97 protein-coding genes, 1 tRNA gene, 2 pseudogenes and 1 riboswitch (1 of these 101 only partly in view) are annotated in these 115343 nt (G+C 64.8%); of the genes and pseudogenes, 55 read left to right on the top strand and 45 right to left on the bottom strand.

Features of this window, described 5'->3' with window-relative positions; translation table 11 throughout:
* Window positions 1-59: 59 nt before the first annotated feature.
* Entirely contained in the window at window positions 60-1247 is a 1188-nt protein-coding gene (locus ACTJLC_RS04275) for a glycosyltransferase (protein WP_073428134.1), read from the top strand.
* 122 nt (window positions 1248-1369) lie between these two features.
* Here the strand turns inward: ACTJLC_RS04275 and ACTJLC_RS04280 are convergent, their stop codons facing one another.
* Complete coding sequence (locus ACTJLC_RS04280) at window positions 1370-2518, bottom strand: acyltransferase family protein (protein WP_083084474.1); 1149 nt, start codon at window positions 2516-2518, stop codon at window positions 1370-1372.
* Window positions 2519-2801: 283 nt separating this feature from the next.
* Between ACTJLC_RS04280 and ACTJLC_RS04285 the strand changes: the two genes are divergently transcribed.
* Window positions 2802-4289 (top strand): hypothetical protein, encoded by a 1488-nt coding sequence (locus ACTJLC_RS04285; protein WP_310130407.1) that lies wholly within the window; start codon window positions 2802-2804, stop codon window positions 4287-4289.
* On the top strand, window positions 4286-5500 hold the full coding sequence (locus ACTJLC_RS04290; RefSeq protein WP_310130410.1) for a glycosyltransferase: 1215 nt from the start codon (window positions 4286-4288) through the stop codon (window positions 5498-5500). Before ACTJLC_RS04285 ends, ACTJLC_RS04290 begins: the two co-directional genes overlap by 4 nt.
* A 106-nt stretch (window positions 5501-5606) precedes the next feature.
* Here the strand turns inward: ACTJLC_RS04290 and ACTJLC_RS04295 are convergent, their stop codons facing one another.
* Entirely contained in the window at window positions 5607-7346 is a 1740-nt protein-coding gene (locus ACTJLC_RS04295) for a GMC family oxidoreductase (protein ID WP_310130414.1), read from the bottom strand.
* Between the two features lie 165 nt (window positions 7347-7511).
* Window positions 7512-8132: a DapH/DapD/GlmU-related protein gene (locus tag ACTJLC_RS04300; RefSeq protein ID WP_073428139.1), complete on the bottom strand. Its 621-nt coding sequence runs from the start codon at window positions 8130-8132 to the stop codon at window positions 7512-7514.
* 193 nt (window positions 8133-8325) lie between these two features.
* Between ACTJLC_RS04300 and ACTJLC_RS04305 the strand changes: the two genes are divergently transcribed.
* Window positions 8326-8784, top strand: coding sequence for a hypothetical protein (locus ACTJLC_RS04305; protein ID WP_310130417.1), 459 nt, complete (start codon window positions 8326-8328; stop codon window positions 8782-8784).
* Between the two features lie 31 nt (window positions 8785-8815).
* Here ACTJLC_RS04305 and ACTJLC_RS04310 read toward each other — a convergent pair whose 3' ends face one another.
* The 9 genes from ACTJLC_RS04310 to ACTJLC_RS04350 all read right to left on the bottom strand — a co-directional run bounded on the left by ACTJLC_RS04310 (window position 8816) and on the right by ACTJLC_RS04350 (window position 21269).
* Entirely contained in the window at window positions 8816-10150 is a 1335-nt protein-coding gene (locus ACTJLC_RS04310) for a glycosyltransferase WbuB (protein WP_310130418.1), read from the bottom strand.
* 80 nt (window positions 10151-10230) lie between these two features.
* Window positions 10231-11373: a glycosyltransferase family 4 protein gene (locus tag ACTJLC_RS04315; RefSeq protein ID WP_073428142.1), complete on the bottom strand. Its 1143-nt coding sequence runs from the start codon at window positions 11371-11373 to the stop codon at window positions 10231-10233.
* A gap of 114 nt (window positions 11374-11487) precedes the next feature.
* Window positions 11488-12444, bottom strand: a complete 957-nt coding sequence (locus ACTJLC_RS04320; RefSeq protein WP_310130422.1) for a GDP-L-fucose synthase family protein — start codon at window positions 12442-12444, stop codon at window positions 11488-11490.
* A 5-nt stretch (window positions 12445-12449) separates the two neighbouring features.
* Window positions 12450-13568, bottom strand: a complete 1119-nt coding sequence (gene gmd, locus ACTJLC_RS04325; protein WP_083084487.1) for a GDP-mannose 4,6-dehydratase — start codon at window positions 13566-13568, stop codon at window positions 12450-12452.
* Window positions 13569-13672: 104 nt separating this feature from the next.
* On the bottom strand, window positions 13673-15907 hold the full coding sequence (locus ACTJLC_RS04330; RefSeq protein WP_083084489.1) for a polysaccharide biosynthesis tyrosine autokinase: 2235 nt from the start codon (window positions 15905-15907) through the stop codon (window positions 13673-13675).
* A 48-nt stretch (window positions 15908-15955) separates the two neighbouring features.
* Window positions 15956-17095 carry a polysaccharide biosynthesis/export family protein gene (locus ACTJLC_RS04335; RefSeq protein WP_083084490.1) on the bottom strand — a complete coding sequence of 380 codons (1140 nt, stop codon included), beginning with the start codon at window positions 17093-17095 and terminating at the stop codon, window positions 15956-15958.
* 68 nt (window positions 17096-17163) lie between these two features.
* Entirely contained in the window at window positions 17164-18549 is a 1386-nt protein-coding gene (locus ACTJLC_RS04340; protein ID WP_073428145.1) for an undecaprenyl-phosphate glucose phosphotransferase, read from the bottom strand.
* 72 nt (window positions 18550-18621) lie between these two features.
* Entirely contained in the window at window positions 18622-20196 is a 1575-nt protein-coding gene (locus ACTJLC_RS04345; protein WP_310130425.1) for a sugar phosphate nucleotidyltransferase, read from the bottom strand.
* A gap of 89 nt (window positions 20197-20285) precedes the next feature.
* Window positions 20286-21269, bottom strand: coding sequence for a GlxA family transcriptional regulator (locus tag ACTJLC_RS04350; RefSeq protein WP_310119451.1), 984 nt, complete (start codon window positions 21267-21269; stop codon window positions 20286-20288).
* Between the two features lie 795 nt (window positions 21270-22064).
* On the opposite strand from ACTJLC_RS04350, the gene ACTJLC_RS04355 reads away from it, so the two are divergent.
* From ACTJLC_RS04355 to ACTJLC_RS04370, 4 genes are all read left to right on the top strand, one after another.
* The gene (locus ACTJLC_RS04355) at window positions 22065-24434 is read left to right on the top strand and encodes a hypothetical protein (protein WP_440843286.1); all 2370 of its coding nucleotides are present in this window, start codon (window positions 22065-22067) and stop codon (window positions 24432-24434) included.
* A gap of 113 nt (window positions 24435-24547) precedes the next feature.
* Window positions 24548-24697, top strand: coding sequence for a hypothetical protein (locus ACTJLC_RS04360; protein WP_310130430.1), 150 nt, complete (start codon window positions 24548-24550; stop codon window positions 24695-24697).
* A 63-nt stretch (window positions 24698-24760) separates the two neighbouring features.
* A complete protein-coding gene (locus ACTJLC_RS04365) occupies window positions 24761-25213 on the top strand; it encodes a GDP-mannose mannosyl hydrolase (RefSeq protein WP_440843287.1) in 453 nt (150 codons plus the stop codon).
* Window positions 25214-25322: 109 nt separating this feature from the next.
* A complete protein-coding gene (locus ACTJLC_RS04370) occupies window positions 25323-27713 on the top strand; it encodes a PIG-L family deacetylase (protein ID WP_440843288.1) in 2391 nt (796 codons plus the stop codon).
* 25 nt (window positions 27714-27738) lie between these two features.
* On the opposite strand, the gene ACTJLC_RS04375 is transcribed toward ACTJLC_RS04370, so the two are convergent.
* Window positions 27739-28824 (bottom strand): glycosyltransferase family 4 protein, encoded by a 1086-nt coding sequence (locus ACTJLC_RS04375; protein ID WP_083084500.1) that lies wholly within the window; start codon window positions 28822-28824, stop codon window positions 27739-27741.
* 839 nt (window positions 28825-29663) lie between these two features.
* Here ACTJLC_RS04375 and ACTJLC_RS04380 point away from each other — a divergent pair.
* The 3 genes from ACTJLC_RS04380 to ACTJLC_RS04390 all read left to right on the top strand — a co-directional run bounded on the left by ACTJLC_RS04380 (window position 29664) and on the right by ACTJLC_RS04390 (window position 33847).
* Window positions 29664-31589, top strand: coding sequence for a hypothetical protein (locus tag ACTJLC_RS04380; RefSeq protein WP_310130438.1), 1926 nt, complete (start codon window positions 29664-29666; stop codon window positions 31587-31589).
* A gap of 520 nt (window positions 31590-32109) precedes the next feature.
* A complete protein-coding gene (locus ACTJLC_RS04385) occupies window positions 32110-32769 on the top strand; it encodes a LysE family translocator (protein ID WP_440843289.1) in 660 nt (219 codons plus the stop codon).
* Window positions 32770-33058: 289 nt separating this feature from the next.
* On the top strand, window positions 33059-33847 hold the full coding sequence (locus ACTJLC_RS04390; RefSeq protein WP_073428153.1) for a sulfite exporter TauE/SafE family protein: 789 nt from the start codon (window positions 33059-33061) through the stop codon (window positions 33845-33847).
* A gap of 107 nt (window positions 33848-33954) precedes the next feature.
* Here ACTJLC_RS04390 and ACTJLC_RS04395 read toward each other — a convergent pair whose 3' ends face one another.
* Window positions 33955-34203: a hypothetical protein gene (locus tag ACTJLC_RS04395; protein WP_073428154.1), complete on the bottom strand. Its 249-nt coding sequence runs from the start codon at window positions 34201-34203 to the stop codon at window positions 33955-33957.
* A gap of 358 nt (window positions 34204-34561) precedes the next feature.
* Entirely contained in the window at window positions 34562-34915 is a 354-nt protein-coding gene (locus tag ACTJLC_RS04400) for a BON domain-containing protein (RefSeq protein ID WP_073428155.1), read from the bottom strand.
* Window positions 34916-35570: 655 nt separating this feature from the next.
* Between ACTJLC_RS04400 and ACTJLC_RS04405 the strand changes: the two genes are divergently transcribed.
* From ACTJLC_RS04405 to ACTJLC_RS04415, 3 genes are all read left to right on the top strand, one after another.
* On the top strand, window positions 35571-37037 hold the full coding sequence (locus ACTJLC_RS04405; RefSeq protein ID WP_310130445.1) for a TAXI family TRAP transporter solute-binding subunit: 1467 nt from the start codon (window positions 35571-35573) through the stop codon (window positions 37035-37037).
* Window positions 37038-37132: 95 nt separating this feature from the next.
* Window positions 37133-37777, top strand: a complete 645-nt coding sequence (locus ACTJLC_RS04410; RefSeq protein ID WP_073428157.1) for a 2-hydroxychromene-2-carboxylate isomerase — start codon at window positions 37133-37135, stop codon at window positions 37775-37777.
* Between the two features lie 314 nt (window positions 37778-38091).
* Window positions 38092-39066 (top strand): LysR substrate-binding domain-containing protein, encoded by a 975-nt coding sequence (locus tag ACTJLC_RS04415; protein WP_073428158.1) that lies wholly within the window; start codon window positions 38092-38094, stop codon window positions 39064-39066.
* A gap of 140 nt (window positions 39067-39206) precedes the next feature.
* Here the strand turns inward: ACTJLC_RS04415 and xdhC are convergent, their stop codons facing one another.
* From xdhC to xdhA, 3 genes are read right to left on the bottom strand one after another with little or no spacing between them, the layout of a single operon-like run.
* Window positions 39207-39773 carry a xanthine dehydrogenase accessory protein XdhC gene (gene xdhC, locus ACTJLC_RS04420; protein WP_114163420.1) on the bottom strand — a complete coding sequence of 189 codons (567 nt, stop codon included), beginning with the start codon at window positions 39771-39773 and terminating at the stop codon, window positions 39207-39209.
* A 57-nt stretch (window positions 39774-39830) separates the two neighbouring features.
* Window positions 39831-42197, bottom strand: coding sequence for a xanthine dehydrogenase molybdopterin binding subunit (gene xdhB, locus ACTJLC_RS04425; RefSeq protein ID WP_440843290.1), 2367 nt, complete (start codon window positions 42195-42197; stop codon window positions 39831-39833).
* Between the two features lie 29 nt (window positions 42198-42226).
* On the bottom strand, window positions 42227-43744 hold the full coding sequence (gene xdhA, locus ACTJLC_RS04430; protein WP_310130453.1) for a xanthine dehydrogenase small subunit: 1518 nt from the start codon (window positions 43742-43744) through the stop codon (window positions 42227-42229).
* Between the two features lie 352 nt (window positions 43745-44096).
* On the opposite strand from xdhA, the gene ACTJLC_RS04435 reads away from it, so the two are divergent.
* Window positions 44097-45308 (top strand): MFS transporter, encoded by a 1212-nt coding sequence (locus ACTJLC_RS04435; protein WP_310130456.1) that lies wholly within the window; start codon window positions 44097-44099, stop codon window positions 45306-45308.
* 347 nt (window positions 45309-45655) lie between these two features.
* Here the strand turns inward: ACTJLC_RS04435 and ACTJLC_RS04440 are convergent, their stop codons facing one another.
* Window positions 45656-46879: a pyridoxal-phosphate-dependent aminotransferase family protein gene (locus ACTJLC_RS04440; protein WP_073428162.1), complete on the bottom strand. Its 1224-nt coding sequence runs from the start codon at window positions 46877-46879 to the stop codon at window positions 45656-45658.
* Window positions 46880-46895: 16 nt separating this feature from the next.
* Complete coding sequence (locus ACTJLC_RS04445) at window positions 46896-47171, bottom strand: hypothetical protein (RefSeq protein WP_440843291.1); 276 nt, start codon at window positions 47169-47171, stop codon at window positions 46896-46898.
* 146 nt (window positions 47172-47317) lie between these two features.
* Between ACTJLC_RS04445 and ACTJLC_RS04450 the strand changes: the two genes are divergently transcribed.
* Window positions 47318-48316 carry a 2-hydroxyacid dehydrogenase gene (locus ACTJLC_RS04450; protein WP_310130459.1) on the top strand — a complete coding sequence of 333 codons (999 nt, stop codon included), beginning with the start codon at window positions 47318-47320 and terminating at the stop codon, window positions 48314-48316.
* Between the two features lie 84 nt (window positions 48317-48400).
* Here the strand turns inward: ACTJLC_RS04450 and ACTJLC_RS04455 are convergent, their stop codons facing one another.
* Window positions 48401-49018: a plasmid fertility inhibition factor family protein gene (locus ACTJLC_RS04455; RefSeq protein WP_083084513.1), complete on the bottom strand. Its 618-nt coding sequence runs from the start codon at window positions 49016-49018 to the stop codon at window positions 48401-48403.
* Between the two features lie 128 nt (window positions 49019-49146).
* Between ACTJLC_RS04455 and ACTJLC_RS04460 the strand changes: the two genes are divergently transcribed.
* The 3 genes from ACTJLC_RS04460 to ACTJLC_RS04470 all read left to right on the top strand — a co-directional run bounded on the left by ACTJLC_RS04460 (window position 49147) and on the right by ACTJLC_RS04470 (window position 53162).
* Complete coding sequence (locus ACTJLC_RS04460; RefSeq protein WP_310130462.1) at window positions 49147-49968, top strand: crotonase/enoyl-CoA hydratase family protein; 822 nt, start codon at window positions 49147-49149, stop codon at window positions 49966-49968.
* Between the two features lie 207 nt (window positions 49969-50175).
* On the top strand, window positions 50176-51342 hold the full coding sequence (locus ACTJLC_RS04465) for an MFS transporter (RefSeq protein WP_083085046.1): 1167 nt from the start codon (window positions 50176-50178) through the stop codon (window positions 51340-51342).
* 119 nt (window positions 51343-51461) lie between these two features.
* A complete protein-coding gene (locus tag ACTJLC_RS04470) occupies window positions 51462-53162 on the top strand; it encodes a pyrrolo-quinoline quinone (protein WP_440843292.1) in 1701 nt (566 codons plus the stop codon).
* A 20-nt stretch (window positions 53163-53182) separates the two neighbouring features.
* On the opposite strand, the gene fahA is transcribed toward ACTJLC_RS04470, so the two are convergent.
* Window positions 53183-54487 carry a fumarylacetoacetase gene (fahA, locus tag ACTJLC_RS04475; protein WP_310130469.1) on the bottom strand — a complete coding sequence of 435 codons (1305 nt, stop codon included), beginning with the start codon at window positions 54485-54487 and terminating at the stop codon, window positions 53183-53185.
* Complete coding sequence (gene hmgA / locus ACTJLC_RS04480; protein WP_083084520.1) at window positions 54484-55830, bottom strand: homogentisate 1,2-dioxygenase; 1347 nt, start codon at window positions 55828-55830, stop codon at window positions 54484-54486. The genes fahA and hmgA overlap by 4 nt, the downstream gene beginning before the upstream one ends.
* Window positions 55831-56135: 305 nt before the next feature.
* Here hmgA and ACTJLC_RS04485 point away from each other — a divergent pair, with 305 nt between their 5' ends.
* On the top strand, window positions 56136-56969 hold the full coding sequence (locus ACTJLC_RS04485) for an EAL domain-containing protein (RefSeq protein ID WP_073428169.1): 834 nt from the start codon (window positions 56136-56138) through the stop codon (window positions 56967-56969).
* A gap of 61 nt (window positions 56970-57030) precedes the next feature.
* On the opposite strand, the pseudogene ACTJLC_RS04490 reads toward ACTJLC_RS04485, so the two are convergent.
* Window positions 57031-57807 (bottom strand): annotated as a pseudogene (locus ACTJLC_RS04490) (IclR family transcriptional regulator); the annotation flags it as partial.
* 93 nt (window positions 57808-57900) lie between these two features.
* On the opposite strand from ACTJLC_RS04490, the gene ACTJLC_RS04495 reads away from it, so the two are divergent.
* Complete coding sequence (locus ACTJLC_RS04495; RefSeq protein ID WP_310118998.1) at window positions 57901-59091, top strand: acyl-CoA dehydrogenase; 1191 nt, start codon at window positions 57901-57903, stop codon at window positions 59089-59091.
* Window positions 59092-59202: 111 nt separating this feature from the next.
* On the opposite strand, the gene ACTJLC_RS04500 is transcribed toward ACTJLC_RS04495, so the two are convergent.
* The gene (locus ACTJLC_RS04500; RefSeq protein ID WP_440843293.1) at window positions 59203-59841 is read right to left on the bottom strand and encodes a peroxiredoxin; all 639 of its coding nucleotides are present in this window, start codon (window positions 59839-59841) and stop codon (window positions 59203-59205) included.
* A gap of 343 nt (window positions 59842-60184) precedes the next feature.
* Here ACTJLC_RS04500 and ACTJLC_RS04505 point away from each other — a divergent pair, with 343 nt between their 5' ends.
* The 3 genes from ACTJLC_RS04505 to ACTJLC_RS04515 all read left to right on the top strand — a co-directional run bounded on the left by ACTJLC_RS04505 (window position 60185) and on the right by ACTJLC_RS04515 (window position 61599).
* Window positions 60185-60487, top strand: a complete 303-nt coding sequence (locus ACTJLC_RS04505) for a DUF883 family protein (protein WP_028198798.1) — start codon at window positions 60185-60187, stop codon at window positions 60485-60487.
* A 136-nt stretch (window positions 60488-60623) separates the two neighbouring features.
* Entirely contained in the window at window positions 60624-61010 is a 387-nt protein-coding gene (locus tag ACTJLC_RS04510; RefSeq protein WP_073428172.1) for a phage holin family protein, read from the top strand.
* A 118-nt stretch (window positions 61011-61128) separates the two neighbouring features.
* Window positions 61129-61599: a DUF3318 domain-containing protein gene (locus tag ACTJLC_RS04515; protein WP_073428173.1), complete on the top strand. Its 471-nt coding sequence runs from the start codon at window positions 61129-61131 to the stop codon at window positions 61597-61599.
* 46 nt (window positions 61600-61645) lie between these two features.
* Here the strand turns inward: ACTJLC_RS04515 and ACTJLC_RS04520 are convergent, their stop codons facing one another.
* The 7 genes and pseudogenes from ACTJLC_RS04520 to glyA form a co-directional block, all read right to left on the bottom strand.
* Window positions 61646-62083, bottom strand: coding sequence for a type IV pilin protein (locus ACTJLC_RS04520; protein ID WP_083084524.1), 438 nt, complete (start codon window positions 62081-62083; stop codon window positions 61646-61648).
* A gap of 10 nt (window positions 62084-62093) precedes the next feature.
* Window positions 62094-62606, bottom strand: a complete 513-nt coding sequence (locus ACTJLC_RS04525; RefSeq protein ID WP_244219958.1) for a pilus assembly PilX family protein — start codon at window positions 62604-62606, stop codon at window positions 62094-62096.
* 89 nt (window positions 62607-62695) lie between these two features.
* Window positions 62696-63478 (bottom strand): annotated as a pseudogene (locus ACTJLC_RS04530) (PilW family protein); the annotation flags it as partial.
* 155 nt (window positions 63479-63633) lie between these two features.
* Window positions 63634-64080 carry a type IV pilus modification PilV family protein gene (locus ACTJLC_RS04535; protein WP_114161918.1) on the bottom strand — a complete coding sequence of 149 codons (447 nt, stop codon included), beginning with the start codon at window positions 64078-64080 and terminating at the stop codon, window positions 63634-63636.
* Window positions 64077-64643 (bottom strand): GspH/FimT family pseudopilin, encoded by a 567-nt coding sequence (locus ACTJLC_RS04540; protein WP_167449645.1) that lies wholly within the window; start codon window positions 64641-64643, stop codon window positions 64077-64079. Before ACTJLC_RS04540 ends, ACTJLC_RS04535 begins: the two co-directional genes overlap by 4 nt.
* Before the next feature lie 199 nt (window positions 64644-64842).
* The gene (nrdR, locus tag ACTJLC_RS04545; RefSeq protein WP_012431825.1) at window positions 64843-65325 is read right to left on the bottom strand and encodes a transcriptional regulator NrdR; all 483 of its coding nucleotides are present in this window, start codon (window positions 65323-65325) and stop codon (window positions 64843-64845) included.
* Window positions 65326-65331: 6 nt separating this feature from the next.
* Complete coding sequence (gene glyA, locus ACTJLC_RS04550; protein ID WP_114161917.1) at window positions 65332-66579, bottom strand: serine hydroxymethyltransferase; 1248 nt, start codon at window positions 66577-66579, stop codon at window positions 65332-65334.
* Between the two features lie 166 nt (window positions 66580-66745).
* A riboswitch (ZMP/ZTP riboswitch) is annotated at window positions 66746-66854 on the bottom strand.
* 238 nt (window positions 66855-67092) lie between these two features.
* Between glyA and ydfG the strand changes: the two genes are divergently transcribed.
* From ydfG to ACTJLC_RS04615, 13 genes are all read left to right on the top strand, one after another.
* Entirely contained in the window at window positions 67093-67839 is a 747-nt protein-coding gene (ydfG, locus tag ACTJLC_RS04555; protein ID WP_073428179.1) for a bifunctional NADP-dependent 3-hydroxy acid dehydrogenase/3-hydroxypropionate dehydrogenase YdfG, read from the top strand.
* Between the two features lie 58 nt (window positions 67840-67897).
* A complete protein-coding gene (gene ybgC, locus ACTJLC_RS04560) occupies window positions 67898-68377 on the top strand; it encodes a tol-pal system-associated acyl-CoA thioesterase (protein WP_073428180.1) in 480 nt (159 codons plus the stop codon).
* A gap of 154 nt (window positions 68378-68531) precedes the next feature.
* Window positions 68532-69209 (top strand): protein TolQ, encoded by a 678-nt coding sequence (gene tolQ, locus ACTJLC_RS04565; RefSeq protein ID WP_007179119.1) that lies wholly within the window; start codon window positions 68532-68534, stop codon window positions 69207-69209.
* Between the two features lie 10 nt (window positions 69210-69219).
* The gene (tolR, locus tag ACTJLC_RS04570; protein ID WP_073428181.1) at window positions 69220-69663 is read left to right on the top strand and encodes a protein TolR; all 444 of its coding nucleotides are present in this window, start codon (window positions 69220-69222) and stop codon (window positions 69661-69663) included.
* Window positions 69660-70667 (top strand): cell envelope integrity protein TolA, encoded by a 1008-nt coding sequence (tolA, locus tag ACTJLC_RS04575; RefSeq protein WP_073428182.1) that lies wholly within the window; start codon window positions 69660-69662, stop codon window positions 70665-70667. The genes tolR and tolA overlap by 4 nt, the downstream gene beginning before the upstream one ends.
* A 137-nt stretch (window positions 70668-70804) precedes the next feature.
* Entirely contained in the window at window positions 70805-72097 is a 1293-nt protein-coding gene (gene tolB, locus ACTJLC_RS04580; RefSeq protein ID WP_073428183.1) for a Tol-Pal system beta propeller repeat protein TolB, read from the top strand.
* Window positions 72098-72128: 31 nt separating this feature from the next.
* Window positions 72129-72638, top strand: a complete 510-nt coding sequence (pal, locus tag ACTJLC_RS04585; RefSeq protein WP_073428184.1) for a peptidoglycan-associated lipoprotein Pal — start codon at window positions 72129-72131, stop codon at window positions 72636-72638.
* Between the two features lie 19 nt (window positions 72639-72657).
* A complete protein-coding gene (gene ybgF / locus ACTJLC_RS04590) occupies window positions 72658-73407 on the top strand; it encodes a tol-pal system protein YbgF (protein ID WP_073428185.1) in 750 nt (249 codons plus the stop codon).
* 183 nt (window positions 73408-73590) lie between these two features.
* A tRNA-Lys gene (locus ACTJLC_RS04595) sits at window positions 73591-73666 on the top strand.
* A gap of 224 nt (window positions 73667-73890) precedes the next feature.
* A complete protein-coding gene (locus ACTJLC_RS04600; RefSeq protein ID WP_310130495.1) occupies window positions 73891-75066 on the top strand; it encodes an HPP family protein in 1176 nt (391 codons plus the stop codon).
* Between the two features lie 85 nt (window positions 75067-75151).
* Window positions 75152-75565, top strand: a complete 414-nt coding sequence (locus ACTJLC_RS04605; RefSeq protein WP_073428187.1) for a MarR family winged helix-turn-helix transcriptional regulator — start codon at window positions 75152-75154, stop codon at window positions 75563-75565.
* A 78-nt stretch (window positions 75566-75643) separates the two neighbouring features.
* Entirely contained in the window at window positions 75644-77443 is a 1800-nt protein-coding gene (locus ACTJLC_RS04610) for a chloride channel protein (protein ID WP_114161914.1), read from the top strand.
* 340 nt (window positions 77444-77783) lie between these two features.
* Window positions 77784-78152, top strand: a complete 369-nt coding sequence (locus ACTJLC_RS04615) for a hypothetical protein (protein ID WP_114161913.1) — start codon at window positions 77784-77786, stop codon at window positions 78150-78152.
* 114 nt (window positions 78153-78266) lie between these two features.
* Here ACTJLC_RS04615 and ACTJLC_RS04620 read toward each other — a convergent pair whose 3' ends face one another.
* Window positions 78267-78938, bottom strand: coding sequence for a DedA family protein (locus ACTJLC_RS04620; RefSeq protein WP_073428190.1), 672 nt, complete (start codon window positions 78936-78938; stop codon window positions 78267-78269).
* A gap of 193 nt (window positions 78939-79131) precedes the next feature.
* On the opposite strand from ACTJLC_RS04620, the gene mutL reads away from it, so the two are divergent.
* Together mutL and miaA are read left to right on the top strand one after the other, a co-directional pair.
* Window positions 79132-81159 carry a DNA mismatch repair endonuclease MutL gene (mutL, locus tag ACTJLC_RS04625; protein ID WP_114161912.1) on the top strand — a complete coding sequence of 676 codons (2028 nt, stop codon included), beginning with the start codon at window positions 79132-79134 and terminating at the stop codon, window positions 81157-81159.
* Between the two features lie 43 nt (window positions 81160-81202).
* Window positions 81203-82150 carry a tRNA (adenosine(37)-N6)-dimethylallyltransferase MiaA gene (gene miaA / locus ACTJLC_RS04630; protein ID WP_114163415.1) on the top strand — a complete coding sequence of 316 codons (948 nt, stop codon included), beginning with the start codon at window positions 81203-81205 and terminating at the stop codon, window positions 82148-82150.
* Between the two features lie 62 nt (window positions 82151-82212).
* Here miaA and purM read toward each other — a convergent pair whose 3' ends face one another.
* Window positions 82213-83268: a phosphoribosylformylglycinamidine cyclo-ligase gene (purM, locus tag ACTJLC_RS04635; RefSeq protein WP_073428193.1), complete on the bottom strand. Its 1056-nt coding sequence runs from the start codon at window positions 83266-83268 to the stop codon at window positions 82213-82215.
* 95 nt (window positions 83269-83363) lie between these two features.
* Here purM and ACTJLC_RS04640 point away from each other — a divergent pair, with 95 nt between their 5' ends.
* The 7 genes from ACTJLC_RS04640 to panB all read left to right on the top strand — a co-directional run bounded on the left by ACTJLC_RS04640 (window position 83364) and on the right by panB (window position 89687).
* Window positions 83364-84440, top strand: a complete 1077-nt coding sequence (locus ACTJLC_RS04640) for an AI-2E family transporter (protein WP_073428194.1) — start codon at window positions 83364-83366, stop codon at window positions 84438-84440.
* An 85-nt stretch (window positions 84441-84525) separates the two neighbouring features.
* The gene (gene hda, locus ACTJLC_RS04645; protein WP_073428195.1) at window positions 84526-85287 is read left to right on the top strand and encodes a DnaA regulatory inactivator Hda; all 762 of its coding nucleotides are present in this window, start codon (window positions 84526-84528) and stop codon (window positions 85285-85287) included.
* Entirely contained in the window at window positions 85280-85966 is a 687-nt protein-coding gene (locus ACTJLC_RS04650) for an HAD family hydrolase (protein ID WP_073428196.1), read from the top strand. The genes hda and ACTJLC_RS04650 overlap by 8 nt, the downstream gene beginning before the upstream one ends.
* The gene (gene pcnB, locus ACTJLC_RS04655; RefSeq protein ID WP_310130501.1) at window positions 85963-87561 is read left to right on the top strand and encodes a polynucleotide adenylyltransferase PcnB; all 1599 of its coding nucleotides are present in this window, start codon (window positions 85963-85965) and stop codon (window positions 87559-87561) included. Before ACTJLC_RS04650 ends, pcnB begins: the two co-directional genes overlap by 4 nt.
* Before the next feature lie 48 nt (window positions 87562-87609).
* Window positions 87610-88158 carry a 2-amino-4-hydroxy-6-hydroxymethyldihydropteridine diphosphokinase gene (gene folK, locus ACTJLC_RS04660; protein ID WP_083084550.1) on the top strand — a complete coding sequence of 183 codons (549 nt, stop codon included), beginning with the start codon at window positions 87610-87612 and terminating at the stop codon, window positions 88156-88158.
* Complete coding sequence (locus ACTJLC_RS04665; protein WP_073428199.1) at window positions 88155-88835, top strand: deoxynucleoside kinase; 681 nt, start codon at window positions 88155-88157, stop codon at window positions 88833-88835. The genes folK and ACTJLC_RS04665 overlap by 4 nt, the downstream gene beginning before the upstream one ends.
* Window positions 88836-88871: 36 nt before the next feature.
* Window positions 88872-89687, top strand: coding sequence for a 3-methyl-2-oxobutanoate hydroxymethyltransferase (gene panB, locus ACTJLC_RS04670; protein ID WP_310130503.1), 816 nt, complete (start codon window positions 88872-88874; stop codon window positions 89685-89687).
* An 84-nt stretch (window positions 89688-89771) separates the two neighbouring features.
* Here the strand turns inward: panB and pabB are convergent, their stop codons facing one another.
* The 5 genes from pabB to grpE all read right to left on the bottom strand — a co-directional run bounded on the left by pabB (window position 89772) and on the right by grpE (window position 96341).
* A complete protein-coding gene (gene pabB / locus ACTJLC_RS04675) occupies window positions 89772-91715 on the bottom strand; it encodes an aminodeoxychorismate synthase component I (protein WP_114163414.1) in 1944 nt (647 codons plus the stop codon).
* A gap of 25 nt (window positions 91716-91740) precedes the next feature.
* Window positions 91741-92883, bottom strand: a complete 1143-nt coding sequence (gene dnaJ / locus ACTJLC_RS04680) for a molecular chaperone DnaJ (protein WP_073428201.1) — start codon at window positions 92881-92883, stop codon at window positions 91741-91743.
* Between the two features lie 267 nt (window positions 92884-93150).
* Window positions 93151-95103, bottom strand: a complete 1953-nt coding sequence (dnaK, locus tag ACTJLC_RS04685) for a molecular chaperone DnaK (protein WP_073428202.1) — start codon at window positions 95101-95103, stop codon at window positions 93151-93153.
* A 152-nt stretch (window positions 95104-95255) separates the two neighbouring features.
* Window positions 95256-95702, bottom strand: a complete 447-nt coding sequence (locus tag ACTJLC_RS04690; RefSeq protein WP_114161910.1) for a thioredoxin family protein — start codon at window positions 95700-95702, stop codon at window positions 95256-95258.
* A 42-nt stretch (window positions 95703-95744) separates the two neighbouring features.
* Window positions 95745-96341 (bottom strand): nucleotide exchange factor GrpE, encoded by a 597-nt coding sequence (grpE, locus tag ACTJLC_RS04695; protein ID WP_073428204.1) that lies wholly within the window; start codon window positions 96339-96341, stop codon window positions 95745-95747.
* A gap of 388 nt (window positions 96342-96729) precedes the next feature.
* Here grpE and ACTJLC_RS04700 point away from each other — a divergent pair, with 388 nt between their 5' ends.
* Window positions 96730-96882 carry a hypothetical protein gene (locus ACTJLC_RS04700; protein ID WP_167363274.1) on the top strand — a complete coding sequence of 51 codons (153 nt, stop codon included), beginning with the start codon at window positions 96730-96732 and terminating at the stop codon, window positions 96880-96882.
* On the opposite strand, the gene ACTJLC_RS04705 is transcribed toward ACTJLC_RS04700, so the two are convergent.
* From ACTJLC_RS04705 to hrcA, 3 genes are all read right to left on the bottom strand, one after another.
* Window positions 96868-97275 (bottom strand): RNA-binding S4 domain-containing protein, encoded by a 408-nt coding sequence (locus ACTJLC_RS04705; RefSeq protein WP_073428205.1) that lies wholly within the window; start codon window positions 97273-97275, stop codon window positions 96868-96870. The two genes, ACTJLC_RS04700 and ACTJLC_RS04705, sit on opposite strands and share 15 nt — an antisense overlap.
* A 9-nt stretch (window positions 97276-97284) precedes the next feature.
* Window positions 97285-98355: a ferrochelatase gene (hemH, locus tag ACTJLC_RS04710; protein ID WP_083084556.1), complete on the bottom strand. Its 1071-nt coding sequence runs from the start codon at window positions 98353-98355 to the stop codon at window positions 97285-97287.
* Window positions 98356-98530: 175 nt separating this feature from the next.
* Window positions 98531-99550, bottom strand: coding sequence for a heat-inducible transcriptional repressor HrcA (hrcA, locus tag ACTJLC_RS04715; RefSeq protein ID WP_073428207.1), 1020 nt, complete (start codon window positions 99548-99550; stop codon window positions 98531-98533).
* Between the two features lie 384 nt (window positions 99551-99934).
* On the opposite strand from hrcA, the gene ACTJLC_RS04720 reads away from it, so the two are divergent.
* Both ACTJLC_RS04720 and recN read left to right on the top strand, forming a co-directional pair.
* On the top strand, window positions 99935-100837 hold the full coding sequence (locus tag ACTJLC_RS04720) for an NAD kinase (RefSeq protein ID WP_073428208.1): 903 nt from the start codon (window positions 99935-99937) through the stop codon (window positions 100835-100837).
* Between the two features lie 73 nt (window positions 100838-100910).
* Window positions 100911-102581 carry a DNA repair protein RecN gene (recN, locus tag ACTJLC_RS04725; protein WP_114161909.1) on the top strand — a complete coding sequence of 557 codons (1671 nt, stop codon included), beginning with the start codon at window positions 100911-100913 and terminating at the stop codon, window positions 102579-102581.
* A 76-nt stretch (window positions 102582-102657) separates the two neighbouring features.
* Here recN and glnE read toward each other — a convergent pair whose 3' ends face one another.
* Window positions 102658-105450, bottom strand: a complete 2793-nt coding sequence (gene glnE / locus ACTJLC_RS04730; protein ID WP_114161908.1) for a bifunctional [glutamate--ammonia ligase]-adenylyl-L-tyrosine phosphorylase/[glutamate--ammonia-ligase] adenylyltransferase — start codon at window positions 105448-105450, stop codon at window positions 102658-102660.
* Window positions 105451-105636: 186 nt separating this feature from the next.
* On the opposite strand from glnE, the gene ACTJLC_RS04735 reads away from it, so the two are divergent.
* The 3 genes from ACTJLC_RS04735 (at window position 105637) to tldD (ending at window position 112376) form a co-directional block, all read left to right on the top strand.
* A complete protein-coding gene (locus ACTJLC_RS04735) occupies window positions 105637-109821 on the top strand; it encodes a YhdP family protein (RefSeq protein ID WP_114161907.1) in 4185 nt (1394 codons plus the stop codon).
* A gap of 129 nt (window positions 109822-109950) precedes the next feature.
* The gene (locus ACTJLC_RS04740; RefSeq protein WP_073428212.1) at window positions 109951-110805 is read left to right on the top strand and encodes a carbon-nitrogen hydrolase family protein; all 855 of its coding nucleotides are present in this window, start codon (window positions 109951-109953) and stop codon (window positions 110803-110805) included.
* Window positions 110806-110909: 104 nt separating this feature from the next.
* Window positions 110910-112376, top strand: a complete 1467-nt coding sequence (gene tldD / locus ACTJLC_RS04745) for a metalloprotease TldD (protein WP_073428213.1) — start codon at window positions 110910-110912, stop codon at window positions 112374-112376.
* Window positions 112377-112481: 105 nt separating this feature from the next.
* Here the strand turns inward: tldD and ACTJLC_RS04750 are convergent, their stop codons facing one another.
* Window positions 112482-112715 (bottom strand): hypothetical protein, encoded by a 234-nt coding sequence (locus ACTJLC_RS04750; RefSeq protein ID WP_161553678.1) that lies wholly within the window; start codon window positions 112713-112715, stop codon window positions 112482-112484.
* Window positions 112716-112771: 56 nt separating this feature from the next.
* On the opposite strand from ACTJLC_RS04750, the gene aroG reads away from it, so the two are divergent.
* The 3 genes from aroG to ACTJLC_RS04765 all read left to right on the top strand — a co-directional run bounded on the left by aroG (window position 112772) and on the right by ACTJLC_RS04765 (window position 114720).
* On the top strand, window positions 112772-113845 hold the full coding sequence (gene aroG, locus ACTJLC_RS04755) for a 3-deoxy-7-phosphoheptulonate synthase AroG (protein WP_083084561.1): 1074 nt from the start codon (window positions 112772-112774) through the stop codon (window positions 113843-113845).
* Window positions 113846-114046: 201 nt separating this feature from the next.
* Window positions 114047-114385: a type II toxin-antitoxin system RelE/ParE family toxin gene (locus ACTJLC_RS04760; RefSeq protein ID WP_073428215.1), complete on the top strand. Its 339-nt coding sequence runs from the start codon at window positions 114047-114049 to the stop codon at window positions 114383-114385.
* Between the two features lie 2 nt (window positions 114386-114387).
* Window positions 114388-114720, top strand: a complete 333-nt coding sequence (locus tag ACTJLC_RS04765; protein WP_073428216.1) for a helix-turn-helix domain-containing protein — start codon at window positions 114388-114390, stop codon at window positions 114718-114720.
* Between the two features lie 58 nt (window positions 114721-114778).
* Here the strand turns inward: ACTJLC_RS04765 and hmpA are convergent, their stop codons facing one another.
* Window positions 114779-115343, bottom strand: the 3' portion of a protein-coding gene (gene hmpA / locus ACTJLC_RS04770; RefSeq protein WP_073428217.1) for an NO-inducible flavohemoprotein. It continues 641 nt past the right edge of the window; only the last 565 of its 1206 coding nucleotides appear in the window; the start codon falls outside the window, past its right edge; the stop codon is at window positions 114779-114781.

Below are 115343 nucleotides of genomic sequence, written 5' to 3' on the forward strand. Positions count from 1 at the left end.
GCGCCGCGAGACAGCCGGCGTCCGGGCATTTTTTCCACACGCACACGGCCTACCGAACGATGGAACAAGACTACGTCCTGATTGTCGAGCCCAATCTCACCGGCCATCGGTGGCGCTATGTCGAGTGGACCATGCAGGCTTGCGAGGAGGCCGGCTATCCGTGCCTTCTCGTGACCGTGTGCGCCAACGAGGATCACCGGCTCGCGAGGCAGATCAGGGCCGCCAACCGTCCCGATCAGCAGATCGCCTTCGTCGATCCCGAAGCGCCGCGCCGCGGGCGTCCGTTCGAACGTAACCAGTACTGGCGCTTTCACCGCTACTTCAAGCGCGTGCATACAATCATCAGCCGCATGCAGAAGATCCGGCTCGTGGTCGTGCCGTATGTCGACTACTTTTTCCATGCGTTGCCGTTTCTCGGCTCGCCGTTCGGCCAGACGCCCTGGATCGGCATCACGATGCGCGCGACGTTCCATCATCACGAGGTCGGCATCAAGGCGCCCGATCGCCCGCTCGTCAATGCGCTCAAGGCGCGGCTCTTCAAGCGCGCGGTGCGCTGCACCGGACTGCGCACGCTGCTGACCATCGATCCCACCTTGCCGGAATGGGCGGCGCGCCATTCGCTGGCCGGCGCGACGGTCGCCTACGTCGCCGACCCGTTTCCCGACGAGCGCGCGGAGAACCCGGTGCTCGCTCGCGAGCGGCTCGGACTGGACCCCGCGCAACGCTATCTGCTGGTGTACGGCGCGATCACCGAACGCAAGGGCATTTACGAACTGGTGCATGCGCTGACGCGTCTCGAACATGCGCCCACGCTGATCGTCGCCGGCGAGCAGGACGCGGGCACGCGCCACTTCATGCGCAATCACGTGCGCAGCCTCACGCCGCCGCCGCTGGTGCTCGACGCCTTCATCTCGAACGACGTCGAACGCGATCTGTTCTCGGCGTGCGACGCGGTGTGGCTCGGCTACAAGGGGCACTACGGGATGAGCGGCGTGCTGGTGCAGGCCTACCGCTTCGGCAAGCCGGTCATCGCCACGGAAGACGGCTTGATCGGCTGGTTCAGCCGGCGCTGCGAACTGGGACCGATCCTGAGCGATCTCAGCTCCGCGTCGATCGGCCGCGCGATCACCGAGACGCTGACCTCGTGGCCGCATGCGCGCGAGGCCGTTGCGTCCGCGCGGGAGGATCTGCTGTCACGGCATACGCTGGGGCAATTCAAGCAGACCCTGCTGCAACAGATGGCGTGATCGCACAGCGGGCGGGGCGGCAAAGGCGGCGTTGCCCGGCGCGTGGTCAGTCGAAGCGTCCAAGCCGCGCGGCGGTCGGCGCGCTAGCGCAGCCGGCCGCGCCGCCACCCACCGCCGTCGACTCAAGACAACTGCCCACCGGCCACGGGCACTTCCTCGCGCACCGAACTGTTGCGTTTTTCCGGGAACAGCGCGTTGCGCATCATCAGGAACGGATACTCGATCGCGCGCGTGGTCACATAGCCGATCGCGATCGCCAGCGCGAACTGGAACGTGAGCGCCACGATCCAGATCAGGCTCGGTGCGAGGCCGAGTGCGCTCACCTTGCGAATCAGCATGTCGCCGGGCGCGAGCGCCAGCGAATGCCACAGGTAAATGCCGTAGGAATAGAGGCCGATCCAGGCGACCCCGCGATAGAGCCACGACGAACGCAGCGACCCGGAATACTCCAGCACGAATACGATCAACGCGGCGAACCCGATCGCCTGGATCGTGTAGCCGATGCTTTCGTCGAGCGCCAGGTTCTTCGTCGCGAACGCGAGCCATGCGCACAGCAGCACGATGCTTGCGATCAGCAGCCATTTGCGTTTCGCGAGTTGATGGTAGACGCCCGGCTTCATCCAGTAGATCGCGGAGAGAATCACGCCCACCAGCAGACTGTCGATCCGATATTGCGTGTACGCGAAGGCGCCTTCGAGATTGCCGTCCGCGACCGCGAAGCAGCGCGCGGTGAGCACCACCGCGCAAATGCCGGTGAGCACGCCGACGATCGTCCATGCGCCGAGCCGCCAGCGCGCGAACAGCAACAGCAACGCGGGCAGCACGAGATAAAAGTGTTCCTCCACCGCGAGACTCCACGTCTGCGTGATCGACGTCCCCAGGTAGTTCTGCAAGTGCGCGAGGTTCTGGAACAGGAACGTGTTCCACGGATGCCGCCCGACCAGCAGATGAAACGCGAGCAGCACGTAATACGCGGGCCAGATGCGGAAAATCCGCCGGATGATGAAGCGCCGCGCGTCGACGTGACCGGTCTCTGCGTACTGTCGAAGCAGCAGGCCGCCCACCAGAAAACCGCTGAGCGTGAAGAACAGGTTCACGCCTTCGCGCCCGAAGTTCTTCAACGGATATTCGATGATCTGAATCAGGACATTGCCGGTCTGCACCGCATGAAAGTGATAGCCCATCACCGCGATGATCGCGATGCCGCGAACGAAGTCGAGTTCGATCGATCGCCCTGCTTTTGAAGGCCCCGCCCCGCCGAATAATTTCATCTTGTTCTCTCCTCTCGCCTGTCGCGGGCGCATGTCCCTTTCTGCATCTTCGGTGGCGCTAGCCGTGCGTGCGCGCCAACATCAAGGCATTGACCGACAAGATCGGAAAGCGTGCGCGGGTCTTGCAGAGCGCGCCCTTGCCACTGTCGCCAGAACCCAGGCAATGGGCGACGAAACCGGCCACCCCAATTGGCAGGCGGGGATATTCCCGCACAATGAACCGATGTGAGACCGTTAGCAGCAGACCGACGGCGAATCGACGGCGACGGGGAGGAATCAAGCAATGCGCCATCAGTACGCAACGCCCTGGATATGGTTTTTCGTCTTACCGCTTGCGCTGGACTACAAGGCCACCGATGCGAACACGGGCCACTTCGCCCAGTTCGTCTTCGTTCTGCCCGCGATCGCCGCGGGCCTCGCCCTCGCATTGATCGCGCCGCGCTTTCACGAGCGCTCGCGGCTGCGCTCGGCCGTCACCGCGAGCGTGCTGCTCTGCGTGCTCGGCAGCGTCGTCGCTCAACTGGTTCAGGACAACGACACCGGCAACTACCTGCGCGTGCTGCTGCCGTTCGGGCTCTTCATGCTCGGCTACCTCGTCGCGTGCCGCCCGTGGAGCGAGTTCAGAATCGCGCAGTTCGAGAAAGCCGTGTTCGTCGCGAACGTGGTCAGCCTCGCCTTCACCTTCGGCTACGGCATGGCGACCGGCGGCGGCCTCGAGGACGTGCGCTATCGCATCATCTCCGTCACGCTGCTCGGCTTGCAAGGCGTGCTGCTGCATGAATTCGTCGTCGCGCGGCGCTTCAGTTTCGTCACGGTCGCGGTGTTCGCCACGAGCATCGTCATCGAATTGCTGAGCGTGACCCGCAGTCTGCTGGTCGGCACCGCGCTGCTGTTCGTGATCGCGATGGCGCTGAGCGCGCCGTCGATTCGGCAGATCTGGCGCGCGGTCGGCCGCAGCATGGTGGCGGGCGTGCTGCTGGCCGGCGTGGCCGGCATCGCGGTACTGAGCATGCCGACCGTGGCGGAACATTGGGCTCAGCGCATTTTCGCCTCCAAGGAAACCGTCTCCGGCAAGGACCCCACCACCATCACCCGTCTCGCCGAAATGCGCGACCAGTTCGACCAGGTGACGGCCTCGCCGGAAACGCTGCTGTTCGGCGAAGGCTACGGCCACTACTACCGCTACTCGCCCGCCTACCTGCCGGACCTCGCCGGCCAGATGAGCGAGAAAGACTTTTACGCGATCAACGAATGGGCCGCGGGCCATAACTTCTGGGTCTATCAATTCTTCGCGGGCGGGCTGCTGTTCGGCATCGGCATGCCGCTGGCGTCGCTCGCCGCGCTCGTGATCTGCTTCCTGTCGTATCGCTACTGGCGCTCGGTCGTGCCGGACGCGCCGATGCTGCCGGTGCTCGGACGCGCCATCATGCTGTTCGCCGCGTTGCCCGCGACGTCGATCGGCGGCAATCCGCTCGGGCCGCGTTTTTCCGGGCTGATCTTCGGCATCGGCCTGGGCTTGATGATCGCCACGCACGCGCGCCTGCAACGCGCGCTGCCGGCGCGCGCGAAACGCGTGCGCAAGCCGCCGCAGATGCGCCTCGCCACGCCGCCTGACTTGCCCGGACGAATCCAACCCGGCATGGGCCGCGCCGATCTCGCGACCACGCTCGGCGTATCGCGTTCGACAGCGCATGGCGCGAGCGAATTCGGCGCGCTGGTGTCGCGCACGTCGCCCACGCAACGCTCCAACCGACCGACTATCGCCCGATGAAAATTCTCCACCTGCTTGCAAGCGTCGATCCACGCGCCGGCGGTCCGGTTGAAGGCGTTCGCCGCAGCGGCATGGCGATGCGCGACGCCGGACACGAGATCGAAGTCGCCACCTGCGATGCGCCCGGCGACGCCTACCTCGCGGCGTTTCCGTTTCCGGTGCACGTGTTCGGCCCGACCCGCAACCGCTACAGCTATTGCGAGCGGCTCGCGCCGTGGCTCGCCGCGAACGCTGGCCGCTTCGACGCGGTCATCGTGCACGGCTTGTGGCAGTACCACGGCCTCGCCGCCTGGAAGGCCCTGCGCAAAAGCGAGGTGCCGTATTACGTGTACGCGCACGGCATGCTCGATCCGTGGTTCAAGGAAGCGTATCCGCTCAAGCATCTGAAGAAGTGGCTGTACTGGCCGTGGGCCGAGTACCGCGTGCTGCGCGACGCGCGCGCCGTCATCTTCACGACGGAAGAAGAGCGCACGCGGGCGCGCCAATCGTTCTGGCTGTATCGCGCGCGTGAACGGATCGTGCCGTTCGGCACCACCGTGCCGGCACTCGACCCGCAGCCGCTGCGCGAAGCCTTCCTCACCGCTGTGCCCGGCCTGCGCGGCAAGCGCATCGTCCTGTTTCTCGGCCGCGTGCATGCGAAGAAAGGCTGCGATCTGCTGATCGACGCGTTCGCGCGCATCGCCAGCCGCGATCAGGCCTTGCACCTCGTGATCGCCGGGCCGGACGAAACCGGCTGGGTCGCGACGCTGCGCGCCCAGGCCGAGGCGGCGGGCATCGCGCAGCGCGTGAGTCTTCCCGGCATGCTGCAAGGCGATCTGAAGTGGGGCGCTTTTCACGCAAGCGACGTGTTCGCGCTGCCGTCGCATCAGGAGAACTTCGGCGTGGCGGTGGCGGAGGCGCTCGGCTGCGGACTGCCGGCGCTGATCTCCGACAAGGTCAACGTATGGCGCGAAATCGAGGCGGACGGCGCCGGCATGGTCGCCGCCGACACGGCGGCGGGAACGGAAAAGAATCTGCTGCGCTGGCTCGAACTCGACGACGCGGCGCGCGAGGCCATGCGCGCCCAGGCGGTCCGCACGTTCAATGCGCGCTTCAGGATCGAAACGATGGTCAGCGCGTTGACCGCCCTGCTCGAAACCCGCGGCGGCCCCGAGGACGTGCGCGACAACCCGCTCGCCGCGCTGCACGAAGCCACGCAGCCGAGCCGCTAATCCGCTAATTCACGCGAGCTTGCCTCGCCTCATCGAATCTCGCAGCAGTCCCCCGGAAACGTTGATGGCGCGTCAATGACGCGCCATCAACGGCTTCCTTCGCGCCTCACTGCTCCTTCATCAACGGCGTCAATGTGGCGGCCGCGATCGGCAGCGTGTCGACTTCCGGTGCTGAGTGAGCCGACGTCAAGCTGCTGTTCGCGGCTTCGGCCCGCGTCGTGCCGATGACGTCCGGCACATCGAGCTGCCGCACCAGATGCCCCGCGAGACGCAGCGCCAGCGCGGCAATCGTGATGGTCGGGAAATTCGCGCCCACGGTCGGAAACACCGAACTGCCGCCCACATACAGATTGCTGATGCCGTGCACCTTGCAATCGCGATCGACCACGCCCTCGCGCGGCGAATCGTGCATGCGCGTCGTGCCCATGTGATGCCAGGTGCCTTCCAGCTTCGCGGGCCACGGCCGGCCTTCGAGCGGCGCATCGAGCTCGACGTCCGCGATGCCGGCCATCTGCAACTCCTGCGCGAGCAGCGCGAAGGTTCTGTCGAAGGTGCGCTGCACCTGTTCGCCGAGACGCCACGCCACCCTCACGCGCGGCATGCCGAAGCAGTCGCGTTGATCGGCCGACAACGTGACCCGGCTATCGGGATCGGGCACCGCCTCGACGATCGCCTGCAGCGTCACGCCGGTGATCAGCGCCGGCCACTGCAAAAGTCGCGTCAGGCCGTAACCGACCGTTTGCATCGGGCGCATCGCCATGGTCGCGATGTCCGCCTTCAGGCTGCGGCCCGGCTGATCTTTCTGCAGCAGCGCTTCCTTGCAGCGGATCAGCGCCTCGGAACCCGCGCTGCCTTCGCCGTACCAGCGCGAATAGAGCCACACGCGCGAATTCAGCAGCTTCTCGCGCTCCATCAGTTCCTGCTTCGGCGCGAACTGCGAGGAGATCTTCGTGCCGTGCGCCGAGACCGCCGCGTTCTGATAGTGATACTTGATGTCGTAGAGCTTGTTGCGCGCGATGCCCGGACGAAAGCGCACCTTGCCCGACATCATTCGCGGATGATCCATGAAATAGCGGCCCACCAGATCGTTGGCGTTGCCGAGGCCCGCGGCCTGCACGTTGTTCGAGGCGAGCAGCAGGCGCGCATTCTCGATGCCGCCCGTCGCCAGCACGAAAATTCTCGCCGACACCGTCATCCTGCGGCCGCTGACCGTGCCCACGCGCACCCGCGAAATCGTCGTGCCCTGAGCGTCGGCGTCGATATTCAGCACGTTCGCGTAGAGAAACACGCGCACCCGCTTCGAGCGCGACAATTCCTCGCGATACGCCTTGCCGAAGCGCACGGGCGGACTGAATTGCGCGACGGTATCGCGCATGTCGCCGGTGGCGAGCGGCATGCGCCGCACGTCATCGCGCCCGATCTCGCGCTCCCAGTACGCCGGGTCGAAATTTTGCGGACCGAGCTTCAGCAGTTCATGCGTGCGCGCGTAATACGGCGCCAGTTCGTCGAGGCGGAACGGCCAGCCGCTATGCGCGATCCAGTCGCGCTTTTCAAAGTCCCACGGGTCGAGCGGACGGCACCATCCGCCCCAGCAGTTGCTGCTGCCGCCGAAGTAGCGGCTGCGCGAACCGTCGGCGAACGCATAGGGAAGCCCGACGCTCTCCCCGCGATACAGGTCGCGGGTTTCGTCGTCGGGTCCGAATCCGCCGCTCTCGAGCATGCAGGTATCCACACCGGCCTTCGACATTTCACGCGCAAGCGTGATGCCGGCCACCCCCGCGCCGATGATGCAGACCGTCGTTTCAATGACTGTGTTTGGTTCGACTGTGCGAGTATCGATGAACATCCACGGCTCCCGATCTTTATGCATGCGTTTCTGGAGTGCGTGACTGGCTCTCGCCGGCCGGCGACTGCAAGTCAATCACGTGTATGTCGTGACCGGGCACGGCTTGTCCGCGATCACGTCCTGGGTCTCCTCAGCGTATCGACGCTGCGGTTTTAAGTCTGTGGTTCAGCTCACGGAATCGAAACGCTTGCGGATGAAGCGGCAAGGATTGCCTCCATAGACGCCTTCCGGTTCCAGCGAACGGTGCACGACCGACAACGGCGTGACCACGGCTGAACGGCCGATCGTCACGCCCATTTGCACCACGCATTTCGACGTGATCCAGACGCCGTCCTCGATCACGATCGGCGCGACGCGCAGATCCATCGTCGTGCTCATGTCGTGAGAGCCGGCGCTGAGGAACGTGCCCTGCGAAATGCAGACATTCGATCCGATGCGAATCGGCGCCTGGTTGTAGATCCACACGTCGACGCCGAACCAGCATTGATCGCCCACTTGCAGATTCCACGGCGCCTTCACGCGCAACGGATGCACGAACCGGCAGCCCGTTCCGATCCTCGCGCCGAACAGGCGCAGCAACGCAACGCGCACGAACGAGAAAGGCAGCAGCTTGTTGTTGATCACGCAGGCTTCGACGACAAACCAGACCAGCTCGATCAGAACGCCGCGCTTCGCGCGATAGTTGCCCTTGCCCGCGAGGCTCAGATCGATCACGCGGCCCGGCTCGCGCGCGGCTTCTGCTTGCGGCCTGCGGCCGATGCGCGGATCGTCGGCGACCTTACCCATGAGTTGTCTCCCCGTCGGCGGCGGTGGCGCGCATGTGCATGCTTGCCGCCGGATTGCCTGCATTATGTTGCGGCTCGTTACCCGGCTCGGCACGCTGGCCGTGCGGGCAAGCGTTTTGGCGGTTGCCCGCCTGCCGCCTGGCGCACGATAGCTGTATCGCGACTGCCTGCTGCTGGGGAATACGATGGACCTTATGCTTCGACGCACTGTTATCTCGATGCTTCTCGCCATTGCAACGTCGGCCATGCCGGCCTTCGCGCAGAACGCCGCGCCCGCCGCCGGACCCGCTCCCGCGGCGGCCGCCGCCGGCTACGGCGGCGCCGCGCAAGCCCCGGCAAACCGGCGCGCGAAGCACCAGGACCGCGAGCAGAAACTGCTCGGCGCGCCGCGCCAATACAGCCTCGACGACGCGCCGCTCGGCAAGGCCGGCGATGCGCAACAAACCTTGCTCGACGAACGACGCATGACCGTGCTGGGAGGCGGCAAGCCCGCGCCCGGCAAGGGCAAGCCTCGAGCCGGCCAGGTGCCCGTCGCCGCCAAACCGGGACGTGCGAATGCCGCCGAAGCGCTGCTGCCCGAAGGCGCGGCGAGAAACGCTTACGCCGATCCGTATGCGACGGGCAAGCGTCCCGTCTATCGTTCGCCGTGGTGATATGCCTTTCATGACAGGGCCGCGTGCCGGATCATTCCGGCGCGGCGTCCTCCGCTGTGGCGGGCTTGCCGTGACGCAGCACCGCCGCGCTCGACGGACCCGCTGCGAACGACGGCGCGGCGCGTTTCACACGCCTGCCGCGCGTATTGCGCGAGAGCATCGCGAGCCGCTCCTCGAAGGTGCGTAGGGTCGACTCCGGCGACAGCGCGCGCTCCGCATAACTGCGCGCCGCCTTGCCGAGCGCGGCGCGGCGTGCGGGGTCGCTCGCCAGCGCCATGATCGCGGTGGCCAGCGCCTTCACGTTATCGGGCGGCACGACCACGCCGCGCGGCGCGACCGCTTCATAAAGCGCGGTGCCGCGGCGCGCCATCGCCACCGTCGCGCGGCCGCTCGCCAGCATGCCGGTGAGCTTGGACGGCATCATCAGATCGGCGGCGTCCGCGCGTTGCGGCAGCACGTGAATGTCGGCGAGGTTGAGCAGTTCGTTCAGACGCTCCGCCGGTTGCAGCGGCATGAAGATGCAGTTGGTCAAGCCCGCGCAACGCTCGAACAGACTTTCTTTCGCGGCCCCGCTGCCGCAGAAAACAAACGTGATATCGGTGCGCCGGGCCAGCGACGCGGCGGCGTCGGCGAGCGTTTCGATGCCCTGCTTCGCGCCCATGTTGCCGGAGTACAGCACCACCTTCTGCCCGGCCGGAATGCCCAGCAAGCTTCGGTATTCGCTCGCTCGCGCAAGCGGAAAAACGGCGGACACGTCGACCCAGTTGGGCAGGCACACCACCCGCGAGCGATCCACGCCCTTGGCCGCCGCGCGCGAACTCATCTGCCGCGTGATCGACGACACCGCATCGAAGCGCCGCAGCAACGCGCGTTCGATCCAGCGCGCCACGCGCGCGGCGCGTGAGCTTTTCAGCAGACCCAGTTCGAAGGCCGCGTCGACCTCGTAGTCCTGGATATGCAGCCACGCGCTCGCACCCGTCATGCGCGCAAGCGCCAGCGCGCCCGGCGCGCACATCAAGGTCGGCGCGATCAGCATCACCGCGTCGGGGCGCCACAGCGCCTGCCAGGCGAGCAGCGGCAGCGAACTCGCCGCGAAGGTGGCGAGGTGCAGCATCCGCTTGACGCCGCTCGGGCGCGACGGCACCCACAGCGGCGCGCGCCACAGTTCGACGCCGTCGCGCGTTTCGCGCCGATAGCGCCACCCAACATAGCCCTCCGCGACGCGCCACTCCGGGTAGTAAGGCGGCGCGCACACCACGCGGACCTCGTGGCCGCGGCTCGTCAGAAGCGCGGCCATTTCCGCCGTGTACTTGCCCGTTCCCGTCAGCTCAGGCGCGTAGTTGAGACCGTAGATGAGGATCTTCATTGTGACTGCCAGAACGTGTTAGGGCTCCGCGGGCGCAATGCTCGCGTCTTGCGGTCATGCGTGCCATCCGTCGCGCAACGTCAATCGCGCAACATCAAGGCGCAGCCGCGGGCGATATTGGCGGCGGCGGAAGGCGGATCGAAACGGCGAATCACATCCATGCAGCGATGGGCGGTGCCCGCGGCATCGGCGAAGGCTTCCATCGACTTCAACAGCGTGCGTTGCAAGCCGGCGACGTCGCCCGCCATGAACGCGTAGCCACTCACGCCGTCGATCACCAGTTCCGGCACGCAGCCGCAACTCTCGCTGACCACCGCCGGGCAGCCGTGCGCGAGCGCCTCGTTGACGACGAGGCCCCACGGCTCGCTGTGGCTCGGCAGCACCATGCAGGTCGCGCGGTAATACTCCTGCGTGAGCGGCTCGTCCTGCAAACTGCCGGCGAAGATCACCGCTTCGCCGAGCCCGAGTTCGCCCACCTTCGCGTGCAGCGCGTCGGCCATCGGCCCGGTGCCGACAATGCGCAGTTGCGCCGCCGGAACGCGCCGCCGCAAACCGGCGAACGCCTCGATCAGCGTGCCGATGCCCTTCTCTTCCGAAAGACGGCCGACGTACAGGAACACGGGCGGATTGCCGGCACGCGCGGCGACCCGTTCGACCAGCGCGCGCTCCGGCGAAAACGAACCCGGCAGCGCGGCGGCCTGGCAGGGCACGAAAATCTTGTCGCGTTTCGCGCCGAGCGAGAGAAGATATTCCCGGCTGCGCTCGCCGAAACCGAAATAGCCGTCGCAGAGCGAAAAGAACACGCGCTTGGGGATCGACGTGAGCAGCTTCTTGGGCCGGTCGCGCGCGGTCGAATCGCAAAACACCGCGCGCCGCTTGCCGGTGACGATGCACGCCGCCAGCATCGCCCAGTACTCGGGGCGGTGATAGCCGGGCAGCACGATCAGATCGGACTTGGCCCGCAACACTTCCCACGTGAGCCGCGCGATCATCTTCAGCGTCGGCACGTCTTCGTAGCATCCGTCGAACAGCTTTTGCATCGGATAGCGGTGGTACGAATAGTCGACATCGGAAAAACCCACGCGGTCGTGCTCCGTGTCCGCGATCTGCACCATCGAATAGCGGATCGCCCCGGATGCCGAAATGTTATGCAGGGCGGAAAACACGACACCCTTGTGGCGCGACCACACGACGTTGTGAAAGATCGTGACTGACGCTGTCATTTTTATGCCGCTCCTCGAAAGATCGTCTCTCCGCGCGGTGCGCGCGCCGCGCCCCCACAGCGTCGCGAGGCGCGTCCTCAGCCGGAAATTGAGCTCGCTTCGCACGGCGCGCACCTAGGCTTGCAGCGCCGCGGGCAGCGAACCGGCATGCGCTGCGACGAATTGCCGATACGTGGATGCGAGGCCTTCCGCGAGGCCGATTCGCGCGCGCCAACCCATTTGCGTAAGCCGCGAGACGTCGAGCAGCTTGCGCGGCGTGCCGTCGGGTTTCGAGGCGTCGAACGCGAGTTCGCCCTCGAAGCCGACCACCTTGCAGATGCCTTCGGCCAGCTCGCGAATCGACAGGTCCTCGCCGACGCCGACGTTGAAGAGCCCGTCCGTCACGTTGTGTTCGAGCACGAACAGCGTGGCCGCGGCGAGATCGTCGACGTGGAGGAATTCGCGGCGCGGCGTGCCCGAGCCCCACACCGTCAAACTGGCCGCGCCGTTCAGCCTGGCTTCGTGCGCCTTGCGCAGCAGCGCGGGCAGCACGTGGCTGCTGTTCAGGTCGTAGTTGTCGTTGGGGCCGTACAGGTTGGTCGGCATCAACGCGACGTATTGCGTGTTGTATTCGCGGTTGTACGCCTCGCACAGCTTGAGGCCGGCGATCTTCGCGATCGCATAGGCGTCGTTGGTGGGCTCGAGCGGCGAGGTCAGCAGATACTCCTCGCGAATCGGCTGCGGGCATTGCTTCGGATAGATGCACGAGGAGCCGAAGAACACCAGCCGCTCCACGCGGGCGCGATACGCGGCGTGGATCACGTTGGTTTCGATCACGAGGTTTTCGTAGATGAATTCGCCGGGCCGCGACGCATTGGCGAGAATGCCGCCCACGCGCGCCGCCGCGAGCAGCACCACGTCGATCCGCTCCGCCTCGAAGAAGCGGTTCACTGCGGCCTGATCCATCAGATCGAGTTCCGCCCGCGAACGCGTGACGACGTTGGGATAACCCTCGGCGGCGAGCCGCCTGACGAGCGCGGAGCCGACCATGCCGCGGTGCCCCGCGACGAAGATGCGTGCCTGTTTGTTCATCGCGCTCACTCGTGATGTTCCAGCGCCGTGAATCCGGCCAGCGTGACGAGCGCGTCACGTCGTGCAATCTGATAATCGGCGCGCACCATTTCCTTGACGAGCGTGCCGAACGGCGTGATGGGCCGCCAGCCGAGCCTGGCGTGCGCCTTCGACGGGTCGCCCAGCAGCGTCTCCACTTCGGCGGGCCGGAAATAGCGCGGATCGACACGCACGATCACGTCGCCCGGCGACATCTTGACCTCGCGCCCTTCCACCTTTTCGACGATGCCCACCTCATCCACGCCGGTGCCTTCGAACCGCACGGTGACGCCCAGTTCGGCGGCCGCATGCTGCACGAACTGACGCACGCTGTACTGCACGCCGGTCGCGATCACGTAATCCTCGGGTTGCTCCTGTTGCAGCATGCGCCACTGCATCTCCACGTAGTCGCGCGCATGACCCCAGTCGCGCAGCGCCGACAGATTGCCGAGATACAGCGTCTTCTGCATGCCCACCGCGATGCGCGCCACCGCGCGGGTGATCTTGCGCGTGACGAACGTCTCGCCGCGCACGGGCGATTCGTGATTGAACAGAATGCCGTTGCACGCATAGAGGCCATAGGCTTCGCGGTAATTGACCGTGGTCCAGTACGCGAACAGCTTGGCGACCGCATAGGGGCTGCGCGGATAGAACGGCGTGGTCTCCGATTGCGGCACCTGCTGCACGAGGCCGTACAGCTCCGAGGTGGACGCCTGGTAAAAACGCGTCTTCTGCTGAAGCCCGAGAATGCGGATCGCCTCGAGAATCCGCAAGGCGCCGAGACCGTCGGCGTTGGCCGTGTATTCCGGCTCCTCGAACGACACCGCGACGTGGCTCTGCGCCGCGAGGTTGTAGATCTCGTCGGGCTCGACGCGCTGGATCACGCGCAGCAGGCTGGTCGAGTCGGTCAGATCCGCGTGGTGCAGAAAAAGTCTCTGCTCCGGGTCGTGGGAATCGCGATACAGGTGATCGATCCGGTCGGTATTGAACAGCGATGACCTGCGTTTGATGCCATGCACGTCGTAATCCTTGGCGAGCAGCAGCTCGGCCAGGTACGAGCCATCCTGTCCCGTGACGCCGGTGATCAGCGCGACCTTGCGTTTCATTGAGTGTTCTCCTCGTTGAGCTTGTTGTAATGCCAATACCCATGCCCCATGCCCCATGCCCATACCGCGACACGGCCGACCCCGACCCCCGACCGTGGGCCGCCTCACCCCGCGATGCTGTCGTACCCGTAGTAGCCGCCTTGATAGCCCGAGCCGAGGAACGCGCCTTCCTGCGGCACGTCGGTGAGCAGCACGCCCCTGAGCGCCACGCCGCCGTTGCGCAGCCGCTTGGCGGTTTCGGTGATCTCGTTCAGCGGATGGCGGCCGTGGCGCACCACCAGCAGCGTCGTGCCGGCGTACTTGCCGATCAGCGTCGAGTCGGTGACCGCCAGCACCGGCGGCGTATCGACGATCACGAGGTCGTAATGCGGCTTCAGTTCGTCGAGCAGGGTCTGGAAGCGCTTGCTCATCAGCAGTTCGGACGGATGCGAGGGCAGCGTGCCCTTGGCGAGCACGTCGAGGCCGGGCAGCACGTTGCGCTGGATCATCGCGGCCAGATCGCCGCCGCTCAGCACGTCGGACAGACCCGGCTGATGGCCGATGCCGAAATGCGAGTGCACGTCGCCGCGCCGCATGTCGCCGTCGATGATCAGCACGCGCTTGTTCGCCGACGCCACCAGCGCCGCGAGATTCACCGAGAGGAACGACTTGCCGGTGTCGGGCCGCGAGCCGGTGATCATCACGACGTTGTTCTCGGCATGATCGAGCGACAGTTGCAGCGAGGTGCGCAGATTGCGCACGCCTTCCACGGCGATGTCCTCCGGCGCCTGTTGCGCGAGCACGTGAAGCCCGCGACGGCGCAGCATGACGTTTTCCTGCAAGCGCAACTGCGTCTGACTGCGCGGCACCACCGCGAACACCGGCACGCCGAGCACGGCTTCGAGTTCGTCGGGACGCTCCACGCCGCCGTACATCGCGCGCCTGAAGAAGGTCAGCAGGATGCCGAGCACGAGGCCGCCGCCGAGCGCGATCAGGATCGCCAGCACGCGCTTCGGACGCACGGGCTCGTCGGGCGCTTCGGCGAAGTCCACCACGCGCACGCTGCCCACCTGGCCGGCCTTCGCCACGCGCAGTTGCTGCGCGCTGTTGAGCAGGTTGGTGTACAGCTCCGTGTCGACGTGCACGTCGCGCAACAGGCGCAACGCGGTCTGTTCGGTATCCGGCATCACGGCGACGCTGCGGTTCATGGCGGCCTGCGCGCCCTGCAAGGCCGCGATCTGCGCGTCGAGCGCGGCCACCGACGGGTGATTCGCCGTGAAGCGCTGCGACATCTCCGCGCGTTGCTGCTGCAGATCGAGCAGCTTGGTCTTGTTGTCGACGATCTGCTGCAGCAGCAGCCGGCTTTCCTCGCCGAGGTCGACCGTGCCGTGCGTGTTGCGGAACTTGTTGTAGCGTTGCTCCGCCTCGTCGAGTTCCTTGCGCAGCCCCGGCAGTTGCTGATCGAGAAACGCGAGCATGTGCTCCGCTTCGGTCGAACGGCTCGCGACGTCCTGGCGCACGAATTCGCGCGCCATGCTGTTGACGATCGCCGCGGTCAACGCGCTGTCGCCGCCTTCGAGACTCGCGCGAATCACGCCGGACTGCAGCGTGGTTTCGGCCACCACCAGCGCTTTTTGCAGGCGGTCCACCGTGCTCAGCGTCGAGGCGCGCTGCAATTCGAAACGCGCGCCGGGCGCACCGACCAGCGAATCGACGCGCAGCGCGATCGGACCGTCGGCGGTATCGGTTTCCACGGTCTCGCCGACCCGGCCGGACAGAATCGCGATGCCGTTCCGGTCGCGCAGCACGTATGCGCCTTCGTTGCCCGCAATCAGCGTGAAGGTGGTGTCGTACATCTCCTTCGACGTGTCGAAGCGCGACACCGCGATGCGCTCGTCGCCCCACGCATAGCCCGACAGATTGATGAACGACGGCAGCCTGAAACCCCATTGCCCGTTCACCAGCCCCGCGATCATGCCGCCGACCAGCGGCAGATAGCGCGGCGTGGCCGTGATGTCGAGATGCAGCTTCTTGACGGTTTCCTCGGTGACGAGACGCGACTTCAGCAACTCGATCTCGGCCGCCGTGGAAGGCTTGGTGTCGAACATGCCGGTGAGCGGCGGCAGCGAATCCTTGCCGTTGCCGTTGTTGTTGCCGGTCTTGTCCTCGACGTGGAACAGCACGTCGGCGCGATACGTCGGCGGCGCGAGGAACGCATACGCGCACCCCAGCGCGAGCGCGATGAGCGTCACCGTGACGATCGTGCGCCAGCCTCGCACGATCGTGCGCAGATAGTCGGACAGGTGAAGCTCATCCTGCCCGGACACATCCGTATAGCGGTTTTCGAAGTTGATTGCCATAGTGTTCACCCAACAAAGCCCGGCGGTTCAAGGTCCAGATTCGTATCGTTATTTGGCGACGATGACCCCGGTCACCGCGGCATTGATCGCCGGCAGCAACAGGTTCAGCACGCGGTTGAAGCGAACGAGGCCGCCGTTGTCGACGTAGACCACGTCTTTCGGCTGAAGCTCGAACTGGTTCGCGAGCACCATCGACACCGGCGACCTCGCGTCGAGGTGGTAGACCTGCGGCTGGTCGCTCGTCGAATTGCGGATCACGAAGAGTTGCTTGGTCTCGGCCGTATTCGAATTGAAACTGCCGCTGTCCGACAGCGCCTGCGACAAGGACAGCGTGCCGTTGCGCATCGGCGTGATGGTGGCCGGCTTGTTGACCTCGCCCATCACGAACACGGCGCTGTCCTCGCGTGAGGCTACCCGCACCAGGTCGCCCGGTTGCAGGTAGATGTCCGACGGATTGCGGCCGCGCTTGATCAGATCGTCGATGTTCAGCGGATACGTCACGCCCTTGCGGATCAGCTCCACGCGGCTGCGGTCCGCATTGGCGCTGAAGCCGCCGCCCAGGTTGATCGCGCTCGTGAGCGACATCGGAATGTCGTTGATCGACTGGGCGCCCGGCAGGCGCACTTCACCGTCGACGTACACCTGCGCGGCCCGGAACGATGCGACCCGCACCGTCACTTCGGGCTTCTGGTACACGACGCTCAGCTTCCTGTGCAGCTCTTTCTGAATCGTGCCGACGTCCTTGCCCGCCACGTGCACCGTGCCCGCGTACGGAAACTGCACGTCGCCGTTTTCGTCGATCAGAAAACCCGGCGCGGCATCCGACGTCTTCGCGTTCGCCGGCGGCTGACCGAGCGCGGCGGCGAGTTCGGGGTGATCCCATACGACGATCTGCAGCACGTCGCCGGGGCCGACCTTGTACGACGGCGGCTTGCCGAACAGCCCGGCCGTCTCCGGCGCCACCCCGGCCGCCTGCCGCGCCGCGTTCATCTTGCGCAGCAGCGCGAGGTTGATGTCGGTGATCGGAATCTGCACCTGCTGCGAGGCCTCGGTGCTGTATTCACCGCCCGTGTCCTGTAGGGCGGCAGGCGTGACCAGGTGCTGGCCCGGCGCCAGCGAACAGGCCGAAAGCAGTGTCGCCACTGCGCAAACCAGAAGACTTCCCGTGCGTATGACAAGCGAGCTCATGATGTTTCCTCCTTGCGCCACGGCGGCTGTCCTCGATGGAGGCAGCGTCAGGCGTGCTTGTTGACTGCTTAGTAAGCGTTTCGATGCACTAGTCCGGCAATGATCGTCGCGCCGATGATCCGCATATCGAGCGCGAACGACCAATGCCCCAGGTAATACAGGTCATGCTCCACGCGCCGCTCCATTTTTTCGATGCGGTCGGTTTCGCCACGAAAGCCGTTTATCTGCGCCCAGCCTGTGATGCCCGGCTTGATCCGGTAGCGATTGATATAGCCCGCGACCACCTTCTGATAGAGGTCGTCGTGCTCGAGCGCATGGGGACGCGGTCCGACGACCGACATATCGCCACGCAACACGTTGAAGAATTGCGGCAGTTCGTCGAGGCTCGTGCGGCGCAGGAAAGCGCCCACCTTCGTGACGCGCGGATCGTCGCGCGTGGCCTGTTTGAGCGTGCCTTTCTGCTCGGTATGCACACGCATCGAGCGGAACTTGTAGATCGTGAAGACGCGGCCGTCCGCGCCCTTGCGCTTCTGCCTGAAGAAAACCGGGCCGCGCGACGAGAGCTTCACGGCGATCGCGATCGCGAGCAGGATCGGCGCAAGACAGATCAACACGGCCGCGGCGAACAGGCGGTCGAAGATTTCCTTCTTCAGCATCGAACTCGCCGAGAGCGGCGACGCGACCAGGTTGATCGCCGGCACGCCGAGCAGATCGATCACGCCGCTGCCTTCGAAGAGCGCGAGACTGCGCACGTCCGGCATGAAACGGATGTTCACCAGGTCGTCGCGGAACTCGCCGACGAGCGAGCAGATCAGCGGCTCCTCGGTGAGCGAGAGCATCAGCCAGAGTTCGTGCACGTCGTTGCTTCGGATGTAGTCGGCAAGCGCGTCGACGGTGCCGAAAACGGGCACGCGCGAACTGGTGACGGGCGCGGTATCGGGGCGCGTGTTGTAGACGGCGGCGGCGCGAAAGCCGGTGGTCGGCGCGGATTCGATGCGGCGGATAATGGCGTCGCATTGCGAGCCGCTGCCGACGATCGCGACCTGGTGCAGGTTCATGCCGTGTTGACGCGCGCGCGCCAGCACGGCATGCGTGATGAGCCGCCATGAGATCAGCAGGCCGCCGGTCACGGCCGTCCAGTACGAGAACCACAAGCGCGACACGAAGTCGATGCGATGCAGCGAATACATCAGCACGAGCGCGCACGCCTGCACCATCAGCCACGCGAGCGAGACCTGGCCCGCGAGCGCGAGCTTGGAGCGGCCGCGCCATGATTCGTAGACGCCGAACGCCGGAAAGATGGCCAGCGCGAAGGCGGCGGAAAACATCACCAGCGCCCAATAGAACCCGGATTGAGCGAGATAGTCGAAGCGGATCTGCGACGCCACCGCCGCACCCGCGAGCACCAGCGCGACATCGAAAACTCGCGCCAGCAAATCCTGGAACCTGCGCATTTTGCTTCCCTCGTTCTTGCCGTTCTTGCCGTTCTTGCCGTTCTTGTCCGCGAAGCCGTGCCGGCGAGCCGCCTACGAGCAGCGGCCGTAGTTGTCGTTGAACCTCACGATGTCGTCTTCGCCGAGATAGACGCCTGACTGGATTTCAATGATTTCGAGCGGCACTTTTCCGGGGTTCTCCAGCCGGTGCCGCGTGCCGATCGGAATGTAGGTCGATTCGTTCTCGCTCAGCAGGAACTGCTCGTCGCCGCGCGTGACGAGCGCGGTGCCGCGCACGACCACCCAGTGTTCGGCCCGGTGGTGATGCAGTTGCAGCGAGAGTTGCGCGCCCGGCGTCACGACGATGCGCTTGACCTGGAAGCGCTCGCCGTGGTCGATCGAATCGTAGAAACCCCAAGGGCGGCGCACCTTGCGATGCGCGTCGGCCTCGGGCGCGTGCTGCGCCTTGATGCGCGACACGAGCCCCTTCACGTCCTGCACGCGCGAGCGGTCGACCACCAGCACGGCGTCGGCGGTTTCGACCACCACCACATTGGTCGTGCCCACACAGGCGACGAGCCGCCCTTCCGAATAGGCATAGCTCGACACGGCGCCTTCGAAGGTCACGCGGCCGCGCCCGGCGTTGCCGCTCGCGTCCTTGTCCATCGCGGCCCACACGGCGTCCCACGAACCCAGATCCGACCAGCCCGCTTCCAGCCGGATGACGACACCCGGCGGATTGACGACGAACGCGCTTGCGTCGGCGCGTTGCGTGGTTTCGGCCTCGGCTGCGGCCTCGTCCGTTTCGGTGAGGCGCTCCATCACCGCATAGTCGATCGAATCCGCGGGCGCGCTGAGAAACGCATCCACCAGCGGACGGAAGTACGCGCCCTCGCTACGGCCGCCGCTGAAGGCAAGCTCGCACGCCGCATGCATCTCGGGCTGCAGACGCTTGAGCGTGTCGAGCCACACGCTCGCGCGCACGATGAAGATGCCGCTGTTCCACCAATACGTGCCGGCCGCGACGTACTGCGCCGCGATTTCCTCGGCGGGCTTTTCGACGAAGCCGCCGATTGCATGCGCGCCGTCGGACAGTTCCGCGCCGATGCGGATATAGCCGAAGCCCGTGTCGGGACGCGTGGGCGGCACGCCGAGCGTCACGATCGCGCCGCGTTCCGCGTAGCGCGCGGCGCTGTCGAACGCGGCTTGCAACGCGTGCAGGTCCGCGATCGAATGGTCCGCGGGCATCACGATCAGAATCGCGTCGCTGCCGTCCGCGCAGGCGAGCGAGGCCGCGAGCGTCAACGCCGGCGCCGTATCGCGGCGCGCCGGTTCGACGATCAGACGAGCCTCGACGCCGTTTTCATGAAGCTGCTCCGCGATCACGAAGCGATGTTCCTCGCCGCACACGACGATCGGCGCCGCATCCACGTTCCAGCCGGCGGGGAAGCCGTCCATGCGCCGCGCGGTGGCCTGCAACAGTGAGTCGCAGCCGACCACGTCGATCAGTTGCTTCGGATAGTTTTCCCGCGATACCGGCCATAGCCGCGTGCCCGAGCCCCCGGCGAGGATCACCGGAACGATGCGCGCGCAACGCGCGCGGCTCGTTGCGGCATCCGCATCGCCGGGTTGGGTGCAAGCACCGCTCACAGCTCGCTCAATCGACATATCCGCATTCCTTGTCTTTCCAGAAGTCCACGAAAACAGTGACTGGCGGCGCGCATTCGCGCGCGGCCTTCCAGTTGGCCCCGTCTGCGTTATTCGCCGACCATGCGCCGGCTTTGAATGCGGAATTCGGTGGGAGAAATTCTCATCCGCTTGCGGAACACTTTCGCGAGCCGGTCACCGTTGCCCATGCCCGTGCGCCGGGCAATCTTGTCGACGGGCAATTCGGATTCGGTCAACAGGCTGCACGTCACCGCAAGGCGTTCGTGCAACAGAAAGCTCGAGGGCGTGATGCCCATTTCCATCTTGAAGCGGCGCAGGAAGTTGCGTTCGCTCATCGCGGCGAACTGCGCCGCGTCGGCGATCGAAATCGCCTGCTGGCAGTTTTCCTGCAACCAGCGCGCCGCCGCGCGCACCTTGTCGCCGGGACTCAGGCCGCCGTCCTCGCCGAGCAGCGGCGCGAGGTTCGAGCAGGAATCGGCAAGCAGCCGTTCGGCCACCGTGCGGGCGGTCGCGCTGCCGAGATCGCGCTTGATCATGGCGAGCGCGCTTCTCATCGATTCGAGCCGGTCGCCCGCGTCGGCACTCTGTTCGGACTGGCGCGGCGGGATCGGCTGCGCGCGGAATTCGGCGCTCTCCTTGCCGTCCGGCACGTAGGCCGCCTCGAGCAGCGCGCGGCCTTCCGCGATCGGGCGGATCATGCCGGTGTTGCGCCGAATGCGACGCAGCCACGCGATCAGCCGCTCGTCGCCGGCCGCGGCCGCCGCGCCCTTGCCGCCCGCCACGTAGAGCGCGTCGAAGCCGCCGTAGTGGCGCGCGTCGAGTCCGTCTGTCCAGACCCGCAACGCGGACGAGGAAGTCACCATGCCGCCGTCGGCGGACAGGAAAGAAACGTCGTAGGTCCAACCGCCGGTGCCGGACGAAGCCAGTTCGTTCGCTGCCTGGAAAACCTCGGCAACGACGCCGGCACCCTGCAACGAGCAGTCGTTGAACATCAATATCGCGATGCGCCGCATACCCTTGTTCGGAGCGTGCACCCAACGCAGCATTGCAGACTCGAGACTCGCGCAGGTCATAGTCATCCTCTCACCAGAAAACGGATCTACTTTCACCCTGGACGGCCACGGAGCGGCCGCCTGTGCGGCGCATCATGGCCACCGCCAATCCAGCATTTAATCGCCATGTCTGAAAGGAGAGACAGGCTGGCGTATCGAACAGGCGGCCAGTCAGTCGATTTCGGATCAATCTTTCCGCCCACCTGTTTTTCATTGAATTAATTGCCGATTCAACATATGAATCGATTTGCAGTTTGCGAATCTTAATGCAAACAGAAAAGCCATTTAGTACGCCAGCACACACACGGCAGCTACTCGAAACGTGGAAGTTGCTAATCGTTCAGCCCGCTATTTCGTTCGCTGCGGGTGATTGTTCCCGGCCCGGCGGTCGTGGCAAGCATGATTTGCCTATCTGTGCGGGATTTTCTGCAAGCGGCGCCGCTTCGGCTTTGTTCCGACGATACAATCCATGACGGACAATTAGCAAAGCGAGTCTCTAATATAAGCAATTCCCGGCGCGGCAAGATTAATTAATTTGTTGTAATTGGAACTGAAGAATATAAACAAGTCGATTAATGTTTCAGACGTGAAACACGGTAATAAGACAACCTGAGCCCGCTGTGCAATAGACGGGGCAATGGCGGATGCCGTCGGCTGAAGGCCGGTCGAATTTCGCCAGGGGATTGCGGAAATACGCTATGCGATTTCCGCAACAGTTTGCGATACCGGGGCGAGGCAAGGCGGCTCCGGCCTGGTGAACTAGCAGTTGGGCGACGCATCGTCGCGAGCAACTGCAGCAAAAGACGCGGGAAACATATGTCGAATCCATGCGAACATCGCGCGCCGCGCACGCGCATCGGCGGGTCGGTCGAGCGCGGGCCCATGCGGCGCATCGCCATCGCGGCGGCGGTTTTTTTCGCGCTCGGGCTCGCCGCCGTTCGGAGCGGCGCGGCCGGTGCGGACCAGCAGGCCGCGAGCCGTGCCGAGATCGTCGTCGACGGCGCAAAGTGGACACCGTGCGCGGCGGAATACGGCACCTGTCGTTTCAGCGGCACGCGCGACGTGCTGTATGGCACGGTCGAACAGCATGTCGTCAAGGCGTTCACGAACAGTGCCGAATGCAACAACGGCGTGTTCGGCGATCCGGCGCCCGGTGTGGAGAAGCGCTGCATGGTTGCGGCCGGCGCGGCTGGGGCGGCGAAGGGCGATGCCAAGGCCAAGGCCAATGCCAATGCAAATGCCAATGCCAATGCCAATGCCGCGGCGAGCGTGGCGTCGGCGGCGATCGCCACGGCGAATGACGCATCGCTCAAAACGCAATCAGCGCAATCAGCGCAATCGGCGGCCGCGTCCAATGAATTGAAGGCGCCGCCCGGCCAGGGCCTGCGTTGCGCCGCGCCCTCGTCGCAAGCACGCGCGGCCGCGAACGGCGATCTGCTCGAAGCCGACACGCCAGGCGACGGCACGCGCCTTTTCGCGGCCGGCCAACCGTTCGCGCTCGTCTTCACCACGCGCCCGACGCAAGGCGACACGCTCGACTGGCAGATACGCGATAGCTGGAACACCGTGCGCGCGAGCGGACGCTTCAGCGTCGCGGCGGGCTCGACCTCCTCCACGCTCAGTTGCGCGTCGAGCGTGGCCGGGTACTTCGCCGTCTCCGCCTCGCTGGAACGCGCCCAGGGCCAGCTCGAATCGCGCGGCTCGCGGCCCGCGGGCATCGCCACTTTCGGCGTGCTGCCGGACACGTCGGCCGCATTACCCGCCGTGCGCTTTCCGTACCAGGATCTGCATCGATTCGGCGGACAGGGGACCGCGTATCTCGCGCCGGGGCAACACTGCTGCGACGGCGACGGCTATCGGCCGGTGTACACCGCGCTCGGGCTTGCGTGGGCCAACGACAACCGCAACTGGTACATGGAAGAGCCGAAACAACCCGGCACCTTCGATCCCGCCGCGAAGCCGCTCACACCCTTCTTCAAGGGCGGCGACATCATGCGCCTGATCCAGCTCGACGGCATTCCGCAGTGGGCGAGTCCGAACGGCAAGCAAACGCACAGCTATGCGCCGACCTCGCTCGCGCAGATGAAGGACTACATGGCGAAGGTCGGCGCCGAGTCGAACCGCGTTCGCACGACCTGGTTCCCCAAACAGCGCGACAACTACTATCAGGTGACGTGGGAGCCGGACGCGGACGGCGGGCTGCCGTGGCGCGACACCGACGCCAATTTCGTCGCGATGTACAAGGCCGTGTGGGAAGGCATCCATCAGACCGATCCGCGCGCGGTGGTGATGGGCCCGACCTATTCGTCGGTGCAGGGCAACGTGACGTGGATGCGCCGTCTCGGTCCGCTCGGCATCGGCCGCTACATGGACGGCATGACCGTGCACGGCTATTACGACATCGGCACGACGCCTTCGCATCCGCCCGAGCGCGTCGCCGACACCGGCAATCAAGGCACCGTGCCGGGCGCGCTGCCCGCCTCGATGCGGGCGCTGCGCCACGAACTTCGTCAGTACCTGAAACCCGGCGCGCCGCTCTTCGTGACCGAAACCGGCATCAGCTACGACATCGGCGAGTCGTATGGCAAGCACTATCCGGGCGCGAACGTGCTGTACGCGCAAGCCGCGGTCGTCGCGCGCACGCATCTGATCCTGCTCGGCGAAGGCGCGGACATGACCTATGTGTTCTATCTCGCGGACATGCCGGACGCCGCGCCCGGCTACGGCATTTTCTTCGAGCTGGATCATCCGAAGGGCGCCTATGGTCCGTCCAACATCAGTCCGAAGCCGGCCGCGCTCGCGGTGGCGGCGATGACGCGCATCGTCGACGGAACCAGCACGCTCGGACCGCTCAAAGGGTTGCCGAAAGGCGTCCATGCCTATGCGTTCCGCCGGCTCGGCGGCGGCAAGATCGTGACCGCGCTATGGACGCACGACAACGCCAGGTGGAACGCGAGAACAGGCTTCGACGCGAGCCGCGGCGCGGACTATCGGCTGCGGGTCGACGCGCCGGGTAGTGCCGGCGAAGTGACCGCGTTCGACATGATGGGCAACGCCACGCGCGTGCCGTACCGCGACGGCGTGGCGAACCTGAAGCTGTCGCCGGCGCCGCTCTACGTGGTCTCCGGCAATGCCGACGTGTTCAACGACGCGGTCACGACGCCGGAAGGTTATGTCGCGCGCTAGCGGCGCGAGCTGGCGATACTTCGGCGTCAGGCGACAGTCCCCGCGGGTGCTGGCGCACAGAGAGTCCGTGCGCGGGCGGTTAGCATGAAAATCAACACGCTGGAGCCGAAAACATGAGCGGCCTTGCATGGACGATGCTGGTGCTGGCGGCGATGATCGGCGCGTTTCTCTTCGCGACGATCGGCGCCGTCGCGCTGGTGCTGCTGCTGGCGAACGTTTCAAGCCGCCTCGCCCGGCACGATGACAACCGTCGCGATCCGTAGCGGATTCGCGACCACCACGGCGCACGCTGAAATGAAAACGACACACGCCTCACTGGAGATGACATGCTGACGGGGATCGACTTCCTGGACGTGGTCCGCCTAACGCCTCTGGTCTCGATCGACCTGATCGTCAAGGACGCCGACGGGCGCGTGCTGATCGGACATCGCCGCAACCGGCCCGCGCGCGGCACCTGGTTCGTGCCCGGCGGGCGCATTCTCAAGGACGAGACCCTCGACGCGGCGTTCGCGCGCGTCGCCGAAGCCGAACTGGGCATCGGCAGCCTGGCGCGTTCCAGCGCGCGCTTCGAGGGCGTCTACGAACATCACTACCACGACAACTTCGCCGACGAGCCGGACGTGTCGACCCATTACATCGTGCTCGCTTACTCGCTGACGTCCAGCAGCGCCGTGCCGATCGGCCGGCCCGATCAGCACAGCGGCTATCTCTGGCTCGCGCCGTCGGACCTGCTCGCGCGCGCGGATGTTCACGAGAACACCAAGGCCTATTTCCGCTAGCACGGCATTCTGCGCGGCGGCAGCGAATGCGAGTCCACTGCGAGTTCGGCAACGTGGCGAGCCAGGCCCCTACAGTAAGATCGAGCCCACCGTCAGGACTCGAATCATCATGCGATTATCGGCAACCCGGTTCGTTCGCGATTCATTCACCGCCTTGCTCGCGCTTCTTGCGCTTCTATTGCTCGCCGTCCTCCCGGCTGCCGCGCGCGCGGCCGATTGCAGCCCCGGCACGCTGATCACGGTGGTCGCGCATCTCGATGACGATCTGCTCTTCGTGGACCCCGCCATCAGCGAGCGTCTCGACGCCGGCTGGTGCATCACCACCGTTCATCTGATCGGCGGCGCCAACGGCGCGGACTTCGCCTATGTGCAGACGCGCGAGCGCGCCTCGCGGCTCGCGTATGCACGCATGGCCGGCGTGCGCGACGACTGGCTCGAATCCACTATCGCGATTGCCGGCAAGCTCGTGCATCAGATGGTGTTGAAGGACAAGCCGCAAGTCCGCCTGCTCGAATTCCGTTTGCCGGGCGGCGGCGTGCGCGGCGGGCGCGAGCCGCTCGGCTTGCTGTGGGAACAGCACGCCACGCTGTCGACCTATCCGATGAACGCGGACGGCTCCGCGCGCGTGAAGTACGACCGCGACTCGCTTTCGGCGACGCTGCAAGCGATCCTCGCGCCGGCGTCGGAGATCTTCACGCTGAATCCCGATACCGTGCCGTTCATCGAGCATCCCGACCACATCTACGCCGCGCGCATCACGCGCCATGTCGCGCAGACGCTCGGCAAAAGCGTGCCGATCGAATATCACGTCACCTATCCCACCGGCGGCTGGCCCGGCAATCTTCCCGCCGCCGAAGTGCAACGCAAGCGCGACATCGTCGCCAGCTACTTTTCGATCGACGGCGGCGAGTCCTCGCATGTGTTCGGCGAGTTTCAATGGGACGGCAACTGGATTGCGCGCCGCTATGCGTTTGCCGATCGCAGCGATCGGCGCGCGGCGGATTTTCAGTCCCGTCCCGTGCAGCTATTCAATGCGGCGGCGAGCCGTTGCCTGAGTTCTGCGGGCGCGGGCCATGCGCCGACGCTGGCCGCGTGCGACGGCTCGGCCGCGCAGCAATGGCGATGGGAGCCGCTGACGGTTTATCCCGGCAACGCGCGCAACGCCGCGCTCGTCAGCGTGCTCACTTCGCAATGCATCGCCGAGCGCGACGGGTATCTGGTCTCCGAAACCTGCGATCAATGGGACATGGCGCAGCGCTGGACGCCGTGGGACTTCGGCCTCGTCTACACGCCGCAACGGCATTGCCTCGGCGAGAACGCCGGCAAACTCGTCATGCGCGGCTGCACCGCGCTCACCACCCGCTTTCGATGGGCCGGCACGCAACGCACGCAGGCAAACGATCCGCGGCTCGCCACCGCCATGTACGGCGACCTCGCGGGCAGCGGCAAGCAAGCGGCGGTGTATGTTCAACGGCAGCCCGACGGACCGGGCTTCAACGTGTATGCCGTGGCGCTGGCGAAGGCGTCGCGCCCCGCGCTCTGGTATGCCAGCGCCGTGCCTTTCGATCCCCGCGCGCTCTCGCCGAGTTGCGCGAACGACAAGCTGTGCTTCGACAGCGCGCGCTTCCTGCTCGGCGATTTCGACGGCGACGGCAAGGCGGATTTGATGGTCGTCACCGCGCGTCAAGTGGGCACCGCTTTCTGGTTGCTGCGAAGCACCGGCGCGCGCTTCGAGGCGCCCCGTCTCTGGCTGCAAACCAGCAGCGCGTTCAAGCCCGAACTCACGCAGCAATATGTGGCAGCGGACTTCACGGGAACGGGGCGAGCCGGCGTGTTGATCGCGCAGAAGCGCGCCGATAGCGGGCTCGATCTGTGGATGGCGTCGTCCGCGGGATCTTCCGGCTCCGCACCGGCGCTTTGGGCGCAAGCCAGAAACCTGCGGCAAAACGCCAACTTTGTGCCGCTCAAGATGGCAGGATCGCGCGCGTCACTCGTCGCGGTGGAGAACGTCGACGGGCGGCTCGCACTCACCCCAATCGCCAACGACGGCGCGCGTCTGACGCTCGGCGAGCGCAAACCATTGCCGCCTCGTTTCTCCCCGGACTTCGTGAAAGTAACGGCAGGCGCGACACAGGGCAAAGACAGCCATGCGCTGATTCTGCTGACACCGCACCTCGACGGGAGCAACGGCGACGCCATGATCGACATCGCCACGGTGAACCCGCACGACGCCACGAGCACGCCGATTCAGGCGGCGACATTGAGCGGCATGTCGTGGTCGGATGTTTTCCCGGCATTCGTGCGCGAGAACGGCCATGCGGCGCTCGTGCTGTATCGGAGAGTCGATGCGACGCTCGGGGATTTTTATTTCACGGGCGGCTCAGCGGCGCTGTCGCGCTACGCGGTGACGGAGGATTTCGCGTTGGGCGCCGCGCAGGAACTCGGCGAACTGCCTGGGCTTTTTTCGGAGACAGTGCGAATCGACCGGCTCGCGCGGTAGCGAAAGCCGGTCGTTCGGGTTCGACTCATGCGGACACGTGCAGCGGATGAACGAACTTGCGCGCGATCGTCATGTAGCGATCCGCAGTGTCGTGCAGCGTATAGCCCGCGAGTTGCCGTTTCGCTCGCGGCATGTCGAGCGCATTCAGCAACGCGCGACCGTAGGCTTCGCAATCCGTCGTATCGACGAGGCTCACACCCGCGAATCCGCTCGCAAAACCGAACGACGGAATCCGGCTCGCGACAACCGGAATGCCCGACGCGAGCGCCTCCAGAAAACCGATGCTCTGCGCCTCGAAGCGCGACGGCATCGCGAACACACGCGAGGCGCCGAGAATCGCGGCGACATCGGTTCGCGGGCCGCATACCGTCACCTTGCTCTCCAACCCGAGCCGAGTCACGAGCGACAACACCGCCTCGTGATAGGCGGGGTCTTCCACGACACCGCACAACAGCAGCCGCGCGTCGGGCTCGCTTTGCACCACGCGTTCGAACGCGCGAACGGTATCGAGCTGGCTCTTGCCCTCGATATAGCGGCCCAACTGAACGATCTGCTTCGCGGGCGCCGCGAGACCCGGCGCGGGTGCGTCGTCGTGCTCGGCGAACTGGGAGGCGTCCACGCCGTTCGGAATCACGACCAAAGACGGATGCGTGCCGATTTCGCGCAGATAGTCGTCGATATTTTGTTGCGACACGCCGATGATCGCCCTCGCCCGGCGCGACAACAGGCGCTCCGCTCGCTTGAGCGCGCCGTTTTCGAAATCGTTGACGCCGGAATGCATGACCCATGCGATGGGCGTATGCACAGGCAGCAGCCGCACATACAACGCGGCGAGCGTGGCGTGAGCCACGATGAAGTCGGGCCGAAACTGGCGCACCACACGATATAGATGCAGCAGTTTGCCCACCCTGCCGTGGCGAGCCCGAGGAAACAGACACGTGACGCCGGCGGCCTGAAGCTCCGCACGAATGCCGGCGAAATCGTCCTGTTGCGGAAGCAGCGAAGCCACACAAACTTCATGGCCGGCGCGCTGATGGTGAATGGCGAGACCTTTGACGAGTACTTCTGCCCCGGACAACCGCGGTGCGTGAACCAATTGAAGAATTCTCACGATTTATCTCTCTGGATAACCGCCTTTTTTGCGCAGCGGATGGACACGCCGAAGCCCTGCACCGGCCCTCACCGACTTCGGCATCCATTCTTGTGTGTATTTGGCGCCTTTCCTCGAAAGGCGACCGTCTCCGAGAACAGCGACAGTTCCGCTGCGAAGTCACTGTCGCCCGGACAAGTTACACCCAAGGCCCAGCGCTTTTACGCCAACTCCAAGATTCGAGCGGCTGCGCAATGAGCGCCAGCGCCCATTTCGCGGGTGATTGTCGCCGGAGCGGATAGTTAGGTATCCGGCTCGGCTATTCGCATGCCCAATTTTCATTGGCGGATAAAGACGGTTTTCAACAGACATCGCCTTTCATCCGATCGATGCAAATAGTGCTGATTAAATGTTCATACGTTACGAGTCGTTACTTCTTTTAAGCAGACTAATGCGTATCGTGGCGGTCGATTCTTCCCATTCGTGCGTTTAATCGCAGACAGAAGGAAAGAACTTCATTCGCTGAAAGTGAATGAAGCGAAGTACTCCAGCGCTCATCGCGCTATTCCTCTGAGCATCGGTCTTTTCGTCGTACCTCCTGATCGTCGGATTCCGCCAGATTCATTTCGTTTGAAGAGCCGTTTCGTATGACGTGAGGTTCTCCGAAAGACACGCTTTTGACCGACGACCCGGGAAGACCATCACGTTCGCGCAATTGAACCGTTGCGCAACCAGGACTGCCAGTGCCGACGCTTCGCGCGCCGGCCGGCTCGCAAATGACCGCGACGTTCGCTCCGTCTCCCCACGCGCCTCGCGCGAAGAGCCGGACGGGTGTCCACCAACGCATGGCTGACAGATCGATGAAACCTCGCTTACTCCTCCTCTCCACGCTTTCCCTCGCGCTCGCCGCATGCGGCGGCGGTGGCGGCGACAGCGCCAGCGGCGCCGCGGCCACGCAGGCGAATGGCACCAACGGCACCAGCGGCAGCACGAGCAGCGGCTCGACCGCGCTGAACGCCGCGGGCAAATCCACCGCGAAGCTGAGTTGCGCGTCGCCGGTCACGTCGGCGGGCTCGGGCAGCGCGACGATCGCCGCGGATACGCCCAGCGCGGACGGCACGCGCATCTTCGCCCAAGGCGCCACTTTCCAGCTTGCCTTCACCACCAACGCGCCGAGCGCGGACACGCTGAACTGGGCCGTCACGGACACGCTCGGCAAGGTCGCGGCAAGCGGCAGCACGGCCGTGGCGAGCGGCCAGAAAACCATCACGTTCAATTGCACGTCGACGCTGGCCGGCTATTTCGCGGCGACCGGCACGCTCGCGCAAAACGGCGGGCAGTTGCCGCAAGCCGGCACGCGTCCGGTCGGCATCGCGACCTTCGGCGTGACGCCGAATCTTTCCGGCATCGTTCCCACGGTCAACTATGCGCGCCAGGAGCAGCATCGTTTCGGCATGCAGGGCGCGAACGGCAACGGTCCGCTGCTTGCCGCCCTGGGCATTTCGTCGACCATCGACGATCGCCAGCTCTCGACGATGGAGCCGAACGGGCCGAACACGTTCAACCCGTCGGCCGGCAACCTCGATGCGTTCTACAAGTCCGGCAACGTGATGCGCCTGATCCGTCTCGATGGGATTCCCGCGTGGGCGAGCAGCACCGGCGCGTTCCAGGACGACACGCGACTGCCGACCGACCTGTCGTACTACCAGAGCTACATGGGCCGCGTCGGCACCGAGTCGAACGCGATTCGCGCGGCGTACTTCCCGAGCCAGTCGGCGAACTACTATCAGGTGACGTGGGAGCCGAACCAGATGTGGACCGACACCGACGCGAACTTCGTCGCGTTGTACAAGGCGGTCCATACGGGCATTCACTCGACCGATCCGCACGCGGTGGTGATGGGCCCGACCGATGCGTTCCCGAGCCTGACCACGACGCGCCTGAAGCGCCTCGCGTCGCTCGGCTTCGGTCAGTACATCGACGCGGTGGCCACGCACGGCTACTACGACGCGGGCACCTCGCCGTCGCATCCGCCCGAGCGCTACGACGCCGATCCCGCCACCGCCGACGGTTCGCTGCGCGGCCAGATGCGCAATCTGCGCGCGGAAATGGCCAGCGACTATCGCACGGGCATGAAGCTGTTCTCGACGGAAGCCGGCATCAGCTACGACCTCGGCAGCGCGTATGGCCCGAACTATCCGAGCGCGAACGTGTTGTACGCGCAAGCCGCGGTGGCCGCGCGCATGCACATCATCACGCTCGGCGAAGGCGCGGATCAGACCTACGTGTTCTATGGCGCGGACTATCCGAACGAGGTCGGCTACGGCACGTTCTTCGATCTGGCCGATGCGCAGGGCGCATTCGGCGCGTCGAACATCAGCCCGAAGCCGGTCGCGATGGCGATCAGCGCGATGACGCATACGCTCGACGGCACCACCACGCTCGGTCCCGTGAACGGCACGCCGACCGGCGTCTACGCCTACGCGTTCCAGCAAGTGGGCAACGGCGCGGTGATCACCGCCTTGTGGGCGCACAACAACAACGTCTGGAACGCGAGCGCGGGTTTCAGCTCGACCTATAGCGTGTCGTACAGCCTCAATGTGGACGCGCCGGGCACGAGCGGCACCGTGAAGGTGGTCGACATGATGGGCAATGCGACGAGCGCGAACTACAGCAACGGTGTGCTCACGCTGAACCTGACCGAATCGCCGGTGTATGTGGTGTCGAACAATGCGTCGGTTGCGAAGGCCAACGCAACGGTTCCGGTGGGGTACGTCGGGATCTAACACCGCGCTTCGCTTCAGCGGACGCAAAAACGTCAGCCGGCTCCAGGGCCGGCTGACGTTTTTTTCGGGGTCGCGCACGCGGGGCGGTGAACGCATCGGCGAAAAGGCAAAAACCCCGGCACACACGACAAAATCAGCGCACACTACCTAATTGCTTCCACGTGGAGCGAAAATAAGCCAATTGGGAGTCCATCATGGCAAAAGGTCAAATGCGTAGTAACCGGGAAGTCAAGAAACCGAAGCAACCGAAGAAACCCCAACCCGCCACGTCGCCTTCGGGCGCGCCGCCGATCCGCGTGGCGCCTAGCACGTCGGCCACTCAGAAGAAGCACTAAAAACGCGCAAGCCCGCCCCGCAGGGCGGGCTCTCGCCGTAAGCCGTAAGCCGTCAGCCGGCATCCACTTTCACTTCCATTTTGCGTTCGTCGACCAGGGACGCAGCTTCGCTCACAATGGCGCACGCGCCCGCACTCCGGCGCGAACCGCGGCAAATCAGAACAACCATGCAGGAAGGATTGCCCATGTCCACCACCAGTCTTTTTCTCACCGCCGCGGGCGTCGGCCTCGCGATTGCAGCGCCGGTCGGCCCGATGGGCATGCTGTGCATCCGCCGCACGCTGACCGGCGGTCCGCGCGCGGGGCTCGCGATCGGCTTCGGCATCGCGACCGGCGATGCGGTCTATGGCCTGATCGCGGCGCTCGGCCTCGTCGGCATCTCGCAGTTCATGCTTGCCTACGACCGGCCTCTGCATCTGCTCGCGGGTCTCTTTCTGCTTTATCTCGGCGTGCGCACGCTGCTGCAAAAATCCCCCGACGACGCGGCGAACGGCAACGGCGAGAGCAGCAACGGCGGCACCGGCCAGCTCGCGCAGATCGGCCGCGCCGGCGCGCTGCGCGCCTATGCGAGTTCGTTGCTGCTCACGCTGACCAATCCGCAAACCGTCATCATGTTCGCCGCGCTGTTCACCACGCTCGCGCCGCGCGGCGCGTTTTCGTCGAGCATCGCGCTCACCACGGTGGGCGGCGTGTTTTGCGGCTCGGTCGCGTGGTGGTGTTTCCTCGTGACCGTGGTGTCGTTCGCGCGCCATGCGATCGGCAGCAAGCTGCGCGTCGCGATCGACAAGGCGGTCGGGCTCACGCTGGCGGCCTTCGGCATCGTCGAGATTCGCCGCGCGCTGTGAGCGGAGCGCGTTGTGTTGCGCCGCCAACCTTAGCGGCGCGAGACGACGCGCCGTCGCGCTCCTTGCGCGCCTCATGCGAGTCCGGCATGGGCCGTGACGGCGCTTCGTACACACACCCGGCATAGCCGTCACGGTGTTTCCACACGCAAGCGCGGCGGTTTTGCGACAATAGCGCCTTTCGCCGCGCCGCGGCGGGCCTTCCGCCGGCATCCGCCGAGCGTGCAAGGCATGCACGCGCCGGCCCTGGCGCCTAACTGTCCAACCCACCCGACCGTCCGCGGTCCGCTCAATGGCTCTTCCCCATATCGATCTGCTGTACTCCGTCTCCGGCCTGTTCGTCGGCTTTCTGGTCGGACTGACGGGCGTCGGCGGCGGCTCGCTGATGACGCCGATCCTCGTTCTGCTGTTCAACGTGCATCCGGCCACCGCGGTCGGCACCGACTTGCTGTACGCGTCCGCCACCAAGGCGACCGGCACGCTGGTGCACGGCCTGAAAGGCTCGATCGACTGGCAGGTCACGCTGCGCCTCGCGGCCGGCAGCGTGCCCGCCGCCACGCTCACGCTGATCCTGCTGCATCGTTACGGCATGGATACGCCCGGCGCGAGCCGCCTGATCCAGATCGTGCTCGGCGTGGCGCTGCTGATCACGGCGGTGGCGCTGGTGTTCCGTCCGCAACTCGCGGCGCTCGGCGCGCTCCGCCAGCGCGCACCCACCCAGGGGCGCACCCTCGTCCTCACCATGGTGACGGGCGCGGTGCTCGGCGTGCTGGTGTCGCTGACTTCGGTGGGCGCGGGGGCCATCGGCGTGACGGTGTTGCTGCTGCTGTATCCGTTGCTGCCGACCACGCGCATCGTCGGCTCCGACATCGCGCATGCGGTGCCGCTCACGCTGCTGGCGGGCACGGGCCATTGGCTGCTGGGTTCGGTCGACTGGTCGATGCTGCTGTCGCTGCTGGTGGGCTCACTGCCGGGCATCGCGATCGGCAGCTACCTGTCGGCGCGCGCGCCGGATGCGCTGCTGCGCAATCTGCTCGCCGCCACGCTGACGCTGGTCGGCGTGCGGCTCGTGCTGGCTTGATGGTCGATGCGGCTGGCGGGATAGCGCGCCTCATCTACTGATGTTGCGAGCGCACCAAAGCACGGCCGATACGACTGCCCCTGCCGGCGCCTTCAGCGCGGCTACGGCTACTTGAAGAACCTGCAGTTCAGATCGGCCTCGAACTGCCGGATCCATTGACCATGACGGTCGTGATAGGACTGCGCCCAGCCGCCGCGCCGCACCGTGATGAGTCGCTCGTGCGCGGCATCGGCCGGGTCCATGCAGACGCTGATGTCGAAGTGCGCCGGCGCAAAACCGTGCCGGGCGCACACCAGTTCGAAAGCCGCCCGATCGCCGATCGGCAAATCGGTGTAGCGCAAAAGCGTGGATTCCATGGCGTTGACTCCGGTTCCCATCCATCACACTACGCTTCAAGCCGCGTCAATTGTGTGTCATAGCGCACGGACGACGGCGGCGACGCCCGCTCGCGGCGGCCGCGATTCATGCCGTGTGACCCATCATCACCGCTTCAAAAATCCGCGCGGGAAAATAAAAAAGGCCCCGGCATTTTTCGCCGGAGCCCTGGTCTTGCCGCGCATCACGCTGGCGCACGACGGGATGAAACCGCGTGCGCGGCAGCCGATACACGCATGCCGCATACGATGCCCGCGCGGTTCAAGCCCGCACGAATGCGGCTGTCATCGCGCCCGCTCGATGCTGCCCGCGTGATGCTCGCGCGCCGACGCGGCCCGCTTACTGCTGCATGACGTTCAGCTTGTTCGATACCGACGTCACGCCGGGGACGCTCTTGGCGGCTTCGCCGGCGGCGTCGATCTGGCCTTGGTCGGGCACCGAGCCCGTCAGCGTCACGGCGCCGCCGCGAGCACGCACGGAGATGCTCGACACGTCGACGCCTTGCACCTTGCCAATCGCGGCGCGCACCTTGCGGCCGAGCTGGCTATTCGCCTTCTTGGTGGACTTGGCGCTGGCAGCCGGTGCCGCGGTCGTGCCGGTTGCCGATGCATCGCTTGCCTGAGCGTACACGTTGCACGCCACCACCATCGCCACCACCGAGCCCAGCGTTTTCAGAAAACCGACCGATTTCATAGCTCTCTTCTCCTTAGCTTCACATTGGACCGCCTATACAAGCGGCTTCGTTACGACTACCGGCGACCGTTCGCGCGGCGCCACAAGGCGCGGCGCGGCGACGGCCGACTGAGGCGGCGACACGGTGTGCGAGAGGCGAGAGAGGCCGGCTGCCGTTACCGCATGCGACGGCTGCATGCGATGCGGCACGGGCGCCGGCAAGCCGCGAAGTCCGCCGGCGCGCCCGGTTCTTGTGTGTCGTGCCGGGTCGCGCCGCGCAAACGTGTGTTCGCGGCAGCGAACGACAATTTAATCCAGGCGGGCGAGAAGCGCAAAGGGTTTAGTCATGCGCGAGACGTGCGGCGGGTGCGGCTCGCGGGCCGATTGTCCGTCGATTCAGCCTCGCTTACCCACGATTCGAGCAATCGTTCACGCGGCATTCATGCGCCGTACATGCGCCATTCACGTTTTGTTACGGGTTTCTCGGCGGCATCGACGCCGCGCTTTTCGCCGCCGCATGAATCTCGGGTACCATCGGGCGCGACGCGCGACGCCGCGTGGTTTGCCCGGCGTTCGCGGCAGCCGGCCCTGGCATGGCGCGTGCGTTTTCGTTCAGTCGTGCGCCACGAAGCGCCGTCAACCTGTGTCCTTTCGAGCGTAGCCGTCACGTCATCCGATGAAGCCCGCCACCGGCCGCAAAGGCCCTCCCCGTCTCGTTGCCCGTTTCGTCGCGATCTCCTGGCGCGATCTGGCCGTCTCGTTCGGGCCGATTCTGCTGATCGCCGTCGCGGCCATCTGGGTCGCCGTGCGGCTGATCCAGCCCGCCCCGCCCAGCACGCTGACGATCAGCGCCGGCCCCGAAGGCAGCACCTTCTGGACCGCGGCGCAAAAGTACAAAGAGATCCTGGCGCGCAACCGCATCACGCTGAACGTGCTGCCTTCGGAAGGCTCGCTGCAGAATCTCAAGCGGCTTTCGGACCCGAACTCGGATGTCGACGTCGGCTTCGTGCAGGACGGCGTCGCGCCGGCCCAGACGAGCGGCGGCCTGATGTCGCTCGGCAGCGTGGCATACGTGCCGCTGGCGATCTTCTATCACGGTCCGACGATCGCGCGGCTCGCCGAATTCAAGGGCCAGCGGCTCGCCGTCGGCGCCGAGGGGAGCGGCACGCGTGAGCTCGCGCTCGCGCTGCTCAAGGCCAACGGCATCGTGCCGGGCGGCTCGACCAAACTGCTGCCGCTCTCGGGCGACGACGCCGCCGAGGCGCTCGTCTCCGGCAAGGTCGACGCGGCATTTCTGGCTGGCGACTCGGCGCAACCGGCGGTAATGGGCAAGCTCTACCGCACGCCGAACGTGCAGTTCTACGACTTCACGCAGGCCACTGCCTACACGCGCCGCTTTCCCTATCTGACCGAACTCACGATGCCGATGGGCGCGTTCGACCTGGGCAAGAACCTGCCGTCCGCGCCGATTCATCTGGTGGCGCCGACCGCCGAACTGGTGGCGCGCGACTCGCTGCACCCCGCGCTCTCGGATCTGCTGATCGAAGCCGCGCGCGAGGTGCACGGCAAGGCCAACATCATGCAGCGCACCGGCGAATTTCCCGCGCCGCTCGCGCACGACTTCCCGATCAGCGACGACGCCGCGCGCTACTACAAGTCGGGCAAGAGCTTCCTCTACCGGATCTTGCCGTTCTGGCTCGCGAGTCTCGCCGACCGTCTGCTGGTGGTCGTGGTGCCGCTGATCGTGCTGCTGATTCCGGCGCTGCGGCTCGTGCCGTCGCTGTATGCGTGGCGGGTCAAGTCGCGGATCTACCGGTGGTACGGCGCGCTGATCGCGATCGAGCGCAGCGCGCTCAGCGAATATTCGGCCGCCGAGCGCGCGTCGCTGATCGAACGGCTGGACGCGATCGAGGAGTCGGTCAATGGTCTGAAGATGCCGCTCGCTTACGCCGATCAGTTCTATGTGCTGCGCGAGCATATCGGCTTCGTGCGCGCGCGGCTCACGCAAAGCCGCGATATTCAGCGCGACGCGCCGGACGAGAAGGACGCCGGCTCTCCGCCGCCGACACCGCCCACGCCGTCCGCGGCGAACGAAGCGGCCGAAATCGGCGAGACGCCCGAAGACACCGGTCGCAAACCCTAGTGACCGGTGCAAGCAGCGAGCGCACCGCGTAAGATCATTACAATTCCGACAATCCAGCAGACGCACCGTTCTGAAAAGCAATCCGGGAGACATTCATGACCGTTGGCATCGACGCCAGGCAGCCGCTGTGGTTCTACGATTTTGTCTCGCCGTTTACCTATCTGTTGCTCGAGCAACACGATAAATGGCCGGGCTTCGACTTCGTGTTCACGCCGATCGTGCTGAACGATCTGTATCGCCACTGGGGCCAGTTGCCGGCCTACAGCGTGCCCGCCAAGCGCATCTTCATGTATCGCCACGCGCTGTTTCGCGCGGAGCAACTCGGCATTCCCTACAAGATGCCGCCGGCTCATCCATTCGATTCCACCAAGCCGCTGCTGCTCGCCACCGCGGCGAACGGCGACATCGCCTTCGTGCGCGAGATTTTCCGCTTCATCTGGCGTGAAGGGCGTGATCCGTCGAGCGACGAGGCATTCGCCGAGTTGTGCGAGCGCGTCGGCGTGCCCGACGGGCCCGAACTCATCAAGAGCGAGGAAGTGAAGGCGCAATTGCAGCGCAACACGGCGGATGCGATCAGCCTGGGCGTCTACGGCGTGCCCACCTTCCGTCTGAACGAGCAGTTGTTCTGGGGTGAGGACGCGTTGCCGATGGTGCTGTACTGCGCGCGCACGCCGAACTGGCTCGACTCGGCGGAAGTGAAGCGAATCAGTTTGCTGCCCTCGGGCCTCCCGAACAACTGAGCGCGGGGCAAAGGTCGGCCCTGGTTCGAGCCGGCGCGCCGAACACGCACTTGCGCGCCACGCGGTGCGCAACAGACTGCGGCGATCCGCGTGCCCCGCCGTGGAATTTCCGCGATCCGCGCGAGCGAATGTGCGCAGCCGTGGCGTCGCAAAAGCGCGGCTGATGCCGGCCATACCGCGCCTGCTATGGCCGCCACACCGCAAACGGGCCTAAGGTAATAACCTTCGCCCCGCTACGCGAGTGGTGGTGCGCGAGCGGTTCCGTAAGCACGCCTTGTCCGCGCCCGATCCGCTCGCACCGCCTTGCCTGAACCATGGACGACACCGCCGCCTCCCTCGATATCTGGCTCGTGCGCGTGCTGCGCACGCTGCTGGTCGAGCGCAGCGTCACGCAGACCGCGCTGCGTCTGAATCAGACCCAGCCCGCCATCAGCACCGCGCTGCGCAAACTGCGCGAGACGCTGAACGACCCGATCCTCGTGCGCGGCAAATCGGGCATGGTGCCGACCGAATACGGCGAATCGCTGCTGGCTTCCGCGCAACGCGTGCTGCGCGAAGTGGATTTCGTCGCGACGCCGCACGGCGACTTCGATCCGGGCCGTTCGCGCCGCACCTTTCGCGTGGCCGCGCCGGACTATCTGAACGACTTTTTCATGCCGACGGTGATCGCGCGGTTTCGCGAGTCCGCGCCGCATGCGCGGCTCGAAATCGATTCGCTGAGCCCGATGCTCGATCATTCCGCGGCGCTCGAGGCCGGCGAACTCGACCTGGTGATCGGCAACTGGCCGAAGCCCGATCCGCGTTTCGAGCGCAGCGATCTGTTCTCGGATACGGTGGTGTGCCTGATGCGCGCCGATCATCCGCTGACCCGCGCGCCGTTGACGCGCGAAGCGTATCTCGCGGCGCCGCATCTTGCGCCCACGCCCTACAGCGGCGCGCGCGGCGGCGCCATCGACATTGGTTTCGCGCGGGCGCGCGCCGAGCGGCGCATCGTCGCCACGCTGCCCTACTTCGGCCTCGTGCCGCAAACCCTGCTGCAATCGGATCTGATCTTCACGACCACGCGGCGTTTCGCGACGCACTATGCAAGCATCCTGCCGCTCGCTGTTGTGGAGGTGCCGATTCCGTTTCCGCGCATCAAGTGCTATCAGATGTGGCATCCGCAGCCGGACAGGCCGAGCGACATCGGCTGGTTGCGCGCGCTGATGTCGCAGGTGTCCGATGGGCTGGTCGCGCAGAAGGTGCGGCGCGTGAAGCGGGCGGGCACGAAGGCAACGTCAGGCGGATAGGGCCGACGTTTTGGTTCGGAGGTAGGCGCTGGATGTCGGGCGCGTTGCTTCGACTGCCTTGCTTCGACTGCCTTGCTTCGACTGCCTTGCTTCGACTGCCTTGCTTCGACCGCCTTGCATGAGGCGTGGCCCCGCCGCGCTCACCCGCTCGCGCAAAGCACCCGCGTCACCGCTTGTGCCGCTGCCCGCCGCGCCCGCACCTGCAACAGCTCCGCGCACACCGCCACCGCGATCGCCGGGGGTGCCTTATCGACGATGCCGGCCACGCCGATCGGACACGTCATCTCCACGAGCCGCTCCCGAGCCACGCCGCGCTCGAGCAAACGCCGCTCGAATTTCACGCGCTTGGTCTTCGAACCGATCATGCCGAAGTAGCTGAAGTCGCGCCGCCGCATGATGCGTTCGGCCAGCGAAAAATCGAGCGCGTGGCGATGCGTCATCACGAGGAAGTAGGCACCGGGCGGCGCGGTGTCGACGATTGCATCGGGCGTGTCCGTCGCTTCGATCTGCACGTTGGCGGGCGTTTCGTCGGGAAACAGTTCGTCTCGCTCGTCGACCCACTGCACGACGCACGGCAGGCTGCCGAGCAACGTGACGAGCGCATGCCCGACATGCCCCGCGCCGAACAGCACGATATGCAGCGGCGCCGGACGCGGCGCTTGCAGTGCGCCGCGCCGGCCGGTCCGAACGGACGGCAACTCGTTCATGGCGATCATTCCAGTTGGGTTCGAGTCGTGCATCATGGCCGCGCTTGCGTTCAAAGTTTACTGCCGCGCCGCCGCGCGCGCCGCCCGCACCGCGCCGACTGCCTTGAGGATTTCCTCGCTCGTCGCGGGCGCGTTCAGCGGCGGATTGACCGTGTGATCGCCGACCGCCGAAATAGCGTCGCGAATCGCAAAGAACACCGAGAACGGCAGCAGCAGCGGCGGCTCGCCGGTCGCCTTCGAACGATGGATGCTGTCCTCCGCATTGCGGTTAGCGAACAACCGCACATTGAAGACCGGCGGCGTATCGTTCACGGTCGGAATCTTGTAAGTGGACGGCGCGTGCGTCGTCAGCTTGCCGTCCGCGTTCCACCACAGTTCCTCGGTGGTGAGCCAGCCCATGCCCTGAATGAACGCGCCTTCCACCTGGCCGACATCGAGCGCGGGGTTCAGCGACGCGCCCACGTCATGCAGCGCGTCCGCGCGCAGCACGCGCATTTCGCCGGTCAGCGTGTCGATCACCACTTCCGACACCGCCGCGCCGTACGAGTAGTAGTAGAACGGCCGGCCTTGCAGCTTCGCCTGGTCCCAATGGAGCTTCGGCGTCGCGTAGAAGCCGTCCGACCACAACTGGATGCGCGCGAGGTAGGCCTTGGCGATCACGTCCTCGAACGGCACCACCGTCTCGCCGACGATCACGCGATCGTGAGCGAACCGCACCTGCGCTGCGCTCACCCGCCCCGCGCCGAAACGCTCGGCGGCGAATGCCGACAAACGCTCGCGCAACTGGCGCGCCGCATCCTGAGCCGCCTTGCCGTTCAGATCGGAACCGGTCGATGCGGCCGTCGCCGATGTATTGGCGACCTTGCTGGTGTCGGTCGCCGTGACGCGAATGCGCTTGAAGCCGACGCCCAGTTCATGCGCGACCACCTGCGCGACCTTCGTGTTCAAGCCCTGGCCCATCTCGGTGCCGCCGTGATTCACCAGCACCGAGCCATCGGTGTAGATGTGCACGAGCGCGCCGGCCTGGTTGAAGTGCGTCACGTTGAACGCGATGCCGAACTTGACCGGCGTGAGCGCGAGCCCCTTTTTCAGCACGTGGTTGTTCGCATTGAAGTCGTCGATCGCCGCGCGGTGCGCGCGGTATTCGCTGGTCGTTTCGAGTTCGTCGATCAGTTCGTGAATCACGTTGTCCTCGACGATCTGGCCATACGGCGTCTGATTGCGCTCGGTCTTGCCGTACAGATTGCGGCGGCGCACGTCGAGCGCGTCCGCGCCGAGCGAACGCGCGACGTTGTCCATGATGTATTCGATCGCGAACGCGCCTTGCGGACCGCCGAAGCCGCGGAACGCGGTGTTCGACTGCGTGTTGGTCTTGCCGCAGAAGCCGTCGATGGTCACGTCCGACAGCCAGTACGCGTTATCGAAGTGGCACAGCGCGCGCGTCATCACCGGACCCGACAGGTCGGCGGAAAAACCGCAGCGCGAGGTCATGTCGACGCTCACGCCGTCGATCACGCCGTGCTCGTCGTAGCCCACTTCGTACGTGTAGTGAAAGTCGTGCCGCTTGCCGGTGACCATCATGTCGTCGTCGCGATCGGGGCGCAGCTTCACGGGGCACAGCAGCTTCCATGCGGCGAGCGCCGCGCAGCACGCGAACAGACCCGATTGCGATTCCTTGCCGCCGAACGCGCCGCCCATCCGCCGGCATTCGATCAGCACGTTATGCGACGCCACGCCCAGGGCGTGCGCGACCAGGTGCTGCATCTCGGTGGGATGCTGGGTCGAACAGTAGACGTGCATGCCGTCGTCGTCCTTCGGCACCGCGTAGGCAATCTGGCCTTCCAGATAGAACTGCTCCTGACCGCCGAGCAGCATCTCGCCGGCATCGCGATGCGCGGCGCGGGCGATCTTCGCGGCTGCCGCGCCGCGCGCGAGTTTCATCGGCGGCAACACGGACTGGTTGGCGGCGCGCGCCTGCTGCGCGGTGAGAACTGCGGGCAGTTCCTCGTAGACGACTTCAGCCCGGCGCGCCGCGAGACGCGCGGTTTCATGCGACGTCGCGACCACGATGAAGATCGGCTGGCCAACGTATTGCACGACACCGTCCGCGAGAATCGGATCGTCGCCGTGGATGATCGGGCCGACGTCGTTGGCGCCGGGAATGTCGCCTGCAGTGAAGATCGCGACCACGCCGGGCGTGGCGCGCACTGCGTCGAACGACATCGACACGAGCCTCGCGTGCGCTTTCGACGACAGGCCGAGCGCGGCGTGCAACGTGCCGGCGAGCGTCGGTATGTCGTCGGTGTAAGTGGCGCGGCCGCTCACATGCAAATGCGCGGATTCGTGAGGACGCGAGACGTGGACCTGAGTGAAGTTTTCCTGATCCTGAAGATCTTTCAGGAACGGCTCGGCATGCTGGTTCATTGTCGTGTTCTCCGTAGGCTCGCGGCGTATCAGGCGTTCGCGCACGCCGCGGCGACCGCGCGCACATCCAGCGCGCTTTTCGGCAGCGGATCGTTCGGACGCGTTTCGAGCCAGAAGCGATACAGCGTGTTCTTCGCCGCTTCGAGGCGGTAGTGGCTGGTCGCGCGCATGTCGGAGAGCGGCGCGTAGTCGTTACCGAGCGCGAGCATCGCGGCCTGCGCGGTGGCCTCGTGCCAGTCGGCGTCGCGCAAAACGGCTTCGGCGTGCGTCGCGCGTTTGGGCGTGGCGGCCATGCCGCCGAACGCGATGCGCGGCTCGCGGATCACGTTGCCGTCCGCGATGAAGGAGAACGCGGCGCAGACGGCCGAGATGTCGGAATCGAAACGCTTCGAGAGTTTGTAGGTGCGAAAGTGCAGGTTCTTGCGCGCGCCGGTGCGCGTCGGCACCTTCAGCCCGACCACGAATTCGTGCTCCGCCATGGCCTTCTTCTGATACGCGAGGTACAGGTCTTCGAGCGGCATCTCGCGTTCGATCTCGCCGCCGCGCACGATCACGCGCGCGCCGAGCGCGATCAGGCCGGGCATCGAATCGCCGATCGGCGAACCATTCGCGATGTTGCCGCCGAGCGTGCCCGCATTGCGAATCGGCAGCGACGCGAAGCGCAGCCACATTTCGGTGAGCTCGGGGTAGTGCCTCGCGAGTTCCGCATACGCCTTTTCGACGGTGACGCCCGCGCCGATCGCGATCCAGTCGTCATTCGTTTCGAGCTTCTGCAATGCGGCGATCTGGCCCACGTAGACAACGTTGCCGAGTTCGCGCATCTGCTTGGTGACCCACAGGCCGATGTCCGTGCTGCCCGCGAGAATGCGCGCGGCCGGTTCGGCTTGCTTGATCTTCGCGAGCGCTTCGACGGTGCGCGGCGCATTGAACTGCTGGCCGGCGTGGGGATAGTGGAAGGTGTCGACGCGCTCGAGCGTGGCGAGCGTTCTGGCGAGCGCGCCGATGTCGAGCGGCGCTTTCGGCGCGGGCGCTTCGAACATGCGCACGGCCGCGTCGACGATCGGACGGTAGCCCGTGCAGCGGCACAGGTTGCCGGTGAGCGCGTTGCCGATCGCTTCGCGCGACGGCACGGTTTTGTTCGCGCAGCCGTGTTCGTGGCCGTGCTTTTCGTACAGCGACCACATCGACATGACGAAGCCCGGCGTGCAGAAACCGCACTGCGAGCCGTGGCACTCGACCAGCGCCTGCTGTACCGGATGCAGCGAGCCGTCCGGCTGGCGCAGGTCTTCGACGGTGAAGAGCGCGCGGCCGTCGAGCGTCGGCAGGAACTGGATGCACGCGTTGACCGCCTTGAAGTCGACGCCGCCCGCCTCGTTGCGCTCGCCGATCACGACCGTGCAGGCGCCGCAGTCGCCTTCGGCGCAGCCTTCCTTGGTGCCGGTGCAATGGACGTCCTCACGCAGATACTGCAGGACCGTGCGCGTGACGGGGGCGTCCTCGATCTCGCGGATCGCGTTGCGGTGGTAGAAGCGAATCGGCTCAGTCATGTCTCGTTGCTCTCGAAGGTGACGGTTCGAAAACTATCACCGTCAATAAAGGCAACCCATAGCGGGGGCCGCATGCGGGACATATCCGCGAGACGATAAAGAGACGGGTTCGAGTGGCGATTGGCTTATGTAGCAGCGGTATTTTTGCCGCTCTTTTGCTGTTTTCATGGCTAACCGGCCATCACCCGCCCATGCCGAGAGCGGGAAAAGGACGTTTCATAGAGCCAAAACCGACCACTATGTGGATCTCGCGCCTGCCTTTGGTCCGACGAATTATTAAGCAACTCCTGCAAGAGAATCGGTTCCATGGGAAAATCACGCCTTCCCGCCGTTTTCAAGTCTCGTTTTCCCCATGTCCACCGACTCAGCGACACCTCGCAGCGAATTTGCGACGACCCTGCAGATCATTCCAGTCGTCTTTTTCACGTTTCTTTGCTACCTGACGATCGGCATTCCGCTGGCGGTGCTGCCCGGCTACGTCCACGACGACCTGGGTTACAGCGCCGTGCTCGCGGGCGCGGCGATCAGCGTGCAATACCTGGCGACGCTGGCCTCGCGGCCGTTGGCCGGCCGTTCGGCGGATACGCTGGGGCCGAAGCGCACGGTGTCGATCGGTTTGCTGGGTTGCGGCGCGAGCGGGATTCTGTTGTTGCTGGCGGTGTTGTGCGAGGGCTGGCCTGTGCTGAGCCTGGGGCTGCTGGTGTGCAGCCGCCTCGTGCTCGGATTCGGCGAAAGCCTCTGCGGCACGGGCGCGATTCTATGGGGCATCGGCCGGGTGGGCACGACCAACAATGCCCGGGTGATTTCGTGGAACGGCATCGCGACGTATGGCGCGCTCGCGGTCGGCGCGCCGCTCGGGGTCGCGATTGCGCATACGGTCGGCTTTGCCGCGCTGGGCATTCTGGTGATCGCGCTGGCGGCGCTCGGCTTCTATCTGGCCCGGCCGATGGCGCCGGTCCCCGTCGTGCATGGCGAGCGGATGTCGTACCGCAGCGTGTTCACGCGGGTGTTGCCGCACGGTATCGGGTTGGCGCTCGGGTCCGTCGGCTTCGGCTCGATCGCCACTTTCATCACGCTGTTCTATGCCGCGAAGAATTGGCCGAACGCGGCTTTATCGCTGACGGTGTTCGGCACGCTGTTCATCGGCGCGCGTTTGTTGTTCGCCAACACGATCAAGACCTACGGCGGGTTTCGTGTGGCGATTGTTTCGTTCTCGTTTGAATGCGTCGGCTTGTTGATGCTGTGGCTGGCGCCTGAGCCGCATATCGCGCTGGCCGGGGCGGCGTTGACCGGGTTCGGATTCGCGCTGGTGTTTCCCTCGCTTGGGGTGGAGGCCGTCGGGCTTGTGCCGCCTGCTAGCCGTGGGGCGGCTCTGTCGGCTTATTCCGTGTTTCTCGATCTCTCGCTTGGGATTACCGGGCCGTTGGCCGGGTATATCGCCGGGGAGTTTGGGTATGGGTCGGTGTTTCTGTTTGCCGCGGTCGCGGCGGCTGCGGCTGGGGGGCTTTGTTGTTTGCTTTATTTGCGGAATGTTAAGGGGACTGATTTGCCTGCGGCGCTCTAAGGGTTTTGCTTTTTTTGCCTTCGCGGCGCTTCGGTTGTTTGCTTGCGGGGTTGGCCTTTTCTTGCTTTCTTAGTGGTCTATTGGCGTTGCCCCTGTGCGGGGCGGCACTTACTTTCTTTGCCGCCGCAAAGAAAGTAAGCAAAGAAAGCGGCTCACACCGCTAGTTCTGAAGCGGGTCCCCTAGCTTCGAGGGGGTAGTGGCCCATCTGGAATCCGTGCCCTCGCGCATTCAATGTTAGTGACAAGGCAGTCATGCTTCCCGACTCGCGCTGTGCGCTCGTCGGAAGGGTCTGCCTGACAAACAGTGGGGCGTTTGGGTAGTCGAGGTGCGCCGAGAGGCGCGACCACTACTTTCCCTCCGACAAGCCCCGCTCGAGCGCCGCTACGCCGGCCGGCAAGTCGACCTTGACGCCGAGGTCAACCATCGTTCTCCCAAGCGCGTGCACCGTGCGGAAAAGATTGTGCTCGCGGCACTGTTCCCCCATCTGCCCGATCCGCACGATCGGCAAACCGAAGGAGCCGGAAATCTCCACCTGATGCATCCGCGAAATATGCGCGCAGACATCGCCTGGACTGAGCCCGGCAGGCACCTCGATTCCCACCACCGAATTCAACCGGCACGCCGCCGGCGTATACAGTTGCAAGCCCAAGGCCGTCACGCCTTGCTGCAACGCCAGCGAGCATTTCAAATGCCGCGCAAAACGCTTTTCCAACGTCTCGGCGCACACGAGACGCAACGCCTCGTGCAATGCCAGCACGCCCGACACCGGCGCGGTGTAGTGATACCCGGCGTTATGCCAGAAGTTCTCCGCCAGCGACGCATCCAGACACCAATGCGCATTCGGCGCCGTGCGCCCTTTCACTCGCTCCCACGCGGCGTCGGAAAACGCTATCAGCGACACGCCCGGAATCGACGACAGCCCCTTCTGCCCGCCCGTGATCACAGCGTCGATGCCCCACGCGTCCATCTCCAACGGCATCGTGCTCAGCGTGCACACCGCGTCCACGATGACCAGCGCGCCAGCCGCTTTCGCCAGCGCGGCAATGTCCTTCAGATGGTGGTTCCACACCGTATTCGATGTCTCACCCTGCACCACCGTCACGATCTCGGGGCGCTCGCGGCGAATCGCCTCGGCGACCTGATCGAGACTCGCGACGGAACGGTCGTCGACGTCCAGCGTGCTCACCCGCGCGCCGACGCGGCGGCCCATTTCCGCCATCCGCTCGCTGAAGAAGCCGTTCCTGATGCTCAGCACACGCGTGCCTTCCCACGCGAGATTGCAGATCGCCATTTCCATCGCGGCCGATCCCGGTCCCGCCACGCCCAGCACCCATTTGGATTTCGTCTGGAACACGTAGCGCGCCATCGTCTTGACCTGGCCGATCACCTTCACCATCGTGCCGCCCAGGTGATTGATCACGACCGTGTTGGCCTTGGCGACGGCCGCGGGAATCGGCACGGGACCGGCGCCCATCATCAGGAGCGGTTCTTCGGGAAGAATCGCGTCGAGCGATTCGACAACCGGACAGGGCACTGCGGAGGAAACGGAGGTGGAGGATGAAGTCGGCATGATCGATACGTGAATGTCAGGACGCAAAGGAGCAAGCGGCCTCGCCGGCAATACCGCCGGCGAGGCCGTCGGTCCGATCATTCACTGAACCGCGCGATTGCGCAAGTTGATTGCGCAAGTTTTTTGACCGTGCTTTGCCGCCAGGCGCCGTCATGATCGACGTGCCGCAAACGCCGCCAGGCGCAATTGGCGCCACGCGCAATGAGCCGATGCCATAGCCGATGCAATGAGCCGACTCCAGACCTGCGCCTCGCGCGCTCCAGACGAATGACCTCAGCAATCGAGCGATCATGCTGGCTCACGAATCGACGACCTGGTCAGCCCTCCGCGCCATGCATTGGCTACCGTATACTGGCTAGCCCACCGCCTATATGCCGCGCCCCTCAGTTCGCCTCGATCCGCCTGTTCAGCGCCGGCACGCAATTCACGGAGCCGCTCATGCGCATGATCCTGTTCAGCAGCCGCCAGTACGACAGCGACACATTCACCGAAGCCAATGCCGCGCACGCTTATGAACTGCGCTTTCAGGAGTCGCATCTCGACCTGGAAACCGCCGTGCTCGCGCAGGGCTACGACGTGGTCTGCCCGTTCGTCAACGACACCGTCGACGCGCCCGTGCTCGAACGTCTCCATGCCGGCGGCACCCGCCTGATCGCGCTGCGCTCCGCCGGCTTCAATCACGTCGACCTGGCCGCGGCCGAGGGTCTCGGCATGACGGTCGCGCGCGTGCCGGCCTATTCGCCGCACGCGGTCGCCGAACACGCGGTCGGTCTCATCCTCGCGCTCAATCGGCGCTTGCCGCGCGCCGTCGCGCGCACACGTGAAGGCGATTTCTCGCTGCATGGGCTGCTCGGTTTCGATCTGCACGGCAAGACCGTCGGGGTGATCGGCACCGGCATGATCGGCCGCGTGTTCGGACGCATCATGGCGGGCTTCGGCATGCAGGTGCTCGCCTACGACCCAGGCACGCCGGCCGACGATCTGCTCGCGCTCGGCGCGCGCTACGTGCCGCTCGACACGCTGCTCGCCGAGTCGGACGTCGTCAGTCTGCATTGCCCGCTGGTGCCGGCCACCTACCATATGATCGACAGCCGCGCGCTCGCGAGGATGAAACGCGGCGCGATGCTGATCAACACGGGCCGTGGCGGTCTCGTCGAAAGCAATGCGCTGATCGGCGCGTTGAAGGACGGCCAGCTCGGCCATCTCGGGCTCGACGTGTACGAGGAGGAAGGCGGCCTCTTTTTCGAGGACCACTCGAACCTGCCGTTGCAGGACGACGTGCTCGCGCGTCTGTTGATGTTCCCGAACGTGATCGTCACGGCGCACCAGGCGTTCTTCACGCGCGAGGCGATGAGCGAGATCGCGCAGACCACGCTCGGCAACGTCGCGGCATGGCGGGCCGGCACGCCGCGCAATGTGGTGAGTCCCGCTGGTTAAGCGCCAGTTCAGGCAGCATCCTCAAGCGAGCCGAGATCGCGAACCCCAAGCGCGAGCCCTAAGCGCAAACCCCAAGCACCAACCTCAATCGCCGCCTTCGCTCGTCAGCGTGGTCGGGCGGAGCGCGGTGCGGGCGTCGTCCGCGGCGCCGCAGATTTCGCGCAATAGCGCCGCCTCGCGCTCATGCACTTCCACCGGAAACCAGCGCGCCCCCGCGTCGGCCAGATAGCGCGCGCGATGCTGGCCGTTGCGAAACGCCACCACGCCTTCGCGCTCCAGACCCAGCCAGCCCAGCAGACCCGGCGCGCGACGCGTCGAGATCGTCACATACGGCATTTGCGGAATGCGCGGGTTCTCCGGATCGAGAAATTCGCGTATGCCGCGCACCTTGCCCGAGTGCCATTCGGCCACCGGCTTCAGAACATAATCGGTGTTGTCGCGGTCCGCGCAGGCGAGCAGCTTGCGCACGTCGACGAGCACGACTTGATGCCGCGTGCCGTCCGCGTCGAAAACGCGTTGCAGGCATACGTGGTCGTACCATGGATGGTGATGCAAAGGCACGATCCAGACCGTCCCGGCAGAAGCCGGCATGGCGGCCGACGAGGATTTGGACAAGGACAAAGGCAGGCTCGATAAGCTGGCGAAAACTCGCCAGCGCGTTAAAAGAGCGCTAACGCTACGAGCCGATTGTGAAAGAGGCATGACAGGCCACCGTATTAATCACACTGCATGAGCGGACTGCATAAGCATGCTTCGTGCACGCACTCCATGAGCGCTCGGGAACGCGCCTCGTCACTGAAGGGAACACGCTGACATCTACGGAAACGACGATGATAACCACCCAAAATTTCAATGAACATGTGCGTATCGAAGCCGACGAGGATACGGGCGTCGCGACCCTCGTTCTCGAGCGGCCCGCGCGGCGCAATGCCGTCGACCGCCCCACCGCCGATGCGCTCGCCGCCGCGTTCCGCCGCTTCGAAGCGGAGCCGGCGTGGCGCGCGGCGGTGCTGTTCGGCGCGGGCGGCACCTTTTGCGCGGGCGCGGATCTCAGCGCGCTCGCCGACGACACGCGCCGCAACGAACTGCACGCCGACGGCAGCGGTCCAGGGCCGATGGGCCCGACGCGCATGAGCTTCAGCAAGCCGGTGATCGCGGCGATCGCCGGACATGCGGTGGCGGGCGGTCTGGAACTGGCTGCGATGTGCGATCTGCGGGTCGTCGAGGAAGACGCGGTGCTCGGCGTGTTCTGCCGGCGCGTGGGCATTCCGCTGATCGACGGCGGCACGATCCGCTTGCCGCGTTTGATCGGACTGTCGCGGGCGCTCGACCTCATCCTCACCGGCCGCGCGGTGAACGCGCGGGAAGCGCTCGACTTCGGCCTCGCCAACCGCGTCGTCGCGAAAGGCGAGGCGCGCGCGGCGGCCGAGCGTCTCGCTGCCGAACTGGCGGCCTTCCCGCAAGCGGCGCTGCTGGCGGACCGCCGCTCGGCGCTGGAAAACAGCCTGCTCGACGACTTCGCCGAGGCGCTGCGACGCGAAGGCGCGGGCGTCTATCAGGCCGTATTCGACGAGGGCGTCGCGGGCGCCGCGCGTTTTGCGCAAGGCGCCGGCCGTCACGGCAACGCACTCGATCCAGACGAAAGCACCTGATGGCGCACAGCCGTCGCCCGGCGGAAAAGTACATTCCGTAGCGGCTTTTCAGCAAAAAACAACAGCCGCCTCGACGGCCAGCGGCACTGTTTTGACTTAGGTAGAATCCCCTACTGTTTTACCCTTGCACAGCGCATGCGTTTTCGCCCCGAAAACGCGCGTCTGTCGCGCGGCGCTTCACGTCGCGCCGAATCCCGTTCGATCACCATGCCTTTGCCCCTGCTCGCTCTCGCCGTTGCCGCCTTCGGCATCGGCACCACCGAATTCGTCATCATGGGGCTGCTGCCCGATGTCGCCCGCGATCTGTCCGTCTCGATCCCGGCTGCGGGCATGCTGGTGTCGGCTTATGCGCTCGGCGTCACGATCGGCGCGCCGATCGTTGCGATCGCGGTCGCCAACATGCCGCGCAAGAAAGCGTTGATGAGCCTGATCGGCGTGTTCATCGTCGGCAATCTGCTGTGCGCGATTGCGCCGGGCTACGCGGTGCTGATGGCCGCGCGCATCGTCACGGCGTTCTGCCACGGCGCGTTCTTCGGCATCGGCTCGGTGGTGGCCGCGGGTCTCGTTGCGCCGAACCGTCGCGCGCAAGCGATCGCGCTGATGTTCACCGGCCTCACGCTCGCCAATGTGCTCGGCGTGCCGCTCGGCACCGCGCTCGGCCAGGCGGTCGGCTGGCGCGCGACCTTCTGGGCGGTAACGGTCATCGGCGTCGTCGCGGCGGCCGCGCTTGCCGTGTGCCTGCCGGCCAGGATCGAAATGCAGAAAGCGAGCCTCGTGCGCGAATTCAGCGTGCTGAAGAACCCGCAAGTGCTGATGGTGCTCGGCGTCAGCGTGCTCGCGTCGGCCAGCCTCTTTTCCACCTTCACGTACATCACGCCGATTCTCGAGGACGTGACCGGCTTCACGCCGCATGCCGTCACCCTTGTGCTGTTGCTGTTCGGCCTCGGCTTGACGGTCGGCAGCACGCTCGGCGGCAAGCTCGCCGACTGGCGGCTGATGCCTTCGCTGGTGGCGTTTCTGCTGGCGATCGTCGTGATCCTGACGATCTTCGCCGGCACGATGCACAGCGAAATTCCCGCGATGATCACGATTTTCGCGTGGGGCGTGTTGGCCTTCGCGATCGTCCCGCCGCTGCAAATGCTGATCGTCGATCGCGCGAGTCACGCGCCGAATCTGGCGTCGACCTTGAACCAGGGGGCGTTCAATCTCGGCAATGCGACGGGCGCCTGGCTCGGCGGCATGGCGATCGGCGCGGGCGCGCCGCTCACCACCTTGCCGTGGCTCGGCGTGGCGACGTCGGTCGGCGCGCTCGCGCTGACGCTGTGGTCCGTGTCGATCGACCGGCGCGCGCAACGCATGGCGGTCGCGGGGTAAGCCAGCCGCGGATTTCCGCGGGCTAGCACGCTTGATGCTAGTTTCATCGCACATTGCACGGCATTTCGCTGAGCGGGCCATGCGTTCATGGCGCCCACGCCGGCAATGCGGAGAACGCCATGCAAACTCTGCCCTTGTCGCGCCGTTTTTACCTGCTGAGCGCGCTGATCTTTCTCTGTGCGATGACATTCGGAAGTTGCGGAGGCGGCGGCGATGAAGCCGCGACCGGCGCGGCGACAGGCAGCGGCGCCGGCGGCACTAGCGGCTCGGGCGGCTCGGGCACGTCCTCGGGCGGCACCGCGATGTCCGCCAAGGGCGACGTCGTGACCTATCACAACGACATCGCGCGCACCGGCCAGTACCTCGACGAAACCATCTTGACGCCGGCCAACGTCAACGCGGCAAGCTTCGGCAAGGTCGGCTTTTTCGCCGTCGACGGCAAGGTCGATGGAGAGCCGCTCTTCGTCGGCTCGCTGGCGATCGCGGGCGGCACGCACAACGTGCTGTACGTCGTGACCGAACACGACAGCGTATTCGCCTTCGACGCCGACACGGGCGCGCGACTATGGCAGGTCCGCACGCTGAAGGCGGGCGAAACGCCGAGCGACGACCTGGGCTGCGGGCAAATCACGCCGGAGATCGGCATCACGTCGACGCCGGTGATCGACCGCTCGCGCGGACCTCACGGCACGATCTATGTCGTCGCGATGTCGAAGGATTCCGGCGGCGGCTACCATCAGCGCGTGCACGCGCTCGATCTCGCGACGGGCGCGGAACTGCTGAACGGACCCACCGAAGTCGCCGCAAGCTATCCGGGCAACGGCGCCAACAGTTCGAACGGACGCGTCGTGTTCGCGCCTTCGTCGTATGCCGAGCGCGCGGGTTTGCTCCTGCTCAACGGCATGATCTACACGACGTGGACCTCGCATTGCGACGCGGGCGCTTACACCGGCTGGATCATCGCCTACAGCGCCGACACGTTGCAGCAGACCTCCGTGCTCAATGTCACGCCGAACGGTTCCGAGGGCGCCATCTGGATGAGCGGCGCGGGCCCCGCGTCGGACGGCTCGTCGATCTATCTGCTCGACGGCAACGGCACGTTCGATACCACGCTGAACGCAAACGGTTTTCCGGCTCGAGGCAACTTCGGCAATACCTATCTGAAGCTGGGCACGGCGGGCGGGCTCTCGGTCGTCGATTACTTCGCGATGTCGAATATCGTGCAGGCGTCCGCCGTGGATGCGGATCTCGGTTCGGGCGGCGCGCTCGTGCTGCCCGATCTCACGGACGCGAGCGGCGCGGTTCGCCACCTCACGCTAGGGACGGGCAAGGACGGCATCATCTACGTTCTGGATCGCGAGTCGATGGGGAAATTCAACGCCGGCGGCAACAAGATCTACCAGGAGATCGCGGGGCAATTGAGCGGCGGCGAGTTCGGCATGGCGGCTTACTTCAACGGCCGGATTTATTTCGGTTCGGTGGGCGACCATCTGAAGGCCTTCACGATCACTAACGCGCGCTTGTCGGCAACGCCGACCGGCCAGAGCGCGATGACTTTTCCTTATCCTGGGACCACGCCCAGCGTCTCGGCCAACGGCTCGGCGAACGGCATCGTGTGGGCGGCCGAGAACGGCAGCGTGGCGGCGTTGCATGCATTCGATCCGGCCAATCTCGCCACCGAGTTGTACAGCAGCAATCAGATGGGAACGCGCGATCACTTCGGCGCGGGGAACAAGTTCATCACGCCGATGATCGCTCATGGGAAGGTTTATGTCGGCACGACGAATGGCGTGGCGGTGTTTGGGTTGCTCAAGGGGTGAGGGGTCCGTGGTCCCGTGCCTTAGTTTCGCGCCGGCACGATCTCACCGACGCAGGTGCCGAAGCCCACGCGATAACCATCGCCCTGGCACCAGCCGGCAAGCGTCAGTTCGTCGCCGTCCTCGATGAAACCGCGCGTGCCGCCCTCCTTCAGCGCCAGCGGCTTCTTGCCGTTCCACGTCAATTCGAGCAGCGAGCCATACGAATCTTCCGTCGGTCCGCTGATCGTGCCCGAACCCATCAGATCGCCCACGCGCGTATTGCAGCCCGACACCGTGTGATGCGCGAGTTGCTGCGCCATCGTCCAGTACATGTGCTTGAAGTTGGTCCGCGAGATCGTGGTGGCCTGCTTGGCCTGCTGCGGGCGCAGCCTCACTTCGAGCGTGATGTCGAATGCATGCGCGCCATCGTGGCGTAGATACGCAAGCGGCTGCGGTTCCTGCACCGGCTGCGCGACGCGAAACGGTTCGAGCGCGTCGAGCGTCACGATCCACGGCGAGATCGTCGTGGCGAATGTCTTCGCGTTGAACGGGCCGAGCGGCACGTATTCCCATTGCTGGATGTCGCGCGCGCTCCAGTCGTTCAGCAGCACCATGCCGAAGATATGCGCCTCGGCGTCCGCACACGCGATCGGCTCGCCCAACGCATTGCCGGCGCCGATCACGAAGCCCGTTTCCAGTTCGATATCGAGCTTGCGGCATGCGCCGAACACCGGACGCTCTTCGTCCGGCAGCTTCAATTGGCCGTTGGGACGGCGCACCGGCGTGCCGCTCACCACCACCGACGACGCGCGTCCGTTATAGCCGATCGGCATCTCTGACCAGTTCGGCAGCAGCGCATTCTTCGGATCGCGGAACATCGAGCCGACGTTCGTCGCGTGCTCCTTCGACGAATAGAAGTCGGTGTAGCCCGGAATCCGCACCGGCAGATGCAACCGCGCATCGGCCGCACGCACCAGCGCCTTCGCGCGCAAGCCAGCGTTGTCGCGCAAGGTCGCGGTATCGCGCGCGAGCAGGTGGCTCAACTGAATCCGCACGCCGCGCCATTCATCGCGGCCGAGCGCGATGAAATCGTTCAACGCATCGCGCGCAAAAACATCGGCCTTCGACGCCGGCACGTTCAGCAATCCCGCCGCCTGCAACGCCGCCAGATCGACGATCTCGTCGCCGATTGCGACGCCCACGCGCCGTGCGTCGTTGTTGCTGTCGCTGAAAATACCGAACGGCAGATTCTGGATGGGGAAATCGTGGTTCGAATCGTTGGCCGACTCGACCCAGCTCTTACGCGACGGATCGAGCGTCGCCTGAAGATCGCTCAATGCGTTCATCGTTGCTCCGGATTGAAATGTTTCTTGAGGCCTTGCCAGCACTCGTAGTAATGCGCCTGCAATTGCGCGGTTTCGAGCGCGAAGCGGGTCGGCTTGATCAGCGTGCGCGTTTCGAACATGAAGGCCATCGTGTCGCCGACTTTGCTCGGCGTCGACGTGTCGCTGTGCGATGCCTTCTCGAACGTGTCGGCGTCCGGCCCGTGGCCTGTCATGCAGTTATGCAGACTCGCGCCGCCCGGCACGAAGCCCTCGGCCTTGGCGTCGTACACGCCGTGCACGAGGCCCATGAATTCGCTCGCCACGTTGCGATGGAACCAGGGCGGACGGAAGGTATCCTCGGCGGCGAGCCAGCGCGGCGGGAAGATCACGAAGTCGATCGCGTCGACGCCCGGTGTGTCGCTTTGCGATTGCAGCACCAGAAAAATCGACGGGTCGGGATGGTCGAAGCTGATCGAGCCGATCGTGTTGAAGCGGCGCAAGTCGTACTTGTACGGCGCGTAATTGCCGTGCCACGCGACCACGTCGAGCGGCGAATGGCCGATGTCCGCACGCCACAAGTTGCCGTTCATCTTGGCGACGAGTTCGAAATCGCCCTCGCGATCTTCATACGCCGCGTGCGGCGTGAGAAAGTCGCGCGGATTGGCGAGGCCGTTCGAACCGATCGGGCCGAGATCCGGCAGACGCAGCAGCGCGCCGAAGTTCTCGCAGATATAGCCGCGCGCCTGGCCGTCCGGCAGGCTCACCGCAAAGCGCACGCCGCGCGGGATCACCGCGATCTCGAACGGCTCCACGTCCAGCCGGCCCAGCTCGGTCGCGATATGCAGGCGCCCTTCCTGCGGCACGATCAGCAGTTCGCCGTCGGCGCTGTAGAAGAAGCGGTCCTTCATCGAACGGTTCGCCGCGTACAGGTGAATCGCACAGCCGCTCATCGATTCCGCCGCGCCGTTGCCCGCCATCGTCACCCAGCCGTCGATGAAATCGGTCGGCTCGGCCGGCATCGGCAAGGCATCCCAGCGCAGCTGGTCAGGCGGCGTGGGCGGCACCTCGGCGAAATTCGCCACGAGCCGCTCCGAAGGCAGCGGCGCGAAAGGCTTATGCACGGCCGCCGGACGAATCCGGTACAGCCACGAACGGCGGTTGTGGCCGCGTGGCGCGGTGAACGCGGTGCCCGACAGTTGCTCGGCATACAGGCCATAGGCCGCGCGTTGCGGCGAATTGCGGCCTTGGGGCAAGGCGCCCGGCAAGGCTTCCGTGGCGAATTCGTTCGCGAAGCCCGATTGATAGCCCGGCTCGATTTCTAGCCGTGAGCCGGCGGTAGCCGGCGTACCGGTGGCGGTGTTCATGCAAGGTTCTCCGTTGAGGCTCGATCTTGTCGATTCCAGGCGGCCCGCGGTTCGATGCGCGAACCGGTGGCGTCGCCGCAGATGAATTTACGTATAGTAAAAGCAATTACGAATAGTGAAACTAACGTATACCCTGAAAACGACCCGGACAAGCCCCGGAAGCCCGTAACGACAAGCGTTCGGCCGATAACGTTATGAGCATTTTGTTCATGTGCGCACGGTGCGGACTGCTACCATCAATGGAATGCGGCAACCGAGTCGCGTTGCCGAGCGCCGAGCGCGTCCATTGCCAATCTTTCGCCTACATGATTCCGCCGACCATCCCCAACCTCATCGAGCGCGCCGCCCACCACCCGTTTCTCGGCGAACATCTGGCAATGGGAACGGGCGCGCATCACGACATCGCGCTCGCACGCTTCGACGGGCAGGAGCTCACCAGCGCTTACGAGCCGATCTTCGACATCAGCGTGCATGCGTTGGCGCAGTCGCTGTCGTCGGGTCCGGAGGGGGTCGACCGTTTCGGCGATGAACTCGGCTTTCAGGCGGTCACCCAGCGTCTGGACGGGCCGCCGTTCGAGGTATTCGATCCGTTCGACCGCATCGTCGACGATCAGGAACTGGTCGCGCTCGACCGCATGTCGCGCGCGCTGCACGCGATTAATTTCTTCGGGACGCAGCGGCACGGTCTGCTGTTTCTACGCGTGCACGAACGTCTGCTCAAGAGCGTGAAGTACGACCACGGACTGCATTTTTCGACCGTGCTGGTGTCGTTCGGGCTGAACCCGTCGCGGGTGGTGATCGAATTGCCGGCCGCGGCGGTCGCGCACAAGACCTTCCTCGGCTATCTGACGCAGAGCTATCAGCGCTACGGCTTCAAGGTGGCGGGCAATCTGTCCAACGCGGGGCAGATTTTGTCGGTGTCGGAAACCGCGCGGCTCGATTTTCTGAAGATGGACGCCGCGACCGCGTTGCGCGATGCGACAGTAAAACCGCTAGTGGGTTACGCGAACCGGTTGCGGATTCCGTTGATCTTCAATCGCGTGATGGATGAGCCGCAGTTCGTGGCCCTGCAACAGTACGACGTGCGCTTCGTGCAAGGGCCGTTGTTCAACGCGCATTACCACGACCGGGCGGTTTGATCGGCGGTTTGATCGGCCGGTTGATGTGCCTTGCGGTTGCACGCGCCGGCGCTTCGACCGTATCGCCCAGGCGCCGCGCGAGCGCCTTGAGCCGCGGCGCGACGGTTTCACGAAACACCTCCTCTCCCATCGACGACGCCGGCCCGCTGCAACTCAGCACCAGCCAGCGTCCTTCACGCGGCTCGCGAAACGGCACGGCCACCGCGTTCACGTCGTCGTGCCACGCGCGGAACGAATAGCAGCAGCCTTCGCCGGCGAACGCGGCGATCGACTTTTCCGCCTCCGCGATCAGCGCCGCGCCTTGCTTACCCGCCACTTTCCTGAGCTCGACGAGCAACGCGGCGCGCACGTCCGCCGGCTGCACGGCGAGATACGCGCGCCCCATCGAACTCGTCAGCATCGACAGTTTCGAACCCGATGCGAGCCCGAGCGTCAACGCGGTTTCGCTGCGGATCGTCTCCAGATAAATCATGTCGAGGCCGTCGCGGCAACCGAGCGAAACCGCCGCGCCCACCTCGCGCGCGAAATTACGCATATGCGGACGAGCCAGTTCGAGCGTATCCGTGCCCGAAAGCAATGCGAATCCTAGCGAGAGCACGCCGGCGTCGAGCGCGTATTTGCCCAGCGTTTCATCGAGCCGCAGATAACCCAGCACGCTCAGCGTGTAAGCGAGACGGTTGACCGTCGCCTTCGGCAAACCGGTGCGTTCGACGAAATCGCGATTGCCCAGCATCGTTTCGCCCGGCTTGAACGCGCGCAGCAAGTCCAGCCCGCGCGCGAGGGCAACGACGAATTTGCGCTCGTCGAGCGGTTCGGAGAGGGTGGATGCAGGCGTCATCAGGTGATACACTCGATCGGTAATTTGCAAAACATTGTTTCGCTTAGCGGAACAAAAGTCAAGTTGGAATCAAAAGGAATCAGGAGATACGTCATGGCCGAGGCCGCGCAGTTTCACTGGGAAGACCCGCTGCTGCTCGATCAGCAGCTCACCGAAGACGAACGCATGGTGCGCGAGGCCGCCGCGGCCTATGCGCAGGACAAGCTGCAGCCGCGCGTGCTCGAAGCGTTCCGTCATGAAAAGACCCACATCGAGATCTTTCGCGAAATGGGTGAACTCGGCCTGCTCGGCCCGACGATTCCCGAGCAATACGGCGGCCCCGGTTTGAACTACGTCGCATACGGCCTGATCGCGCGTGAAGTGGAGCGCGTCGATTCCGGCTACCGGTCGATGATGTCCGTGCAGTCCTCGCTGGTGATGGTGCCTATCCACGAATTCGGCTCGGAGGCGCAGAAGCAGAAGTACCTGCCGAAACTCGCCACCGGCGAATGGATCGGCTGCTTCGGGTTGACCGAACCGAACCATGGCTCCGATCCGGGCAGCATGGTCACGCGCGCGAAAAAGGTGGACGGCGGCTATTCGCTGTCGGGCTCGAAGATGTGGATCACCAATTCGCCGATCGCGGACGTGTTCGTCGTGTGGGCGAAGCTCGAGGAAAACGGCAAGGACGCGATTCGCGGCTTCATTCTCGAGAAAGGCTGGAAGGGGCTGTCTGCGCCCACCATCCATGGCAAGGTGGGCTTGCGGGCGTCGATCACCGGCGAAATCGTGCTCGACGAAGTGTTCGTTCCCGAAGAAAACCGTTTCCCGGAAGTCAGCGGCTTGCGCGGTCCGTTCACGTGTCTGAATTCGGCGCGCTACGGTATCGCCTGGGGCGCGCTCGGCGCAGCCGAAGCATGCTGGCACACCGCGCGTCAGTACGTGCTGGATCGCAAGCAATTCGGCCGGCCGCTCGCCGCGAACCAGTTGATCCAGAAGAAACTCGCCGACATGCAAACCGAGATCACGCTCGGACTGCAAGGCGTGCTGCGCCTCGGCCGCATGAAGGACGAAGGCACGGCGGCCGTGGAGATCACCTCGATCATGAAACGCAACTCATGCGGCAAGGCGCTGGACATTGCGCGGCTCGCGCGCGACATGCTCGGCGGCAACGGCATCTCCGACGAGTTCGGCGTCGCGCGGCATCTGGTGAATCTTGAAGTGGTCAACACCTACGAAGGCACGCACGACATTCACGCGCTGATTCTCGGGCGCGCGCAAACGGGAATTCAGGCGTTTTTCTGATGTCTTCCTGACATGCCGATAAGAAGCAAAAGGCCGGTTCACCTCGAACCGGCCTTTTTCGTTATGACGCCGCGCTGCAGCTAACGGCGCGCTTCACGGTGCATCAACCGCCTACTTGTTCGGCTGCGGCGTCATGCGCAGGTACGGACGCAGCGCCTTGTAGCCCTTCGGGAATTTCTGCTTGATGACTTCCTCGTCGTTCAACGACGGCACGATCACCACGTCATCGCCCTGCTTCCAGTTGCCGGGCGTGGCGACCGAGTGGTTGTCGGTGAGTTGCAGCGAGTCGATCACGCGCAGCACTTCGTCGAAATTGCGGCCCGTGCTTGCCGGATACGTGATGATCAGCCGCACCTTCTTCTTCGGATCGATCACGAAGAGCGAGCGGACCGTGAGCGTTTCATTGGCGTTGGGGTGGATCATGTCGTACAGCTCGGCCACCTTGCGGTCGCCGTCGGCGAGAATCGGGAAGCCGACATTGGCGGCTTGCGTCTCGTTGATGTCCTTGATCCATTCCTTATGCGACTCCGCGCTGTCGACCGACAACGCGATCGTCTTCACGTTGCGCTTTGCGAACTCGTCGGCCAGCTTCGCCGTCAGGCCGAGTTCCGTGGTGCAGACGGGCGTGAAATCGGCGGGGTGCGAGAACAGCACGCCCCAGCTATCGCCCAGCCATTCATGGAACTTGATGCGGCCGACACTCGACTCCTGTTCGAAATCGGGTGCGATATCGCCAAGACGTAGACTCATGTTGCATCTCCTTTAAAGTATTCGGGCATTCCGCGCGAGCATTCGCCCGCGCCGCCCCGCAACGATAAATCATATGGTAGCGGCGGTACATGACGAACCAACATCGCGTCACTACTTTATGCGTTTTTGTAATTTTCACCGATATAGTGGAAACTTTGCGGGACAGATCAACTCCATCGGAGGCAAACTGTCGCCTGCAATCTGTTGCGGGTCGTCGTGCAATGGCTTTGCTTCAACCGGGAACGGTTCGTGCGTTCGCTTGCGTCAACCGAGCACTGCGCTCGCCAGCGGCCGTTTCTTTGGTTACGATTCACGCGTGGCGTGAGACGAAGGGGAGCTGTCAATGTCGGAAGTCAACAAGGAGAGATTGATGTCGGATATCAAAACGGTCCTCGCGGACGCTGAAGATTTGCTGAAACAGGCCGCGAGCGCCACCGGCGAGCGCGCCTCGGAGTTGCGTGAAACGGCGCTTACGCGTCTGAAACAGGCGAAGGAAAAGGCGGCTGACGTCCAGGTCGTGGTGGTCGAAAAAGGCAAGAAGGCCGCCCGCGCCACCGACGACTACGTGCACGAGCATCCGTGGGCATCGATCGGCATCGCGGCGGGTGCGGGCGTGCTGCTGGGGTTGTTGATCAACCGCAAGTAACACGGTGACGCTGCCGGACGGTCGCGTCCGGCCCACTGGTAAATCGAGCGGACCGGCGCATGCCTGGCCGGTCCGTTTCTCCTGGCGCGCACCTTTGCACGCGCCGCCCAGGCCATCACGCGCAACGCCCACAGCCATGACGATCGAAACACAAACACAGCGCGCAGAACATAGTCCGTTACGCCGCATCGTCGGTTCGGTGTTCGCCATTCTGCAAACGCGGCTCGAACTGGTCGGCATCGAGCTCGCCGAGGAAAAAGACCGGCTGCTCGCCGTGCTATTCCTCGGTCTCGCCGCCATGATGCTCGCCACGATGGCCTTGATCGCCTTGACCGCGCTGATCGCCATTGCGTTCTGGGACACCTACCGATGGCAGGCGCTCGCCGGCATTACCGCCGTGTATGCGATTGCGGGACTCGTCTGTGCGCTGAAAGCGCGCAGCGGTTTGCGCAACGCACCGCTGGTGTTCGAGGCCACCCTTGCGGAGTTCGAAAAAGACCGCGACGTGTTCCGCAAACCGTGACAACCCACGCGCAACGGGTGTCGCTACGATGCCCGGCGCTTGCGTTGGGATTTCGTTGGGATTTCGAGCGATTTGCAGCGCCGTTTGACTGCACCACCTTCACTGCCGCCGACACACCATGAGCCAAAGCCATTCCGATACCGCCTTCCGTGCCAAGCGCCAACCGGCCAAGGATCTGAGCGCGCCACACTTGCGAGCGTTGCGCAAGGAATTGCTGCTGGTGCGCGCGGATGTGGAGCGCATGGAACTCGCTCAGGCCACCATCGAATTGCGGCAGGCGGTCACGCATTTCAGTTGGCTCAAGTTTATTCTGCCGGGCTTGGGCGGCGTGCGCGTGGGCAAAGGAACGAAGTCGAGCTTGATCAACGCGGGGACCATTGGCGTGCTCCTCAAACAGTATCCCCTCATCAGTTCGATCGCCTCGCTGGTTCTCGCCAAACCGCTGCGTGCAACCGTCGCGGCAGGTGCAAAACCCGCACTGAAGTGGGGCGGCCTCGCGCTTGCCGCATGGGAAGCGTATCGGATCTGGCAGCAAATGAAGCGCGATTCCGCTGCGCCCCGTACCGTCAAGACCGAATCGAACCCGTAACGGTGAGCGCGGCATTGCTTCCGGCATAAGCCCTGCCTCTGCGTGGTTAGCCCGTATTCCAGCATTCGCCGCTTGCCGGCGCCACACCGTTTGCTCCATTCCTGTTGCCTCGCTGCCCCGTCGCGTCGAGCGTGAAAACCCCACAGGGGTCGTCACGCATCGGACCGGTTTCGCTCGGCGCGGCCTCTATCGAATAGCCACCATTGGAATCGTCCGCCTGCAGCACGCGCAGCCGGTAGACCGCCGCGCCGAATTGCGGCGCCTGGTCCATGCCCGGCAACAGCGTGGATGCGCTGCCGCTTGCCGCGCCCGCGCCCTCGACGAATTGCGCGGCGCGATAAAGGGCGGACGCGGCGTCGATGCGATGCGTTCGCGCGACGTGATCGCGATACGAAGGTACGGCGAACACTGCCAGCGTGGCGACTATCGCCAGCGTGATCATCAGTTCGAGCAGCGTGAATGCGGATGTGTGCAGCCTTGTCATGGACCTCCCGTCAGAATGGCCGTGCGGCGACGTGGCGCCAATGACGCTCGATCGTTTCGTCCTCGATGACCAGTTGCATCTGCAGCCAGACCTGTGACTCGTTGTTACGGCCGAAGCCACGCGAGGTCAGCAGATAGGCTCGAGCATCGGCGCGGGTGCCGAGACGCCAGGCTTCGATCAGGCATTGCGGCGCGCGCACCGATCCTGGCCATTGCGCAAGGGGCGCGACGGCGTTCGCCTCGAAGGCGGCTTCGAGTTTCCATTGCGCCGGCTCTCCGGGCGCGGCCGGCATCGGCGTCACGGATGCTGCCGCGATGGCACTGCGCGCGCACAGGAGCAACGCTGAATCGGCGGCATGAAACGCCTGCAAATAATCGCGCACGTTGGTGGTGACGCGCGCCGCCGCAAGCGACGTTTCGAACCATGCCGCGGAGGTGGTCAGCATCATCGCTGAAATCAGCAGGACGATTGGCAGGACTGCGCCGCTTTGACGATCGCGGAATCGGCCGCCTGCCATGCGCATGATGCGTCCGAGATATTGCGGCTGCTCGCGGCCTCGTGAATGCTTCCCGCAAGCGCAGCGCAACGCCAGTTTGCTTCGACGTTTCACCATCAAGAGGCCTCCGCATGATTGCGTATCGCGACTCGCCGCGAGAACGCCTGCCGAGCGCGCGAATCCGCCCCAGGCATGCTGACGCCGTCGCAATCGACGTAGGGCAAGCGCTGGCTCCGTGGCGCGCCGCGCACCAGCACACAGAGATCGACCGCAACGATGCTGGCCCATTGATCGGCCGTCACCGCCGAAGCGTCGACCGCGCTCGGCGCGCCTGCCAGCCAGTACTTGAGCCGCACCCGTTCGACGCCTTCGATGAGCGGCTGCGCGAATCCCACCCTGCCGCTGCCTTCGCAGTAAAGCTCGGGCTCGCCCGTCGAACCACTGACGCGGGCGAAATATCGATTGACCACGGGCACGCCCTGGTCGCCGAGCACCGCGCCGCTGTTCGCCACGGCCTGACCGAGACAGTCGGTTGTTTGTCCGCTCGCGGAGGGCCACGTGGAAACGTTGTCTCCCACGTAACGAACGGCCACGCCGTCCGAGTGACCGGGCAACGTCTCGCAGGCAAGACTGTCGTCGGCCCCTGTCGGGCGACCGCCCGAACATCCGAACAAGGGCGGCGGACTGTTGTAACGCGCGACGTCCGCGGGCACGAAGCCGGCCATTTGTAATTGCTGGCCAACCAGCGTAAGCGCCGTCAAGCCGGCTTCGCGAATGCGCATCGCATCGCCCGCGTGTTCGAATGCGGAGCGCTGCGTGGTATACAGCGACACCGCACCCGCGGTCACCACCAGTCCCAGCGCCATGGCGATTACAAACTCGACCAGCGTATGGCCGCGTTGGCTGCGTTGGTCGCGTTGGTCGCGTTGGTCCCGTTGGTCGCGTTGGTCCCGTTGGTCGCGTTGGGCGCGTTGGGCGCGTTGGGCGCGTTGGGCGCGTTGGGCGCGTTGGGCGCGTTGGGCGCGTTGGGCGCGTGCACGATACAGGCGCCGCGTCATTTCGCGAACGCCAGCGCAACGCATGAGGAACCCGCAGGGACGTCCACGCCGCCGCAAGACTCGGGCTTGTCGATCACGTCGTCGGCACCTGGCATGTCTCGCACGGACGCCCATGTGACGCGCGCAAAAGAGACGCCGCCACTTTCAGCCACCGAGGCCTGACCTTGCGGCAGAAGAGCGGCTGCATGCACGCTCCATTGCCTGATCGCGGAGTCGCCAGCGGAGGGCTCGCGCATCGTTTCCGCGACGGAGTCGGCGATCCACGCCGCGTGTTCGCGCATCGCCATCGCACGAGCTTCGCGCGCGCTCCACACCTGACCGGCGATCAACCCGAGGGCCGTGACGGCCATCAACACGACGGCCAGCATGACTTCGATCAGCGTGCTGCCGCGGCGTTTCGATCCGCGGCGGCTTGACCATCGGCTCTGTGAATATCGCCTCATGACTCCGCCCCGCATGCCCCTTCGACGATCCGCACGCGGCCGCCCGCCGCGATCCGTAGGCAACGTCGCCACTTGTCTCCCTGCGTCGCCTTGGATGGCGCGCGCGGTCCGATATCAAAGCTGCGAAAGGTGCCGATCAACTGTCCCGCCGGCGGCGTAAACGTGAGATTCGTTTGCGTGCCGACAATGCTTACCGCCGCCAGCAGAGGATGCGCGCGCAACAGCGACACCGTGCTGCCCCGCTCGGCCAGCACCGCCCAGCCGCACGACCAGTCGGTCACGCCATCGCCGCACGGTTGCCCGGCGGCGAGGCAATGCCGCGCCGCGTCGATCCGGCACACCGTGACTCGTGCGCCGCGTCGTAGCGCTTCGCTGCGCGCATAGGCGAGCGTTGAAGCGAGCGCCTTCGTGCGCGCGTCGACCTGATCGCGCACGTGCCACGCGACGAACGACGGCGTTGCCATCACCGCGATCACCGCCAGCAGCGCGACGACGGCCAGTGTTTCGACAAGCGTGAAGCCGCGGCACGGCCGCATGAAAAACGCATCCGCTTTCATCTGCATCCCTGCTCGTTACAAAGAATGCAGCCAATCTAGCGATTTGCAAACGCGCCAACAATCGGCCGAACGGCCAGGTGGCGCTCAGACGCCATCCCGCGCAAAAATGCACGCGACCAAACATCATGGGGAGCGGGAGATGCGAATGCGCGAGACAACGCGGCAAAAGACGGCACCTCGAACACGACGCGAGGCGCGACAGCGATTAGCGCTTGCGAGAAGGCTTGGGAGGCGAGGAGGCGCGGCGGAATTCCTCGATGACGTCCTCGAATTCGGAGACGTCTTCAAAGCGCCGGTAGACGGAGGCAAAGCGAACATAGGCAATCGTGTCGAGTGCGCGCAGCTCGTTCATCACGAGTTCGCCGAGGCGCTCGCTGCGCACCTCGCGCTCGCCGCTGCCGAGCAACAGATACTCGATTCGGGCGACCGCCGCGTCGATCGCGTCCGCCGCCACCGGCCGCTTGCGCAGCGCCAGTTGCATGCTCGCGACGATCTTGCGGCGATCGAATTCGGTGCGGCTGCCATCCTTCTTGACGACCGACGGCAACGCCAGCTCGACCCGCTCGTACGTCGTGAAACGTTTGTCGCAGGCCGGGCAGCGGCGCCGCCGCCGAATCGTCGCGCCGTCTTCGGACACGCGCGAGTCGACGACCTGCGTATCGGCGTGACGGCAGAAGGGGCAGTGCATGACGGCTTAGCGGTAGACCGGGAAGCGCTGGGTCAGCTCGGCGACTTGCGCGCGCACACGTTCGAGCGTGGCGGCGTCTTCCGGGTTGTCCAGCACGTCGGCGATCAGGTTGCCCACCTGCTCCGCTTCCTTGACGCCGAAGCCGCGCGTGGTCATGGCCGGCGAGCCGAGACGGATACCGCTCGTCACGAACGGCTTTTCCGGATCGTTCGGAATCGCGTTCTTGTTGACCGTGATGTGCGCGGCGCCGAGCGCCGCTTCCGCTGCCTTGCCGGTGATCTTCTTCGCGCGAAGATCGACCAGCATGACGTGGCTTTCGGTACGGCCCGAGACGATGCGCAGACCGCGCTTGACCAACGTTTCGGCCAGCACGCGTGCGTTTTCGACGACCTGCTGCTGATACGCCTTGAATTCCGGCGACAGCGCTTCCTTGAACGCGACGGCCTTGCCGGCGATCACGTGCATCAGGGGACCGCCCTGGATGCCGGGGAAAATTGCCGAGTTGATCTGCTTCTCGAACTCGGCCTTCATCAGGATCACGCCGCCGCGCGGGCCGCGCAGGCTCTTATGCGTGGTGGTGGTGACGAAGTCGGCGTGCGGCACCGGGTTCGGGTAGACGCCGGCGGCGATCAAACCCGCGTAATGCGCCATGTCGACCATGAAGTAGGCGCCAACCGACCTGGCGATCTTCGACAGGCGTTCGAAGTCGATACGCAGCGCGAATGCGGACGCACCCGCCACGATGAGCTTCGGCTTGTGCTCCTGCGCGAGCTTCTCGGCTGCGTCGTAGTCGATGTCTTCGGCCTCGTTCAGGCCATAGCTCACCACGTTGAACCACTTGCCCGACATGTTGACCGGCGAACCGTGCGTGAGGTGACCGCCGTGCGCGAGGCTCATGCCCATGATCGTGTCGCCCGGCTTGAGCATGGCGAAGAACACGCCCTGGTTCGCCTGCGAACCCGAATTCGGCTGGACGTTCGCGGCTTCTGCGCCGAACAGTTGCTTGACGCGGTCGATCGCCAGCTGCTCGGCGATATCGACGAATTCGCAGCCGCCGTAGTAGCGCTTGCCCGGATACCCTTCGGCGTATTTGTTGGTGAGTTGCGAGCCTTGCGCAGCCATCACGGCCGGGCTCGTGTAGTTTTCCGACGCGATCAGTTCGATGTGCTCTTCCTGACGGCGGTTTTCCTGCTCGATGACTTTCCAGAGTTCAGGATCGACGTTGGCGATGGTGCTTTGGGCTCTGTCAAACATACGGATTCCGTTGAGTGTTTTCAGGTTGACCGGATTGTGCGCCGAATCTTGCGTAGAGGGTACGCGGCGCTGCTGGCGGCTGGGCCAGCCCAGACGTGGCGGAAGGAGAGTCGCCGCACACGCGAGGCAGGACAGCCACCGTCAGCGCAGATCGATGCGCGCGGATCACGGCTGCCCAGGCGAACGGCAAAACGGCACCCTGCGCTTCACGGTGGGTTGTTCCACCTTGAACCCGATTGCTTGAACCGGTTCTATCGCCAGTCACGCAGGGATGAGCGCGTTAGTTTATTGGAAGAGGATCGAATAGGCAACCGGCTTCCCGCCGCCGCCGCGGGCACTTCCGAAGCGGGCCATGGCGTCGTTGTATGCGGCGCGCAAACGTCTGAGGAAGGGCGGCCCGGAGGCCGTTCCGCATCCCTCCCAGAGCCGCTTGTAAGGCTGGTTCATCCTTGCCGCAGCGCCGCATTGGAAGTAGGCTTGGGGCCTTTCTCTCCAACCGACCAGGGAACTGCAATGATTGTGTTCGTCACCGGAGCGTCCGCGGGATTCGGCGCCGCCATCGCTCGCGCTTTCGTGAAGGGCGGCCATCGGGTCGTCGCCACCGCGCGCCGCAAGGACCGCCTGCAGGCGCTCGCCGACGAACTCGGCGACGCGCTTCTGCCTTACGAGCTCGACGTGCGCGACCGCGCCGCCGTCGAAGCCGTGCCGGCCGCGTTGCCAGCCGATTTCGCGGCGCTCGACGTGCTCGTGAACAACGCCGGCCTTGCGCTCGGCGTGGAGCCGGCGCACAAGGCGAGCCTCGACGAATGGAACACGATGATCGAGACCAACTGCACCGGCCTCGTGCAGGTTACGCACGCGCTCCTGCCCGGCATGGTGGAGCGCAACCGCGGGCATATCTTCAACCTGGGCTCGGTGGCCGGCCGCTGGCCCTACCCCGGCGGCAACGTCTACGGCGCCACCAAGGCATTCGTGCGCCAGTTCAGCCTGAACCTGCGCGCCGATCTGGCCGGCACCGCGCTGCGCGTGACCGACATCGAGCCGGGCCTGTGCGGCGGCACCGAATTCTCGAACGTGCGTTTTCGCGGCGACGACGAAAAAGCCGGCAAGGTCTATGAGAACGTCCAACCGCTCACGGCGGAGGATATCGCCGACTCGATCTACTGGATCGCCACGCGCCCCGCGCACGTCAACATCAACACGATCGAGCTGATGCCGGTCGCGCAATCATTCGCCGGTTTGGCCATTCATCGCGGCTAAAGCCCGCCAGGCGGGACGCACATCTTGAAACAGACCTCCTGGTGTGCGTTCCGGTAAAATGCGCCGCATGAATATGTCGACCAGCCAGCCCGGCACGGAAATCGGCTTCACATGGCCGATCCGCGTGTATTACGAAGATACCGACGCCGGCGGCATCGTGTTCTACGCGAACTACCTGAAATTTTTCGAGCGGGCGCGAACCGAATGGCTGCGCGCGTGCGGCGTCGACCAGAATCGGCTCGCGAACGAAACGGGCGCGATTTTCATCGTGCGCAGCACGGCGGTCGACTATCGTGCGCCTGCGCGGCTCGACGATGTCGTCAACGTCGTGAGCCGGATCGAGCGGCTCGGCCGCGCCTCGGTCGACTTCGCGCAGGAAGCATGGCGCGACGGCACTTTGCTTGCGGTCGGCTCCATCCGGGTCGGCTGCGTCGAGCGAACCGCGCTGCGGCCGGCCGCGATTCCTCCGCCGGTACTCGCTGCGTTGCGCCGCGGGCCGGGCATCGGCGAAGGCGGGGTGTCAACGGACAACGACTGAACCTCGTTGTTACGGGGCCGGTGAACTCGTATCGATCAAGCAGCACAAAGCATGGTTCGGCTTGCAGCGTCGCCGATGCTGCCGTTTTGCTCACGGCAGGCTTCGATGGCCTTGCAGCCGGACGCCCCCTTCCGGGACGTTAAAACGAACCTTTATGAACACTACACAAGATCTGTCGATCGTTTCCCTCGTACTCAATGCGAGCCTGCTGGCGCAGGCCGTCATGGCCCTGCTGCTGTTGTTGTCGCTGTTGTCGTGGACTTTCATCTTCCGCAAGTGGTTTGCGATCCGCCGGGCGCGCGCGCAAACTGAACGCTTCGAACGCGATTTCTGGTCGGGCGGCGACCTGCAGGCGCTCTATCAGAGCGCCGCGAACAATCGCCACACGATCGGCGCGCTGGAACGGATCTTCGAATCCGGCATGCGCGAATTCCTGAAGGGCAAGGAAAAACGCCTGAACGATCCGGGCGCGATCCTCGACGGCGCACGCCGCGCCATGCGGGCCGCGTTCCAGCGTGAAATGGACGTGCTCGAAGCCAATCTCGCGTTTCTCGCCTCGGTGGGTTCGGTCAGCCCGTATATCGGTCTGTTCGGCACGGTCTGGGGGATCATGAATGCGTTCCGCGGTCTCGCCAACGTCCAGCAGGCCACGCTTGCGAACGTCGCGCCGGGCATCGCCGAAGCGTTGACCGCCACCGCGATCGGCCTGTTCGCCGCGATTCCGGCCGTGGTTGCCTACAACCGCTACGCGCACGACATCGACCGCCTGGCAATCCGCTTCGAGACCTTCATCGAAGAGTTCTCGAACATCCTGCAGCGCCAGGCACAGTAAGGGGTCCAAGATGGCAGGCTCACATTCCAGTATGCGTGGCGGCCGTTCGCGCCGCGCGATGTCCGACATCAACGTCGTGCCGTACATCGACGTGATGCTCGTGCTGCTCGTGATCTTCATGGTGACCGCGCCGCTCGTCGCCCCGTCGATCGTCAATCTGCCGACCGTCGGCGGCGCCGCGCCGCAGCAGCAAACCCCGCCCGTGATCGTGAATATCCGCGCGGACGGCAACATGAGCGTCAAGTACAAAGACGACGCGGGCGCGCAGCAGCAGGAAAACATGACGAAAGCCGACCTCAACGGCTTCATCACCGACCGTTCGCAAACGCATCCTGACCAGCCTGTCGTGATCGCCGCCGACAAGACCGTGAAGTACGAAGTCGTGATGAACGTGATGTCCGAGCTGAAAGCCCGGGGCGTCAAACGCGTTGGATTGCTCGTCAAATCGCAATGATCCGCAAGAATTCCGACTACCCGCTCCAGCCGCCGCGTGAACGCGGCACCGGGCGAGCCTTTGCGTTCGCTCTGGTGATGCACGCGCTGCTCGGGTTCTTTCTGTACCACGGCATCCAGTGGCAGAACAGTACGCCGGAAGGCGCTGAAGCGGAGCTCTGGACCGAGGTGCCGGACACGGCGATCCCGCGCCCGGCTCCGCCTCCACCCGTGCCGGTGGCCCCTGCCCCGCCGCTGCCCGATGAACAGGCTGACATCGCGTTGCAGGAGAAGAAACGCAAGCAGCAGGAGGCCGCGCGCGAGGCGCAACTCGCCGAGCAGCAGCGTCAGCAGAAATTGCAGGCTCAACAGGAAGCCGAGGCGAAACGTCAGCAGCAACTCGCCGCGGAGCAGGCGGCGCAAAAGGCCGCGGCGCTCAAGCAGAAGCAGTTGCAGCAACAGCAGCAGCAGGCCGACAAGCTCAAGCAACAGCAATTGGCCGAGCAGCAGAAACAGCAGCAATTGAAGGAACAGCAGCAGGAACAGCAAAAACAGGCCGAAGCCGAAGCGCAGAAGAAAGCGGACGCGCAGAAGGCGGCAAAGGCCAAGGCTCAGGCCGAGGCTGCCGCGCAAGCGAAGAAACTCGATGCCGAACGTCGCGCGCGTCTCGCGCAAATGCAAGGCATGGCGGGCGGCGAAGGCTCGACCGGCAACGGGCTTGCGAAGAGCGGCACCGGCAGCGGCTCGGGCGGCACGGCGGCGTCGCCGGGTTACGCGGACAAGGTGCGTCGCGTGGTGCGCCCGAACATTACGTGGGGCGGCGAAACGGAAGGCCTGGAGACGGTGATCTCCGTGCGCTGTTCGCCGACGGGCACCTTGTTGAGCGCAACGATCTCGCGCAGCAGCGGCAACCCCGCGTGGGACGACGCCGCGTTGCGCGCCGTGCAGCGTTCCGATCCGATGCCTCAGGACATCGACGGCAAGACGCCGGGCAGCTTCAAGATCACGCTGCGCCCGGCAGGTTGACGAAGGCCTTGACAGTCAGTTGACAGCAGACGCGGCGCCCCGCCCAGCGTGGCGCGCCGGGGAACGAAATAAAGGTTCGAGGGTCTGTCTGCTGTTGTGAAGCGTTAGTAAAACCGTTTTTGGGGAATCCATACAGCATGAGTTTGATGACCAAGCTAGGCCTGCGGACACTTGTAGCGTCGTGCCTGATCGCCGTCGGCGGCGCCGCCAACGCACAACTCAACGTCCTCGTGACGGGCGTCGGGTCCACCCAGTTTCCGATCGCAACGGCGAATTTCGCCAATGAAGCGAACTCGCCGCAACAGGTCAGCACGATCGTGCGGCAGGATCTGCAACGCAGCGGCAAATTCACCAACATCGACGCGGGCAGCACGCCGGTGCCGGAAACGGCGTCCGTCGACCTCGGCAGCTGGAAGGCCAAGGGCGCCAATGCGTTCGTGTCGGGCAGTGTGAACCGTCTGCCGAACGGCCAGTACGAAGTGCGCTTCAAGCTGTACGACACGGTCAAACAGGAAAGCCTCGGCGGCCTCGTCCTGGTGAGCCCGGAAAGCGGCTTGCGCATGAGCGCGCACAAGGTCGCGGACTACATCTACGCGAAGCTGATGGGCGGGCGCGGCGTGTTCGCCACGCGCCTGTCGTACGTCATCAAGACCGGCGGCCGTTATCAGTTGCAAATCTCCGATTCGGACGGCCAGGACGCGCACATCGCGCTGTCGAGCCCTGAGCCGATCATCTCGCCGGCATGGTCGCCCGACGGCACCAAGGTCGCTTATGTTTCGTTCGAGAAGAAGAAGCCGATCGTCTATATCCACGATCTGCCCACGGGCCGTCGCGTCGTGGTCTCCGACCAGAAGGGCAATAACAGCGCACCGGCGTGGTCGCCGGATGGCCGCACGCTGGCCGTCGCGCTCTCGCGCACCGGCAACACCCAGATCTTCGCCGTCAATGCGGACGGCAGCGGGCTGCGGCGTCTGACGCAAGGCAGCTCGATCGACACGGAACCCACCTTCTCGCCTGACGGCCAGTCGATCTATTTCACCAGCGATCGTGGCGGCCAACCGCAGATCTACAAGATGTCGGCCCAAGGCGAAAGCGCCGGCAGCGCGCAGCGCGTCACCTTCACGGGCAGCTACAACACGAGCCCGCGCGTCAGCCCCGACGGCAAGCAACTCGCGTATATTTCGCGCGTCGGCGGCGGATTCAAGCTTTATATCCAGGACCTGCAAGGCAATACGGCCACGGGTCTGACGGACACGACACATGACGAATCGCCGAGCTTCGCGGCGAACGGTCAGTACATTCTTTACGCCACACAGGTGAACGGCCGTGGCGTGTTGGCCGCGGTATCGACCGATGGTCGCACCCGGCAGGTCCTGTCCGTTCAGGGCGGCAGCGTGCGCGAGCCGTCCTGGGGCCCGTTTATGCAATAACGTTGATGCAATAACACAAGGAGAGTAAAAAATGATGTCCAAGCTTCGTTTCGCATTTGCCGTTCTGATGGTCGGTGCGCTGGCCGCATGTCACTCGGGCGTCAAGCTCGACGAAAACGCCAACAAGGGCGGTGCAATCGGCACGCAACCGAACCCGACCGATGTCGCACAGGTCAACGTCGATCCGCTGAACGATCCGAACAGCCCGCTCGCCAAGCGCAGCATCTATTTCGACTTCGACAGCTACTCGGTCAAGGACGACTATCAGTCGCTGCTCCAGCAACACTCGCAATACCTGAAGAGCCATCCGCAACGCCACGTGCTGATTCAGGGCAACACCGACGAACGCGGTACGAGCGAGTACAACCTGGCGCTCGGCCAGAAGCGTGCTGAAGCCGTGCGCCGTTCGTTGTCGCTGATGGGCGTGACGGACTCGCAAATGGAAGCCGTGAGCCTCGGCAAGGAAAAGCCGCAAGCCACGGGTCATGACGAATCGTCGTGGGCACAGAACCGCCGCGCCGACCTCGTGTACCAACAGTAAGTAACGGGTGATGAGCCGAATGACGCATCGTTTCTCCTGGCTGCGGTTTGCCGCAGCGGCCTGCGTCGCGGGCACGGCCTTCGCGGCTGTGCCCGCGCATGCGGGCATGTTCGACGACGACCAGGCCCGCCAGGCCATTCTCGATCTGCGCTCGAAGACCGAAAGCCTGTCGAGCCAGTTGTCGGCCGCGCAACGCACGATCCTCGATCAGTCCAACCGTCTCGACCAGTTGAATCAGCAGGTCGCCACGCTGCGCGGGCAGAACGAGGACATGGCCAACCAGCTCGCCGCGGTGCAAAAGCAGCAGAAGGACTACTACACCGATCTTGATACGCGTCTGAAGAAATTCGAGCCGCAGCAACAGACGGTGGACGGGGTCCAGGGCGAAGTGCAGCCGGGCGAAACCGAGTCGTTCAATGCGGCTTCGCAACAGTTCCGCAGCGGCGACTTCAAGAACGCGGCGGCGTCGTTCCGTAGCTTCATCTCCAAGTATCCGAATAGCCCTTATCAGCCGACCGCTCAGTACTGGCTCGGCAACGCGCTGTATGCGCTGCGCGACTACAAGGGCTCGACGGCGACGTGGCAAGGTGTGGTGAAGAACTACCCGCAACATCCGCGTGCGCCGGAAGCGCTGCTCGCGATTGCGAACAATCAGCTCGAGCAAGGTCAGAAGGCCGCGGCCAAGAAGACGCTCGAACAGATCGTCGCGCAATATGGCGGCTCGGATGTCGCGCAGTCGGCTCAGAGCAAGCTGTCGCAAATCAAGTAGCGCAGAAGTTCCTCGCAGTTGGCAGTCACGCGCAGTGTCCGACGTCAAAGCCACGCGCGCCTCTCGCTGAAAAACCCGGGTATCGCTACCCGGGTTTTTCACTATCTGAAGTGCCGATAGCTTGGCCAACCACCATCGGTTGACAGCCGACACGCGCTATCGCTATAATTTCGCTTCTCTTTTGGGTCGTTAGCTCAGCTGGTAGAGCAGCGGACTTTTAATCCGTTGGTCACAGGTTCGAATCCCGTACGGCCTACCAAAAGATTCAAGGGCTTACACGCGTTTGCGTCGTAAGCCCTTTTCTTTTTCCGCATCCTTTTCCAACTTTGTTCATTTGCGGCGTCAAAAATCGCGCCCCGATCTGCCGCGACAATTTATATCACAATCACATATAATCGACGCTTTCGCTCTGCGCGCCCGGCTTCTGAAAGAGCCTCACGCGCCGCGGCACAAACCTTCAAGCCACTCACTACCGATCCGATCTTGCTGCACTCCGCCGTCATTCGCTGGCTCGCCCGCTTCGCTCCGCCCACCATCGCCATCGAATGGAAGGAGCGCTTTCGTTCGTGCCTCGGCGCGCTCATCGGCATCACGTTCACCGGCGCCGTCACTCATCTTCTGCTCGGCTCGAGCGGCAACATTCCGATGCTGGTCGCGCCGATGGGCGCCTCCGCCGTGTTGCTGTTCGCCGTGCCGGCGAGTCCGCTTGCGCAACCGTGGTCCATCATCGGCGGCAACCTCGTTTCCGCGACGGTGGGCGTCACGTGCGCCATCTGGGTCCACGATCCCTTGCCGGCGGCGGCGCTTGCCGTCGCGGCGGCGATCTGCGCGATGTTTGCGCTGCGCTGCGTGCACCCGCCGTCCGGAGCGGTCGCGCTCACCGCCGTGCTGGGCGGCCCGGCCGTGCATTCGCTAGGTTACGGCTTCGTGATCGAACCGATCGCGCTCCAATCGGCTGCGCTGCTCTGCGCCGCGATCGTCTATCACACGCTGACCGGGCATCGCTATCCCCATTCCGCGCGGCACCACGGCGACAAAACGGCCGCGACCGCGCAGCCGCGCTCCGGCTTCACGCGTGCGGATCTCGACGCCGTGCTCAAGCGGCAAGGCGAACTGCTCGACATCGCGCCCGACGACCTCGAATCCCTGCTACGTGCATTGCAGTTGCAAACCTACGCTCGCACTTTCGACGAACTGACGTGCGCGGACATCATGTCGCGCGGCGTCATCACCGTGTCGGCGGGAACGCGTGCGGCGACCGCGTGGAGCATCCTGAAACGCCACGGCGTGAAAGCCTTGCCGGTAACGGACGAAGCGCAACATGTGATCGGCATCGTCACACGGGCCGACCTCGGCAGTAGTCAGCAGTTCGGCATGTTCACCAGCGTCCGCCACAAGCTGTTTGGCCGCCGGCGCGCCGGCGAACCCGTCGTGGGCGCGCTGATGACCACCCAGGTGCGCACGGTGGACACCTCCACCTCGATCGCGGACCTCGTGCCGCTTTTCGCCGACTTCGGACATCACCACATTCCGGTGCTGGACAGCGAGACGCGACGACTGGCCGGCATGGTGACCCAGGCCGACCTGATCGCCGGTTTGTATCGTCAGCCGCACAGGCAACTGCAAGCACCAGCGCGACAACAGCGCGCCGCCGCCTGATTCGAACCGACTTCGCTCAGCCCCACTACGCCCCGAAATCGCACGTCATGACAAAGATAGCCGCACCCTTTTCCACGAGCCGCCCATGAAGCCTCACCCTCGCGAGCTTGGCAAAGCCGATTTCGAGCAGCTATCCGAGTTCCGCTATCAGATGCGGCGCTTCGAACGCTTCTCCGAACAGGCCGCCCAGAGCGAAGGCATCACGCCCTTGCAATATCTGCTGCTTCTGCACATCAAAGGCTATCCGCGGCGCGACTGGGCGACGATCGGCGAGTTGGCCGAGCGGCTGCAAGCGCAGCATCACGGTGTGGTGGCATTGGTGTCGCGCTGTGAAGCGCTCGGCCTCGTCAAGCGCAAGGTCAGCGAGACCGATCGCCGCCAGGTGGAAGTGCATCTGCAAAAGCCCGGCGAAAAGACGCTCGCGAAGCTGGCCGCACTGCACCGCGCCGAACTGAAGTCGCTCGAAGGCGCTTTCAATGTTCCGCAGATCGATCTTTAGGCGTCTTTGAGCCGCTTTTCTTTCGACCACCGCGTTCGACCACCCGCCGCGGCCCGCTAACCCACCACCGCCCCGACCATGACCGCCGACACCTACAAACGCGACTTCGCCGCCAACCGCCGCCTGCCGGGCATCGCCCTGCTGGCCGCGTGCATCGGCGCAATCAGTACGCTGGCGGCTTTCGCGCTGCTGAGCCTGATTCACCTGTTCACGAACCTGTTTTTCTTCGGCGCGCTGTCCTTCGCGGACCGCTCGCCGTCGCATAACACGCTAGGCGCATGGGTCGTGCTGGTGCCGGTGGCGGGCGGGCTGATCGTCGGCCTGATGGCGCGCTACGGATCGGAAAAGATTCGCGGCCACGGCATCCCCGAAGCGATCGAGGCGATCCTGTTCGGCAAGAGCCGCATGTCGCCGAAGGTAGCGGTGCTCAAGCCGCTGTCCTCGGGCATCGTGATCGGCAGCGGCGGCCCGTTCGGCGCCGAAGGCCCGATCATCATGACGGGCGGCGCGCTCGGCTCGCTGATCGCGCAGTGCGTGCGCGTGAGCGCGGCGGAACGCAAGACGCTGCTGGTCGCGGGCGCCGCAGCCGGCATGACCGCGGTGTTCGGCACGCCGGTCGCGGCGGTGCTGCTTGCGGTCGAGTTGCTGCTGTTCGAATGGCGGCCGCGCAGTTTCTTGCCCGTCGCGCTGGCGTGCGCGGTGGCGGGTTTCGCGCGGGCACCGCTGTTCGGCGCGGGGCCGCTGTTTCCGCTTGAAACGACGCCGCCCGGCGCACTATCGCTTTTCGCGTGCGTGCTGGCCGGGCTGCTCTCGGGAGCCTTGGCAGCGGGGCTGTCCGCGGCGCTCTACAAGACCGAGGACCTGTTCGGCAAGCTGAGCATTCACTGGATGTGGTGGCCCGCGCTCGGCGGCCTCGTGGTCGGCATCGGCGGCTTTATCGAGCCGCGCGCGCTCGGTGTCGGGTATGACGTCATCGGCGATCTGTTGCATCTGCATCTGGCATTGCAGGCGGCGCTTGCGTTGTTGCTCGTGAAAGCCGTCATGTGGGTCGTCGCGCTCGGTTCGGGCACGTCGGGCGGCGTGCTCGCGCCGCTGCTGATGCTGGGCGCCGGTCTAGGCGTGGTGATGAGCCATCTGCTGCCGGGCAGCGACCCCGCGCTGTGGCCGCTCGTCTGCATGGCGGCCACGCTCGGTGCGACGCTGGGCGCGCCGCTTACCGCCATCGTGTTCGCCTTCGGGCTGACTCACGACAGCAATGCGTTGCTGCCGCTTCTCGCCGCCACGCTGGTCGCGCACGGCTTCGCGACGGTCGTGATGCGACGCTCGATCATGACCGAGAAAATCGCGCGCCGCGGTTATCACATTTATCGTGAATACGGCGTCGATCCGCTCGAACGTCATTACATCGACGAGGTGATGACGCGCGAAGTGGAAACGATCGATGCCCAACTGACGGTGGGCGAAGCGCTAGCGAAGTACTTCGGCGCGACGCAAATGCATCGGGCGTATCCGGTGATCGATGCGGGCAAGGTGGCGGGCGTGGTCGAGCGTGCGACGCTCGAACGTGCGCGCGCCGAGCGCGACGGCGCTGGCGCCGCGACCACGCTGCTCGAATTGATGAAAACGCGTGCGCCGGTCGTCGCGGTGCCGGGCGAAACTTGCCGCCTGGTGGCAACGCGGCTTGCGGTTCATAACCTGGAACGCGTGCCCGTGGTGGACGATGCAAACACGCGGCGGCTCGTCGGCATCGTGTCCCGCAGCGATCTGGTGAAGCCGTCGCTCGCGCATTTCGACGAAGAGCATAAGAAGGAACGCTTCAGGCGTCTCGGCCCACGCTCGGCAAAGCGCCGCCTGTCGCCGGTGCGGCGTGCCGGCTGAGCGCGCCAGCCCTAACCGGGCGCGATTTTCGTCGCGCGAGCGAGCGGGCAACGGGCCGTGAGCCGTTGCAAATCGCGCTGAATCGGAATGACATGACTGCATTTCCCACAGTCGAAACGAACAATCCCAGAGCGTTCGTCGTCATTGCACGTACAACAAGAGCCGCACTCCTACACGCGTCTTAACCAGCACCGATAGATACAACGGACAACAAACGTGAACATTTATTGAGACATCAAGACGTGCAATGATCGCCGCCGATCCAGCGAAACAGGCTGTGATACCGCGTGAGTAGACGCTCTGGCAACGCCGCAGCCCCCTGCGCTTTCATTCCGTCGAGATGGCCAATTTCCTGTTCAATCTTGTCTCAAACCTCGCATTGCTGGCGGCCGTGCTGATTGTCTGTCATCTATGCAACCGGCTGATACCGGGCGCGACGCTCAATGGGCCGCATGTGTTTGTCGGGCTCGCATTGGCCGCACTGCTGTTCGATGCCGCGCTGACCTTTCTCGTATTCGCCGATGCGCAAAACCGCTACGGCCAGTTCAGCACGCGTGCTGCGTTCTTTCAACGCGCCGGCGCCTATGGGCTTGCGGGGATCGCCGCCTTCGGCTGGCGCTATCTGTCGCGCCGCTCGCGCCAGGCTAAAGCCGGTGACTCGCTTGTCATCCGCACTTCGCCGTATTCGGAATCGCATCTGCCGATGTAACGCGACGCCCTTTGCGATCAATTGTTTTGCAAAATCGCCCGAGGGAGCGAAAAAAAACGACGTCGCGAGATTCGCGACGCCGTTTGTCGTTCCGGCTACACCAGCGGCGAAGCGTCAGCGGGTGCCGGGCTTGGAGGCGTCCTTGCGCATCATCTTCCACAGCGCGCCGAGCAGAACCGGCACGATTGCCGCGCCGATACCCACCAGCACGATCACATTCAGATATTGGCGGATGAACGGAATGTTGCCGAAGAAATAGCCGAGCAACACCAGCAGCAACACCCACAACAACGCGCCGAGAACGTTGAAAAGCTGAAACCGGCTCACCGTCATTTCGGACGCGCCCGCAACGAAGGGCGCGAAGGTCCGCACTACCGGAATGAAGCGCGCCAGCACGATGGTCTTGCCGCCATGCTTTTCGTAGAAATTGTGGGTCTTCTGCAATGCGCTGCGGTCGAGAAAGCGCTCGAGAAAAGGGATGTGCGAATTGAACACCCGCGGTCCAATGGCCCGCCCAATCATATAGTTGACCGTGTTGCCGCTGATTGCCGCGACGAGCAGCAGCACGATCAGCAAGCCAACGTTCATTTCACCGGTCGCGCAGAAAGCACCGCCGATGAAAAGCAATGAGTCGCCGGGCAAAAACGGCAGGACGACCAGCCCTGTTTCGCAGAACACGATCAGAAACAGCACCGCATAGACCCAGGCGCCGTACACGTGAATGAAGTCTCCCAGAAACTTGTCGATGTGCAAGACAAGATTGGCGAAATGTAGCAACGTGTCCAAAGGCGTCCTTTATTGAGCGAATGTGAGCGCGGCGGGGAATAGCTCTGCGAGCCTGCGAGCGAAGGCGACGAGCACTCGCTCACCGCCCCGCAATTGACCGCGTCATGATACCGAAAGTGCCCGGCCGCAATTAAAAAAGTCCGGCCGCTCGGACGCCTCGGGGCCGGCGGTGCCGAATCGCTATAATTTCGCCATGTCCGAATTCTCCGAAACGTCTGCCGGCACCACCGCCGCGGCCGCGGTTTCCGCCGCTGCGCCCGCCCCACGCCCATTGCGCGCGATTCAGCCGCTGCCCGACCAGTTGATCAGCCAGATCGCGGCCGGCGAAGTGGTCGAGCGGCCCGCTTCGGTGGTCAAGGAGTTGCTGGAAAATGCGCTCGACGCGGGCGCGCAGACTTTGCGCATCATGCTCGACGAAGGCGGCGTCAAACGTATTTCGATCACCGACGACGGCTGCGGCATTCCCGAAAACGAACTGGCGCTTGCGCTGATGCGTCATGCGACCAGCAAGATCCGCTCGCTTGCCGAACTGGAAGCGGTCGCCACGCTGGGGTTTCGCGGCGAGGCGCTAGCCTCGATCGCGTCGGTCGCGCAGATGTACATCACGAGCCGCACCGCGGACGCGCCGCATGCGGTGCGCGTCGACGCGCAAACCGGCGTGCTGAGCCCCGCTGCCGGCACCCAGGGCACCACGATCGAGGTGCGCGAGTTGTACTTCAACACGCCCGCGCGCCGCAAGTTTCTGAAGAGCGAGCAAACCGAACTCGGCCATTGTCTCGAACAGATTCGCCGCGCGGCGCTGGCACGACCGGACGTGGCGATTTCGGTGCTGCATAACGGCAAGGCGGTCGAACACTGGAACGCCAGCGAACCACCCGTGCGAGTCGCGAAGATTCTCGGCGAGACATTTGCAACGGCGCATCTGCCGCTCGACGAATCCGCCGGACCGCTCGCCGTCTACGGCTGCGCGGGTCTGCCGACCGCGAGCCGCGGGCGCGCCGACCAGCAGTATTTCTTCGTCAACGGCCGCTTCGTGCGTGACAAGCTGCTCACGCACGCCGTGCGCGCTGCTTATGAAGACGTGCTGCACGGCGACCGCTATCCGTCCTACGTGCTGTTTCTCGATCTGCCGCCTGAAGCCGTCGATGTGAACGTGCATCCGTCGAAGATCGAAGTGCGTTTTCGCGATTCGCGCTCGATTCACCAGTTCGTGTTCCACGCGGTACAGCGCGCGCTGGCGCGGCATGCGGGCGCGTCGCCGGAAACGACGGCGGGCGGACATGCGGCGCATCTGGAAGCGTCGATGGGCGGGCCGGCTTCGTTCGGCGCCACGCCGTTAGGTGCAGCGGGTGCCGCCAGCTTTGGTACGAGCGCGGGCGCAGGCGGCTTCGGTGGCGGATCTGGCTCGTCGTCACAGCCGGGCAACACATGGATGCGCCAGGCGCGCATGACGCAAGGCACCTTGCCCGTTGCCCAACCGCTGGCGTTTTACGACGCGCTGTTCGGCCGCAGAGACACAAACGCCGGCGCAGTGGAAGGCGCGACGCTCTTCGAAGCGCGCGACTCGGCCACGGAAACAACCGCGCCGTACAACGCCTCCGCGCCTTATGCGTCACCCGCCTTCAACGTCGCCGACGAACAGCCGCTCGGCTTCGCGCTCGGCCAGATCCACGGCATCTACGTGCTCGCGCAGAACGCGCACGGCCTCGTGATCGTCGACATGCACGCCGCGCACGAGCGCATTCTGTACGAGCAGTTCAAGAACGCGCTGGCCGATCGCACGATCGCCGTCCAACCGCTGCTGATTCCGCAGACGATGCAGGCCGATCCGATCGAAATCGGCACGGTCGAGGAAGAGCGCGACACGCTCGACGCGCTCGGCTTCGACCTAGCGGTGCTGTCGCCCACCACGCTCGCCATCCGCGCCGTGCCCGCGCTTTTGAAAGACGCCGATCTGCAGGCGCTGGCGCGCGCGGTCCTCTCCGACCTTCACGCGTTCGGCGGCTCGCGCGTGTTGACCGAGCGTCAGCACGAACTGCTCGGCACGCTCGCCTGCCATCACGCGGTGCGGGCGAACCGGCGCCTGACGCTCGATGAAATGAACGCGCTGCTGCGCCAGATGGAAGCGACCGAGCGCGCCGATCAATGCAACCACGGGCGTCCGACGTGGTATCAGTTGACGCTCTCCGATCTCGATCGGCTGTTCATGCGTGGGCAATAGCGGTGCGCTCGATCACGCTCAATCGCCGCGCGCCGGTTTCCCCATGACTTCACGCACTGCCACGCCGGTCGCTTGCCTACTGGGGCCCACCGCATCCGGCAAGACCGCCGCCGCGCTCGCGCTGGCCGCGCGGCGGCCGGTGGAAATCATTAGTGTGGATTCGGCGCTGGTCTATCGCGAGATGGACATCGGCACGGCAAAACCGACGGCGCAAGAGCGCGCGGCGGCGCCGCATCATCTGATCGACATCGTCGATCCGGCCAACGCCTATTCAGCGGCCGAATTTCGCGCGGATGCGTTGCGCCTGCTGGGCGAGATCAGCGCGCGCGGGCGAGTGCCGTTGCTGGTCGGCGGGACCATGCTGTACTACAAGGCGCTCACGCAAGGACTGAACGACCTGCCGCCCGCCGACGCCGAGCTTCGCGCCTCGCTCGACGCCGATGCCGCGCGCGAAGGCTGGCCCGCAATGCATGCGCGGCTTGCCGCGCTCGACCCCGTGACGGCCGCTCGTCTTGCGCCAAACGATTCGCAGCGGATTCAGCGGGCGCTGGAAGTGTTCATGTTGACCGGCCAGCCGATGTCCGCGTTGCTGGCCGCGCCGGCTCGGGTGGACAACGCCGCTTCGGCGTGGCGCTTCGTGCCGGTTGCGCTGGAACCTTCCGATCGAAGCGTGCTGCACGCGCGCATCGAAAAGCGCTTCGACGCGATGCTGGCGGGCGGCTTCGTCGATGAAGTGGTGAAACTGCGCGAGCGTGGGGATTTGTCGCCGGAGATGCCGTCGATGCGTTGCGTGGGCTATCGGCAGGTATGGGAATATCTCGACGGAGCCGTCGATTATTCGACCATGCGGGACAAGGGAATCTTCGCTACGCGGCAACTGTGCAAGCGGCAGCTTACGTGGCTGCGGAGCATGACTGAGCGGGTAGTGATCGATTGCTGCGACCCGCACGCTACCGCGCGGGTGCTCGATGTGATTGAAGCGTTGATCTGAATCGCTATCGGCTCCGCGCGGCGCTTGAAACTTCCACGCCGCGCAGGCAAACGAGCCTTGGGTTAAACCACGACCGTTTGAGCTTCGCCCGGCGCGCTTTCGCGAATCGCGCCGATTTTCCAGACCTGTTCACCGGCTGCGGACAACAGCCCGATCGCCGCGTCCGCATCCGCGGCGGACACCACCACCGCCATCCCGATGCCGCAGTTGAACACGCGGTGCATTTCGGCATCCGCCACGCCGCCGTGCTTTTGCAGCCACGAGAACAGCGGCGGCAACGGCCAGCCGCGATGATCCAGCTCAGCCGTCAGGCCTTCACGCAAAACGCGCGGAATGTTCTCGACGAGCCCGCCGCCGGTAATGTGCGCCATACCCTTCACGGCGATCTGCTGCATCACGGCGAGCAACGGCTTCACATAGATATGCGTGGGCGCCATCAGCGCGTCGGCGAGTGAGCGGCCGTCGAAATCCGCATTCAGATCAGGCTGCGCGCGCTCGATGATCTTGCGCACCAGCGAAAAACCGTTCGAATGAATCCCGCTCGAAGCCAGCCCCAACACCACGTCGCCGGGGGCGATCGTGCTGCCGTCGATAATCTTGCTCTTTTCGACCGCGCCGACCGCGAAGCCGGCCAGATCGTACTCGCCGTCCGGATACATGCCCGGCATTTCCGCCGTCTCGCCGCCGATCAGCGCGCAGCCCGCCAGTTCGCAACCATATGCGATACCCTTCACGACCGTGGCCGCCGTACCGACGTCCAGCTTGCCGCACGCGAAGTAGTCGAGGAAGAACAGCGGCTCGGCGCCTTGCACGAGAATGTCGTTCACGCTCATCGCCACCAGGTCCTGGCCGACGGTGTCGTGTTTGTTCAGTTGAAACGCGAGGCGCAGCTTCGTGCCGACACCGTCGGTGCCCGACACCAGCACCGGCTCCTTGTAGCGCTTCGGCACTTCGAACAGCGCGCCGAACCCGCCGATGCCGCCCAGCACGCCGTCGCGCATCGTCTTTTTGGCAAATGGCTTGATCGCGTCGACAAGGGCGTCGCCCGCGTCGATGTCCACGCCGGCGTCGCGATACGACAAACCTTGGGCGTCAGGGGCGGATTTCGGTTGATTCATGGGGAAGAGCGAGAAGGTCGGTAAAATGCGATTTTACCCGATGCCGGCCGGTTGGCTGGATTTCACGCGTTCCGACGACACCTGGGAAACAAACTTTGCAACAGAACTCCTCGATCCTGACGCCCGTTCAGCGCCGCGCCTTCATCTGGCTGGCCATCGCACTGGGCGTCGGCATTTTGCTGTGGCTCCTGAGCCCGGTCCTCACACCGTTTCTGCTCGGCGCGATTCTCGCGTACATTCTTCAGCCTGGCGTCGCGTGGATGGTGCGCCGGCGTGTGCCGCGCGCCGTCGCCGCGTTGCTGATGATGCTGCTGTTCACGCTCCTCATGACCATGCTCGTACTGCTGGTGCTGGCCGTCGTCCAGAAAGAAGCGCCGCAACTCAGGCAGCAGGTTCCGGTGCTGTTCACGCATATCAACGCGTGGCTGCAACCGAAACTCGCGCTGCTGGGCCTTGCCGATTCGCTCGATTTCGCCAGCATCCGCGATCTCGTGATGGGGCAACTGGAAGGCAGCGCGCAAACCGTCGCGCTTTACGTGTGGACCTCCGTGCGCACCAGCGGCAACGTCATGATGACGGTGGTCGGCAACGTCGTGATGGTGCCGCTCGTGCTGTTCTATCTGCTGTACGACTGGAATCGCATGCTCGCGCGCATGCAGGCCGTCGTGCCGCGCCGCTGGCTCGACAAGACGCTGCAACTCGCGCGCGACATGGACCAGATGCTGTCGCAATACCTGCGCGGCCAGTTGCTCGTCATGGGCGTGCTCGCCGTGTACTACGCGGTCGCGCTGACCATCGCCCGCTTCGAGATCGCGTTGCCGGTCGGCATTTTCACGGGTCTCGCGGTGTTCATCCCGTACATCGGTTTCGCCACCGGTCTCGCGCTGGCGCTGCTCGCGGCGCTCCTGCAATTCGGCGACTGGTATGGCTTCGGCGCGGTCGCGCTGATTTACGGCGTCGGCCAGATCGTGGAGAGCTTCTTTCTCACGCCGCGCCTCGTCGGCGAACGCATTGGCCTGCACCCGCTTGCGGTCATCTTCGCGCTGCTTGCGTTCGGCCAGCTGTTCGGCTTTTTCGGCGTGTTGCTGGCGCTGCCGGTCAGCGCGATTCTCTCGGTGGCGATGCGCGAGTTGCGGCAAAGCTATCTGACGAGCACGCTTTACAACAACTGACGGGTCATTGACTTGTCATCGACTGTTTAGGGCCCGAGGTTCGGGCCATTCGCGGCCCAAGCCTCATTTTCGGCATCAACCTACTGTGCTTCGTCAACTGACGCTCGATCTCGGCACCCCGCCGCCATCGACATTCGATAATTTCTTCGCCGGCGCCAACGCCGAACTGGTCACGCGGCTGCGCGAGCTCGACAACGCGCTCGCGGCCGGGCCGGTGGCCGATCGCACCTTCTATATCTGGGGCGAAGCCGGCAGTGGCCGCACGCATCTTTTGCAGGCGCTGGTGCACGAAGCGCCGCCGGGCCATGCGCGCTATGCGGGTCCCCAGAGCAGTCTCGCCGCCTTCACGTTCGACCCGCGCGTCGCGCTGTATGCGATCGACGATTGCGACGCTTTGTCGGCCGCGCAGCAGATCGCCGTGTTCAATCTCTTCAACGAAGTGCGCGCGCATCCCACGAGCGCGCTGGTCGCCGCGGGCAACGCGCCGCCGATCGGCATGACGGTGCGCGAGGATTTGCGCACGCGGCTCGGCTGGGGCCTCGTGTTCCATCTGGCGCCGCTGCCGGACGAAGACAAGGCCGCCGTGCTGAAGCACGCGGCGCGCGAGCGCGGCATCATGCTCGCCGACGACGTGCCCGCCTACCTGCTCACGCATTTTCGCCGGGACATGCCGAGCCTGATGGCGCTGCTCGACGCGCTCGACCGCTTCTCGCTCGAACAGAAGCGCGCCGTCACGCTGCCGCTTTTGCGCACCATGCTCGCCAAGCCGGACGCCGACGAACGGCGCGCGGCGTCCGCTTCGTCTGCGTCACCCGCCGCTTCAAGTAAAATAGGCCCTCATGGCTAATCTCGCACTCTTCGATCTCGACCACACCCTCATTCCCACTGACAGCGACCACGAATGGGGCCGCTTTATGGTGAAACACGGCATGGTCGACGCCGACAATTTCGCCCGTGAAAACGACCGCTTTTACGCCGACTACAAAGCCGGCCAGCTCGACATTCACGCTTACCTGATCGCCATGCTCACGCCGCTCGCCAAGTACACGCGCGCGCAGCTCGCCGACTTTCACGCGCAGTACATGCACGAAGTCATCACACCGGCGATCCAGCCGGTCGCGCTGGAACTGGTGAAGCAACATCAGGAAGCGGGCGACCTCTGCTGCGTGGTCACGGCCACCAACGAATTCATCACCCGTCCGATCGCGCAAGCGTTCGGCGTCGACACGCTGATCGCCTGCGAAGTGGAAACCGTCGACGGCCAGCCGCATTCGCCGTACACCGGCCGCCCCACCGGCATGCCGAGCTACAAGGAAGGCAAGATCGCGCGCACCGAGGCGTGGCTCGCCTCGCTCGGCAAGACGTGGAGCGACTTCGAGCGCAGCTATTTCTATAGCGACTCGCACAACGACATTCCGCTGCTCGAAAAGGTCACCGATCCGATCGCGACCAATCCCGACGACACATTGCGCGCCCATGCGCAGGCCAAAGGCTGGCGCATCCTCGAACTCTTTCAATCCACGTGATCAAAAAATTTATCCGCAAGCTATTCGGCCAGGACTCGGCGCCCGCTGAGGACACCCCATCCGCCGAAGCCGAAGCAGACGAAACCGGCAGCGCACCGGCACGCCATGCAGCAGGCGCCTCAGGCGCCGGCAAGACACGCCGCAAACCCGCCCGCGGCGGCGCGGCGGTCAAAACCGTGCCCGATCCCGATGTACCGGTCATCATTCCGCACGACGTGCACGGCATCGATCAGGCGCTGATCTCGAGAAACGCGATTCGCGTGACCGAAGGGCTGCAACAGGCGGGGCACCGCGCGTTCATCGTCGGCGGCGCGGTGCGCGATCTGCTGCTCGGCATCAAGCCGAAAGACTTCGACGTCGCCACGGACGCCACGCCCGAACAGGTGCAGAAGCTGTTTCGCCGCGCGCGCATCATCGGCCGGCGGTTTCAGATCGTGCACGTGCAGTTCGGCCAGGAAATCATCGAAACCTCCACGTTCCGCGCGCTGGTCGATCCGCCGGCCGCCGACGCGCCGCCGCAGCGCCGCCTGAAGCGCGACGAACTCGACCGCCGCACGCACGCCGTGGACGCGAGCGGGCGCGTGCTGCGCGACAACGTCTGGGGCGAGCAGCACGAAGACGCCACGCGCCGCGATTTCACGATCAACGCGATGTACTACGATCCGGCCACGCAAACCGTGCTGGATTATCACAACGGCATGGCCGACATGCGCGCGCGCCTCTTGCGCATGATTGGCGACCCGGCCACGCGTTATCGCGAGGATCCGGTGCGCATGCTGCGCGTGGTGCGTTTTGCCGCGAAGCTCGACTTCGAGATCGAGCACACGACGCGCGCGCCGATCGCCGACATGGCGGATCTGATCAACAACGTGCCCGCCGCGCGTCTTTTCGACGAGATGCTCAAGCTGATGCTGTCGGGCCACGCGCTCGCCTGCCTGAAGCGTCTGCGCCGGGAAGGCCTGCATCATGGCCTGCTGCCGTTGCTCGATGTGGTGCTGGAGCAACCCACCGGCGAAAAATTCATCACGCTTGCACTCACCAACACGGATGCCCGAGTGCGCGCCGGCAAACCGGTGTCGCCCGGCTTCCTGTTCGCCACGCTGCTGTGGCACGACGTGCAGCAGCGCTGGCAGAAATTTGAAGCGAACGGTGAATATCCGGTGCCCGCGCTGCATCGCGCGATGGACGAAGTCCTCGATATGCAAACCGGGAAACTTGCGATCCATAAGCGCTTTTCGGCGGACATGCGCGAAATCTGGGGCCTGCAGTTGCGCCTCGAAAAACGCTCGGGAAGGAGCGCGCTGAAGCTGCTGGAACACCAAAGATTTAGAGCGGGGTATGATTTCCTCCTGTTGCGCTGCGAATCGGGTGAACTCGACGAGTCGGTCGGTGCGTGGTGGACGGAGTTCATCGAAGGAGACGTCGCGGCGCGTGAGGCCTTGCTCACGCAAGGCGGGAAGGACCGGAGTCCCCGAAAACGACGGCGGCGCAGCAGTGGCGCCAGGAACCGCAATGCGGGCGACGGAATGGAGGGCGGCACGCCAGCCGAACGCACAGCCAACGAAGCGGGCCATGACGGTTCGCACGAAAACTGACCTCGCGTTCGCTGAAGCCGTCGAACGATAGTTGCAGGAAGTTATGCCATGACGGTTGCTTATCTCGGCCTCGGCGCGAATCTCGGGGACGCGCGCCAGACCCTGAAAGACGCGGTGGTGTGCCTCGCACAACAGCACGCCATCACCGTGCTCGCCAAGTCGAGCCTGTATCGCACTGCCCCGATCGACGCGGGCGGTGACGATTATTTCAATTGCGCCGTGAAGATCGAAACGGCGCTCCCCGTGCGGCACCTGCTTGCGCTGTGCCACAAGATCGAGCATCAGTTCGGCCGTGAACGGCCGTTTCGCAACGCACCGCGCACGCTCGATCTCGACATCCTGCTCTACGGCGATCAATCGATCGACGAACCCGATCTGATCGTGCCGCATCCGCGTCTGATCGAACGCGCCTTTGCGCTCGTGCCGCTGATCGAAATCGACGCGGCGCTCATCATCCCGCAGCATGGCCGCGCGGACGGGTTGCTCGCCGGCGTCGCCGATCAGCGCATCGAAAAGGTCAAATCAACCTGCCAGTGTCCGATGCTCAATGCGTTCGCGACAGGCGCCGGCACGGACAGCAAAGGCCGCTGCGAATGAATTCTCCACCGCTTACCGTCACCGCGCCGCATCTGCGGCCTCCGTTCGGCTATCTCGCGATCGAAGGGCCGATCGGCGTCGGCAAGACGTCGCTCGCGCGGCGCCTCGCGCAACGCTGGTCGATGCAGGAAATGTTCGAGCGGCCGCAGGACAATCCCTTTCTCGAACGCTTTTATCGCGACACCACGCGTTACGCATTGCCCGCGCAGTTGCACTTCGCGTTGCAACGCGCTCAGCAGGCGCAGGAAGTGAGCGTGGCGCATGTGTCGGGCACGCCGCTGATCGCCGATTTCATGACGCAGAAGAACGACATCTTCGCGCGTCTGACGCTGCAGGAGGACGAGTGGCACCTGTATCGCGCGCTCGCCGCGCGGCTCGAGGTGAGCGCGCCGGCGCCGGACTTCGTGGTCTATCTGCAGGCCAGTCCCGAGGTGCTGTTCGCGCGCATTCAAAAGCGCGCCGTGCCGATGGAACTGCAGATTTCCGATGCGTATCTGCACGCGCTGTGCGACGCCTACAACGAGTTCTTCTATCACTACGACAGCACGCCCGTGTTGACGGTCAACGCCGAACATCTGAATCCGCTCGACTCGGACGCGGACCTTGCGCTGCTCGCCGAACGCATCGAAACCATGCGCGGCCGCAAGGAATTCTTTGTCAAAGGCACGTCGCTTTAAGCGGCTCGGCCACCTCTTTTTTCAACGGATTGACCCATGACCTATTTGCAGGATGCGAGCCGGAACGCCATCACCGTGCCGAAACTGCAGGCAATGCGCGATGCCGGCGAAAAGATCGCCATGCTCACGTGTTACGACGCGAGCTTCGCCGCGTTGCTGGATCGCGCGAGCGTCGACGTCATGTTGATCGGCGATTCGCTCGGCAACGTGTTGCAAGGTCAGACGACCACATTGCCGGTAACGTTGGCGGACATCGCGTATCACACCGCGAGCGTCGCGCGGGTGCGGCCTTCGGCGCTAGTGGTCGCCGACTTGCCGTTCGGCACCTACGGTACGGCGGAAGATGCCTTCCGCAGTTCGGTGGAATTGATGCGCGCCGGCGCGCAGATGGTGAAGCTCGAAGGCGGCGAATGGCTCGCGGACACGGTGCGTTTTCTGGTCGAGCGCTCGATTCCCGTGTGCGCGCACGTTGGGCTCACGCCGCAGTCGGTGCACGCGTTCGGCGGCTTCAAGGTGCAAGGAAAAACCGAGGCGGGCGCGAGCCAGCTGCTGCGCGATTCGCTTGCGGTGCAAAATGCCGGCGCGCAATTGATCGTGATCGAGGCGGTTCCGACGCTGCTCGCGAGCGAAGTGACGAAACAACTGCGGATTCCGACGATCGGCATCGGCGCGGGTCTGGATTGCTCGGGTCAGGTGCTGGTGCTGCACGACATGCTGGGCATTTTCCCCGGCAAGCGGCCACGCTTCGTGAAGGATTTCATGCACGGCCAGCCGAGCATTCTGGCCGCGGTGGAAGCGTATGTGCGCGCGGTGAAGGACGGCTCGTTTCCTGGGCCTGAGCACATGTTCTGATTTGACTGTCGCGGCTCGGCGGTTCGGTCGCCGAGGCCGCGGTTTGTTTTTGCGGACGCGCGCGGGTGGCTCCGCGTTCCGGTTTTAGCGGACGATCCGCGCCGGCAACGCGCCGCGCAACGCGTTGCAGATCAGCAATGCTTCGGCGTTCAGCACGTCGGCCCGCGTAAGTATTTTTTCAGCCGCTCGCAGGCCCGAATCCTCTTCCAGCAACACGCTTCGCATCACGCCGGGCAGCACGCCCGACGCGAGCGGCGGCGTCCACCACCGCCCTGCCAGCTTCACAAAGACATTCGAGCGGCCGCCTTCGGTCAGCTCGCCCCGCTCGTTGAAAAACAGCGTGTCGAATGCGCCCTTCGCTTCGGCTTCACGCCAGCCTCGATCGTATTCGGCCCGGCGCGTGGTCTTGTGGCGCAGCAGCGCGTCGTCGGCTCGTGTGGCGGGAAAATTGTGGTCCGGGCCGAGCAGTACGCCGACCGTTTGGTCGGAGTCTGAGCGGGCTAGCGGCGTCAGCACCGCGGCGGTGATGTGAATCGCGCCGTTTTTGCTCAATGCGAGCCGCATGCGGTGCGGGGTTTGCGGCGGCAGCGCCTCGCATTTCGCTGCAAGCTGCGCGCGAAGTTCGCTTTCCTCGCCGAGTCCGAAGCCCAGCGCCGCCGCGCTCGACGAGAGCCGCGCGAAATGCCGCGACAGATATCGCACGCCCTCTTCCCGCGTCGCGTGCATCGTTTCGAATAGCTCGAAGCCAGGGTCGGCGCCGGTCAGGAAGCGCGCCTTCAATTGGCATTCCGCATATTCGTCGGCGGGGACGCTGTCGAGCACGATGCCCGCGCCGATGCCGAGCTTGCCTTGCAGTTCGGCTGACCGGGCCGTCGTCGGCTTGAGAACCAAGGTGCGGATCGCGACCGACAGGCAGAAGTCGCCGCAGGCGTTTTCGCGTGCGTCGGGATTCGATGCGGACGACGTGGCGGCCTCGTCGTGGCCAGGCGCCGGCGCATCGAGCCAACCGATCGCCCCTGTGTAAAGATCGCGCGGCGTGCTTTCGAGCTCGTCGATCAACTGCATCGTGCGATGCTTCGGCGCGCCGGTGATCGAGCCGCACGGAAACAGCGCGCGCATGATTTCGGCGAACGAGGTGCCCGCGCGCAACGTTGCCTGCACCGTGGATGTCATCTGCCAAACCGAGGCATATGGCTCGACGGAAAACAGTGCAGGCACTTTGACGGACCCCGTTTGCGCGACCCGCGAAAGATCGTTGCGCAGCAGGTCGACGATCATCACGTTTTCGGCGCGGTTTTTCGGATCGTTGCCGAGGAATTCGGCCGCGGCGCGATCGGCCGCCGGATCGGCCGAGCGCGACGCCGTGCCTTTCATCGGCCGGGCGCGCAACGTCGAACCTGCCTTCTCGATGAAAAGTTCCGGCGAGCACGACAGCACCCAACGATTTGCCGGCAACGCGATCAGCGCGCCGTACCGAACCGGCTGCCGGGTTCTCAAGCGCCGATACAGCGCCGCGGGCGAGCCGAACACATCGAAGCCGAGCCGATAGGTGTAGTTGACCTGATAGGAATCGCCCGCGCGCAAGGCGGCATGGATCGCGTCGATCGCCTGGTTGAATTGCGCCGCATCGACGCTCGCGCTCACGTTGGCCGTGCCCGCCACTGAGGGCTCAAGCGCGCCGCCATCGCGCGCCATGAGCCACGCGTCGACCTCGTCGCGCGAAAGTTTCTCGCAACGTTCGAACAATAAAAAACGCAGCGCGGCATCGCCACGCTGCGTTTTCATGAAGTGCCGGGAATTCCCGTCGAGAAGCAGATTACGGCCGAATTCATAGTCGGCCAGCACGATGGCATGCAATCCGCGCCGGCTCTCGGCAGCCACGGTTTCACACACGGCTTCGAGCTGCGCGGAATCCGCACAAACGAGCTCATGCGAAAAACCCGTGTAGAGACGGCTCGAGCGCCGCGCCGCCGTCGCGTCGCAATCGTCGAGCAATGCGAAAACCGCGTCGCGCTCATCCGCCGTCATGCTGACCGCCAAAATCAAACCGCCATCAATCGAAGAAGCTCTTCACCCGGTCGAACCAGCTTTTGCTTTGGGGACTATGCCGCGCGCCGCCTTCCACCAGCGCCTTCTCGAACTGCTGAAGCAACTCGCGCTGCGACTCGGTGAGCTTGACCGGCGTTTCCACTTGCACGTGCACGTACAGATCGCCGGCAATGCTGGAACGCAGCCCCTTGATACCCTTGCCGCGCAGACGGAACGTCTTGCCCGACTGCGTGCCCTCCGGCACCGTGAAGCTGGCGCGCCCCGCCAGCGTGGGCACTTCGATCTCGCCGCCGAGCGCCGCCGTGGTGAAGGGAATCGGCATCTGGCAATGCAAATCGTCGCCGTCGCGTTCGAATACCGAATGCTGCTTGATGTGAATCTCGACGTACAGATCGCCCGACGGACCGCCGTTGATACCCGGCTCGCCGTTGCCGGCGGAGCGGATGCGCATGCCGTCGTCGATACCTGCCGGAATCTTCACTTCGAGCGTCTTGGTTTCCTTCACCTTGCCGGCGCCGTGGCAGTGGGCGCAGGGCTCGGGAATATAGGTGCCGGTGCCGTGGCATTTCGGGCAAGTCTGCTGGATGCTGAAAAAGCCCTGCGACATGCGCACCGCACCGGAGCCGCTACAGGTCGGGCAGGTTTCGGGCTTGGTGCCGGGCTTCGCACCCGAGCCGTGACAGACTTCGCACGATACCCAGCTCGGCACGCGAATCTGCGTGTCGTAGCCGTGCGCGGCCTGTTCCAGCGTGATTTCCATGCTGTAGCGCAGATCCGCGCCGCGATAGACCTGCGGGCCGGCCCGGCCGCCACCGCCGCGTGCGGCGCCGCCGGCCGCCTGACCGAAGATGTCGCCGAAAATATCGCCGAACGCATCGGCAAAACCGCCGAAGCCCTGCGCACCGGCTCCGCCCATATTCGGATCGACGCCGGCGTGGCCGTACTGATCGTACGCGGCACGCTTTTGCGAGTCCGAGAGCATTTCATAGGCTTCCTTCACCTCCTTGAAATGCCCTTCCGCATCCTTGTTGTCCGGATTGCGGTCAGGGTGGTGCTTCATCGCAAGCTTGCGATAAGCCTTCTTGATTTCGTCGTCGCTCGCGTTCTTCGCAACGCCCAGAACCTCGTAGTAATCCCGTTTCGCCATATCGGTTCAACGCCACTCGCGCAATACGGCGCGGTGGCTCCTCTTGAATGCTGGAGTCTCACGACTCGTCCGGCCGCTGTTCACGCCGCTTTCAGGCGGCTAAAACAACGCCCTCCATAAAACAAATGTGCCCGGAGAGCCCAAAAGGCTCGCCAGGCGAGATAACCGCTCTTGCACGTTCGCGAGACCAGAACGGCTCGGTCCCCTTGTGCAGCCGGGCCGCACACATCGCTGTGTGCGGCTTTACGGTCGAAATGCGACCTGGCTTTAGTCTTTCTTGACTTCCTTGAACTCGGCGTCGACCACGTCGTCCTGCTGCTGGCTCGCGCCGCCCGCCGATGCACCCGCGCCAGCCGCGCCCGCTGCCGCGGCTTCAGCGCCTTGCGCTGCCTGCATGTCGGCGTACATCTTCTCGCCCATCTTCTGCGAGGCCGTGGCTACCGCTTCGATCTTGGCTTCGATCGTCGCCTTGTCGCTCGAACCGCTCTTCAGCGCCTCTTCGAGCTCCTTCAACGCGGTTTCGATCTTTTCCTTCTCGGCGGCTTCCAGCTTGTCGCCGTATTCGGTGAGCGCCTTCTTCGTGCTGTGGACCAGCGCGTCGCCCTGGTTGCGGGCGTCGGCCAGCTCACGCAGCTTGTGATCTTCTTCCGCGTTCGCTTCTGCGTCCTTCACCATCTTCTCGATCTCGGCTTCGGACAGACCCGAGTTCGCCTTGATCGTGATGCGGTTTTCCTTGCCGGTCGCCTTGTCTTTCGCGCCGACATGCAGAATGCCGTTCGCGTCGATGTCGAAGCTCACTTCGATCTGCGGCGTGCCGCGCGGCGCCGGCGGAATGCCTTCGAGGTTGAACTCGCCCAGCAGCTTGTTGCCGGCCGCCATTTCGCGTTCGCCCTGGAACACCTTGATCGTCACGGCGCCCTGATTGTCGTCGGCCGTCGAATAGACCTGCGCGTGCTTGGTCGGGATCGTGGTGTTCTTGTTGATCATCTTCGTCATCACGCCGCCGAGCGTTTCGATGCCGAGCGACAGCGGGGTCACGTCGAGCAGCAGCACGTCCTTGCGGTCGCCCGACAGAACCTGGCCTTGAATCGCGGCGCCAACGGCCACGGCTTCGTCCGGGTTCACGTCGCGGCGCGGATCCTTGCCGAAGAATTCCTTGACCTTTTCCTGCACCTTCGGCATGCGCGTCATACCGCCGACCAGAATCACGTCGTCGATTTCGCCGACCTTCACGCCCGCGTCCTTGATCGCCACGCGGCACGGTTCGATCGTGCGCTCGATCAGCTCCTCGACCAGCGCCTCGAGCTTCGCACGCGTGATTTTCAGGTTCAAGTGCTTCGGACCCGACGCGTCGGCCGTGATGTACGGCAGGTTGATTTCGGTTTGCTGGCTCGACGACAGCTCGATCTTGGCCTTTTCCGCCGATTCCTTCAGGCGTTGCAGCGCGAGCACGTCTTTCGACAGATCGACGCCTTGCTCTTTCTTGAACTCGCCGATGATGTAATCGATGATGCGCTGGTCGAAGTCCTCACCGCCGAGGAACGTATCGCCGTTCGTGGACAGCACCTCGAACTGCTTTTCACCGTCGACATCCGCGATTTCGATGATCGACACGTCGAACGTGCCGCCGCCCAGGTCGTACACCGCGATCTTGCGGTCGCCCTTCTCGTTCTTGTCGAGGCCGAATGCGAGCGCGGCCGCGGTCGGCTCGTTGATGATGCGCTTCACTTCGAGACCGGCGATGCGGCCTGCGTCCTTGGTTGCCTGACGCTGGCTGTCGTTGAAGTACGCGGGAACCGTGATCACCGCTTCGGTGACCGGCTCGCCGAGGTAGTCTTCAGCCGTCTTCTTCATCTTGCGCAGCACTTCCGCGGAGATTTGCGGCGGCGCCAGCTTCTGCTCGCGCACTTCGACCCATGCGTCGCCGTTATCGGCCTTCATGATCTTGTACGGCATCAGGCCGATGTCTTTCTGCACTTCTTTTTCTTCGAAGCGGCGGCCGATCAGGCGCTTGACCGCGTACAGCGTGTTCTTCGGGTTCGTGACCGACTGACGCTTCGCGGGCGCGCCGACGAGAATCTCGCCGTCTTCCATGTAAGCGATGATCGACGGCGTGGTGCGCGCACCTTCCGAGTTCTCGATCACCTTGACCGAATTGCCTTCCATGATCGCCACGCACGAGTTGGTCGTGCCGAGGTCGATGCCGATAATTTTGCCCATTTTTACTAATCTCCTGACTTTGATCGCTGCGGAAAGCGCCGTTTTTGCCGTGTGGCGGTCAGGCGCTCCGCTCTCAATTCATAACCTGCACTCAACATAAGTGCGTCCGCATCGTTTTCAAGACCTCTTTTGCGATGCGGTCTTTAATTTTTTCAATCAGCCGAACTTTTGTCCGAATTCGCGCCACTGCCGTCTGACGACGCGGCACCGCTCGCATTGGCCGCCCGGGTCTTGTCCCGCGCGGCCGCGACCGCCGCCTGGAACTGCCCGAGGCCGTGCCAGCCGGTCGCCCGGCCGAGCCGCTTGCCGCGGTGAAAGAAAAACCAGGTGGGCACGCCGTGAAGCATGAAGCGCCGGCCCAGTTCACGATGCTCGTAGACGTTGCTGTGAAACCATTTGAGCCCGAGCGCGCGAATCGCGTCGGGCTGCGCCAGCATGGCCTTCTTGGCGATCTCGCAGTTGAAGCAGTCGAGCCCCCAGAAAAACACCACGGCCAGTGCGTCCCCCGCTTCCGCGAGCCCGGCGTCGAACGATGCGGCGCTGAGTTCCCGCATGTCGAACACCGTGAAGGCGGTGGCGTCGACGGGAATGTTCATCATGACGGCGGCTATGCGAAACGGCTGACCGGAACCCCGCGACGCTTACTTCGGCGCCGCGACGGTCACGAGCGCCGGGCGCAGCACGCGGTCGGCGATCACGAAACCCTTTTGCAGCACCGCGACCACGGTGTTCGGCTCCTGGTCGGCCGGCACCATCGAAATCGCCTGATGACGGTGCGGATCGAACTTCTCGCCCACCGGGTTCAAGGCGACGACGCGGCCCTTCTCCAACGCGCCATTGAGCTGGCGCAACGTGAGTTCGACGCCTTCGCGCACCTTCTGCAGATCGTCGGACGAGTGGGCAACCGCCGCTTCGAGACTGTCGACCACCGGCAGCAGATGCTCAGCGAAATTTTCGATTGCGAATTTATGGGCCTTGGCCACGTCTTCCTGCGCACGGCGGCGCACGTTCTCGGTCTCCGCCTTGGCCCGCAGGAAGCTTTCCTGCAACTCGGCGATCTTCGCCTCGGCTTCGGCCAGCGCGGCTTGCGCGGCGGCTGCGGGCGCCTCGGCGGCGGCGCCCGCGGCTGCCTCGTCCTGTTGCGGAGCAGTTGCCTCGGGAGCCTCTGCGGCCTGGCGCGCGGCTTCGTCGGCGGGCGTGGGATTCTGGCTCGTCGGGTTCTCTTGCGTGTTTTCCATGTCGCTGAAAGTCGTTAAAAAGTAAAAGCCAACGGTGGTGGCGGCGCCCAACAACCGGTGCCATTCGTGCGTTGCAATATTGCGACAACAACCGGGCGCGGATTGGGCGCGTCACCGCGTATCGCCACCGCAGATGGGGCCGGAAAGACCCGTTTCAAGCGCCTCTGCCCGAACTTTTCACGCCGCTGACGCGTGGCGGAAATGCGCCGTTACAACCATTGGATCGGCGCAATCAGATTGAGATTGAGTGCGACCAACAAGTGGCCTATGCTCCAATAAAGCATCGGAAAAGACGTGTTAACCCTAGTCTGACAAGCGCCTTTCCGACATTTTTCAAATTCCAACCGAAACGCCCGTTTCTATCCTGCAACGTCCCGAGGGGAGTACCGTGAAACTGACCTTTGCAATCTCGGTGGTCGCCTTGGTACTGATTGCAGGCACCACGACCATCTGCATGTCCGGCGCTGTCAACGATCGCACGACCGAATACGGCGGCGTGAACGCGACCTTGGAACAACTGTTCTGTTTAACCGCCACCTGACAATTTGTCGATAGTGCGCCGGTCGCGCTTGGTCGGCCTGCCGTGCAATGCGGCGGCCGGTTCGCGATACGTCTTGCGCCGTTCCTGCTCGGCCTGCCGCTTTACCTTGCTCTCACCGGTTTCCGCATAAAGCGTCTGCGCGACGCTCGCGGGGCCGCGCACGTCGCACACGCCCAGCACTTCCACCTGCCACACGATCCGTTCGATCTCGATCTCGACCAGATCGCCGACCCGCACGTCCTTGCTCGGCTTGACGGTCGCGCCGCCGATGCGCACGTGCCCCTTGTCGACCGCGTCCGCCGCCAGCGAGCGCGTCTTGAAGAAGCGCGCCGCCCACAGCCATTTGTCGATGCGCAGCCTCGCGCCCGGTTCAGTGGAGATCCTGTAATTCATGAGCCTCGGTCAAGCCCCTGTCGTATGCGGCACCGGCACCGCCTGCACCGGCCAGCCTTGCAAATTCTGCGCGACGATTTCGCCGAGCGCCGCGATCCACGCTTGCGACGCATTCAGGCAGGCGATCCGGTGAAACTCCTTGCCGCCCGCATGCAGGAACTCGTCGCGCACTTCCATGCCGATTTCCTCGATGGTTTCCAGGCAATCGGCGGTGAAGCCTGGACAGAACACATCAGCACGCCGCACGCCCGCCGCGCCCAATTCCTTCAGCGTGGGCGCAGTGTACGGCTGCAGCCATTCGGCCTTGCCGAAGCGCGACTGGAAAGTAATGCGGCATTCCACCGGCGTCAGTTCGAGCGCCTGCATCAACAAGGCGCCGGTCTGCTGGCATTGCTCGTGGTACGGATCGCCGAGATCGAGCGTGCGCTTGGGCACGCCGTGAAAACTCAGCACCAGCTTGTCGCCCGCCGCGAAGTCAGGCCGGCCATGCTGATGCCAGTATTGACGCACCTGCGCGGCGAGGGCGGCAATATAGGCCGGATGGTCGGCGTAATGCCGCACCGTGCGGATTTCCGGCTGGTTGCGCATGCGCTTGAGAGCCGAAAAAGCATCGTCGAACGCGGTGGCCGTGGTGGACGACGAGTATTGCGGATACATGGGCATGAGCAGCACGCGCTCGGCGCCCGCCAGCTTCAACTGGTTCAGCATGGCCGGAATGCCGGGCGTGCCGTAACGCATCGCGTAGTCGACCAGCACCGTGTAATCGTTCAATTGCAACAGATGGCGCAACGCCTCCACCTGCTTCTCCGTATGCACGCGCAACGGCGAGCCCTCGGGCATCCAGACCGCCGCGTATTTCTTCGCCGACGCCCGGCCGCGCAACGGCAAGATCAGCAGACGCAGAATCACCTGCCAGAGCAAGGCGGGAATCTCGACCACGCGGGGATCGGACAGGAACTGCGCCAGATAGCGGCGGACCGCGCGCGGCGTCGGCGCGTCCGGCGTGCCGAGATTGATCAGCAGCACGGCGACACGATGTGACGTGGCGTTCTGTGAAGGCCGCTCGAGGTCGAAGCGCATAGGCAGGAGGGGTAACCGCTTTGGGCGGAAAGTCGGTTCAGGTGGGATTCATTATAGCGGCGCGGTTCCCGGCGAGGTCCGCCGGAGACCCCTGGCCATTCGGCCAATTGGCAAGCCGGGCGCCGTCGCGCATCATGTGCGGCACGAACCTCCGCGGCCGCGATGGGCGGCCGTGTTACTGCTGGCTGAGGGTGAGGGAAAGCAGACGCGCCGTGATATCCACGATCGGGATCACGCGGTTGTAGGCCATGCGGGTCGGCCCGATGACGCCGAGCGTGCCGACGATCTTGCCGTTCACCTCGTAGGGCGCGGTGACGACGCTCATTTCCTCGATCGGCACCAGGTTCGACTCGCCGCCGATGAAAATCTGCACACCCGCCGCATGGCTCGACACGTCGAGCAATTGAAGGAGACTCGTCTTTTGGTCGAACACATCGAACAGCTTGCGCAAGCGCGCCATGTCCGAGGACAGATCGGCTACTTCCAGCAGGTTGCGCTCGCCGGAAATCAGCACGGTCTCGCCGGTGTCGGCTTCGTCCGTGCTGGCGGTGACGGCGGCGTGCATCAGCGTGGTCATGTCGCCGCGCAGTTCGTCGATTTCCTCACGCAGGCGGCGGCGCACCTCGTCGAACGACAGGCCAGCGAAGTGCGCGTTGATGTAATTCGAGGCTTCAACCAGTTGCGACGGCGAGAAGTCGCGCTGGGTGGCCATGATGCGGTTCTGCACGTCGCCTTCCGGCGTCACGATGATGAGCAGGATGCGCTTGTCGGACAGGCGCATGAATTCGATCTGCTTGAACACATGGCTGCGCCGCGGTGTGAGCACCACGCCGGCGAACTGCGACAGATTGGAGAGCACGCTCGCCGCCGCGGCGACGATTTTCTGCGGTTCGCCCGCCTGCAGCGTAGTCTTGACGGTACGCATCACGGCTTCTTCGTCCGCGGCGGATTCCACCGTCAGCATCGTATCCACGAAGAGCCGGTAGCCGCGCGGAGTAGGAATGCGGCCCGCCGACGTATGCGGACTGATCACGAGCCCCAGGTCCTCGAGATCGGACATCACGTTGCGGATCGTGGCCGGACTCAGTTCGAGGCCGGAATAGCGTGACAACGTGCGCGAGCCGACCGGCTGACCTTCGGCGATGTAGCGCTCGATCAGCGTTTTGAGGAGGGTTTGTGCGCGAGGATCTAGCATGACGGAAAATTTTAGCTCAATGACAGCGCTACCGCGAGCGCTAACGGCGCCCGCCCCTAACGGCCGCGCCGCAAGCCGGCGGGACGGCGTTTCGCATTCGCTGCGGCGCGCGTGCCAGCCCGCGGTTCGGCGCTTCGTCCAGCGTTCTTGCGCCCGCGCGATCCAGTGGCGGCGCGAAGTCCATCGCTCGGTACAGCGCCTCGCCGGCCGCCAGTCCGACGAATCCGACGGCAGCGCGCCGCCGCACTTTACCCGGCGCGCATGTCATCAAGGCTTCACCATTCTAACGACAATCGCGCGATACGCTGACAGCCCGCTCCAGCCGGCCCGCCACCGGGTCTGTCTGCGGTTCTTTTCAGGCCCCACCTATGGTGTAATGCCGGCATGCAAGTAACCAGCCAGTTCAAGACCGTTGCGCTCGTCGGGCGCAACAACACGCCGGGCATCGGCGAGCCGCTGACCGAGCTCGCCGCGTGCATCGCGAAGCGCGGCTTCGACGTCGTGTTCGAAGCCGAGACGGCCGCTGAAATCGGCATCACCGACTACCCGGCGTTGCGTCCCGCCGAGATCGGCGCGCGCGCCGACGTCGCCGTGGTGCTGGGCGGCGACGGCACCATGCTCGGCATCGGCCGTCAGCTCGCGCCTTACCGCACGCCGTTGATCGGCATCAACCACGGGCGGCTCGGCTTCATTACCGACATTCCGATCTCCGACATGCGCGAGACCGTGCCGCAAATGCTGTGCGGCAACTTCGAGCGCGAGGAACGCATGCTGCTCGAAGCGCGCATCATGCGCGGCGGCAACCCGATCTATCACGCGCTGGCCTTCAACGACGTGGTGGTGAACCGCAGCGGCTTCTCGGGCATGGCGGAACTGCATGTCTCGGTGGACGGGCGCTTCATGTACAACCAGCGTTCCGACGGCCTGATCGTCGCCACGCCGACCGGCTCGACCGCTTACGCGCTTTCTTCACAAGGGCCGATCCTGCATCCGCAGTTGCAGGGCATCGTGCTGGTGCCGATCGCGCCGCACGCGCTGTCGAACCGGCCGATCGTGCTGCCGGACGATTCAAAGGTGAGCATTCAGATCGTCTCGGGCCGCGAAGTGAACGTCAATTTCGACATGCAGTCGTTCACCTCGCTCGAACTGAGCGACACGATCGAAGTGCGCCGCTCGCGCCATACCGTGCCGATTCTGCATCCGGTCGGCTACAGCCATTACGCGACGCTGCGAAAGAAGCTGCACTGGAACGAATACCCGTCACACGAAGAAGACGACAAACCCTGAGCGGCCGGCAATCACTGGAACGCGAACGCCGCCGCTGCCGAACCCTGAATCTCACGCTCACCAGACGACCTCCATGCTTCGCCATCTCTCGATACGCGACTTCGTCATCGTCGCCGCGCTCGATCTCGAATTCGACAGCGGCTTTACCGTTTTCTCCGGCGAAACCGGCGCCGGCAAGTCGATCCTGATCGACGCGCTGGCGCTCGCGCTTGGCGCGCGCGCCGATGCGAGCGTGGTGCGCACCGGCGAGAGCCGCGCCGACATCACCGCCGAGTTCGAGACGCATGCGCAAGTCGAGCAGTGGCTCGACGAGCAGGCGCTCGGGGCCACCGCCGACGACGGCCAACACGGCGGCACGGTGATGCTGCGGCGCGTGGTGGACGCGAATGGCCGCTCGCGGGCGTTCATCAACGGCACGGCGGCGACGCTGGCGCAACTGCGCGAAGTCGGCGAAATGCTGGTGGATATCCACGGTCAGCACGCGCATCAATTGCTGATGCGGCCGGACGCGCAACGCGAACTGTTCGACACGCACGCGGGTTTGACCGAGACCGCCGCGTCGGTAACGCGGGCGTGGCGCACGTGGCGCGAAAAGGTTCAGGCAGTCGAGCACGCGCAAACGCGCGACCGCGAGTTGCAACTGGAGCGCGAGCGCCTTGCATGGCAGCTCGCCGAACTGGACAAGCTCGCACCCCAGCCGGGCGAATGGGAGGAGGTCAACAGCGAGCATCGGCGGCTGTCGCATTCGGCCAATCTGATCGACGGCGTGCAAGGCGCGCTCGCCGCGCTGTCCGAATCGGACGAGGCGATGATCACGCACCTTGCGTCGATCATCTCGAAGATGCGCGACCTGGCCGAGATCGATCCGGCGCTGAACGACGTGCTGGCCGCGCTCGAGCCGGCCGAGATCCAGTTGCAGGAAGCGGCGTATTCGCTCAGTCATTACGCGCAAAAGCTCGAACTCGACCCGGACCGTCTCGCGCAAGTCGAAAAGCGTCTGGACGCATTGCATTCGGCCGCGCGCAAATTCCGCTTGCAGCCCGAAACGCTGCCCGAGGAACACGAAGCGCGCCGCGCGCAACTGGCCGCGCTCGACGCCGCCGCCGATCTCGATAGCCTGCACGCCGCCGAAGCCCAGGCCCGCGAAGCCTTCCTGGCCGAGGCGAAAAAACTGTCGAAAGCGCGCGCCAAAGCCGGCAAGGCGCTCGGCGCGGCGGTCACCACCGGCATGCAGGAACTGTCGATGAAAGGCGGCAGCTTCGAGGTGGCGCTGGTGCCGCTACCCGAAGGCGGCGCACATGGACTCGAGCAGGTGGAGTTCCGCGTCGCCGGTCATGCCGGCGTGCCGCTGCGGCCGCTCGCGAAGGTTGCCTCAGGCGGCGAACTGGCGCGCATCAGCCTCGCGCTGGCGGTGATCGCGAGCGCCGCCAGCCCGACGCCCACGCTGATCTTCGACGAAGTGGATACCGGAATCGGCGGCGGCGTCGCCGAAGTGGTCGGGCGTTTGCTGCATCAACTCGGGCAAGCGCGCCAGGTGTTGTGCGTGACGCACTTGCCGCAGGTCGCGGCACGCGGCGACCATCATTTCCAGGTGGCGAAGGCGGGCAACGGCAAGGGCGGCACGGTCAGCAGCGTGATCTCGCTCGACAAGGCGAGCCGCGTGGAAGAAGTCGCGCGCATGCTTGGCGGCCTGGAAATCACCGCGACCACCCGCAAGCACGCGAAGGAAATGCTGGCGGCGTAGCGTAATTGTGCGAGGACAGGGGAATCGCAGCGGCGCACCGAACCGCGCCCCCCCAGCCAACGCAGCGCCTTACCCCTCACCCGAACACCCGCTTCCACAGCGCCAGCACCGCCTTCCGTTCGGCGGCAACCAACGCCGGATCGACCCGCGCCTTCTCCATCCCGTCCAGCCGCAGCTTGTGCTGCAACTTGCGGTAAGTGCGATAAGCCGCGCCGACCGTCTCCGCTTCCGCCTCGCTCATCAAGCCAAGGCCCGACACTTCGCGCAGCAGCGCGATGTTGCCGGTGTTGCGGATCAGCGCGGGATCGCTCGCCGCGTGCAACAGCACCCAGTACTGCACGGCGAATTCGATATCGACCATGCCGCCGCGGTCGTGCTTCAGATCGAACAGCGGCGTGGGGTTCGGATGCCCCGCCTCGACGCGCTCACGCATCTCCACGATCTCGTTCGCAAGCGGCGCGGCTTCGCGCTGCGTCGTGAGCACCTGTTCGCGGATCGCCTCGAACTTCGCGCCGATCTCGGCATCGCCCGCGCAGTACCGCGCGCGGCTCAATGCCTGGTGCTCCCAGACCCAGGCGGTATTCGCCGCGTCGCCCTCGCGCAACTGGTAGCGGCGGAACGCGTCCAGATCGGTAACGAGCAGACCCGACTCGCCGTTCGGCCGCAAGCGCAAGTCGACGTCGAATAGCGTGCCGGCGCCGGTCGCGGTCGTGAGCCATGTGATGAGGCGGCGGGTATAGGTGGAATAGACGTCGGCTGCGGCATCGTCGGGATCGTCGTAAAGGAAGATCACGTCGAGGTCGGACGCGTAGCCCAGTTCCTTGCCGCCCAGCTTGCCGTAGGCGATCACCGCGAAGCGCGGCGCCTCGCGGTGGCGTTTGGGCAACTGCTTCCAGACCGCTTCGAGCGTGACGTCGAGCACGGCGTCGGCGAGTTCGGACAGGCGGTCGCTCACATGCTCGACGCTCAGCTTGCCCGCGAGGTCGATCAGCAGGATACGAAACACCTCGGCCTGGTGAGCGTGGCGCAATAGATCCATCTGCTGCTCGACGCCGTCGGCGGCGGCGAGGCGCACGCGCAGCGAGCGCTTGAACTCGGGCCAGTCGAACGGACTGTTGATCGCCTCGTCGTCCAGCAGTTCGTCGAGCAACTGGGGATGCCGGATCAGGTAGCCCGCGGCCCAGCGCGAGGCGCCCAGCACCGACAGCACCTGGTGCAGCGCTTGCGGATATTCGGTCAGCAACGCCAGATACGCGCCGCGCCGGCCCACCGCCTCGAGCAGATCGAACAGGCGCGCCACCGTGTCGCCGCGCCGCTCGGGCGGCTCCAGCGTGCGAGCGGCATCGAGCGCGCGCTGCGCGACGATGTCGAAGCGTTGCCGGCTGCGCTCGGCCAGCCCCGCATAACGCGACGACTGCCACACCCCGCGCAGCCGCGCGAGCAATTCGCCCGGCTCGGCAACGCCGAGTTCGGTGAGGCGCGCCCGCAGGGCATCTTCCGCGCTGTCGTCGGCGAGCGCGCTGCTCCACACCCACGCGGCGGCGCCGTCTTCGGGCGCGCCGCAGCCGTCGCGGCCGCTCACCTTGTCGGCGAAAATCTGGTCGAACTGCTGCTCGACGAATTCGCGGTGCGCGTCGAGCTTCGTCATCAGCGCGGCATAACTATCGCAACCCATCGCGCGAGCGAGCGCCGCGCGCTCCTCGGCATCGACCGGCATCGCGTGGGTCTGCGCATCGTTGCGGTACTGGAGCCGATGCTCGAGTTCGCGCAGGAAGCGATAGGCCTGCGAGAGCTTCACGCAGACCGCCGAGTCGATCAGCCCATGCGTGGCCGCATAGCGCAAGACGGCAAGCGTCGGCCGCACCCGGAAACCGGCGTCCTGGCCGCCGCGAATCAACTGAAACACCTGCGCGCTGAATTCGATCTCGCGGATGCCGCCGCGCCCGAGCTTGATGTCGTCGGCCTTGTCCGGCCGCATCGACGCACGGCGCTGCGCCTCCTGGCGAATCTGCAGATGGAGCGCGCGAATCGCGCTGATCACGCCGAAGTCGAGATAGCGCCGATAGACGAACGGCGTGACGATCGCGTCGAGCTGCTTCTGCAATCGCCGCGCCGCGTCGCTCGCGCCTTCGGACACGAGCCGGCCCTTGATCCACGCATAGCGCTCCCACTCGCGGCCCTGCACGTAGAAATACTCTTCGAGCATGCCGAGACTGGAGACGAGCGGCCCCGAGTCGCCGTTCGGCCGCAAGCGCATGTCGACGCGGAACACATAACCATCCGCGGTGACTTCGGCGAGTGCGCCGATCAGGCGCTTGCCGAGGCGCGTGAAAAAATCCTGAGTGGGGATCGGCGCGCGCTGGCCGCCCGCGGTCTCGCCGTCCTCTTCGTAGACGAAGATCAGATCGATGTCCGACGACACATTCAACTCGCGCCCGCCGAGCTTGCCCATGCCCACGACGCCGAGCGCAAGCCGCTCGCCTTGCGGTCCGCGCGGCTCGCCGTACAACGTTTCCAGTTCGGCGGACAACACCGCGAGCGCGCGCTGGATCGTCGTCTCCGCCAGATCGGTCATTGCCCCGGTGACTTCGGCGACGTCCGCCTCGCCGGTCAGATCGCGCTCCATCACGGCGCAGAACACCTCGGTGCGCAACTGCCGCAAGGCCCGCTTGAGCGCGTCCTCGCTCAACGGAGCGCCGCTCGCGCCGGCGGCTTCGGCGCACAGCGCGTCAAAGCGCGCGTCGATGCGCTCACGGGTCAGCGGCATGGCGGCAAGCGCCGCCACGTGCGCCGCGAGTCGCGGACGGGCCGCCACCGCACGCGCCGCGTAATGCGAATAGTTGGAACTCAGTAGTGTGGCGTCAGTCATCAAGGATCTGGCTCGCTCGTTGCTTGATTAGCGTGGTTCAGTTCATCGCGGCACACGGTTCCGGCGTCCTTGCGAACGTCGCGAGGCGCATGCAGACTGGCTTTGCAGGAAGTACTGCCGACGCTTGCCCGTGTGTTACATTTCGTCGTTAATTCGCAAAACTACCATACGCCCACCCGCCGCAGCATGCCCGAGCGAAACGAATCCGCCGACCCGCACGAAACCGGGCAGGTCCGGCCTGCGAGCGGAAGCGATCACGTCGTGCTGCGCCGGACCTTGCATGTCGTCCTTGCGCTCGCCCTCGTTCTCTACTTCATTGCGACGGGTCTGTTCCTCGGTTTGCGCTATGTGGTGTTGCCGCGTGCCGATTCGTTCCGGCCGCGCATCGAAGCCACCGTCTCCGAGAAGCTGCATGCGCAGTTCACCATCGGCAAGCTCGCGCCTCTCTGGAGCGGCTTTCAGCCCGGCCTCGACATCACCGATCTCGTCATTCGCGACCGCGAGGGCAAACCGGCGCTGACGATTCCGCACGCCACCGCCACGCTCTCGTGGAAGTCGCTCTGGCAGTTTCGTCCAGCGCTCTCCAGCCTGATCGTCGACAAGCCGGACGTATTGGTCTCGCGCGCCGGCGACGGCGTGCTGTCGGTGGCGGGCGTGCCCGTGCCGACCCGGCATAGCGGCAACGCCACGTTGACGACCTGGCTACTGCGGCAACAGGCGATCGTCGTGCGCGGCGGCGTGCTGCGCTGGCGCGATGCCCAGCGCGACGCACCGGAACTCGCGCTGCGCGACATCCGCATCGCGATTCTCAACGACGGCTACGATCACCGGCTGGCGTTGCAGGCTCCCGCCGACGGCCAGGTCCTGCGCGGCCCGATCGACTTCCGCACGAACTTCAAACACGCGCGTCTCTCCGAGATCGGCGCGCCGGTCAACTGGAAGGGCCAGGTGTATGTCTCGACGGGCCCGGTCGATCTGCCGATGCTCGCGCGCTATGTCAAATTCCCGATCGAGACGTTTGCCGGCCGCATCGACAACGCGATCTGGGCCGACTTCGCCGACGGCCGCATGAAGGCGGCGAGCGGGCAGTTGGCCGGCACGGACGTCGCCCTGCGAGTGCGCCCCACACAGCCCAAGCTGCTGCTGCCGGTTGCTCATTTTTCATGGCGCCTCGAAGCCGACCAGGGCGACTACAAGCTGCAATTGAACGACCTGCACGCCGAGCTCGGCCAGCCGCCGCTCGACGACGGCACCTCGCTCACCCGCATCCTCGCGCTGTCGACGTTGAGCGGACGCTTTCGCACCGCCACGCAGCAGCGCGGCCAGTTGCTCAGCGTGAGCGGCGACCGCGTCGACCTGGGCATCCTCGCCGAATTCAGCCGCGCGCTGCCGCTGCCGCGGCGCCTGCTGAACGGTCTCGTGCGCTTCAATCCGCGCGGGCTGGTCGCCAATTATGTGATCGAGGTCGAGCGCGGCAAACCCGAATCCGGCGAGGCGGGCAGCGACCATCTCGCGAGCGGGACCGAGCCGATCGAGCGCTATCGTTTCAAGGGCGACCTGCAAGGCATCAGCGTGGCCGCGCAGGAACCGCCGCCGGGGCTCACGCTGCGCAATCACCCGCGCGCGGGCATACCGGGCATCGAAAACCTGTGGGGCAGCGTCGATGCGGACGAAAAGCGCGGCACCGCGATACTCGACACATCCAACGTCGCGATCACGCTGCCGGGCGTGTTCGACGATCCGCGCCTGAAGTTCGACCGTCTGCAAGGCCGCGCCGACTGGACCATCACGCCGAAGGCGCCCGGCGAAAACCACCCGGCCTTTGCCGTGAAGGTGGCCCATCTCAGCGTCGCCAATGCGGACGTCGCGGCCAGCGCCACCGCCGACTACAGCAACCCCGGCCACGGCCGCGGCGCGCTCGACCTGAAAGCCGACTTCGAGCGCGCGCAGGTGACGCGCATCGTCCGCTATCTCCCGACCAGCATCAGCGAGAAGCTGCGCATTTATCTCGGCCATGGGCTGCAAGCGGGCGTATCGAAGGGCGCGACCATCGAGGTGCACGGCGATCTGACCAGGTTCCCCTACTCGCGCGACCCGGAGGCCGGCATCTTTCATATCGTCGCGCCGTTCAAGGGCGGCAAGTTCGATCCCTCGCCGTACCCGCCGCGCACGATGAAAAACGGCACGCCGAACGTGTGGCCGCCGCTCGACGGCATCGACGGCGTGTTCGAGTTGAGCCAGAACATGTTGCGCTTCGACATCGACCGCGCGCATTACAAGCAGGTCGCGCTGATGGGCGTCAACGGCAAGATCGACGATCTCGGCACCAAGGCGTCGAACCTGGTCATTCAGGGCGACGGCCGCGGGCCGCTCGCCGACATGCTCGACTACGTCAACGAAAGCTCGCTCGGCATCATGGCGAAGCACGAAACCGAGAAAGTGCGCGCCGAAGGGCCGGCGTCGCTCGCGCTCAAGCTGACGGTGCCGCGCACGCCGAAGCCGCATATCGCCGTGGAAGGCGCGGTCGGTTTCCAGAACAACCGGCTGACGGTCGAGAACGTGCCGCCGCTGTCGCGACTGAACGGCAAGGTGCGCTTCACCGAATATACGGCTCAGGCGGATCGGCTCTCCGGCCAGTTCCTCGGCGGCGACGTGCATGCGAGCGGCGGGCTGAAAAAGGACGGCACCTATGCGCTCGACCTCGGCGGCCACATTGCCGTCGATGCGGCGCGCGATCTGAATCTGCATGGTCCGGCCGCCGAGGTGCTCGCGCGCATGAGCGGCAGCGCGCCGTATGCGCTGACCGTGCGCGGCGCGAAAGGCCGGTTGCCGGACGTGACGGCGAACTCCGACCTCACCGGTCTCGCGCTCGACTTCCCCGCGCCGTTCAACAAGCCGGTCGGCACGCCGATGCCGTTGCGCTTTGCCGTCAGGCCGTCGGCGGCGCCGGGCGAGACCGGCCTGGAACGCGCCGATCTCACGTTCGGCCCGGTCGCCGCCGCCTACCTGCTGGGCTACCAGCCGAAGGCGGCGCCCACCGTCGTGCGCGGCGCGATCGGCGTCAACAAGCCTGCGGAGTTGCCGTCCGAAGGCGTGATCGCGGCCGTCGACGTCGAGGCATTCGACGCCGACGCCTGGCGCGCGCTCGTGGCGCAGATGCGCAACAAGGAAGCACCCGCCGCCGCGCCGCCGGCCGCGCCGAACCCGATCCTCACGCAGTTCCTGCCCAACCGCTTCGCGCTGCACATCGGCACGCTGACGCTGCTCAAGCGCCACTGGGACAGCGTGATCGTCGGCGCGTCGCATGCGGACGGCAAATGGCAGGCCAACATCGCGTCGAATCAGGTATCCGGCCACGTGTCGTGGCTGCCGGGCCCCAGCAAGGAATCGCCGGGCACGCTGCAGGCGCGCTTCGCGCGCGTGGTGATTCCTTCGGTCGCCGACAAGGACCTGCTCGGCCAGGCGATCTCCGCTCCCGCGCAGAACATGCCGTCGATCGATCTGGTGGTCAACGAGTTGATCTTCCGCGATCGCAACGTCGGCCGTCTCGAAGTGAACGCGCACAACTTCGACGAGGACGGCGTGCCGGTCTGGCAACTCGACAAGCTCGGCATCACCAACGCCGCCGCCACGCTGACCGCCACCGCGAACTGGCGCACCTCGACGGGCCTCGGCAGCGCCGCCGACGAAACGACGCCGCGCCGCACGGTGTTCGATTTCAAGCTCGACATCAAGGACGCGGGCGCGCTGCTCGAACGCTTCGGCCAGCCGCGCACGCTGAAGTCGGGCAGCGGTTCGCTCTCCGGCAAGATGGTGTGGCGCGGCGGCCCGACCGCCATCGACTATCCGACGCTCAACGGCAACCTGGCCGTCGATCTGCGCCACGGGCAGATTCTCAAGGTCGACCCGGGCGTCGCCAAGCTGCTGGGCGTGCTGAGTCTGCAAAGCCTCGCGCGCTTCGCCACGCTGAATTTCCGCGACGTGATCGGCGAAGGTCTGCCGTTCGAACACGTGACCGGGACCGCCCAGGTCCGCAACGGCATCGGCCGCACGGAGAACTTCGAGATGGTGACGGCGCCGGCTCGCGTCGACATGAAGGGCTCGGTCGATCTCGCCCAGGAGACGCAGAATCTGCACGTTCAGATCGTGCCGACGGTCAGCGCTGGCGCCGCCGTGATCGCCGCGACCGTGATCAATCCGCTGCTCGGCCTGGGCGCGCTGGTGGCCGATCTGGCGTTCAGCCAGTCGATCTCGCACGCGTTTTCGCGGGAGTACGCGATCACCGGTTCGTGGTCGAAACCGCACATCGAGCGGGTGAAGGGCGATCGCGGTAAGATGGACGCTCCGGCTTCGGCCGTGCAAGCGCATTGAGCTTTATTCGACCCCTCGTTCGGCCGAAAAAACCAGGCGCCGCGCCGCCCGGCCGCAGCCAGCCTTGAACGACGTCCGCGGCCCGAGCGATTCGCGCCGCCGCCTTGCCGGGAGTTTCTCGAAACGCTCATGAGCGAAACACACGTCTCTTCATTGCCGTCGTCCAGCGGATCTTCCGCAAGCGTCTTTCGCGTCGCCGCGCTGCAAATGGTGAGCACGCCCGAGCGCGAGCGCAATCTGGCCGAAGCGGACCGGTTGATCGCCGAGGCCGCCGCCGACGGCGCGCAGCTCGTCCTGCTCCCCGAATACTTCTGCTTCATGGGCTTCAAGGACACGGACAAGCTCGCCGTGCGCGAAGCCTATCAGGACGGCCCGGTCCAGCGCTTTCTCGCCGACGCCGCACGCCGTCACCAGCTCTGGGTGATCGGCGGCACGCTGCCGCTGATGGCACCCGAAGCGTCGCGCGTGCTGAACACCACGCTGGTGTTCGATCCGCAAGGCAACGAAGCCGCCCGCTACGACAAGATCCATCTGTTCAACTTCGAAAAAGGCGAGGAATCGTTCGACGAGGCGCGCACCATCTGTCCCGGCGGCGAGGTCCGCACCTTCGAGGCGCCGTTCGGCCGGGTCGGCCTGTCGGTCTGCTACGATTTGCGCTTTCCCGAGCTGTACCGCCGCATGGGCGATTGCGCGCTGATCGTGGTGCCGTCCGCGTTCACTTACACCACCGGCCGCGCGCACTGGGAGATGCTGCTGCGCGCCCGGGCGGTCGAGAACCAGTGCTACGTGCTGGCCGCCGCGCAAGGCGGCAAACATGAAAACGGCCGCCGTACCTGGGGCCACAGCATGCTGATCGACCCGTGGGGCGAAATCGTCGCGGTGCGCGACGAGGGCGCGGGCGTGGTCGCCGGCGATCTCGAGCGTGCGCGCATCGACGAAGTGCGGCAAAGCCTGCCCGCCTGGCGTCACCGCGTGCTGAGTTGACTCATTGACCTGACGCATCAAGACGTTGAAACTGCGGCGCCTGCCACTCATATAGCGAGCGTGGCGCTAACCGAATCCTTCGTATCGAGCAGAACATACTTCGCATGAACATCATCGAACCCGGTATCCGTAATCTCGCCACCGCCAAGGACATCCTCCTGACGCCCTACGGCCTCGACGAATCCCTGCTCACCCGCACGCTCGCCGAAATCTTCACGCACAAGATCGACTACGCCGACCTGTACTTCCAGGCTACGCGCAGCGAAGCGTGGAGTCTCGAAGAGGGTATCGTGAAGTCGGGCAGTTTCAGCATCGACCAGGGCGTCGGCGTGCGCGCCGTGTCGGGCGATCGCACCGCTTTCGCCTATTCGGACGACCTCTCGCCCGAAGCGATCCGCCAGGCGGCCATCGCCACACGCGCAATCGCCAAGGCCGGCGGCGGCAAGCAGAAGATCAAGGTGGCGTCGTCGCTGACGGGCATCGCCGGCCGCGACCTGTATCTGCCGTCCGACCCGCTGCATTCGCTCGACGCCACCGCCAAGGTCAAGCTGCTCGAGCGCGTCGAACAGATGGCGCGCGGTCGCGATCCGCGTATTCAGCAAGTCATGGCTGGCCTTGCCGGCGAGTACGACGTCGTGCTGGTCGCGCGCAGCGACGGCGGCTTCGCGGCCGACATCCGTCCGCTGGTGCGCGTGTCGGTCACGGTGATCGCCGAACAGAACGGCCGCCGCGAAATCGGCAGCGGCGGCGGCGGCGGCCGCTTCGACTACGGCTATTTCACCGACGAAGTACTGTCGGGCTATGTCGACGACGCGGTGCACGCAGCGCTCGTGAACCTCGACGCCCGCCCGGCGCCGGCCGGCGCGATGACCGTGGTGCTCGGACCGGGCTGGCCCGGCGTGCTGCTGCACGAGGCGATCGGCCACGGGCTGGAGGGCGACTTCAACCGCAAGGGTTCGTCGGCGTTCGCGGGGCGGATCGGCGAACAGGTTGCGGCCAAGGGCGTCACGGTGGTCGACGACGGCACGCTGCCGAACCGCCGCGGCTCGCTCAATATCGACGACGAGGGCAATCCGACGCAATGCACGACGCTGATCGAGGACGGCATCCTGAAAGGCTACATTCAGGACACGCTGAACGCGCGTCTGATGAAAATGCCGGTCACGGGCAACGCGCGCCGCGAATCGTACGCCGCGCTGCCGATGCCGCGCATGACCAACACGTACATGCTCAACGGCGACAAGGACCCGCGGGAAATCATCGCCTCCGTGAAAAACGGTTTGTACGCGGTGAACTTCGGCGGCGGCCAGGTCGACATCACCAACGGCAAGTTCGTGTTCTCGGCCTCCGAGGCGTACATGATCGAAAACGGCAAGGTCACTTACCCGGTCAAGGGCGCGACGCTGATCGGCAGCGGCCCCGAGTCGCTCAAATACGTCAGCATGATCGGCAACGACATGAAGCTCGATTCGGGCGTGGGCGTGTGCGGCAAGGAAGGCCAAAGCGTGCCGGTCGGCGTCGGCCAGCCGACGCTGCGCATCGACCGCATGACCGTCGGCGGCACCGCCTGAATCCAGATAAAACGCATACTTCGTGCATAAAATGCGCGAAGTATGCGGAATTTCCGCATTTTTACGCCTTCCGGCTTGCCAGTCGAGCCTGTAGGGGTTATAAAGTCACTCACCCTTTTTGACCAGCGACCTCATTTCGCCATGTCCGCCAAGTTTTACTTTTACTTTTTTTGGCATCTCAGACCGCTGGCGGATCGAGAGGGGTGTTAGTGCACGCAAGACACCGAGAATTCCCGAAAAACCGCCAGCGAGTCTGGCGGTTTTTTTTCGCCCCATGCCGTTAGAACTTTTGTCGTTGCAACTTTTTTGATTGTCGTCCGCGCGTGCATCGCTGCTCATTGCCGCAGCCCTCGTTACCCGCGCGAACACGCTACGAACCGATTCAGGAGAACAACATGCCCCCGCACAACACCGACGATGTCCGCATTCGCGAATTGAAAGAACTCACGCCCCCCGCTCATCTGATCCGCGAATTCGCTTGCGATGAAACGGTGTCCGACGTCATCTACAACTCGCGCAACGCGATGCATCGCATTCTGCACGGCATGGAAGACCGTCTGATCGTCGTCATCGGACCGTGCTCGATTCACGACACGAAGGCGGCGCTCGAATACGCGGGTCGTCTCGTCGAACAGCGCAAGCGCTTCGCCGGCGAGCTCGAAATCGTGATGCGCGTGTACTTCGAAAAGCCGCGCACGACGGTGGGCTGGAAGGGTCTCATCAACGACCCGCACATGGACAACAGCTTCAAGATCAACGACGGTCTGCGCACCGCGCGCGAACTGCTGTTGCGCATCAACGAACTCGGTCTGCCGGCCGGCACCGAATACCTCGACATGATCAGCCCGCAATACATCGCGGATCTGATCTCGTGGGGCGCGATCGGCGCGCGGACCACCGAGTCGCAGGTGCACCGTGAACTCGCTTCGGGACTGTCGTGCCCGGTCGGCTTCAAGAACGGCACCGACGGCAACGTGAAGATCGCCGTCGACGCGATCAAGGCCGCCTCGCAGCCGCACCATTTCCTGTCGGTCACGAAGGGCGGCCACTCGGCGATCGTCTCGACCGCCGGCAACGAGGACTGCCACATCATCCTGCGCGGCGGCAAGACGCCGAACTACGACGCGGACAGCGTCAATGCCGCGTGCGCCGACATCGGCAAGGCCGGTCTCGCCGCGCGCCTGATGATCGACGCGAGCCACGCGAACAGTTCGAAGAAGCACGAGAATCAGATTCCGGTGTGCGCGGACATCGGCCGGCAAATCGCTTCGGGTGACGAACGGATCGTCGGCGTGATGGTGGAATCGCACCTCGTGGCGGGCCGCCAGGATCTGCAGGAAGGCTGCCAGTTGACCTATGGGCAAAGCATTACCGATGCATGCATCGGCTGGGACGAAAGCGTAGCCGTGCTGGAAGGTCTCGCCGACGCGGTCAAGCAACGGCGTATTGCGCGCGGCAGCGGCAACTGAGAAAACCCGCTCGATCGCTGCAAGTTAGTTTAGAAAGCCCGGCTCAATCGAGCCGGGCTTTTTTGTTAGCCGAACGGACGAATGGTGCGCCGCCTGCCGCCTCTGTACCGTAACAACTCGTTGCCGGGCTCGCCGCCGGGTCGAAATTGACTTGACCGGGCCGAGGTGTTGCGTATACAATTTTGTACATGAAAGGCGGCTATGGAGCAGGAAAAAGAAATTCGCTGGATGGGCTCCAGCTACCGCGATTTACTCGCTTTTCCCGAAGAGCCGCGTCGGCGGGCAGGGTTTCAATTGGGCAAGATCCAGGCAGGGCTCGACCCTGACGACTGGAAGCCATTTGATTCGATCGGCGCAGGAACCCGCGAGATTCGCATCAAGGAAGCGGACGGCATCTATCGCGTCATGTATGTGACCAAGTTCGTGGAAGCGCTCTATGTGTTGCATTGCTTCCAGAAGAAAACGCAGAAGCTGAGTCCGCACGATAAACAGATTGCCGAGACGCGTTATCGCGCCATCATGACTGAGAGGAAAATTTGAAAATGACGATCGATGCCAAAGTCCGTCACGTAACCAAGCCCGGTGCCAATCTGTTCCTCGAGCTCGGCTTCTCCGCCGAAGAGGCGAAGCGCCTGCACGCGGCATCGCAGAAACAGATCAACGACACGCGGCTGCTCAAGGAGCAGTTGATGACCGAGCTCTCAAGCTGGATCGAACAGCATCATTTGAAGCAGGCCGAGGCCGCCGAGATTCTGATGGTGTCGCGCCCGCGTGTGTCCGACGTGGTGAACAAGAAGACCACCAAGTTCACCATCGACACGCTCGTCGAAATGATGAGCCGGATCGGCAAGCCAGTCACGCTGGCGGTCGGGTAAGAGCATGGCAAGCTGCGCGGCGGGCTTTCGCCCGGAGCGGTTTGCCATGCGTCTTGCCTTACTGAACGGCGCCTGAACCGAACACTTCGGTGTGGATTCGCGCAGCGTCCACGCCGAGCGCGGCCAGCGCATCGCACTGCGCGCGCATGAACGGCAGCGGCCCGCAGATGTAGTAATCCGCATCGGGCACGATCACCTTGTCGGCGATTTTCGTCACGTCGAGACGGCCTTCGAAATCGTAGTCGACGCCGAGGCGGTCGGTCGCTTCAACAGCTTCATAGAACACTGCGCGGGTCACGTTCGGGTGCGCTGTAACCGTATCGTTAAGCCACTGACGGAATGCGTGTACCCGGCCATTGCGGCACGCATGCACGAAGGTCACGCTACGCTCGCTCTTCTCGGCCAACAACGTGGACAGCATCGAGGTCATCGGCGTCACGCCCACGCCGCCGCTCATCAGCACCACCGGGGTCGTCTTCTTGCGGTCGAGCGTGAAGTCGCCCATCGGCGCGCTCACATGCACCACCTCGCCCACTTCCACTCCGTCGTGCATCAGGTTCGATACGTGGCCCGGCGCCGTGTCCTCGCGGCCGGCTTCGCGCTTCACCGAAATGCGCAGCCAC

Origin of the sequence: Paraburkholderia sp. 22099, assembly GCF_052045835.1 — a bacterium.
GTDB lineage: Bacteria > Pseudomonadota > Gammaproteobacteria > Burkholderiales > Burkholderiaceae > Paraburkholderia > Paraburkholderia terricola.

Excerpts from the sequence above, each read along its gene's own strand:
- ACTJLC_RS04610 (WP_114161914.1), top strand. The coding sequence starts at position 75,644 with ATGACCGCCGACACCTACAAACGCGACTTCGCCGCCAACCGCCGCCTG.
- glyA (WP_114161917.1), bottom strand. The coding sequence starts at position 66,579 with ATGTTTGACAGAGCCCAAAGCACCATCGCCAACGTCGATCCTGAACTC.
- glnE (WP_114161908.1), bottom strand. The coding sequence starts at position 105,450 with ATGACTGACGCCACACTACTGAGTTCCAACTATTCGCATTACGCGGCG.
- ACTJLC_RS04410 (WP_073428157.1), top strand. The coding sequence starts at position 37,133 with ATGACCGTTGGCATCGACGCCAGGCAGCCGCTGTGGTTCTACGATTTT.
- folK (WP_083084550.1), top strand. The coding sequence starts at position 87,610 with ATGACGGTTGCTTATCTCGGCCTCGGCGCGAATCTCGGGGACGCGCGC.
- ACTJLC_RS04690 (WP_114161910.1), bottom strand. The coding sequence starts at position 95,702 with ATGATGAACATTCCCGTCGACGCCACCGCCTTCACGGTGTTCGACATG.
- recN (WP_114161909.1), top strand. The coding sequence starts at position 100,911 with ATGCTTCGCCATCTCTCGATACGCGACTTCGTCATCGTCGCCGCGCTC.
- ACTJLC_RS04665 (WP_073428199.1), top strand. The coding sequence starts at position 88,155 with ATGAATTCTCCACCGCTTACCGTCACCGCGCCGCATCTGCGGCCTCCG.
- hemH (WP_083084556.1), bottom strand. The coding sequence starts at position 98,355 with ATGCGCTTCGACCTCGAGCGGCCTTCACAGAACGCCACGTCACATCGT.
- ACTJLC_RS04525 (WP_244219958.1), bottom strand. The coding sequence starts at position 62,606 with ATGCGCATGGCAGGCGGCCGATTCCGCGATCGTCAAAGCGGCGCAGTC.
- tldD (WP_073428213.1), top strand. The coding sequence starts at position 110,910 with ATGAACATCATCGAACCCGGTATCCGTAATCTCGCCACCGCCAAGGAC.
- ACTJLC_RS04605 (WP_073428187.1), top strand. The coding sequence starts at position 75,152 with ATGAAGCCTCACCCTCGCGAGCTTGGCAAAGCCGATTTCGAGCAGCTA.
- ybgF (WP_073428185.1), top strand. The coding sequence starts at position 72,658 with ATGACGCATCGTTTCTCCTGGCTGCGGTTTGCCGCAGCGGCCTGCGTC.
- ACTJLC_RS04345 (WP_310130425.1), bottom strand. The coding sequence starts at position 20,196 with ATGTCGATTGAGCGAGCTGTGAGCGGTGCTTGCACCCAACCCGGCGAT.
- hmgA (WP_083084520.1), bottom strand. The coding sequence starts at position 55,830 with ATGAACACCGCCACCGGTACGCCGGCTACCGCCGGCTCACGGCTAGAA.
- ACTJLC_RS04740 (WP_073428212.1), top strand. The coding sequence starts at position 109,951 with ATGAGCGAAACACACGTCTCTTCATTGCCGTCGTCCAGCGGATCTTCC.
- ACTJLC_RS04520 (WP_083084524.1), bottom strand. The coding sequence starts at position 62,083 with ATGACAAGGCTGCACACATCCGCATTCACGCTGCTCGAACTGATGATC.
- fahA (WP_310130469.1), bottom strand. The coding sequence starts at position 54,487 with ATGAACGCATTGAGCGATCTTCAGGCGACGCTCGATCCGTCGCGTAAG.
- ACTJLC_RS04380 (WP_310130438.1), top strand. The coding sequence starts at position 29,664 with ATGAAACCTCGCTTACTCCTCCTCTCCACGCTTTCCCTCGCGCTCGCC.
- ACTJLC_RS04760 (WP_073428215.1), top strand. The coding sequence starts at position 114,047 with ATGGAGCAGGAAAAAGAAATTCGCTGGATGGGCTCCAGCTACCGCGAT.
- ACTJLC_RS04470 (WP_440843292.1), top strand. The coding sequence starts at position 51,462 with ATGCAAACTCTGCCCTTGTCGCGCCGTTTTTACCTGCTGAGCGCGCTG.
- ACTJLC_RS04295 (WP_310130414.1), bottom strand. The coding sequence starts at position 7,346 with ATGTTCATCGATACTCGCACAGTCGAACCAAACACAGTCATTGAAACG.
- ACTJLC_RS04405 (WP_310130445.1), top strand. The coding sequence starts at position 35,571 with ATGAAGCCCGCCACCGGCCGCAAAGGCCCTCCCCGTCTCGTTGCCCGT.
- xdhA (WP_310130453.1), bottom strand. The coding sequence starts at position 43,744 with ATGACTGAGCCGATTCGCTTCTACCACCGCAACGCGATCCGCGAGATC.
- ACTJLC_RS04275 (WP_073428134.1), top strand. The coding sequence starts at position 60 with ATGGAACAAGACTACGTCCTGATTGTCGAGCCCAATCTCACCGGCCAT.
- ACTJLC_RS04445 (WP_440843291.1), bottom strand. The coding sequence starts at position 47,171 with ATGATCGCTCGATTGCTGAGGTCATTCGTCTGGAGCGCGCGAGGCGCA.
- panB (WP_310130503.1), top strand. The coding sequence starts at position 88,872 with ATGACCTATTTGCAGGATGCGAGCCGGAACGCCATCACCGTGCCGAAA.
- ACTJLC_RS04535 (WP_114161918.1), bottom strand. The coding sequence starts at position 64,080 with ATGAGGCGATATTCACAGAGCCGATGGTCAAGCCGCCGCGGATCGAAA.
- ACTJLC_RS04395 (WP_073428154.1), bottom strand. The coding sequence starts at position 34,203 with ATGGAATCCACGCTTTTGCGCTACACCGATTTGCCGATCGGCGATCGG.
- ACTJLC_RS04385 (WP_440843289.1), top strand. The coding sequence starts at position 32,110 with ATGTCCACCACCAGTCTTTTTCTCACCGCCGCGGGCGTCGGCCTCGCG.
- hrcA (WP_073428207.1), bottom strand. The coding sequence starts at position 99,550 with ATGCTAGATCCTCGCGCACAAACCCTCCTCAAAACGCTGATCGAGCGC.
- nrdR (WP_012431825.1), bottom strand. The coding sequence starts at position 65,325 with ATGCACTGCCCCTTCTGCCGTCACGCCGATACGCAGGTCGTCGACTCG.
- ACTJLC_RS04705 (WP_073428205.1), bottom strand. The coding sequence starts at position 97,275 with ATGAATTACAGGATCTCCACTGAACCGGGCGCGAGGCTGCGCATCGAC.
- ACTJLC_RS04440 (WP_073428162.1), bottom strand. The coding sequence starts at position 46,879 with ATGCCGACTTCATCCTCCACCTCCGTTTCCTCCGCAGTGCCCTGTCCG.
- ACTJLC_RS04500 (WP_440843293.1), bottom strand. The coding sequence starts at position 59,841 with ATGAGTCTACGTCTTGGCGATATCGCACCCGATTTCGAACAGGAGTCG.
- ACTJLC_RS04515 (WP_073428173.1), top strand. The coding sequence starts at position 61,129 with ATGAGCCAAAGCCATTCCGATACCGCCTTCCGTGCCAAGCGCCAACCG.
- dnaJ (WP_073428201.1), bottom strand. The coding sequence starts at position 92,883 with ATGGCGAAACGGGATTACTACGAGGTTCTGGGCGTTGCGAAGAACGCG.
- mutL (WP_114161912.1), top strand. The coding sequence starts at position 79,132 with ATGTCCGAATTCTCCGAAACGTCTGCCGGCACCACCGCCGCGGCCGCG.
- miaA (WP_114163415.1), top strand. The coding sequence starts at position 81,203 with ATGACTTCACGCACTGCCACGCCGGTCGCTTGCCTACTGGGGCCCACC.
- ACTJLC_RS04350 (WP_310119451.1), bottom strand. The coding sequence starts at position 21,269 with ATGACCTGCGCGAGTCTCGAGTCTGCAATGCTGCGTTGGGTGCACGCT.
- dnaK (WP_073428202.1), bottom strand. The coding sequence starts at position 95,103 with ATGGGCAAAATTATCGGCATCGACCTCGGCACGACCAACTCGTGCGTG.
- tolB (WP_073428183.1), top strand. The coding sequence starts at position 70,805 with ATGAGTTTGATGACCAAGCTAGGCCTGCGGACACTTGTAGCGTCGTGC.
- ACTJLC_RS04765 (WP_073428216.1), top strand. The coding sequence starts at position 114,388 with ATGACGATCGATGCCAAAGTCCGTCACGTAACCAAGCCCGGTGCCAAT.
- ACTJLC_RS04505 (WP_028198798.1), top strand. The coding sequence starts at position 60,185 with ATGTCGGAAGTCAACAAGGAGAGATTGATGTCGGATATCAAAACGGTC.
- grpE (WP_073428204.1), bottom strand. The coding sequence starts at position 96,341 with ATGGAAAACACGCAAGAGAACCCGACGAGCCAGAATCCCACGCCCGCC.
- ACTJLC_RS04510 (WP_073428172.1), top strand. The coding sequence starts at position 60,624 with ATGACGATCGAAACACAAACACAGCGCGCAGAACATAGTCCGTTACGC.
- ACTJLC_RS04300 (WP_073428139.1), bottom strand. The coding sequence starts at position 8,132 with ATGGGTAAGGTCGCCGACGATCCGCGCATCGGCCGCAGGCCGCAAGCA.
- tolR (WP_073428181.1), top strand. The coding sequence starts at position 69,220 with ATGGCAGGCTCACATTCCAGTATGCGTGGCGGCCGTTCGCGCCGCGCG.
- ACTJLC_RS04315 (WP_073428142.1), bottom strand. The coding sequence starts at position 11,373 with ATGACAGCGTCAGTCACGATCTTTCACAACGTCGTGTGGTCGCGCCAC.
- ACTJLC_RS04330 (WP_083084489.1), bottom strand. The coding sequence starts at position 15,907 with ATGGCAATCAACTTCGAAAACCGCTATACGGATGTGTCCGGGCAGGAT.
- ACTJLC_RS04305 (WP_310130417.1), top strand. The coding sequence starts at position 8,326 with ATGCTTCGACGCACTGTTATCTCGATGCTTCTCGCCATTGCAACGTCG.
- ACTJLC_RS04435 (WP_310130456.1), top strand. The coding sequence starts at position 44,097 with ATGTCCACCGACTCAGCGACACCTCGCAGCGAATTTGCGACGACCCTG.
- ACTJLC_RS04370 (WP_440843288.1), top strand. The coding sequence starts at position 25,323 with ATGCGATTATCGGCAACCCGGTTCGTTCGCGATTCATTCACCGCCTTG.
- ACTJLC_RS04615 (WP_114161913.1), top strand. The coding sequence starts at position 77,784 with ATGGCCAATTTCCTGTTCAATCTTGTCTCAAACCTCGCATTGCTGGCG.
- ACTJLC_RS04485 (WP_073428169.1), top strand. The coding sequence starts at position 56,136 with ATGATTCCGCCGACCATCCCCAACCTCATCGAGCGCGCCGCCCACCAC.
- purM (WP_073428193.1), bottom strand. The coding sequence starts at position 83,268 with ATGAATCAACCGAAATCCGCCCCTGACGCCCAAGGTTTGTCGTATCGC.
- ACTJLC_RS04495 (WP_310118998.1), top strand. The coding sequence starts at position 57,901 with ATGGCCGAGGCCGCGCAGTTTCACTGGGAAGACCCGCTGCTGCTCGAT.
- ACTJLC_RS04390 (WP_073428153.1), top strand. The coding sequence starts at position 33,059 with ATGGCTCTTCCCCATATCGATCTGCTGTACTCCGTCTCCGGCCTGTTC.
- ACTJLC_RS04335 (WP_083084490.1), bottom strand. The coding sequence starts at position 17,095 with ATGAGCTCGCTTGTCATACGCACGGGAAGTCTTCTGGTTTGCGCAGTG.
- xdhC (WP_114163420.1), bottom strand. The coding sequence starts at position 39,773 with ATGAACGAGTTGCCGTCCGTTCGGACCGGCCGGCGCGGCGCACTGCAA.
- ACTJLC_RS04540 (WP_167449645.1), bottom strand. The coding sequence starts at position 64,643 with ATGCAGATGAAAGCGGATGCGTTTTTCATGCGGCCGTGCCGCGGCTTC.
- ydfG (WP_073428179.1), top strand. The coding sequence starts at position 67,093 with ATGATTGTGTTCGTCACCGGAGCGTCCGCGGGATTCGGCGCCGCCATC.
- ACTJLC_RS04460 (WP_310130462.1), top strand. The coding sequence starts at position 49,147 with ATGATAACCACCCAAAATTTCAATGAACATGTGCGTATCGAAGCCGAC.
- ACTJLC_RS04340 (WP_073428145.1), bottom strand. The coding sequence starts at position 18,549 with ATGCGCAGGTTCCAGGATTTGCTGGCGCGAGTTTTCGATGTCGCGCTG.
- ACTJLC_RS04720 (WP_073428208.1), top strand. The coding sequence starts at position 99,935 with ATGCAAGTAACCAGCCAGTTCAAGACCGTTGCGCTCGTCGGGCGCAAC.
- ACTJLC_RS04310 (WP_310130418.1), bottom strand. The coding sequence starts at position 10,150 with ATGAAGATCCTCATCTACGGTCTCAACTACGCGCCTGAGCTGACGGGA.
- xdhB (WP_440843290.1), bottom strand. The coding sequence starts at position 42,197 with ATGAACCAGCATGCCGAGCCGTTCCTGAAAGATCTTCAGGATCAGGAA.
- aroG (WP_083084561.1), top strand. The coding sequence starts at position 112,772 with ATGCCCCCGCACAACACCGACGATGTCCGCATTCGCGAATTGAAAGAA.
- ACTJLC_RS04290 (WP_310130410.1), top strand. The coding sequence starts at position 4,286 with ATGAAAATTCTCCACCTGCTTGCAAGCGTCGATCCACGCGCCGGCGGT.
- ACTJLC_RS04465 (WP_083085046.1), top strand. The coding sequence starts at position 50,176 with ATGCCTTTGCCCCTGCTCGCTCTCGCCGTTGCCGCCTTCGGCATCGGC.
- ACTJLC_RS04650 (WP_073428196.1), top strand. The coding sequence starts at position 85,280 with ATGGCTAATCTCGCACTCTTCGATCTCGACCACACCCTCATTCCCACT.
- pabB (WP_114163414.1), bottom strand. The coding sequence starts at position 91,715 with ATGACGGCGGATGAGCGCGACGCGGTTTTCGCATTGCTCGACGATTGC.
- ACTJLC_RS04735 (WP_114161907.1), top strand. The coding sequence starts at position 105,637 with ATGCCCGAGCGAAACGAATCCGCCGACCCGCACGAAACCGGGCAGGTC.
- ACTJLC_RS04285 (WP_310130407.1), top strand. The coding sequence starts at position 2,802 with ATGCGCCATCAGTACGCAACGCCCTGGATATGGTTTTTCGTCTTACCG.
- ACTJLC_RS04450 (WP_310130459.1), top strand. The coding sequence starts at position 47,318 with ATGCGCATGATCCTGTTCAGCAGCCGCCAGTACGACAGCGACACATTC.
- ACTJLC_RS04280 (WP_083084474.1), bottom strand. The coding sequence starts at position 2,518 with ATGAAATTATTCGGCGGGGCGGGGCCTTCAAAAGCAGGGCGATCGATC.
- ACTJLC_RS04360 (WP_310130430.1), top strand. The coding sequence starts at position 24,548 with ATGAGCGGCCTTGCATGGACGATGCTGGTGCTGGCGGCGATGATCGGC.
- tolA (WP_073428182.1), top strand. The coding sequence starts at position 69,660 with ATGATCCGCAAGAATTCCGACTACCCGCTCCAGCCGCCGCGTGAACGC.
- ACTJLC_RS04320 (WP_310130422.1), bottom strand. The coding sequence starts at position 12,444 with ATGAACAAACAGGCACGCATCTTCGTCGCGGGGCACCGCGGCATGGTC.
- tolQ (WP_007179119.1), top strand. The coding sequence starts at position 68,532 with ATGAACACTACACAAGATCTGTCGATCGTTTCCCTCGTACTCAATGCG.
- ybgC (WP_073428180.1), top strand. The coding sequence starts at position 67,898 with ATGCGCCGCATGAATATGTCGACCAGCCAGCCCGGCACGGAAATCGGC.
- ACTJLC_RS04750 (WP_161553678.1), bottom strand. The coding sequence starts at position 112,715 with ATGAGCAGCGATGCACGCGCGGACGACAATCAAAAAAGTTGCAACGAC.
- ACTJLC_RS04355 (WP_440843286.1), top strand. The coding sequence starts at position 22,065 with ATGTCGAATCCATGCGAACATCGCGCGCCGCGCACGCGCATCGGCGGG.
- ACTJLC_RS04365 (WP_440843287.1), top strand. The coding sequence starts at position 24,761 with ATGCTGACGGGGATCGACTTCCTGGACGTGGTCCGCCTAACGCCTCTG.
- gmd (WP_083084487.1), bottom strand. The coding sequence starts at position 13,568 with ATGAAACGCAAGGTCGCGCTGATCACCGGCGTCACGGGACAGGATGGC.
- ACTJLC_RS04455 (WP_083084513.1), bottom strand. The coding sequence starts at position 49,018 with ATGCCTCTTTCACAATCGGCTCGTAGCGTTAGCGCTCTTTTAACGCGC.
- ACTJLC_RS04400 (WP_073428155.1), bottom strand. The coding sequence starts at position 34,915 with ATGAAATCGGTCGGTTTTCTGAAAACGCTGGGCTCGGTGGTGGCGATG.
- pal (WP_073428184.1), top strand. The coding sequence starts at position 72,129 with ATGATGTCCAAGCTTCGTTTCGCATTTGCCGTTCTGATGGTCGGTGCG.
- ACTJLC_RS04415 (WP_073428158.1), top strand. The coding sequence starts at position 38,092 with ATGGACGACACCGCCGCCTCCCTCGATATCTGGCTCGTGCGCGTGCTG.